A 115,343-nucleotide genomic window follows, 5' to 3' on the forward strand; every position below is an offset into this window, starting at 1 on the left:
GCCGACAGCGAAATGCCGGGCATCAGATACGGCAGAAATGACACCTGATCTACCGTACGCCCAATCCATGTCTGCTTGCCGCGTGCTACCACATAACCGAGAATCAATCCGAAAACAGCAGCAATGATCGCAGAAGCTCCAGCGATCAACAGTGAATTGCGCAGCGCCAGTAGGAAGATCGGATTATGCAGCACACCCTTTTCTCCAGAATTGATCTCGCTGACCGAGCCACCGATCCAGTAGTGCAGTGTCAGATTATCCAGACTGTATACCCCTTCACGCAGCATAAACGTTTGTAGCAGCAGAATCAGCAGCGGTACAACCGAGATGAGCAGCATGCCAACCGTCATGATACTTGCTATTGGCGAACGCCATTTGCCCAGCGTTAACAGGGTACGGGGACTATCCTTGCCCGTAATCGTAACAAAGCTGCGCTGCCGCCCCATAATCCGGCTGTTCCAGTAGATCATCAGCATGGAGATCAGCATGAGCATCAGACCGAGCACATGCGCTTCGGTTGTTAAGCGCGCACGCATACTGGAATAGAGCATCGTCGAAATCATATAAAAATCCACGGGTGTACCCAAAATCGCAGGTACACCGTACGAGCTAATCGCCCGCGTAAAGGTAAGAATGAAGCCTGACAGAATCGCTGGCAGCATAAGTGGAAAGACGATTTTGCGCAAAATATGCAGTCGTCCCGCTCCGCTAATACTCGCCGCTTCCTCCAACTGCGTATTCATCGAACTAAGCGCCGCTCCAACCAAGAGAAAGAAGTACACACTGTCATGGATCGTCAGCGACATCACAATCGGAAGGAATCCGTACGCCAGCCCGTCCGGTGTACTCAGATGGGTGAGCGATTGCCAGATGCCCGGTGTACCGCCGATTTTATCGTTTTTGAAAAAGGTTAGCCACGCCTGCGCAATGACCCATGACGGCAATAGATACGGAATGACCGCGAGAAAGGTAATGCCCTTTTTGAAAGGGACATCGGTGCGCGTCACCAGCCATGCTAACCCGCAGCCGAGCAGCATCGACAGCACGGCAACCGTCAGCGCGACCGCACCAGCGTGCAGTACGGGCTTGTAAAAGAGCGAGGTGCTAATATCACTTGCCAGCACTCGCTGCCAGTGGTACAGCGTAAAATGCCCCGGATTCGCTTCCGCCGTCACGCGCATATCCTGCTGTTTCCACACAAAGGTGGAGATCAGAATGCTAATTACGGGCCATACAATCGTATATGCGAGAAACAGCAAGCCAAGCCCGCCGATTAGATGAACCGGACTACGCAGCCAGCGAATGAGTGTATTCTGGAGGCGAAGCCGCTGTTGTTGGCGAGACAGGGTACGGATAGGCGTGCTCGACATGTCGTTGGTCTCCTTTAAGATAGAATGTTCCAGAACAAGACAGGAATGCCTGATTCCACTACATTGCTTACAGTCATCGTCTTATTCTTACTCGTCTTGTTCTTACATCTCTACATTCTCATAACAATTACAAGGTAGCTTATTTTGATGACTATACATTCACTCATTGTAAGAAATGGGGGTCTATTTTTGTTTAATCCAGAAATCGCGTACCTTCGGCGAGGTCATATACAACGTATCCGCATCAAAATCCCACAGATTCAACTGCTCAAAGCCAATCGGATTCTTCGTCTCCACATCCGAGCGAGGTACCCATGAACCAACTTCGTTGAATGGTGCCAATCCTTCTCCCTTGCCGTCAGCTTCGCCCATCATCCAACGGATAAACAGCTTGCCTGCCGCTTCATGCGGAGCTTGCTTGGCGAGATACAGATACCCTGCATCCGGTACGGCGGTTTTCGGCTTAATGTCATAGATTGGCTGTACATGCCAGCCTTTTTCCTCTACTTTGGACACATCACCCGAAACGGCGATGCCGACTGCATCGCTGGACGTTTTGCCGATGGCGTCCAGTACATCGTCGCTGCCCTTGAGCACGGTTAATCCGTTGGCGAACAATTGGCGGATGAATTCATATCCAGCATTTTCTGTTCCTTGCAGCTGAATGTCCTTGCCGAATTTTTCCTTGTATGCCGCTGCCATATCATCGCTATGAATGACCATCGTTGTGAACAGATCCATGAATGCTGGCGAGCTGAGCGGATCAGCAACGTATACTTTATTTTTAAATGCTGGCGTGGTCAGATCCCACCAGTTGGTGACTGGAATCTGCTTGTAATGATCGGTGTTGTAAAAGAGGGTACGGAACTCCACATAGTTGGCATAGCCCGGCGCCTGTGTGCGATACGGCTCATCCACTTTAGCGGCAATGTCATCTGGCAGATATTTCAGATAGCGACCTTGCTCTACCATTTCCTTGCCAACTGCTCCGCTAACTTCCTTGGTGATGATCACGTCTGGATTGAATTGCCCGGCATCCTGCTCGTTCGTCACCTTGTCCATCATCTCGTCAGATTTCACTTTGCTGACCTCAACCTTGATGTCAGGGTATTGTTTCATAAAGGTTTCTGCCGCATCGTTGGCACGACCCGATGTGGAGTATACGACCACTTTGCCGCCTTCTTCTTTTGCCTGTTGGTATAGCGTGTCTGCCGTCTCGCTCGTGGTAACTGTAGATGCCGCCTGTCCATTAGCAACAGATGAATCGGTGCTGTTCCCACATGCAGATAACAGCAATGCTGGAATCAACAGCATGGAGAGTAAGCTCGTCGCGCCTGCTTTACGAAGGGCAGATTTCCTTTTGAATGTTGTGTTCATAAATTCCTCCTGGAATATTGATAATGGGCTTGGGAATGGACAACTCGAGATTGCGTGTGCAGTCAACGGACAGTAGCAAAATTGGCAAAGTGGATGTGGATGGAGATTATGTATGACTTGTAGATACGGTATCGTTGCCTGCATGTCCCATACTACGGGCGAAGTGTCAAAATGATATTAAGCTATATGTCGATTTTGGTAAAAAATTATTATCTTCTGTAAAATTGGTATTTTATTATCAAAAAAAGCTCGTAGTATCACAAAAAAAGCTTACTCCCCTCATTGTGAGGAAAGTAAGCTTGGGGCGATTGATGATGACACTCCTGTGTATGAGGCATCTCGCCGATGGCAGCGAATGTCTCAAGAGTTATAGTATTGCTTGGTAAACGGCTCTGCCAAGCGGGAAGGATGAATCGTAGACCCTGTCGTGAAAAACTCGCAAAAATTCATAATCAGCGGATGCCAGCGTTCGGCGACAATACGCTTCTGATCGTTCAGCAATGCTTCCTCGATATGAATGCGATTGATGTTCAATTCAGCAGCACATAGATGTCCGCCACTTTTTTGGTCAAATACATACGATTGTTCCAGTACAGCTTCCATTTGCACTGGGCATTCCTGTATACATGGCGCCTGAACCGTCTGTGATGCTACCGGCGTCAAACCAGCATGCTTGAACTTATCCGGCACGTACACATACCCTATGTTTTGCTTATACTCAGGCACGGGAAACGAGCCTGTCGTCAATGCCAAGCGGTCAACGACATGAACCAAATCGGCAGAAGCGAGATTGATCGTGCACTGCTGTTCTCGTTTGAGATTGGCAATCGTTTGCGAACGACTCGACATGCCAATCATACACGATTGATTCATCCACCAGATAGACGAAATCGGTGCGATATTCGGCGTGCCGTCTGGGTTGAGTGTACTGATGATGACAACAGGTGTACCAAAATATAAAATTTGCGGCTGAATCGTCTGATGCATGAAGATGCCCCTCTCTGTGATCCGTAATATGAACATAGTATAGATCACAGAGAGATACGCTTCTTTTGTTATCTTGCGGCTTCATTCTGCATCGAATAGATGCTGCTGACGATACGCGGTTGGCGTGAAGCCAGTCTTTTGTTTGAATAACGTGGCAAAATAGGAAGGATTGTCGAGTCCCACCTGCATGCCGATTTGCGATACGCTCTGCGTTGTCGTCAATAGTAGCTTTTCTGCTTCGCGTATCCGTACGGTCTGCACATATTGTGCCGGTGTGTATCCTTTCATATGGCGAAAGGAGCGCTGCAAATGAAACGGGCTTCCACTCGCCAGCCGCGACAGCTCTTCCAGTTTCAGATCGTCCCAAAAGTATTGGTGTATCAGCTGCACAATTTCCTCTACCCACTGCTCCTGCGGAGTTTGCAGTTGATCAGGACAGCATCGCTTACATGCCTGAAAGCCCGCTTGCATAGCATGTTGAACCGTAGTAAACAGACGTACATTTTTTCGATTCGGTATTCGTGATTTACACGACGGACGGCAGAATATATTCGTCGTTTTGACACTGTAAAAAAACTCTCCATCATACCGTTCATCATTTTGAACGATCGCTTGCCAGTACGAATCGGTTAGTACAGGAGAATCGTTCGTCGTTGCGGGTCGCATCACGTTCATTTGGATCACACTCCTGTACGTATTGTATTATGACTCTGTATACTCTGTTCTGTACATGAACTATATCTCCAACGCCAACTTCTCGTAAAATAAATGAGATAGATCATAAGAAGGCAACCCAGATACTTGACCATCCCCTACCTCAATGATGATCCATTCCTTTTCCACCGTCCGCGCAATATCCATTGTAAAAAATGGACTAGGAATACGTTTTGCAACTTCATTGAAAAAAGAGATGGGGATCTGATCTTGCTCATACTGTATTTCTTCCCAATAATTCTCGGTCAATACAGGTTGTTGGTTAAAGTAAAAGATTCTAAATTCTTTAGATAATGGCATTCCACTTTTCTCATGTGTTCCAATCGATTCAAGTTTTACAAATTGCCGGAACATAATTCCACCATTAAGTGCTCTTCCTTGCAAACGGATGACATTTTGTACCGTATCTAAAACCTTCTCTTTATCATTGGCACTAGGAACATAACATGCAGTATCCCATTCATGTTTTCTGGATTTTACATAGTCTTTAACAATAATAGCTGAATCTCCAAATACAGCTGCCTGATTCAATATATGATTTTCGTCGTGCATATGTTCTCTACTTGTCCATGTCGTTAATGGAGTGTACTTCTCGATCTGCGAATATACATTTGGAAAATAATGAACATTTGCATATTCGCTTGGACTGGTCAGTAAGTTTATATTTTTTTCTTTTAACTTCTTATACAGCAATGTATATTCTTCAACAGTTAGCATCCAACCTCGATACATAGCTGCTTGGGATTCTGTATGTATTGAAGGATATACTTTTATTTTTTGAGTTTCAATCAATTCTTCCAAAGAAAATAGCAAGGTCGTAAATCCATATTGTTTACATGCTTCAAACTCACTTTTGTATTCATCATCGACTTGTTTCGGATAAAAAGGATTAGAACAAAACACAATATACATCGTCTTACCGCCTTTCTTTAGTTAATAGTACTCCTAACACATATAAGAGAAAAAGCTTCTTTTATCAAATGATTTTGATAAAAGAAGCTTTTTTATACAAGAATATAATGACATATAAATGCGTTATTCGCTATGAAAGTGTAATAAAACTAAGTTTACACCATCACTTTACAAATATCATTCGTAAACTCAACCGGATCTTGCAGCGGCAGCCCTTCGATCAGCAGGGCTTGGTTGTACAGCAGATTCGTGTACAGTCCCAGCTTCTCGCCATCGCTCTCATGCGCTTTTTTCAGCGATTGGAATACATCGTGGTTGATGTTGATTTCCAGTACTTTCTCGGCTTTGACATCCTGACTGTTTGGCATCATTTGCAGGATTTTCTCCATCTCGATCGACAGTTCGCCGTCGGTGGACAGGCAGACTGGGTGAGATTTCAGGCGTTTGGATGCTTTGACATCTTTCACTTTGCCGCCCAGTACATCCTTCATCGCTGCGAACAGCTCTTTGCTTTCGTTCTGTTCCGCTTCAGCCGCTTCATCTTTGTCATCTGGCTCAATACCAAGATCGCCGCTGGATACGGATTTGAATTCTTTTTCTTTGTATGCGCTGATAATCTTGATTGCAAACTCGTCGATGTCGTCGGTCAGGTACAGAATTTCGTAGCCTTTGTCCGATACCATCTCGGTTTGTGGCAGCTTCTCGATCCGCTCAATGGAATCGCCAGCCGCATAGTAGATATACTTCTGATCTTCCGGCATACGGGATACGTACTCATCCAGTGTAACCAGCTTCTTCTCTTTGGACGAATGGAACATGAGCAGATCTTGCAGATCGTCCTTGTGCATGCCGTAATCGTTGTACACGCCGAATTTCAGCTGACGACCGAACGACTGGTAGAACTTCTCGTAGTTGTCGCGCTCGTCTTTGATCAGGCTTTGCAGTTGGGATTTGATTTTGTTTTTGATGTTTTTGGCGATTAGCTTCAGCTGGCGGTCATGCTGCAACAGCTCGCGCGAGATATTCAGCGACAGGTCTTCGGAATCGACCATCCCTTTGACAAAGCTGAAATAATCCGGCAGCAGATCGGCACATTTGTCCATGATCAGGACGCCGTTAGAGTACAGCTCCAGCCCTTTTTCGTACTCTTTGGTGTAATAGTCAAACGGTGTATTTTCAGGAATAAACAGGATCGCGTTGTAAACAACTGCGCCGTCAGCACTGATATGCACATGCTTGAGCGGCTTGTCGAAGCCGTAACGTTTCTCCTGATAGAAGTTGTTGTAATCTTCGTCGGTCAGCTCGCTTTTGTTTTTGCGCCAGATCGGGATCATGCTGTTGATCGTTTGTTCTTCGGTATATTCCACGTATTCCGGCTGTGCATCCTCGGCTGCGTCTTCTGCCTTCTCCACCGGACGGCTGTTGGTCACATCCATTTTGATCGGATAGCGGATAAAGTCGGAATATTTCTTCACAATATTGCGCAGACGGTACTCGTCCAGATACTCATCGTATTGATCGTCCTCGGTGTTTTCTTTGATGCTGAGGATGATGTCGGTACCGACAGTTTCTTTGTCCGTCGGCTCAATGGTATAACCATCTGCACCTTCGGAATGCCATTTGTACGCTTGGTCGCTGCCCAGTGCACGAGTAATGACAGTCACTTCGTCTGCAACCATAAAGGCAGCGTAGAAGCCGACACCGAATTGACCGATGATATTATGACCATCCTGCGCTTGATTTTCCTTTTTAAAGGCAAGCGAGCCACTCTTCGCGATAATACCGAGGTTGTTTTCCAGCTCTTCGGCAGTCATACCAATCCCTGTATCGGAGATGGTCAGGGTACGAGTCTCTTTGTTTGGCTTGATTTTGACGTAGTAATCTTCCTTGTGGAAGGTGAGACTGTCGTCGGTCAGTGTTTTGTAGTAAATTTTGTCGATAGCGTCACTTGCGTTGGAGATCAGCTCGCGCAGGAAAATTTCGCGGTGCGTATAGATCGAGTTGATCATCATTTCTAGCAGGCGTTTGGATTCGGCTTGAAATTGCTTTTTGCTCATGATTAAGTGAAAGCCCCTTTCCATTCTTATATAAAATAGCAGGCATATTCCGCTGAGCGACTATTCTGCCGCATAGCAGATACCTTATGTATTGTGGCGTTGGTATTTAGCACTCTAATACTCTGAGTGCTAAACCTATCTTTTATATATCATATTCCCAATTTCCATGTCAATGTTTGCGGCCATTCCATCCACTTTACGGAAAGATAATCTTCATACGGAATCACTGTATATTATTTACATTGTAGGTATCCTCTTTTCTCACTAACTGAACTATTATATACTACTCTTAATGTCCCTCTGCTGAGAAAAAGTTATTGCCTATGCAAACATCCAATTTTAAAATACATAATTCGCCTGATCGTAGGCACCAAGGAGTGAATACCGATGCCCCACTCGTACCGCATCCAGCTGAAACCGCTACCGGGATTTGAATGGTCCAGCTTGACTGGGAATGTCGCCAGTGCTGCCGCTTATGTGGGCAGCGATTATATGTATGCCTTTGCCGATGCTTGGTCGTTCTCCTGTCTAAAGGAGCAGGCATCGTCCGGCTTTGCCGCGCTTGGGCAGGAATCGGTATTGTACAACACCTCATATGAACAGATTCTCGACTGGAGTCGAATCGATTACCGCGTCTCTAACTATTTACCTGCCGAGGAAGCGTTGGCACTGATCCGGCTTGAGCTGGCGCAGAAGCGTCCGGTGCTGGTGAAGGGCGATTCCTTTTACTGCGGCTGGTTTCCAGAAAATTATGGGCAGCAGCACAGTTCTAACTTTTATCTGATTACTGGCTACGATGATCTAACGCATCAGCTGTTTTGTACGGATGTAGCGTATATGACGCATCATTATCCACAATCGGTAAGCGACTTTAGCTTGGGCTTTGCTGGCGAGCTAATGACAATGTGGCCGACGCATGATCAGTATCGTCCGATTGTACAGCAGCCTTCGCTGGACGAGATTCTGGTACGCAGCGCAGAGCGCAATCTGGCGCAAAAGCAGGAAGCTTGTCCGATGTTTGAATCGATGCTGCAATTGGCAAACAAGTTGCCAGAGCTGGATCGGCTAGCAGTGGAGCAGCAACAGCATGACGGCCCGGGCAGTATGAATCGGCTGAGTTTGGAGCTGCTATATATTGTACAATCTCGGATGCAGTTTGTCCGATTGCTAGATAAGCTGTGCGTGGAGCAGAATCAGGCGATGTGCCAGCTGGTAGAGGGGTTTGCCCAAAGTGTGCGTAGCTGGTCGCTGATTCGTTCTGCTTATTTACATACATTTGAGCCGCGCAGCTCTCGTGAGCGTATTCTGGACAGTATGGCAACCGAGATTCATGTGACTGCCGCCCTAGAACGAGAAATTTCACAAAGTATTATGCATATTCGCCGCTTGCAACATGTATCGGACCGTTTCCAACAGCGAATGCTGGGCGAGTCGTAGATCACAAGATTAAGCATAGGGCCCTATGATACGCCATTATACAGCGCTCCCTGCTACGACTGAGTATAGGTAGTAGGATCGTGTACTGACTTCAAATAAGCAAGCACCTGCTCTGCTTCATCCCGATTGCTATTCAGCTTCAACGTTTGTGCCAGTTGCTGCGCCGTTTCGTCAAACAAGGCGGTCATGATCCAGACGGCGTTCCAGATGTCTTCGGCTTCTGCGCGCGGATACGTGTTCAATAGACGACGATAGACTTCTTCCGATACATAATGGTGCAAGTACTTTCTGCTTTTACCTACATTGATGCCTTCTGAGTGTTCGCTTGCCACCTTCCATGACAGCAGCAACTCCAGCATCGGACGCATATATCGGTTCAGATGATCCATCGCATACAGCAGCTCGCCGCGCCGCAGCCCTTTTGCAATATACGTCGATATCCACCAAAATTCAGTACAGCAATCGGCAACATTCTGCGCGGTTGGCAGCTTCACCACATGACTTGCATCGGTCGGCGAGGATACCGTCGGCATGATGCCATCCTTATCCAAAAGCACGACGGTTAGCGTATCCTCCTGCACATAGTCATATCGCTGCTCCATTGGCAGTAGACGCAGGTCGATCCGGTTTCCATCGGCAAACAGCATGAGGTACATGAAGCTGCCATTGTTAGCAGACGGAATCAGTGTCCCCTGCTCTGGCATCTGCATGATAATCCGTTCGCCAAACACATCCACCCACTCCTGATTCTCCATAAAAGATTTCATGTTATCCACGATATAGACCACATCATAATCCTGAAAACAATCCCGTTTTGCCGCTGGATTCACACGCGAGCCGTTCATCGCGACTGCCCGCACATGCTCATTTTGCTGTGCCACACCCACAATCAGCTCCATCATCTGTTGCTCACTTCGCATCCGTGTATGCCCTCCTCTTCCTTCACGTGAATACAGCATTTGTACATTCCCATCCTGCCGACTCTCCATCTGTATCTCTGCCAATTGTCTATTAAATTGACCATATATTACGGACATGTTTTAGTATTTTAGCACGTTCCCTACCGTGCTATGATGAACTCATCACCACAAGGCACCTCATCTGGCAGCCCATACGTACAGACGATTCGGGCTGCATACAGGCAAGTTTCTCTAAAGTCATCATGAGGGTGAGCCGCACGTATAGACGTCTGTCATTCGTATCATACACAGTCAGTCCATCTAGCCGTAGCGAGAGAGACATCAAGCTTCTTTCGCTCGTCGCTTTCAGGAGGTGATATTTATGATAACGCTATCATTCAGGCAAAAGCAAATGATGGATCTGCTGCTCAAGCAGGAGCAATATATGACGGCAAGACAGCTTGCTGACCATATGCAGCTATCGGAAAAGACCATTTATCGGGAGCTACAAACAATCGAAGAATTGCTCAAAAGCTGCAACATCGAATTGCAAAAGCAAACCGGACGCGGCTATCGACTGGAATTGACCACGATACAGCGAACACAGCTCAATCTGCACGAGCAGTCAGAGGAAGTTGAAAGCATTCATCTGTCGATCCAGACGCGGCGTATCCGCATTCTGGCACAGCTGCTCAGTCAGGCTCCGCATGAAACGTCGATCAGTCGACTAGCAACCCAGTATTACATCAGCAATGCGTCTATCGTTAACGATTTGCGCTGGATTGAGGACATGCTGGAACCGTTTGAACTCAAGCTTGTACGTCATCAACGTGGCACCTGCATCACCGGCTCCGAAGCCGACATTCGCAAAGCATTTATGCACCTGATCAATGATCTGATTCTGACGGAGCCATATGGCGCCGAATACACGGTGCATGAACGGCTGGATCGACTGACCTTTCGCGAATTGAAGCAGCAGTTTGCTGCGGATGATATCGCCTTTGTCCAATCACTGCTAGAGGAAGCCGAGCAGGAGCTGCATTATCCGATTGGCGATCCATACTATATCAATATTCTCACCCATCTGCTCATTCTGATGAAGCGTATGGAGCACGGCAAGCTGCTGACCGGTAAGCTTGATACTGCACAGATTCAATCGCCGGATGAACGCATTTTCCGTTTAGCACGGCGCATGCTGCTACAGATTGAAGCGTACCGTGGCAATCGGCTGCCAGAAGAAGAAGTGTATTTTATCTATCAATATCTGATTAGCTCTGGCGTTGGCGTATCACTGCATCCAAATTCCGCTACTGAGCTGATATTGCAGGATCATCCGCATATCCCTGAGCTGGTACAGCAGTTGATCCGTTATTTTGCTACCTTGTCGCATACCTCGTCATTGGACACGGAGCAGCTGGCGCACGGCATGCTGGTTCATTTTAAGCCCATGCTGAACCGGCTCAAATATCAAATCTCGATCAAAAACCCGCTCATTCAGCAGATTAAGTATGAATTCCCAGCCGTCTATGATCGTACTGCACTATCGATTGGCTTGATGCTGGAACAGCTGCATATTCGGCATATGAGTGAGGATGAGATTGGCTATCTAGCATTGTATTTTCAAAATGCACTGGAACAGCAAGTACGCCATCAGCGTGTGCTGCTCGTCTGCTCTAGCGGTGTCGGCACTTCCCATCTGCTGAAAAGCCGGATCGTACGCGCGTTTCCCGACTGGGAGATTGTCCAGATTGTATCGTCGAGTCAGCTATCACAGGCGATGCAGGAAATGGAATCTACCATTGATCTGATCATCTCCACCGTTAAGCTGCGCGAAAGTGAGTGGCCCGTCATTTATGTAAGCGCTCTATTCAATGATGATGATGTCAAACAAGTCACGACGCATATTCTGCAACATGAAAGGACGCACGAGCAAGTCACTTCGCCGGAAGCCCATTTTAGTCGCTATCTGGATGACCGCCATCTGGAGGTGATTACGCAGGATAAGGCGCGTGCGATCCGACGTCTCGCTGGCAAAATGAGCGGCAAACGTCAGCGCAGCGGTCAATTAACCGGCTTGGAGCACATCGTTCTGTCCTGCGGTGACCGCATATCGCTATTGCCCAGCGCCGCCGCATCTCAACCACAGCTTGGCTTGATCATCACCTGCGATGCGGAGGAACGCATTCAGTCGCTCGACTGGCTGCTCTGTTTGCCAGATCACCCTACCGCATTGAAGCTGCTATCACAGCTTGCCGATTGGTATCATCTCTCCGGCGGTCGCGAGCATTTGCTTCAAATGTCAGGCTCGCACGTCAACAGCACTTCATTTCAGCAACGATTGAAGGAGGATCATTATGGATATCACGAAAATCATCAATAAACATCGAATCAAGCTGGATATGCAAGCCACAACCAAGGATGAAGTCTTTCATGAGTTGAGCGAATTGCTGTATGAACAGGGCGTGCTATCCTCGGTCGACGAATTTGTCGCCGACATATACCAACGCGAAGCCGAAGGACAGACCGGTCTGGAAAATCATATCGCTATCCCGCATGGCAAATCCGAAGCTGTACTGCAAACCTCACTCGCCATCGGACGCACCGCTCACCCTATCCCATGGGAAACGATTGACGGCAAGCCTGTACACTGCATTATTCTGTTCGCCGTCCGCATGGTGGATAAGACAACCACACATATCAAATTAATGTCGCAGGTCGCCTCTGCACTTGCTGATGAGGAGGTGGTGGACAGGCTGCTAACCGAACCGGACCCGGATAAGCTGATTGCCCTGTTCTCGATTCACGCCGAGACACACTAACGGAATACAGCCGTTCCCCATCTCAAGCGTACCGTTGCATACGAAGATATGACTCTCATTCCATATTCAAATCCAGTGCATTAGGGAGGAATAACAGATGAAGATTGTTGCTGTTGCCGCCTGCACCGCAGGTATTGCCCATACGTATATCGCCCGTGAGAAGCTGATCAGAGGCGCTCAAGCGCGCGGTCACGAGATCAAAGTGGAAACACAAGGCACCATCGGTACTGAAAATGAACTATCATCCGCCGATGTTGCTGCTGCTGATGTGGTCATTCTGGCAGTCGACATCAAGATCGGCGGCGAGGAACGCTTCAAAGGCAAACCGATTATTCGCGTCAAAACAGAGACGGTGATCAAATCGCCGGTACAGTTTGTGGAGAAGGTAGAGAAATCGCTGGCAACCATCTGATTGCTGGGAGGGACTAATGATGACGACCCGTAGTAAACTGATTGGTCAAAACATCAAAAAGCATCTGTTAACCGGTATTTCATACATGATTCCATTGATTGTGGCGGCGGGAATCTGTATTGCGCTTGGACAAGTGCTGGGTGGTATCCATGTATCCAAAGCCGTTGGCACTATTCCGTATTATCTTAATGAAATTGGCGGCTGGGGTATGGGGCTGGTCGTACCGCTGATCTGTGCGGCGATTGCCTATTCCATCTCCGACCGCCCCGGCATCGCGCCCGGTCTGATCGTTGGCTATCTGTGCGGACAGATTCAGGCAGGCTTTATTGGCGGTATGGTTGGCGGCTTTTTGGTCGGTTATGTAGTACTCGCAATCAAAAAATATATCCGGCTACCCGCCTCCATGCAGGGCTTGATGCCGGTCATGATTATTCCGGTGCTGGCAACCGCCTTCTCTGGATTGGTGATGTTCCTGTTTATCGGTCAGCCGATCGTCTGGCTGCAAAACGGGCTGGTGCATATGCTGGAATCGATGCAGGGTGGCTCCAAATTCGTACTCGGCGCTGTACTCGGTGCGATGGCAACATTCGATTTTGGTGGTCCCGTTAACAAAACGATGTCGCTGTTCGCTGACGGTCTGCTCGTACAGGGCATTTATGGACCGGAAGCTGTCAAATTTGTCGGCTCGATCATCCCGCCGCTCGGCATCACCCTATCCTATCTGTTCACTCGCAACAAGTACACCAAAGCGGAAAAGGAAGCGCTCAAGGCTGCTTTCCCCATGGGCATCTGTATGATCACCGAGGGCGTGATTCCCATCGCTGCCCGTGATCTGGTGCGCGTCGTGCTCTCCTGCGTTATTGCTTCGGCAGTCGCTGGCGGTCTGATCATGACATGGGGCGTGGAAGCGCCTGTACCACACGGCGGGCTATTCGTTGTCCCACTGTTCACCCATCCATGGCTGTTCATGCTGGCACTGTTGATCGGTACTACCATCTGCGCGGTCGTGCTGTCCGCGATCAAGAAGCCTGTGACTGAGCTGGACGAGCAGTTTGACGATAGCATTGACCAGCAGGTGGATGAAGATGATATCGTATTTACCTTTGAAAAGGCGGAAAAGATCTAACGTTGCTATCACTACGATCACGCACAGCTGTCACCAAACAACCACTACAAATGAAGAGGAGTGTTGACCATGTTGTTGACGATGAGCGAGCTGCTAAAAGTCGCACAGGAGAACAAATTTGCGGTAGGGGCGTTCAATATTGCGGATAGTACCTTTGTACGGGCGGTAATTGAGGAAGCCGAGCGTTCGCAATCCCCTGCGATTCTGTCCTTTCACCCGACGGAATTGGAATTTGTAACGGATGAGTTTTTCGGATATGTACGTGAACGGGCAGTGAAAAGCAGTGTTCCCTTTGTCATTCATCTGGATCATGGCGGCTCAATTGCGGACGTGGTTCGAGCAATCAAATGCGGATTCACCTCCGTCATGATTGATGGTTCGCTGCTGCCGTATGAGGAAAATGTCGCGCTCACTCAGCAGGTGGTGGAGCTGGCGCATGCAGTCGGCGTATCCGTCGAAGCAGAGCTAGGTACGATTGGAAGTACCGGCAATTCAGTCGAAGGCGGTGTAACCGAGGTGACGTATACTGATCCGAATCAGGCGGAGGATTTTGTTCGTCGTACGGGTACAGATACATTAGCGGTAGCGATTGGGACCGCGCATGGCATTTATCCGAAGCATGTAAAGCCGAAGTTACAGCTAGATATTTTGCAGGACATCTCTACACGTGTTGATATTCCGCTTGTGCTACATGGCGGCTCTTCCAACCCAGATGCCGAGATTGCCCAATCTGTCACGATGGGTATCGCCAAAGTGAATATTTCCAGTGATATGAAATACGCCTACTTCGCCAAAGCGCGCGAAATTCTCGCCCGCGAGGAATGGTGGGACCCGAACGTTATTTATCCAGAATGTATTATCGCCGCACAAGAAGTCATTCGCTACAAAATGGAGCTGTTCCAGTCTGTAGGTAAAAGCGAGCTGTATCAGAAGCAGCCGGTGCTGCAATAAAGAACATATCCTATCATCATCAATCCAATCGCATGATCATACAAATGCCCGCTGTATGCTAGTATACAGTGGGCATTTTCTTATTGCTCCGATCCGGTGACAAGGAATCTAAATACCCCGATGGCAAACCAGATTACAATGACAGTTGCAATTATAATCAATCATCTTAGATACTGTTCTGTACGCAGAACAATTCATCGAGGGTAAATGATTAGTAGGATGATATACTGGTAACAACAATTCCTCAATCGCAATCAAGGAGGTTGGTTGGATGAAGGTTCTGCGCAAGTTCATTCTCGCTTTTCTGCTGTCCAATGTGATTGGCAATTGGAGCTTCAAGCAAATCTCCTTTTTGCAATACGATCTTACGGCAGGCTTGCTGAGCACAGGCAATATCATCCGTTATCTGGTCAATCTCGCCTGTTACATCGCGGTAGCCGTATGGATCTATCAGATTTTGGAGTGGATGGAGAAGCGGCGACAACAACGTAAAGAAGAATCCGGTTAACCAGCAATGAACGTCTTCAAGCAGACGATCACAGGATGCTGCGTAATACCGGATTCTTTTTTATAGTCAGTTGTTATCCGCATACGCTTGGAGCATCAACCAAACCCCAAGCCCACCATACGAAGATTCCGCACATTTATTTTCATTTTTATATTAGATTGTGATTTATATCACATATTAAATTTTAGTTTTAATTTAATATAAAGGCATGGAAGAGATGATCATCCCTCACAACAAAAGATCAGCAGCACAGGGCAGCAGCAACCGGTCGCACCGGCAGCAGTTCACGCCCCGACCGCTCCCTTGTTAGCAACTGACTGATCCATAAGATAACAACAATGTGCTGACATCAGCACCGCAAACCCAAATATATCATGTTAAGGAGTGTATGAATCATGAACGCATGGCTCAGACAAAATAAAATCGCAATGTGGCTGTTAACTGTCCTTCGCTTATATGTTGGTTTTCAATGGATTGAAGGTGGCTGGGGTAAGTTAACTGGTGGCTTCGATGCCAGCGGCTTCCTCACTAATGCAATCACACTCAGCACCGGTGAAAAACCGGTCGTCAAAGCAGCATGGGCGGGCTTCCTGCAACACTTTGCCCTTCCGAATGTGGAACTGTTCAACATCCTCGTACCTGTCGGTGAATTCTTGGTTGGTCTTGGCTTGATCCTTGGTACATTCACAACGGTAGCAGCTCTGATGGGTATGGTCATGAACTTTGCCTTCCTGTTCTCGGGTACAATTAGCACCAACCCGTACTTGATCCTGCTGGAAGTATTCATCGTCGTCGCTGGTGCCAACGCTGGTAAAATCGGTCTGGATCGCTGGGTACTGCCTTACCTGAAAGCTCACGTCTTCAAACGTCAACCCAAACACAACGGCGACGGAGCCCCAACCGCACCAACTCACAAAGCAGCGTAACCATTTAGAGTTATAACTACCGTGAACAAATCAGCAGTACTCTAAAAAATCATATAAAAACAACGCGCATCCTCCTAACAGAGATTGCGCGTTATTTTTTGAGATTCGTTTCTATTGCATACTGAATTGTACTGCTTCTATTTCAAAAACTAGTATTGTTCCCCATCATCGCCTACAACCATCTACTCGACTGAAACGCTCCGACTCGCCACAAACACATACGTCGCCATTGAGCCAATCTGATCCGTTTGCTGCACCGAATGCTCTAGCATTCGCACTTCCGATTCAATGAGCGAGCGCAACTTGTCCGGTATGTCAGACAATGCCTCCAGTTCATCCTTATACGCATCCAGCACCATATCCGTCTCCCATTGCCCATCCTGCAAATGTACCGATTGGATCGACTGCTCGCGTTCGATAATCCAGCCTGCTTCTGCGGCGACACGATGAATATCGTCCACCGTAAACAGGGTGCGAATATTAGCGTTACTATTTTCCTTGAAGCATTCGTATTTTGCCTGAATCAACACCGCCAGCAGGTGCGGAAACTGCTGAATATGCTGAATCCGCGTATCCCACTCGGCAAAGCACAACCGCTTGCCCCAATGCCGCACACGCTTTAGAATTTGCCGCAATTCTTCAAACGAAGCCATATACCACGACGCATGAGAAATCACCACATAATCAAACGCATCTTCTGGAAACTGTGTGTCTGGGTTCAGCACATCTACCTCATATTCCATGCGTATCGATGCACCTAACTTGGACGCCAGCAAAACATTCGCCGAATCGCCTACGGTGATCGGGCTTCCGTAGTCGCGCGTTGCCACATCAATACCATGCACGTATCCGTCTGACCCGGTCGCCCATGCCAGTACGGCTGTCGTATCCCCTTGTCCGCAGCCAATTTCCAGCACAGAACTCCCCGGCTGAATATCCCAAAATTCGACCAGCTTCAATCGGTGCTCTGTCTGAATACGCTGAACATCCATGTGCTCCTGCGCAGTTGCCATACAGTTCACAATCTCATCTAAAATCTGCTGACGTTCATGAACTCCGTATTCGTGGCTCATATTGTTACCCCTCTCATGTATACCTATCGTCCATCACGATGATGCGGTATTTATGCTGCCTATTGCTATGGTGTGAGATTACTGTATGACATGACGCTTAATCTGCGTATCTATTGTTGGCTGCTCATGCTTTTTTATATCGTGTCAGTCGGATTGCTGTGTAAGCCAACAATCTCAATGACTTCCATTTCAGCAACTGCCCGTGCGCCTTCCATCATATAAGCGCGTGTACCGATCTGTAGCTGATGGACATGAATCTGACTGCGCCGTTCGGGAATAAGAATCCACATACTCGCTGTGCCTATTGCAGGAACCTGCTCTATACTCATAATGATCTCTCCACGTTCATTCTCAAATTCTGGATGGATCATATACAGTTCCGAAATAGGAACATCTGGCAGCAAACTCTTATAGCCTCCCTTACGTTCTAGTACTGCCGGCGTCTCTCCTTGTTCTGCTGATACATGCTTTACCGGCATTTCATAAGCAAAATCTGGGCGATACCCTTGCCAAGGCAATCCACGGCGCCCCCCTTCTTCTGGGGTATAAAATCGGTATCGTACACGAAAATCTGGCGGATGCCCTCTCACTTCTTCATAACATGTTCTCGCTTCCACTTCCGTCCTCCTTCTCTCTGGTATGACCTATACATATATTCCCAGACTCTTCGATCCAATAGCCAGCGACTTATCATTTATATGTAAATTTTATTATATAAATTTATTCATTTTTTAACGTAATTTATACATTCCCCTATTTTGTTCTTCCCACTCGCTCATGTGCCTGTACACAGATACTTTCGCGGGATCGGCTCTTTCTATTGTAATACATCTTTATCCATAATAACGATCATTTTCCACATTTATCTAGTCATTCTATCTAACCTTCCCGTTTGACGCCGCTCGCTCATCGTGATACTTTAACAAAAAGCCAATACAACGGTGCAGCATAGTAAAGCGGGCAGAATGGTCGGCAATCTAGCGATCGTCTTCCGTTGTTCTGTTATGTTGCAGCGAATTTATATACTGGCGGCAGGAGGATGTATATGAGAGAACAATGGTTTGGCGAATTGGAACAATTGGAAAAGGATATTGTGGACTGGCGCAGACATATGCACCAATTCCCGGAATTGTCGTTTCAAGAAGTGAAAACATCGCAGTTTATCGCAGATACATTACAAAGCTTTGGGTATGAGGTGCGCACGAATGTGGGTGAAGGCGGCGTGCTTGCCGATCTGAAGGGCGCTTTGCCGGGACCGACCATCGCTTTCCGCGCAGACTTTGACGCACTGCCGATTCATGAAGAAAATCAAGTGCCGTACCGTTCGCAAAATGACGGCGTGATGCACGCTTGCGGTCATGACGGTCATACCGCATCTCTGCTCGGCGTAGCCAAAGTACTCAGCCAGCATAAAGAGCAGCTGCAAGGTAGCGTTCGTTTTATTTTCCAACATGCCGAGGAGAAAATTCCGGGCGGCGCCAAAGCGATGATCGAAGATGGTGCACTGGAAGGCGTCGATGAGGTGTATGGCGCCCATCTGGCAAGTTACCTTCCTTATGGCAAAATCGCTGTCGTCTCTGGTCCAGCTATGGCAGCAGCAGACGGCTTCTCCATTATCATTCAAGGGAAAGGCGGTCATGGTGCACGCCCCGATCAGACGATTGACTCTATTGTAGTCGGCAGTCAGGTCGTTGGAGCGCTACAGCACATCGTCTCCCGCCATATCGATCCACTCAAATCGGCGGTTGTAACCGTCGGTGTCTTCCAAGCAGGCTCAGCTTTCAACATCATCGCTGACACTGCCAAAATCGAAGGCACAGTGCGCACATTCGATCCTGAAGTACGTGTGAAGATCGAAGACGATATTAAAACGATTGTGCAGGGCATTACCTCTGCGTCCCGTGCAACCTTTACACTGGATTATACGCATGGCTATCCGGCTGTAGTCAATCCGCCGGAACAAGCGGAATACGTATGCTCTCTGGTGAGAGATTCGTTAGGCGAAGAAGCATTGCTGGAAATTCCGCCTGCTATGGGCGCGGAAGACTTTGCCTATTATCTCGAAGAGCGTCCGGGCAACTTCTTCTATGTCGGTTCTCAGAAAAATGAAGACACTGCCTTCCCGCATCACCATCCACGCTTCGACATTGATGAGCGTGCGCTGCTGAATACAGGCAGAGTATTCCTCAGCATTGTCGCTGACAAGCTGCTGACCTCCTCGCCAGAAACGGCATCGGTTAGCTAATCTACCGCAATAACTGATTGCTGCATCACAGTGATTTCATCATCTCACACCAGTATTCTCGCATGAGTGATCACACAGAAACCCGTATCTCCGAATATTGGAGATACGGGCTTTTTGCATGGTATTGTTGTATGGATGACTGTTGTTGTATAGATGAATGATTACTCGAACAACTTCTTCTCGTCCACGCGCAGCTGTCTCGCCATTTCCAATACATCATGTAAGGGATGATTGGAGATGGTTCCCGATTTGATCGGATGTGCCGCTTGCGGGTTATTTTTCATATACGTATATACCGTTTCGATGCGTGACATTGGCATCGTTCCGTCGCGCGGCTGCACTTCGACCTCCACCTGAATCGTTTGCCGCTCATATAGCGAACGATGAACGTCCTCCCATATATCGACGATCTCCAGTTCCTTTTCGGTTAGCCGCAGCAATTGTCCATAAACGACCGATTTGGGCGTTTCCCGCAAATAAAAATATCCATCCTCATCCGCTACAATTGCATGACCGGACAATACTGCTGGCTCCATCGGCTTCACCCCACCAAACAACACCACCTGCAATTCCATACTGGTCAGCGTCCCATAACAAAACATCCGATACGAAGCCATTTTCTGCATTCCTCACGCCTCCTACCATTTTTTAATCAACAAATTCTCCAACGGCTCTCCTTCCAGCAAGCATGCTCCGGCATCCATATAACCAAGATTCCGATACAAGAGCTACATTTGTTTAGTCTCTGTACAGTTGCTTACCTGCTAGCTAGCTGTGATATGCTAATAAAGCGAGATTCCCAGATTGCGACGATACGGGTATAGCGGTATTGTATCGGTATATGACCTACTTTTATGCAAATGGTTTTCGTTTTACGTAGGCGTTGTCGTCAATCGTGGGTAATACAACTTAGACAGCGATTCAAACATAAGCTACAGCCTATTCTTTGAATGAACGGAGAGATGATAACGATGGAACAGAAAAATCTTGTATTCGGTATTGTTGCGGGTGCACTGGTAGGTGTGGGTGCAGCTCTGCTGTTCACTCCCAAATCCGGTGAAGATATGCGTGAAAGTCTGAAATCGGGCGCAAGCTCGTCCGCTTCTAATCTGACCACGACGCTGAAAGTCAAAGGTCAGGAAGTGAAATCCAACACAGAAGAGCTGATCCAGCTTGCCAAAGAAATTACGCCAGTTGTGAAAGAAGCGATCAGCGTAGTGCAAGAATGGAAAGACATGATCGTCGGTGCCAAAACAGAATTGACTGGTGAGGTCAACAAGCTGAAAGGACCTTCGTCCACGACTTCCCTGCCTGAAGGCGGCGCAAACAACTCCGCAGCATTGTAAAACATAGCCATATCGAGCGTGTAGAATGCAGCCCATTTTCTGGTATAATGCCGGTGAATGGGCTGCATTTTTGTATGGAGAGCAAAGTGGTGCAAACGGCAACGGTATGGACGTTTCGCGGATTCTATGATCTGTTAGGCAATAAAATATTGCTTGAATAACGTATGCTTACAGATTCGCTCTTTTGCGCGAATTCCCTACTTTTTTGCTACCTGACTTTAGCATCAATTTTATGTCGCGTCATCGCCTTTTGAACCATGCCTGAAACCATACTTGACTGTATTGGTATGTACCTAAGCACTCGCCTCTTTATTGTTTTGCTAATAATTTATCATATAGGATGGGGCATCGTGCTATCGCTCCCCGTTTCCCTTTCCTTACATGTCATATCAATTTCATGCTGAACCTTCGGTATTGTGCTATTCAGTTCGTTAATATGTCATTTTTTACGCTTGGTTTTGGTACTTCCAACCTATACCTACGTAGGAGATCGCATGATAATTTGTAAATGTAGTCTATTTTTACTTTTATTTCTTTATTAATTGTAAGCACTTACAAATTGTATCCAAAGGAGAGATTCACGCATGAAGAACAAAGGCTTCAAAAAAGGAACAGCTTGGCTACTTAGTGGCGCCCTGCTATTGGGTGGACTATCTATTGTCGGGCAAACGGCTGCTGCATCTTCGTCCTCCCTTACGTACTCTCATTTTGCAAACGTTAACATTTTGCAGCCATTGCTACAAGCTGCCCCTTCCGATGCCGTGGTCGAGCCGGGAAGCGAGAGTGTTGCGCCCAGTGCTGGTACACTGGCTGCTGCGCAGGCAACTACATACAGCGCTTATCATTTGACTGGATTCTCGACCGGAAATACAGGTGGTGGCAACATTGCCGAAACCGATTCTCGCTACAAAAAAGTCTACAATGCGACCGATCTGTCGCAAGCATTGAAAAAAGGCTCCGGCGTGAAGATAATCGAGATTATGAATGATCTCAATCTAGGCTGGAGCGAGCTGCCTGCCGCAGCGCAAACCTCTCCATTCGCTGCTCATAATACGCCGCTTACTCATCCCGTGCTGAAGAAAACAGGTGTCAGCAAGCTGACAATTGATGGGTTCGATGGACTGACTATTTTCTCCGCGAATGGATCTAAGATCAAGCATGTGGGCATTACTGTGAAACGCAGCTCCAATCTGATCATTCGCAATCTCGAATTTGACGAACTGTGGGAATGGGATGAAGCGAGCAAAGGCGATTATGATAAAAACGACTGGGATTATCTGACGCTGGAGCAAACGAACAAAGCTTGGATCGACCACTGTACGTTTAACAAAGCGTATGATGGCATCGTCGATGTGAAAAAAGGCAGCAGCGGTGTCACCATCTCATGGTCGTACTTCCGTGGCGACGATGGTAGTTCCAACAGTTGGGTCACTCAACAGGTAAAAGCAATGGAAGCGGACAAAGCCTCCTACCCGATGTACAACTATCTGCGTAGCAGCGCCGTCGGCTTGAGTCAGGCAGACATTATCGCTATCGCCAGTGGGCAGAAGAAGACGCATCTAGTCGGTGCAACGGAATTCGCTTCCGACAATGCGGATCTGGAAGTAACGCTGCATCATAACTATTACCAAGATTCACAGGATCGTATGCCGCGCCTGCGCGCTGGTAATGCGCATGTGTACAATATCGTGATGGATGCAAGCGGTCTGGTCAACGCCAAGAGTAAAATCACCGCCGCAATGGAAAAAGCGATTGCATCCAAAGGCTACCACTTTACTGTAACGAGCAATGGTGCGATCTCTACAGAGGGCGGTGCGGTACTGGTGGAGAAATCCAATATTATCGGTGTTGCTTCTCCTATTCGCAACAACCAAACCGATCCAGATGATGCCAAATATACTGGCAAAATCCGTGCAGTAGACACCATCTACACTGCCAATGGCACTACCTTCCGTGGAGACAGCGATACAGCAGGCAGCCCACTTGCTCCTTATCCGGCTGCGGCATTATCCTTCTCTTGGAACGGCTTTACGACGCTGCCTTACACGTATCAGGCGGATGATCCTTCCACATTGGTGAGCCGTTTGAAGGCATCCGACGGCGCAGGCTCTGGCAAGCTGTCTTGGACGAAAACAAACTGGCTGCTCACTTCGTATTAATGAAGAGGATGAATAGACGCAAACGGGCGCTATGCCCTTGTCGCTCTGTTGTTGAATAGGGGCGAAGTATTCACCTTCGCTAGTGCGTCCTTTCCTCTATCCTTTCTTGTCATGCACAACGTAATGTAGAATATCCTCTATAAAGCAGGCTGCACGCTTTCCTACGCAGTCTGCTTTTTCTCATTTGACTCGGTATGGTTATAATCACCATTCGCTTCCATTTCTCGCTAAAAACCTGCACGTATCGGACAAACGTTGTAAAAAATCGACGAGTTTCTCCTGCTAAATCATTTAACAACGATTATATTCCAGCTACTTCTGGTTAATATTAAGCAACTATATTTTCACATTGCAAAGGAGAAGCTGCCGTGCCGCATACCGCCAACTTGGAAGCCGTTACGCAACAACTTGAATTACTGGGTCAGAGCCAATTCGGCAAGTCTCCCAGTTCTATTGATATTCATGCGAATGAACACTGTATCGTCATATTCCTGAACGATCTAACCGATTCCAGTGATAGTCGAATGCCGGAAGATTTGGATGAGCGTTATACGCATGTGTATATTTTGCTGGATCAGTTTGTTTTCCCTGCGATTAAAAAGAAGATTGAGCAAGCCACTGGAAGCACCATTGTCAATCATTTTATCGATTGGAAAGAAGAAACAAACTGTGCTTCGATTGTATGTGCATTCAATCTAGAACCAGATCATATCAATGAGGATTTATATTCGGGTAAAGCAGATCTGCATATCAAAGTCAGTCAAATTACCAAAGATGTGCAAAAAACACCGACAGATATTGAATCGTTCTGGATGAATCCATCCATTTTGTGCATTATCCGTAAAGGGTTGCTGATTAGTCTAGAAAAACGCATTATCAAAAAAGGCTTCAATAACGCGCTGCGCGTTTCCAAGCGTGAGCTGGAACTGGATCGCTTTATTGAAGAATTACCAGTGGAAGATATTTTAGGCAAAAAGCTGGATAGCGCGTTTCTAGATTGGGACTTTGAGAATGACCACAGCCTGCTCGTGCTGACGTTTGAAGAGAATGGCAAGCCGAAGAAAGCCAAAGCTTGATTATTACTATATTCTATTGGATTTGCAGCACAAACAACCTGTATTATCCCGTCTTCGTAATGGCGAGATGATACAGGTTGTTTGTGTTTGGTTGTGCATACGGAACGGATGGCTGCTTTGGTGTTCCATGTGACCAGCAACGATAACGCTGAATGTGCCGTCCAAATCGTATGTCACTAGTAGCCCGTCCATTTTCATAGTGAACACCTTCGATGCACCATCATAGCAAGTATCGTACACCTGCCATCAGTACTACACCAGCGATCACAGTAATCGATAGGCTTTTCGTTTTCAACGCAATCAGCAGTGTCGGCACCAATACAATGACCGCATGCCAATCCACTTGTAGTGTATGATCCTGCTTGTCCAGCGCACTTTCCACAATCAATGCTGTTAAAATACACACCGGAATATACGATAGCCATTTCATCACGGCATTCGGCAATACCATGTTGCGCACCACCAGAAATGGAATCACTCGCGGCAGCATCGTCACCAGCGCGCAGCCAATAATAACGAGCAATACACTCCATTGTACACTCATCGCTCCGTCACCACCCCAATCGTCGCCACAATCACCGTCGATACAATTACCGCCAGCTGCGTCGACAGGAATAACGATAAGACAATCATCGCAATCACCATATATAGAATCAGGCGCAGAATATGATTTAGCTTTTGCGGTAGAATGCTACCCAGTTGTAGCACCAGCAGCGCGATAAACATCGCAGTGAGTGCATAATCCAGCCCAAACATCTCAGGGTCTGCGATCCAGTTGCCAAACAATGCGCCAATCGTACATGAAATAATCCAGACGATATAGGCGGTAATATTCAACCCGTGCATCCAGCGATCATTCAGCGGACGCCCCTCTGCAATCCGTCCCGCCGCTACACCAAACGACTCATCTGTTACTAGTAGCCCGATGCTTAGATTGTTCCATAGCGAATATCGGGTAAACTGCGGTGCCAGCGTCGTACTCAGCAGAAAGTGCCGCAAATTCACAATAAACGCCGTCAAAATAATCGCCGACGCAGGTGTATGCACCGCCAGCAAAGCACAAATAATAAACTGTGATGCTCCCGCATACACCAGAATCGACATCAACGCCACTTCCAGCACACTCAGATGCGAAGCCGCCCCCACAATGCCCGCTGCCAGTCCGATGCTGATATAGCCGAGCAGTGTCGGAATACAGTCTCGCACTCCTTCTAGAAAGGTAGGCTCCCCCGCTGCTCTGTCTTGTATGATTTCCGCTTGACCATGTAACACCTAATCCTCTCCCTACCTTTCATTTCAAAACGATATAAACATCAAATGCTGTATCCCTTCGCAAGCCGCGAATATGCTACAATGGACTAAAGTTTAATATAGTATACATATATTCCATATAGCATACAATAGTCTGTTATATTAAACTTCGGAAATTATTCTATCTATTTTAGCTTCTCATTGTTTACATACCGTTTCTCTATTCACAGTTTGACAATTGATGACTACTAGAAAGCTCCATGACTCAGTTCTCATTTCAAGAAAGAATGGTGATCTTATGGGACAACGTGCCAATCTCGTTATCGTACACAACGGTCAGTATCAACTGTATTATAATCATTGGTGTGCCAATACAATGCCTCAAGACATATTCTGGGGACCTGTTCACACACGGAAGTTTATTGAGCTTCAGGAGCATGTGACACCGAATGACTGGATGAATGATATTTGGGCAGAGGGTGGCGTAGTGATGGATATAGATCGCCAACATGTTCTTTTTTTTGGTGGTGAAGATATATTGTATGATATACAGTTACGGAATTATTTTATAAGATTGATGGCTATTCCTTGGCAAGGGTGGAGCATCGCTTGGGCAGAGGAAGGCATTGCCGATCTAGCGCAATACGTCGGTGTACCAGTGGAAACCGTACTTGCTGAATCTTCTGCTCCAACAAACAAACTATTTGGTCCTGTAAATGTATCTTTTCTTTCAGGAGTGGCTGGTATACAACTCCCTAATGGGGAAACGTTGCTCTTTTTATTAGATACGGATCTGGGCTGTTATTTGCTGCAAGGTGAAGCCTTAATACAGAATCTAAATCCAGCATTCGGTCAAACTACACTGAGTTGGCAAGAGATCGAGGTTAACGATGAATTCCCTTCTATGGGTATGTATATTGATATTTCTGCACGCAAGCTATCTTTTTGGCATGCGGAAACGATGCCCGGTTTTCTTGCCAAAGTGCAAACCAGCTGGGCGGGTTGGGATGTGTCGCGTTTTACCCATAATTATCATTCTCAGCTCGCAGTCACAGGAGATTGCTTGCAAATAAAGGAACGCGAACCAAATGAGATATGGGATGAATTGGCAGCACTCCTGCTCAGGAATTATTCTAATCCGTTACAGTCATTTTCCTCTGTCATCGATCAACTTCAGAAACAAGGGCATGATCTCGACATCAACCCTAGTGCACTGAGTCATACTGAATATACATTAACACCAGAGTTAAAACAGCGTATTTTCCAACAAGCTCTACTCGCTGTTCAATCCCAATGATATTCGCTACCATCATCACTATGATTAGGCGTGCATCTTCAATCGCAATAGTGATTCAACACCGAATACACACATTCAAGATCCTAAATAGGGTTTACTCATACATTATGAACGTTAAAGGAGCTTACCTATGGAAGCCATTCAACATACCGTCGCCCGCAACCTTGTCAAACTGCGCAAAAGTCGTAATCTCACCCTAGAGCAGACCTCCGAGCTGACTGGTGTTAGTAAGGCAATGCTGGCACAGATTGAAAACCAAAAATCCAATCCGACGGTTACGACACTGTGGAAGATCGCCAACGGTCTGCAAGTGTCGTTTACTACCTTTCTCAAAGAAGAAGAACAGCCGATTCGCAAGCTGAATATCAAGGATCTGAATCTGATCACCGATAGCGATGACAAGTATCTAGTTTATCCGTTCTTCGCTTATCATCCAGAAAAGAAATTCGAGATCTACGTCGTTGATCTGCTACCCGGCTGTTCCCATCCACTCGAAACCGAGCCGCTCAAAATGCATCCGGGTGAGGAATATTTAATCATGAAGGAAGGTACGATCACTGTGAATCTGAATGGCGCACAGTATGAAGTCTCAGAGGGAGATGCACTGCAATTTTCCGGTACAATCCCGCATGGCTACTTCAACTATTCAGATCAAAAAGCTAGCTATTTCATGGTTATGTATTATCCTGAAGATGGTTCGCATCAATTGTAAATTGGGCGCTTGTCTTGTACGTGCTCATCTCTACGTTATCACGGATATAGCAAAAGAGGCAGAACAGACACTTGTTATCGTGTATCTGTTCTGCCCTTTTGTTATTCCATATTGCCGCATTTCAAGGTCATGCCGTCCCCATACCCCATATTCCCCATCAAAAAATAGAGATCAATTCCCGCGTGTAGTCATGCCGATCATCGGCAAATAACTGCTGTTGCTCAAAGGTATCCACCATACGCCCATCCTTCATCACCATCAGCCGCTGACTCATTCGACTCACAGCTGCCAGATCATGCGAAATGAATAGATACGATAGATTCAACTGTGTTCGCAGCTGCGTCAATAGCTTCAACACCGCCCCTTGTGAGATCACATCCAGACTTGCCGTCGGCTCATCCAATATGATCAACTCCGGTTCAATACTGATTGCCCGTGCAATCGTCACTCGCTGCCGCTGTCCACCGCTCAGTTCATGTGGATACCGATTGGCAAGCTCCATCGGCAACTCCACTGCTTCCAGCAATTCGTTCACCAGTTGCTTGCTTGATCCGGCAGTAAAATGCTGCAATACTATCTCATCTTGATACTGCTTGTATGGATCAAGCAACGAATCGCGGATTTTCAGCTTTGGATTCAGCGCAGCCATTGGATTTTGGAATACAATCTGCATGCGACGACGGAAGGGATATAGCTGTCGTTCACTCAGCATTTCCAGTGATTGTCCATTCCATATAATCTGTCCGCTGTCGATGCGTTCAATGCGCATGAGACAGCGCGCCAGCGTGCTTTTGCCACATCCGCTTTCGCCTACCAACCCTAGACACTCGCCCTGATTCAGATCAAATGAAACCTGATTTACAGCTGCATGCGATGACTGCGATTGTTCTTTCTCCCTATCTAACAACAACGGACGTGGGTGTTGGTACGATTTGCACAATCCCCTTACTTTCAGCAGTGTCATGATGGCTCTGCTCCTTCCAAACCAGATGTTAGCACATGTCCCGGTCGTTCCAGCATAGGCGCAGCAGCGATAAGCTGCCGAGTATATTCATGCTGTGGATGATCCAGCACGCGATGCTTATGACCAGCTTCGACGATTTTTCCATCCTTCATCACTGCGAGGCGGTCGGCATATCGACGTACATGTCGCCAATCGTGGGTGATAAACAGAATGCCGCAGCCCGTTTCCCGCTGCTTGTCCCGCAGCAGCTCCAGAATCCGATGACCAGACACACTGTCCAGCGCAGTCGTCACTTCGTCGGCAATAAGCAGCGACGGTGACAACAGCAGCGCAAGCGCGATAGCCGCGCGCTGCAACTGCCCGCCGCTTAGCTGAAACGGATACCGTTCATACAGATTGCCGTCCAATCCGACCGATTCCAATGCTTCGATCCCTTTACGTCGCCGTACCGAACGCGACTTCTCGCCATGTACCCGCTGATATTCATCCAAATGCTGCCCAATCCGTAGAAACGGCGTAAACGAACCCTGATAATCCTGAAACGCATACGCCATCTGTCTTCCTCGTAGATGGCGAAGCTTCGATGGCGACAGCCGAGTCAGCTCTTGACCCTGAAACAGCACACTCCCGCTCATACGTAGAGGGCTAGGCAGCATCTGCCCAATGCCCTGTGACAGCAAGCTTTTGCCGCTACCGCTCTGACCAACTAAGGCGAGCCATTCGCCTGCACGCAGCGAGAGCGAGACGTGATCCACCAGCATGTGCTGACGATTAAAGATACTCACTTCATGCAATGCCAACATGGTCACGTCACCTCCCGATTGAGATTTTCCTTTTTCACATCAAAACGGTCGCGTAGCCAGTCGCCCAGCATATTCGCTAGCAATACAGTGAGTACAATCGCCACTCCGGGGTACACCATCAGCTCCGGCATCGATTGAAAATACGGACGCGAATCGTTCAACATCGCTCCCCATTCTGGCGTCGGCGGCTGTGTACCAAGCCCGATGTAGGAAAACGACGAGATAAGCAAAATAATTTTCCCCAAGTCCAGACTTGCCATCACCAGCACATGACCGATGATGTGCGGCAGCAAATGTCTACGCATGATCGTTCTATCCGACAAACCGTTGGTGCGCGCGATGAGCACATATTCTTTTTGCGCTTCACTCAGTACCACGCTGCGCACCAGCCGTGCATAATTCACCCATTTAACCAATACAATTGCCAGTACCAGATTACCGATCCCCGCACCCAGCAGTCCACTCAGCACAATCGCCACAATCGTATCAGGAAACGCTAGAAAGCCGTCGGCAATACGCATAAAGATCCGATCTACCCAGCCACGCCGATACCCGGCAATCAGCCCAAACGGAATGCCCAGCAATAGCGCCGCACCCAATGCCAGCGCACTAAAGCCAAGCGTCTGCTGACCGCCAAGCAGCAGACGTGTCAGCACATCGCGCCCTAGATGATCCGTGCCTAGCGGATGCTGCCAGCTCATGCCCTGCAATCGCTGACCTAGATTCGTCAGCAGCGGATCATGCTGTAAATACAGAAAGGTATACGCACACGCTGTAACGATGAGTATCATCATCCCTACTAGCACGCCGCCCTGCATATGATGACGCCGGAATACCCGTTTAAAGCGAGGCAGGGAAAGGAAGGGTTCAGTTGTCATTTTGCTCATGTGCCTGCATTCCTTTCCTTCCATCTCATTTCTGGATTCAAATACCGATAGGACAGATCGACTGCCGTATTCACCACAAAGACAATCAGCGCCATAATCAAAATATAGCCTTGAATGAGCGGATAATCGCGTTGCCGGATTGAATCTACGATCAGCTTGCCAATGCCCGGATATGCAAATAGCACTTCAATGACGATAACACCGCCAATCAGACTCCCCAGACTCACGCCAAATACAGTAATAACTGGCGGCAGACTGTGACGCAGCACATGAACACGGAAAATGCGCCATTCTGAATACCCACGCGCCCGCGCCGCTCGCACAAACTCTTGACTGAGCGAATCCAGCAGACTGGAACGCAGCAAACGCACATACACGCTAGAAATCGCCAGTCCCAGTGTCAAGGAAGGCAGGATAAGTGAAATCCAGCCATCGCGCCCCATCGTCGGTAGCCAGCCGAGTCGCACACCAATCAGATCAATTAAGATCAAGCCCAGCCAAAAGCTAGGCACCGCTGCTCCAACAATGGACAGCAGGCGACTCAGATGGTCGATCCAGCTACCGCGATATAATGCTGACAGCGAACCGAGCGGCAGCGCCACCAGCAGCATGACCAGCAGAGCGCCCATCGTCAATTCCAACGTTGCTGGTAGTCCAGACATGATCATCTGCATGACTGGTTGTCCGGTTACATATGACTGTCCAAAGTCCAAACGGACAAAATCCGCCAGCCACATGCCATACTGCACCAATACCGGTTGATTGAAGCCCATCTCTTCCTTGAGCGCTTCTACCTGCTCACGGCTGACAGATAACTCCTCCACATTCAAAATGGTCAGCACCGGATCGCCCGGCGCCAACCGTATAAACAGAAAGCTAATCAACGTAATCAACAGGACAAAGCCTATCGTCTCGATCAGCTTCCGCACAATAATCGAAAGCATTACATCACATCCAGTTGGTTGGTGATCATATAATATTCACTGCGCGTCGTAACCCAGTGTTTTACCTTGTTTTCGTTATATGCCACAATCGTTGCCGGATGCAGGACAAAGGAATTGATCACATTGTCATGCACATAATCCGCCGCTTGCTCTGCCAGTACTGCCCGATCCTCCGGCTTCACGGTCCGATTGAGCTTGTCAATAATCGCCGTCAGCTGCTTGTCGTGCGCACCACTAAAATTCAGCGCTCCGGTTGGATGATACGTCGCGTTCAGATAATAGCCTGCATCCCCGCGCGGTGCGGTCAAATTGCTGTAGGTTGCCAGATCCCAGTCGCGATTGGATGCCATATACTCTTCGGGTGTATCAATCTGGCGAATCTCCACCTGAATGCCGATTCGTCCGGCATCCGATTGGAACACCTGCGCAATAAGCGGCAGATCGGCGCGGGCAGAGTAGGTCAGTAGCGTCATTGTTAGCGGCTGACCATCCTTTTGCATTACACCATTTTGCAGCGTATAGCCCGCCTGTTTCAATTCTTCCACGGCTGCCTGTTCCCCAGAAGGCGATGGTTCATAGGTCGGCGCAAAGGGCAGCGATGGCAGAAATGGTCCAACCGCCGGTTCACCGTATCCTAGCAAGATGCTATCCACAATCTCCTTGCGATCAATTAGCGCATCTACCGCACGGCGTACATGCACATTCTGCAATGCCGGACGCTCCATATTCATCGTCATCTGATGCACACGAAATGTCGATGTGGATTCTACCTTGATGCCATCCTGTGCATCCAGTGTTTCCAGACTTTCCACTTCTGGACGGTATACAATATCCACCTGCCCAGATTTCAGCGCCAACGAACGTGCATTGGCATCTTCGTTAAAGGAAAAGGTTACTCCGTCCAGCGGCGACGCACCATCCCAATAGTCTGCATATGTTTCCAATTCCAGCTTACTGCCCGGTGTGAATGAAGTCAGCGTAAATGGTCCTGTACCAATCGGCTTGTTGACGATATCACTCTCGCTCACATCAATGATCGACGTGTTTGGATTAACCAATTCGGATACAAATTCGGGAAACGGCTCCGTCGTCATAATATTCAACGTATTGCCGTCCGCTTCTATACTTTGGATTTTCAGCGCATGTTGAACGCCGATATTCTCGGTCGTAGCGCGTTCCAGCGAGGCTTTGACTGCCTCACCAGTCATCGGCTTTCCATTCTGGAACGTGACATCATCGCGCAGATGAATTTTCCAATATTGTCCATCCTCGCCTTCCCAGCTCTCCGCCAGCCACGGTGCCACCGTCAGCTGATCCTCATCCAGCCGTACCAGCGTCTCGGCAATGCCCGCACGAATCGGTACATAACTGGAATCGACATGCGGATCAAGCGACTGCGTAGAGAAATTGTATAAAAAATGCACATGCTTACCCTGCTCCTGCCCATCTGCACGTGGCGAAGATGGCGAGCAAGCACTTAGTACAAAAAGGAGTACAAGAGCGATAGACAGCAGAGGAATACACTTTCTTTTCCCCTTGTACTCGCTTAATCTGCTTAATCTACTCGCTCTGTTTAACGTGCTTGGTCTACTTGGTCTGTTTGACCCGCTTGCACCAAATGTTAAGCCGCCCTGTATGAAAGACCAAACAGATGGAACTGCTTCGGTCTGTGTCTCCATTCTATATGTTATGTCCTCTTGTTGCCTGCCTCTAGCTGTATGTGTATCAATTGGCTTGTTCATGTGATCGAATCTCTCCCCCATATGTATAGCTGCTGAGCAGCCGTATATCGTTATTCATTCATTTATTAGTAAAGTTTACGATTTACATCTTATCGTAACGATTACGATTTGACAAGCAAAAAACCGGTATTCTATCATTAAAGACAGAATACCGGTTGTTCATATGTTGATGGGTATATATCAAATATGTTTTCTTTTTCAACCTGCTGCAAACTAGCTGCGCAGAGACTAAACTAGCGTTTTTACAATCCTATCATCTGTCATCTGCATAATTCTTCATACGCTCGGAATATGCAGCTTCCAGCATATTCTTAGTAATGATACTCTTTCGGTACAAAGCAAGCAGCGATTAGATAGATCAGCAGGCTGGCTCCACTTGTTACGAAAATACTGATAATAAACAGAATCCGCAGCAGACTTGCATCCATATTCCACATTTGTGCCAAGCCGCCGATCAGACCTGTCGTAATCTTATTGTGGTTCGAACGGTATAATTTTCTCATCATTTTCAATCTCCTTTTCATAATGTACGTATACAAAATACGATTATCGTTTGGCTCCGGCGTTATCGCCGTTGATTGTATGTTCACGCTCTAGTTGTTGAGGATTGCACCATCAGGACACGATGGCAATCAGGTGATGTCAGTGCATTCGTTGTAGCTGATTGATTTTCTTTTTTCCTGTTCCATTCCTTTTTGTTTCGTCTTGCTTTTATGTTACTTGACTATACACGCCCTTCAAACCGTCCAACGACTGTTTTTGAGTTTGGACTTTGGTCGGGGACGAAGCTGGACCAGCACACCTTATGTCGCCATGATTCTTCCATTTTCCTATGCTACTGCTATTTTGTTTTCGAGAGACGACTCTTGCTTTTTCAAGACATGACGCTTAGAATACACTTATTAAAAGTATTATCAAAAGTAAATCTATCGTTAGCAAGGAGTTTTTTTCCATGAATCTACCGACTCATAGCACCCAGCATGTCAAAAAAATAAATACCGAGCTAGTCAAGCAAACTCTGCGCACTCACGATACTGGCACCAAAGCGTCCATCGCCCGCTTAACCGGTTTGAGCGTCGCCACCTGTGGCACAATTTTGAATGAACTGGTGCAAACCGGTGAGATTATTGACCTCGGCACTGATGAATCGAGCGGCGGTCGTCCTGCGAACCGTTATCGTTTTAACGCCAATTATGCGTGTATGATCTGTATGATCGTACGCACCGAAGGTGGAGTACATACGATCACGTGCGCCGTTGCTAATCTGAACGGCGAGCTGATGGAGCATACGATCCATCCTGTGCAGCAGATTGATGTTCCTATGATGGAGCAGCTGTTGGATGGGTTGATGGACACATATACGCATGTTCGTGCGATTGGCATTGGTATTCCGGGCGTTGCACGGGGCGATCAGATCGGCATCTGTGATGTGCCACAGCTAGCAGATCAGCCACTCGCGCGTCTGTGGAAGGAGCGATATGAGGGTGTAGAGATTTTGCTAGAAAACGATATGAATCTGACTGTATACGGGCTGTATCAGCAGTTGCAGCTGGAACAGGATCGTAATTTTGCGATTGTTACTTTCCCGCGCCATCATTATCCGGGTGCTGGCTTTATCGTGAACGGTCAGCCGATGAACGGCAACAGCTATTTTAGCGGCGAGATTTCCTATTTGCCTTATGGTGTTAGCCGTGAGCAACAGTTGGAGATGCTGCAATCTCCTGACCAAGCTCGCGGACTGATTATACAGTCGCTCATATCCATTATCGCTATTATTAACCCAGTGCAGATCGTCATTACCGGCGACTCTATCACCACTGAGATGCTGTCCGAACTGGATGCAGGCTGCCGTGCCATCATTCCAGACGAGCATATGCCAACGCTACTCATTCAAAACGACACTCGCGCTGAGTATCTGAGCGGTCTAATCACCGCCACATTAGAGCGTCTCACGTATCATATTCAGTTAATCGAGCGCCGCTAACCAACAGGATAACAGCTACATATTCCTGCTGCCAATCCTGTTACCAGTACCAGTCACACCAGTCACACCAGTCACACCAGTCACACCAGTCACACCAGTCACACCAGTCACTATAAAAGTGTAGATGTCCCAAGCCTACTGCACTACATACATCAACACTTTATTCACAAAATTGATCATCCACCATCAGGAGGACCTTGCTTATCATGGCAAATTTACAAACAGACACACCAAAGCGCAAGCTCAATACTATTTACATTATGCAACTGGTCACTATCTTCCTCGGCTTTATCGTGTTCGGCATTTCGGAAAATATCAAAGGACCTGCCATTCCGCGCATTCAGTTCGATTTCAACCTCAATGAACAGCAGCTGGGAACTCTGTTATCACTCAATGCGCTTGGCTATCTGATCGCTTGCTCCTTCACTGCCATTCTTGTCCGCAAATGGGGCATCAAAATCGTCAGCATTCTTGCGTTTGGCTCTATGGTGCTGTCGGGCGTGTTTATTTTCCTGTCGCATACATATCCCTTATTCTCAGCATCGTATTTCTTTATGTATATTGGTAATGGTATGCTAGAGATCGCACTAGCAATTCTAGGTGCGCGCATCTTCGTCAAAAACACAGGCATGATGATGAATCTGTCGCACTTCTTTTATGGGCTTAGCTCAACCGTCGCGCCACTACTCGCTACAGGAGTGATGTCGCTAACGCTATTCGGACATGAGCTAGACTGGCGTGGCATGTATCTGGTGATGCTGGCGCTTTGCCTGCTGCCCATTCTGACTGCGCTGCGCAGTACATTTCCCGGCGACGATCTACCGCATGAAGATCGAATCTCGCTAAATATGCTGCTGCGCGATCCAGCACTATGGATGATGGTAATGATTCTGTCCTCTGGCGTAGTCTCGGAATTGGCAGTCGGTGGCTGGTTGGTTAACTTTTTGGAGAAAGCATACGCTTGGGATACGGTCAAAGCATCAGGGCTGCTATCCTCCTTCTTCCTCGTCTTCTCACTCGGTCGACTGCTGCTTGGTCCGCTGACCGACCGTATTGGCTTTGTGCTGTCACTGATCATTTTCTCAGCATTCTCGGCGATTTGTACCTTTGGTGCACTGAGCGGCGGTGAGTCACTAGCATTTCTATTCGCCTTATCTGGCGCTGGGATTGCGATCATTTACCCGACCGTGATGGCATTTATCGCTCGTCGCTATCCGACTGGCAGCGATACCGCAATTACATTTGTCGTGACTATGATGGGAATCGGCAGTGTCATTGGGAACTATGTCATTGGCTGGATTATCGAAGGTGTAAAAAAGATGTATGGTGCAGATAGCACGATTGGACTGCTCCGCGGATTGCAGGCGGGCTATGGATTTATCGGCTTATGCGCAGCTGTCTGTGCAGTATCGGGGATTGTACTATATGTGTATTTAAAACGTAAACAGGAACTGATTTGATAAGCAGCCTATTCATTCGCTGGATACATAAAAGATATACCTGTTCTTCTCTGTTCTAGATGATGTATCATGGATACTATTCCAATTGCTGGAGGTGCACTGCATGTTATTTCGTAGGGTTCGAGGTATGTAGCTGTCGGGCTGGATCAAAACGCGTACCAGCTGCCATGGGATACGTCTGTCCTCTGGCTTCATCTGCTGCATCATCACGACCAACGGAATGACAAGAACTTCATCTCTTCCGCTGCTTATTCCTCTCAATTTGGAAAGGCGGAACCCTTTATGAACGAACAAGACTATCAGGCATTTTATGAACAGGTCGGCAAAACCAACGGCTGGAACTTTGATTCCATTCGCTGTATCAGCGAAGGCACATCGGTAGATCTCTATCATCACGTACAAGACTTGCTGCAACCGCATCATGTATTGCTGGATATTGGTACTGGCGGCGCAGAAGCCTTGCTGCATCTGACATCGAGCGCAGCCTTGCTCGTCGGCATTGATCAATCGGCTGCCATGATCCAGACAGCGCGGCGTAATCAACAGGCTGCGGATGCTAATCATGTACGCTTGCTAGAAATGGATGCCAACGAGCTGCAATTTCCGAATGACTTTTTCGATATAATCTCCTGTCGTCATGCTCCCTTTCAGGTGCATGAAACTGCGAGAGTGCTGCGTCCCGGTGGCTATCTGCTCACCCAGCAGGTAGCTGAAAAGGATAAATGGAATCTCAAGCAGGCTTTTGAACGCGGACAGGCTTACGATGTGCCGCATGGTACATTGCAGCGTCAATATATGCAGCAATTGGAGCAAGCGGGATTTCGGAATGTAGAGATCGTCGAATCAGAAGTACGCGAATATTACCAGTCAGCCGAAGACCTGATTTTCCTGCTCAAGCATACGCCGATCATTCCCGGCTTTGGACAGCATGAGAGCGATTGGCGTACATTGCATCATTTTATCGAAACCCATACGACCGAGAAAGGCATTTTCACTACAGCCGCGCGGTTTATGATCATCGCCAAGTTGGTATAAATATAGAGTAAACTACTTCTTATACGAATGGAGTGACCGATATGCTGTACATTCTGGCAATCTTTCTGCCGCCGGTTGCCGTACTGTTCTGTGGCAAACCGGGTAAAGCAATTCTGAACCTTATCCTCACCCTCATCGTTTGGCTGCCGGGCGTTGTGCACGCGTTTATTGTGATCAGTCAGACAGAGAACGAGAAGCGCAATCGCAAAATGCTGGAAGAAGCTGGACGTTATCGGTAACGGATAGGATATAGCAGTCAGCGCTTCGTAGCTGTAAGCAACATAGATCGTATTCAACGGTAGACCGTATTCTATAGAGCATATGTAAAAGGCTTACGCTACAGGTCATTTTCATCGACCGTAACGTGAGCCTTTTATATTTTATATTCTAGTGCGACAGATCATACTCTCCTTGCAAAATGAATGGTGTATTACGTACGCCCAATCAGGAACGAATCGTCAGACTTTTGCCCGCGTTATCCCAAACTAGATTGCCATGAAATGCGTTGACGAGCGAAGCCGCCTGCACATAGGTTGTATCGCCGATCAGACGCCCATCCTGTAAGGAATGCCCATCCACCGTTGCCGTTTTGGTGGCAGAATCAAAACCAATTGCAAATCCAAATACCGATTGCAATTCGCGTAATGGAACATAGTCCATGTTGTCGATTAACAGCCCAGCGGCATGTACCGTTCGCCCATTATGAATATAGCTTACCATCGTCGGTGCCGGTTGAGTGGTAGGAGCGGGTTGGGAGTTTGTACCATCAGATGACTTAACTTCTGTATGTCCAGCAGCATACTGCTGAAGCAGCTCTAACCCACCATGGAATTGATTCAGATCAACCGTTCCGCTAATTCCATCTACCTGCCCCGCATCACTATACTGCCAAAACGTCCATTGCTTCCATGCTGTCGTATCCTCTGGTGACATCCCATTACTGTATCGGGCGATCCATAGATCGTATGTGCCTAGCGCAGCATCAAAATTCTGCCCAAACGCATTCCCCGTATAGACAAGCGGCTTGCGTCCACTAAGCCGTTCTACATGTTGTAAAAAAGCCAGCGCAACTTCATTGATTGTCGCCCGATCTACATTGGACGGATTGTTCTCGTAATCCATCACGAATGGTAATGCCAATGAGCCTACCGATTGCACAACGCTAATAAAATGCGCTGCCTCCGCCTGAGCTGCTGCCACGGAGGTTGCTGTTAGAAAATGATACGCTCCCACCAGCAAACCTGCAGCGCGTGCACCTTGTACATTGCTGCTGAACGTCTCATCTTGAGAATTGGCGCCTTGACTCGCTTTGACAAACACAAACACCTTGCCTGCCGCCTTCACCTTATGCCAATCAATCGCCCCTTGATAATGGCTCACATCAATTCCCTGCGCATTGCTACTCTGCCCTGCTTGCATGGAACATTACTCCCTTCAATGGTTGAAGTGGTGAGGATGACTATTTACTTGTATATTTTGCAGATGGTTGCGGCTGGCTGATGATCAGATTATTCATTGTATTCGCTTATGGTATGCGCTGATGACATGATTCACTCTCGCCTATGTATATTCCATATAAAGGAAGTGAAACGTTTTTGATATTCGGATAAGCATGTATAAGATAAGCGAAATTGAATGAAATATTATATGTATTGCAGATGTTGCTAATCAAATATAAAAAAGCATTAGCAAACAATAAAAGGCTTACGTCACTTGCCGAAATGATCGACAGTAACGTAAGCCTTTTTGAATCAGATTACCATACTGTTACGTTAGAGCTACCACTGCTTTGGTAGCCTTCTGTTGCCAGCACTTGATAGGACATTTTGCTGCCTAGGTTCATACCGTGGCTTGCCCATGCTTTCACGTGGTTGCTGAATGTGATGGTAGCATTGCTGCCCGTTGGACGCTTCGTTTGACGAACACTCCAATATTGAACGAATGTGGAGCTGTTGCCTTCGATCGAAGGTGCGTTGTAACGCATCGTTGTGTAAATGTCGTACGTTCCGCCATCACTCGTTACCGTCCCTTTATATGTACCTGTTGGACGGTACGTACCCCAGCTATCGACAACATAATACTCGATCAGCGAATTTTGCGTCCATCCGTACAAAGTCAGATAGCCATTGCCCTGCGGTGCAAAGGAACCTGCATTGTAGTTGATTACACGGTTTGTTGAACCGACAGTCCAGCCTTTCCCAACGACAAAGTTACCTGTGTTTTGCCAGTTTACACTGTAGTTGCCGCCGCTACCGTTCACTGCGTTAACCGTACCGCCGCCATCTGTCCAGTTTTGCCAGTAGTCTGTCGCAGCGCTAGATGTAGCGGCAAACATACTGGAAGTCATCGTAACAGCAAGCAGTGTTGTGAACAATTTCTTTTTGAATTTGAACATGGTATACCTCCCTGAAGGAATTAGAATGAATAACAGATCCAATCGGCAATCAACTTACAATATCCCTACGACATCGTCTATACCCCGTATGATTTCGTTTGGTACCATCAGAGCTGAACCTAGCTATGTCGGTTCAGCTTAGCATAGTGATTCCTTTTATTGCAATATGAAATTTAAGATGTTCAAAATTGGTAAATTATTCCTCACCTCCTGATTCAAATTATAGTATGGACCAGAAATCATCACAATTTATAAATTAAAGGTGTTTACCGTTAATTTCTTAGCAAATGTATACGCTTCCATTTCAGATTGAAGAGGATCACCTACTTAGTACCAATACAAAAAACACACCTGCACCGCAGATGTGTTTGCTTGATTGCACCTATTCATTTAGCGATTTTCCTGATGTTCCGTCCGTTGCAACCATTCCCTTTTCAATACCGCATACAAAAACGTATTCTCATATTTCGGTGTACCATCTGCATACTTCGTAAACGATATAAACTCCATCATACAGCCTTCCTGCCGCATACCAAGCTTCTCGCATAGCTTTTGCGAACGGAAGTTATCATCCTCGACATAGGCATACAATCGGCGCGCATCCTTTTCAGTAAACAGATAATGCAGCAGCGCTTCTGCACTTTCACGCGCCAGCCCCTTGCCTTCATAACGAGCATTGAAATTCCACCCGATGCTGAACGTATCCGACTCCTTCTCCTCCTGCATCATAAAAAGTTCCCCGATCAGCGCATCATTTTCCTTCAAACTCACTGCCAAATGAGCATCATCGTTGGTGCGCTTCTGCACTTCCGCCACCGCGTCCTCCAGCGTATCCATTTTCCCTTCCAAAAAGCAGTTCACCCGCGGGTCAGACGTATACTCAAACAATCCCGGCGCATCTGCGGTTATAAAGTTCCTCAAAATCAAACGATCCGTTTCGATAGGTTGCATGTTATGGATCCCTTTCTCGCGTATAGAGTATGTAGGTGGGTCTGATTTGCATAGCGAATGGTGTAGATTCTTTTGTTTTATTATCCCGCTTGGTTGATGTAAAAGTCAAAGTGGTGTCTGAGTTTACATATAGGTAGGTGGTTGTTAGTTGAGGAATTCCAACTGGATTTAATTACGCGTTAGAATGGTAAAAATCGTTGTACATATGGGAATTCCCCATTTCGACATAGAGTGAATTAAAAGCAAAAAGAGACACAGCATGATCTGTGTCTCTTTTTTATCAACCAACAAAATGTGTGGTGTGAGTATCTAGAAAGTTCATATTCATTTAGAAACGATATCTTTTTCTGAAGCTTTTAACGTTCTTCCACAACTTCCATCGTCTTCGCCTTAAAATCATCCAACATTGCCCGCACTTCATCCGTCGAACGAGCGCTCATCAACTCATTCCGCAGTTCACTTGCCCCGCGGAACCCACGCACATAAATCTTGAAAAACCGTGGCAATGGCTTAAACGAACGCGGTTCAATCGCCGAATACTTATCATGCAGATCCATATGCAGTCGCAGCAAATCCAGCAATTCCTCGCTACCATGCTCCTGCGGCTCCATTTCAAAAGCAAACGGATTACTGAAAATCCCCCGCCCGATCATCACGCCATCTACACCGTACTGCTCCACCAGCTTCAACCCTGCCGCCCGATCCGCAATATCGCCGTTAATGGTCAGCAACGTCTGCGGTGCAATTTCATCCCGCAGCTTCTTAATCTCGGGAATCAGCTCCCAGTGCGCAGGCACCTTGCTCATCTCATCTCGCGTCCGCAAATGAATCGACAGATTCGCAATATCCTGCTGCAAAATATGCGTCAGCCAGTCCCGCCATTCGTCCACTTCACTAAAACCAAGCCGCGTCTTCACACTGACCGGCAGCCCGCCAGCTTTGGCAGCCTGCACGATTTCACCAGCTAATGCAGGACGGCAGATCAGCCCGCTCCCCTTGCCATTCTCAGCAACATTCGGAACGGGACAACCCATATTGATGTCGATGCCTTTGAAGCCCTGCTCCGCCATGCCAATGCTCATCTGGCGGAAATACTCCGGCTTGTCGCCCCAAATATGAGCCACCATCGGCTGCTCATCCTCAGTGAACATCAGCCGCCCGCGTACACTATGGTGTCCCTCCGGGTGACAATAACTCTCCGTATTCGCAAACTCCGTAAAAAACACATCCGGTCTAGCCGCCGCACTCACCACATGACGAAACACTACATCCGTCACATCCTCCATCGGTGCCAGTATAAAAAAAGGCTTCGGTAAATCACGCCAAAAATTGTCTGTCATGTTAAAAACCCTTTCGTTTTGCATATAGCTGTGAGTCTTTATCCTGTGTGTATGGATAGTTATTAGACGTATATGATAATTGTAATTCAAAAGTTTTCACTTAGATTCAGTGAACATTGTATCGCCTTATATAGCGAAAATCGCACTGTAGTAGACATGAGTAGATCAACAGTAACTTTACTGAACTCAACTATTATACTAGATTGTACAACAAAAAAAGAGAGTTAATTTAACTCTCTTCACTAATTTATTTATATTCTCGGATCAATTCTGCTCAATCTGTAAGGTATACCATACTCAATCTTGCTTTCCTTCTTAGCATGGTATGTATACAACAGGGGTAAATCTTTCATTCATCGAGATTTTCACTAGTAATAGCTCATGCTTCTACAGACTCCTTGATTGCTTTCATACATTTACTATCATTTTATTCGGAACTAGGATGTAATTTTTCTAACCCAACATGTAGCAGTAACTCATACGTCTTATCCAAAGTTTTGTCGTTGGGAATATAAACGATGAATCCATCTCGACCTCTTGTCAAAAGAACTCTATAACTATTCAAACGTATTTGATGTGGATCTTTGCATCTAGATTTCCCTTTAAATTGTTTCCAATCATCATGATCCCATAAAAGATCCTCTCCCCAACATACGATTGGCATATCAAGCTCCAATCCCTGACAGGAAAACTCGGTAACGACCTTATTAAGCTGACAACAAGAATACTTGCTCCCGGAAGGCTCATTATACCATTGACCTAGTTTTAATGATTTTGTAGTCTGATACGAATTATCAATCCCAAACCTTGGTAAAATAAAAGATTTTGAGGAGCAAACAAGACCATATCTTTTGATATTAGTATTCTCATATCTTTTTTGACAATAGTTTTTAGCGCGGATAAGTTCTCTCGTAACATACATCTTGAATCCTTGCTTGCGTACTATTTCACTAAAGTGTTTTGCTTCTGAGATTTTCCGATCAAGCAGGCTAGCCACAAATTTTGAAACATCATCTGCCAAATGCGAACGAAGTGATACATTTAAATCTAGCTTTTCAGAAGTTATCACTTCGCAGATATCCTTAAAAACAGGTTCAAGCTTTGGTGGACAAATGACTAACCACTCTTTATTTCCTGCCTCAATAGCATCTTTCCACTGAGTGATGCCTGCTTCTTCACCGTTATGTATCTCTTGACCCTCGCCAACAAGACCAAGCATTACAGACCAATCCGGTATGCTCTCAGCAATCTCTACAATCAGGTCAGCTTCAGACTTATTTATATTGTGTTTCTCAAGCACCTGATTTTTATCCCATAATCGTTGTGCCTCGTCAAACACGATAATATGCTCTATAGGTACACTCCGTTTATGAATTGCATATTCTTTAATATAACTTCTAAGCGAACTAACAAAGGTTTTATTTTGAAGAGCATGCTGTAATACTTCAACTAAAGGTCCATTTCCTGATAAAAATACAGAACGGCAATCTTTGCCATTGTAAGTTTTATGAACAAAATCTAGGCCTAATAACGTTTTTCCTGCTCCAGGTACACCCGTTACTAAAGCTAGTAACCTTTTTCCTGTTCGCATTGCATATGTAGTAATGTCCATCAAAGTAGTTACCGCTTCAGGAATCCCTACGCTATTTGCTTTGCGTATGTATGGTAAGTCCTGATTATGATATATAGTTTGAGCAGCACTTACCAAGGTTGGTAAAGGTAGATATTCACCTGCAAGCCAATCCTCTAATTTAATTTCTTTATGGACAGAAAGATGTGGTTCAATAAGCTCTGCGAGTTTATCAGGCGTGCAAACAATAACATTGTCATACTTCCGATGTTTCCCACTCACTTTTGTAGGCACAAGATAAGGAATTACCTCTAATTCATGAGAAGCACTATGATAATGCTTCAAATCTCGTGCATATGAGGATACCTGATCTACATCTGCTCGCGTAATACCACTTTTCATCTTATACTCTAATACAAACAATCGGTTGCCTGACAGCAAGAGAACGTCGGGTCTTCTTCCGCCTTCTCTAGGAAGCTGATACTCAAAAATAATAATACAATCATATTTCAAACATAATTGAAAGAAAGGCAGGCTTTTGATATAACAATCGTCCCACGCATCAACTTGCTCCTTACTTGGGACTTCGCCCATCATAGAGGTGTAGTTATCTTGCATTGTAGTGAGCCACTTGGTCTTGGTTATATTTAATAATTGCGAGATCGATCCAGCATAACTACAATTCAATTACTCCACCTGCTCTCTTGCTTGAATACGTAACTTTTCTATATCTGTCGGTAGATTCAATATATGCATTCTTCTGTGACAGTTAGGGCATAAAGCTACAGTATTTTCGATCGTATCACTCCCGCCATTAGATATCCAATCAATATGATGACATTCTAAATATGGCAAACCTTCTTTATTCTCAAAAGGGGCTTTCTGCATACATAATTGACAAATCCCATCCGCTCTTTTCTTAGCATATTCCGCTACAAAAGCATCTCGCATAAATACGCTAGTCACAGTTTTCCGACTGCTCACTTCGTCACTTCCATTTTGTTCAGCACGTTTTCTAAGCTCAGGTAATGGTAATCTTTTAGCTATCTTTTCTTTATTCCGCATGTATTTTATGAGTGATACTTCTGGGATCGTCTGCGATCCAACACGTAATTGAAGAGGAAACATCCATACATTCCGTGGAACCCCATCATCGCCTTTTTGAACTTCTTGGTAAGGTTGGTCAGCTAGCGAGACGATGCCTCGATAAATGTATTCAGTCGGTACTAATACTTCAAACAAGTGAACAGTCACGCCATTTTGATCAGACTCAGATAAAGTCTTATTTTGCATAAAAAATAGATTTTGGTCCCCATTCTTTCCCATACCCGTATAATGAAGAATGTCTCCATGCCACTTATCATCATACAACCCTTTGGTATGATCTGAAATGATAATCAAAGAATTCGTAGCATTGGAACGGCGCATTCCACCCATATTCCCACATTGAAATTCTGTTACAATATCTGAATTCATAACTGTTTGTCCAACTTTAAATTTGCAAGTATAACTCATCTATAATCCTCCACTATCTTCTCAGCTATTGGCACATCGGCTAGCAATAGCTCATGTCCTAATAAATCTTTGATCTTAATCCACTTATATTTATCGTGTACAGATAACGAGATTTCACCTTTAACGATTGTGCAATAATATGCAATCAAGGTAACACTAAAATCTTCATAATGATGAGTTGTTTCAGTACAAAAAGCTCCAACAGCCACATCGATATTTAATTCTTCTTTTAACTCCCTCACAACACATTCTTGTGGCGTTTCATAGACTTCTATTTTCCCACCTGGAAACTCCCAACCACCCGCAAAATTTTCTGTTGAAGCACGTCTTGTAATCAGTACTTTGTCATTGTCAATAATAACACCTGCGGAGACCTTTATGGTTTTCATGTGATTGTCCTCTTATTCTTTTAGAAATATTTTTTATATAAAATTATATTGAATGATTTTTATTCTGCCATATCAATATGTATAAAAATCGTAGACAAACATAAAGAAATTATTAGCTAGGCTATATTTAGTATAAATATTTATCTGCATTACTATTAGGACATGATTAAGTTCTTTTAGAAAGGATTAATCTGTCAAAATAATGGAAAAAATGCCCAATTCACGAATCAGGCATTTTTTACTAATCTATCATTTGCATCAATAATCAGTCAACTACACTATTTCAAAGCTTCTGTTTTGTAATTTCGTCCTATTAGTAGCACTTATTGCTGCAAAATTATTTAAGATAATCTTTCTTTACTAACACCGCCACCGACTCCACATGCACCGTATGAGGGTTCATTCCTCTATATTTTGCTTTCTGTTATAGTCGCTGAAACTCTTTATAAACAAAGGGTTTTGGCGGCTCTTTCTTTTATTTTACATCACATTATTTTTCTATAGCTCAGTTTTTTACATCAATTTAACATCAAACGTTTAGTATATAGATTAGAATGCGAATATCAAGTGAGGTGATATATTGGGATTAATAAATATACAAATCAATGAGAAAGAACTATTCAAGCTTTTCTCCAGCGAAATCAGAAAACAAGTACAAGAAATAGAAAATGAGTTGGTTTACTGGGATCGCAAAGAATTGATGCGTCGTACGTGCATGAGTTGGACTTTCATCCAGCAAACATTCTTCCATGATCCTCGATTTCCTAAATACAAAGTGAATTCTAAATGGCTATTCCCAGCAACAGAATCGAGACAGTTTCTGACCATATGGCTGAAAGAACAGGAGTAAAAATTTGAAAAAAACAATTGAAAAATCACCTTATATTAAATCTAATGTAGTTCTGGACAAGTACGGCAATCAGATTGCAGATGATCCAAGTAAAGTGCCGTTGTTAGTTTCTCGATGCAAAGCATTGTCACTATTTTTAGAAACAGGTAATGACTACATCGTTGATCGCACTATGTTCGATGAATATGGATTTTTGAAGAGAGAACAAACGTGAATCAATTAACACTTGTTCAGACAAACAGCGGTCTCTTTGCGGCTAGCAGACAAGTTGCTGAAATGATTGACGTACGACATGCAGATCTGATTCGAAGCATTGCGGGCTACATCCATATTTTAGAAAACGCAAAATTGCGTTATCAGGATTTCTTTGAAGCTGATAGTTACAAAGTTTCTGGCAACAACAAAAATTACACTCGCTACCTACTCACTCGCAAAGGATGCGACATGGTAGCGAACAAAATGACAGGCGAGCGCGGCGTACTGTTCACGGCTGGATGTGTAAGGTGCTAAAAATTAAGGGTGTAGATTGAACCTACACCCTTCGTAAAATTTAAAGGAGATGAGATAATTGAGTAAATCTAAAAATTTAAAGCAATCTGAAAATGACAAGTTAATATTTGCTGGGTACCGAATAGTAGATGCTGATGGGAATGTAATTGGTACTGATCCTTCACAATTTCCTGAACTTATTCATGCTTGTGCAGAAGTCAGTGCATTAATTATGACAGGTAAGCATTATCGAGTCGTGAAGAAAGATTAAGAAACTATAGCTCTTAACTACCTTAACAATTTAAGTTTCGAGTTGACAATCTTACAAAAAATCAATAAATAAGAGCAACTTCACTAGCCTAGCATAGCGCAAATAAAGTTGCTCTTATTTACAAGTTATAAATTTATACATTTCACGTGAATAGTATGTATCCTGAATTTTGATAAACTCTGGAGTGTATATCTTAATTGATCCGCCATAATCAACGATCGTATTTTTCTCATCTTCTACCTGAACACGCACCTCAGCTAAAGCAGCAGCTAACAACTCCATATCTGTTTTCACTTCTCTATTTGTTGGTCTTTCCAAGATTATCATCCTCCTATTATATAAAGAAGGACTTTACCAGCGTATACTGGCAAAGTCCTTTGTTCTTCAAAGTATATAAAATCAAAACAGTACTTTATCTAGCTTTTATGATGACCATCATAATACAATGGTCATCTAGGTCGTTCCCTCTGTTTTGGATTAATAATTATTGTTACGTGTTTTTGAATTGAGAATTAGTGTCTTTTTAACATAATCTAAAACATAATTAAATAGCTAACTTAGGAAAAAGCAAAATCGCGAATACAATTACTATAACTATGAAAAGAAATCTAAGAAATATATATCTAAACATAGCCGCCTCCTTCTTACAAAGGCGATCCTAGAATATACAAAAGTATACAATTAAAATAATTAAAAAGCAAATTGACGATGTGACCAACTTACTTATCGACTTGGCAGCAGTTCTTTCTTTCGCAGCAGCGGGTTTAAACTTTACTGCTGCATTGCTGAAATGCATAAGTAAAAGACCCTAAAGTGATTGCAGCACTTTAGGGTCTAAGGCATTATCCAGAACTGGTAATCAAATTACCAGTTCCTCCTATTTCAATTATATACGAATGTAACGCGTTACAAAAGAATAAATTACTATAGCCTATACGCTATACAAAACATAAAAGAACCTGCCATTATAGCAGGTTCTTTTATGCATTTAACAAATCAACTGTTATCATACTTTTTATACGATACCTCGTGAAATCTGAGCCTCTGCGTCCTCTGGTCTCATAAAATGAACTGTTAACTTTACAAGGAATAAATAATAACCATATCTATTCAAGGAACTATTTTTTGTCATATATGCTTTTTTTAATCCCTCAACAATCATGACTCTGGGTAGCGAATTAACCATACTGAAATCTATTACTTTATTGGAAATTTTTCCATCAGGAAGATAAAGCAATCTATAAATTTCGTTCTTTTTAATTTGTTCTTGCTGCTCATTTGTAAAATTGCTTAGTTCTATTAAAGGGGCGAATACAAGTGCAGGATCTCTTACTGCATCACAAGTATTCGATAAAAGTATTCCTTCTGTAACAAGTAGACCCCTAACACCAGTTTTACTATTGTATCTTACAAAAGGCAAATTACTGATTATATCCCCTTGAGTTAAATAATCAAAAGGCTGATTTGTTAAATAATCAATATTTCGAGAAGGGGTTTTTCCACCACTACTTATTTCGAACTGTCTAATGGCTGATTTGACTTTATCCTTAGTATACGGGTTAATTGAAGGAAAAAGTTCTGTAACAAAATCAATTAATTCGCTTAACATAATCGAAAAAGTTTTCCCCGGTCGATACAAAAATTTTGTCTAAAACATCTTCGTATGCATCTGACTCTTCCTCAGTAAAGTCCCGTAACCCTGGGAATAAATCATAGGCGTCTGAAATTAATGTGTGCTTTTCTGCAGTATTTATTAACGCTATATTGTTTGAGTTCAAATATTTATTACTGTAAGAAGCAAAAGTTGGAGTATTAGTCTCTTCATAATAAACTCCATTCACAAGTAACTTGGTTTGAGTTGTATAAGATGCGGATGGTAAAGAAGATACAGGTATAGTCAAAGCTACACAGGCTGCTGTTATACCAATCATATTCATAAATCAATCACACCTTCCTCAATCATTTTCTCCAACTTATTTGCAAATAAATCATGTACAAGACCAAACATGTAATCTTCAGAAAACTTTGTAGAACGATAAGAGAGATCATGGTTAAATGCATGTCTATCATTAATATCGACACTAATGCCTAAAACATTTGCTCGCTCATTAAGTTCTGCAAAATTTAAAAACTGTGTTCCTTCTGGAATTATCCCTTCATAAAATCTTATATTTTTAAACACTAAATTTAAATAATATTTATCTTCCAAAATATAAGTGATTTTACATTCTAAATCATATGGATCCGCATTTGATTTGTAATTCATGAAACGGTTTTTAATAATATCCAGCGCAGGCACCCCTTCAATCATAGCTTCAACGGAAATACCGGAAAATAAAGTTCCGACCTCTATATGTGGGTTGATAGCACTTTTCAAAAGATACGAGCGTTCTTGTAAATAATTTAAACACTCAATAGAATTGTTTTGAAATTGTTCATCATAATTTACCATCACTTGTGCATTTGTAAGAGATATTTCAATAGAGGAATGTCCATTTTTGGAATGTGCTTGTATCCTTGGAATTAAATCTGGGGCTTCGTCAGGTAGTGAATTCAATGAAATTTGATTGTAATAATCCTGTAAACGTTCCTCAATGTCAAATGCTCTTTTTCGTATATTATTTACTTTTGGAAAAAAAGTATTAAAACTGGCTTTTTGAATCAACATATAAACTCCTCCGCTAGTTGCATTGTCAAGTTATTATATTCAATAAGTATGATTTTAGCAACCAAGCTAAATACATTAATTCCATTTATTGTTTCTTGTTTCATTATCATACAATATCATAAATAATTATTTTAATACTCTATTCATTATTTTTAACCAAATTCTTTGTTATTATTTCAAATACTAATAAATATATGTATTTAAAAAGCCCCTGTTCATTCTAACAACAGGGGCTCCACATAATTTTCACTACTCTAAATAAGAATTTAGATTTTACAATGCTTTTTTATAATCTAGGTATACTTTTTCAATAGCTGCTTGTATTCCTGTACAGAAATTGAGATACCTTTTTGGCCCAACTGTTTGAGCACGTAATCCAAAGCTTTTTTCATCTTAGCTTCGCCTCCCAACTCCTTAAATGCAGTTTGTGCCAGAGCAAACGCTTCTCCAGCCACCTTGTGGATCGTTTCTCTCTGCGCCGCGGTTGTACGAGCTTCCAACGAGTCATTCACCTTCGCCAGTACCGTTTTAAGCCCGTTAATAATCATGGTAGCTAATATATACCTATAATCGCTGTTACGACGACGCTAATGTATGGTTGTGCCGCTTGTGCAATACTCTCCATTTCAATCATCCCTTCTTGATCTTGAGTTTTTTGTTTTCGTTATCCCATACCAGTACGCCACCAAACGCTTTAACAAGCGGACGCACCTGCACATACGCTTTACCATCAATCAGCTCCGTATCTTGCAACTGGCGTCCATTGATAATCGCTGCCTTGCTAGAGTTATCAAAGCCGACTGTAAACCAGAACACATCCGCCAGCGCGGTTACAGCTACATAGGTAATGTCTCCGATGAGATAACCGGTGCCAGCCGTAGTTTCGTATACAACGCGAATCTGCTTTTGTTCAGGAGTAGTTTCCGGTTTAGCAACCGCCTGCTTGCCGTATTTGGATCGTAGCTCGGTTTCTGTGCCGTTGTATTCGTTTAAATCAACAGGGCCACCGATACCGGAGACGCGCTGCTTACCATTCGGTAGTGTACCGCCTTCGCCGTCCACTCCGCCGTGATACTGCCAGAACTCCCAACTATGCCAGCCCTGCGCGTCCTCTGGCACTCTATTGGCCTGTAGCGGGCAATCCATAGGGGATAGCTGCTCAAACCACTGAAATTGCTGACGAATGCCGGGTACGTGTACAAAATGGGCGTTTACCAGTCAGCCGCTGCTTACTGGATAATCTCCATCTGCCAAACGGCAGCCTTTTTTTGTCGTAATTTAATTACTAAAAATATAGACAAACCCACGTTCTCTTACTGTATCGCTGTTCATAAGGTATTATATGGATAATAATGCAGATATGGGGGGGTGAAGCTATGGCTTCATTTTGGGTTTATCTTTTTTTGTTCGTTGCGGTTGTTATGGGAGCAAAAAAAATCGTAAGCAAAACTACTGTTTTCAATAATGTAGTGGCTTATATAAATCAAAAAAAGGAAGAATATCGTCATAATTACCTTGCTAAATTCTTAGGTATCGCACTAGCTTTATCATGGGGATTGGCTTGTTTATGGATAACTGTGGTTCTAGCAACATATTTCCCTTTAACATATTTAGATCAGTTTGTTAATTAAAAAAGACTCCTAGCCGCGATGGCCGGGAGTCTTTTTTTCTAAACTAATCATTGACAAATACTCTTCGCAACTATCTCACTAAAAAATTAGTTATTTTGCAACCAATATTACAAATTATGGTTTATTGGGCTTGGTTGTAATGCACAACATGATAAGCGCATAGACGATGTATATTAACGATACGATGTACAACGAGCGTCTGACTTTGCTGACCAAGAATACTGGATCGGCATATCCCATGACTTCAAGTATACGTCCGAAACTCAACGTAGCTAGCATAATAAGTAATGCTAGTATCAGTTGAATAACACCGCGCAAAAATACGTTGTCTGTTTTATTAACACCAATCAGATATTTTAAGTTGTATTTTGCATACGTTGCAGCAAAAATGATCCCCATAAAGACCAAGAACAGTGTCAGCATATCTTCAACGCTCATATGGATTCGCCCCCTTTTTACCGAGTCCGTGCGACTTTGGGTCAAGCATGATTCGTTCCTCATTTCTTCTGATTTGTTTTGCTACATCTACATATTTTCGTGTTTCTGCTTCCAACCTTTCGATGCCACTCTGTCCTTTACGCTTATTCATGATTTTTTTGAGGAAGTTCATTTGGCTTCCTCCTTGTCAGGAACTGCACTTATCTTAGGGAGCATAACCTGTTCCCATAGTTTATTTTTTTCCTCTTGCACCATATCAGCAGCCTTGTCAGCTCTAGCTTGTAACCTTTCATTTCGTCTGTACTGAGCAAAATTCAGCAAAGCGGATAGCACAGCGAAAATAACCCATGCTCCACCTTCTTTAAATATAGAAACGAGTTGGGCGAACATTTCTACCATGACATCATCCCTTTTCGAGTACTTCGTGAATCACTTCCCGCGCGGCTGCTCGCATCTCTTCCGGTACAGCTTCCAACTTGGTATTGATCACGGCAGTGCTTCCAGCTGCTTTGTGTGAGCCTTCCCACTTCTGCCAAGCAAGCTGCACCGCATACTTGATCTGTTCAGCGCTGATGTTCACCTTCCATGATTTGAGTAGGTTGGATGCTACCTCAAACGCTTTCTGTGCCTTCTCCGAGCCGTCTTTGTCTTCGCTAGACAGATACGTCTTACCAAACATTTCACCTGCTGCATAGCCGATCTCAGCAGCCTTCGCAAGCAGTGCATACTTCTTGTTCTTACGCGCCCAGTCGAGTAGTTCGAATGCACCCCAAATAATCAGTGCAGCGACAACCAGTGCCAGTAGGAATACGATCCATTCGCCAAATGTGTTAAATTGCATCACTTCATCCCCGTTCTTCTATTTACTTTGTCATATTCGATCTGTTTTCCATAAGATGTAGCAATGGGACGTAGTTGGATGTATACACGACCATCAATATTGCGGAAATCAGATAATTCTTTGTTATTTAGATAAGCAATCTTTTTGTCATTATCCCAAGCAAATGGCGCGTTGATAAACTGAGCAACTGTTTTAAGTGGAGCATAAATAATAGATCCGTTTTGGAAAGCAATATCTTTCTTCTCTCCTGAAATGTAGAAGTCATATTTGATTGATTCAACTTCTTCGGGCGGACTAACAATCGCTTTTGTTTGATACACAGCGTTCATTTTATCAATGGCTTGCGTGACCTGTAATTTTGAAGGTCTCTTACCAGCTCGATAATCAGCAGTGGACAATCCGAATACCATTTGCAAATGCGGAAGGTCTACAAAAGAGCGCCAATCCCCACCCCATTCAAGCCCCAGTTTCTTAGCTTCGATAACTACTTCTGACCAGTCTGGAAGACTGTCTTTGTCATCGTCACGTAGCGTATCCCATTTCACAGTTCGCCCATCTTGCATCAAAAGAGCAAAGTCAAATGCATACCCAAAATTATGATTGCTGTACCCGCCGCGCGCATTGGTTACAACTAGAGACCGGTTGATCACTTTACCAGTAGAATCACGACCCTTGGCATATAGACTGTTCTGATACTCAATGGTTCTCAGTGCTTCGGTAATGATGATATATACCCCACGTTTGTAAGCCATTTCGACAAGATAATTCGCTGCTGTTTTAAGCGGTTCAGACAACGTGTTTATTTTAGCTGCCGACTTGATTTTTACCTCTTCCAGAGAAAGCATATCCTCACTCCTTTTTTCTAATGTTGCTATATAGAAAAGATGCCATCATCAAGGCTGCGATACTTATGCAACCACTGACAACAGCACCTTTGAATTGGTTATACTTTCGTGTAGCGCGCCCGTCCAAATACGATTGGCTGGCTTTTAATTCTTCGTCAAACCCACCTGCTACCATGACGGCGTTATTCTCTGCTTTGACCTGGACGTATGTGTCCTGGACGTCCGCCCAGTCCAGCCATTTGACGAAACACGTCAGCACCCACAATATCAACATTATATTGATCAGAATCCTGAGCTTGCCTTTGATTTTCAATGATATTCCTCCGCTCAATAGCCAGTTTTATGTCATACAAGCCCCCCGTTATGATATCATTTTGTTTTTCGATTATGGCTTGTAGACGATCTTCTCGAGCTTGTGATTCACGGTCGCGCTTCATCATTTCCTCGTTCTGCTCGTCGTCCCTTCGTTTCATTTCGTTGACAAGATATTCCTCGCGCGCTTTGAACTCTTCCTTGAAGTCAGCTAGCTGCTGCTGCGTCTGAACCTTACTGTCTTCTTCTTTCTTCTGCATGTGCCGCCACAGCACACCAGCGACTGCAAACAACATTGCGGCGTAGGGGCCTTGCGTAACGATTCCGTTCACTATTACTTGTTCCATAGCCCGCCCCCAAAAGAAAAAGCCCCAAAAGGGGCTTTACCAAAATTGATACCATTTTTTATTTTTATTTCTACGATCCCTTTCTACATGTGCAGCCCATGCACCTAAATGAGCAAGTTCTTCATCCTCTACCTGTTCTTTATTACTCTTCCATATCAAAAACTGATTATATGCAAAGAAAGAGATTAAACTAATGACCATATAAGCATTAGACCATGTCCCTGAATTATTTACTCCGTTTTTATCAAGTAGATCCTGTACGTAGAATCCACTAAATCCTGAGTAAAAGAGCATACATATAAAAACTGTCATACTAAATCCTCTTCTAATCAACATAATACACATGATATAGCCGAGCAAAAAAGAAACTAATGCCCACATCCCCATTCAAATTCCGCCTTTTTCATTGAATCATAACATGGCAATTATTTATATGGAATATTTTTCTCTTTTGCGTATTCATTACCTTTTTCGGCAACCTCATTAATTTGCTGTTGGAAATCACGAAGCTTCTGTCGCTTATCTTCAGGCTTAATAGTGGTGTTTCCTTCAACTTCTCGCATCTTCTTACGAATTTTTGACATATCGTCACTTAAACGGTCTAACTTTTTACGCGCGCTATTACTATACCAATCAGGAAGAGGTTTAAATTCCTTATCAATATTGGCTTGATCTAACTGATCTTTATAGCGGTAAAAGTCTGTGCTTAAATCAGATGAAAATACAGAATCTGTTGTTACGGTTTGGTTGAATGAATTCCCAATTGATTCAAATATATTTTTACCTGAATTAGCTGGCGAAAGAGCAGGTAAGCCAATTTGTCCAACAAAACCCGTATATTGACGAATTAAATAATCAATTTTTTTAGGTGATGAATTTGTTTGCTCTCCAATCCATTTTCCCAATGAAGAAGTTCTAGCATCCGACTGAAATTCAGGCGATAGCCTTTCTAAATACGCTGGCACAATAGGGCGATCAGCAAAGTCTTTATTTGCATTTATATTAGCAAGCGGACCAGCAATAGTATCTCCTATTACACCAGTAAACAATTTGTCGGTAATATCACCCTTTCTAAAAAAGCCACTTACTCCAGGAGGTAGAAAATTTGTTCTCAGTTGCTCTGCAAAATCTCTAAATCCTTCTGGATCATCTTCGCGGAACTTTCTTAGAAGTCGTTCTGGGATATCCGAAAAGATAGTACCAAGCTCTTGTGGCTTAGCCACCTTCCAAAATGTCCCATCAGGCTTAGGGATTAAGAAGAAGTTATCCTTGATACGATCACTTAATTTTTGATAGTTTGGATCATTATGATTGACTGCATACAATACAAACGTTGGTAAAGTGATTGCTAAAAAAGTTTTTGTTAAAGCTGCTGTTGGGTTATCTCTGAAAGTACGTGCAGATTTATCTAGTCCTTGTATAGCTGCATTCCAATAAGGGAATACTTTATCGAGTTCTTTAGATAATACACCACGTCTTTTAAAATTTACGGTTATCTCATTCGCATCAAAGATAGCTTGCTGCCAAGAGTTTCCTAATTTTTGCGAACGTTTAAACTCTGATAAACGTGGTACTGCTTCTACAATGTTTAATGCATCTTCATACGATCTAAAGGCTATTCCAGGTAAGTCTTTAATTGTTTTTGGTAAAACAGCACTTTTGCTTCTTGCTAGCATATTTCTATTATCAGCGAGTGACGAAGAGTGACCACCACCTAAACGTTCATAATGCTTGAAACCCTCTGTTTGTCTTGCAATATCATATGCAGCAGTAAATAAATCTACGGCAAATGATATTGGATTATTAGTGGTTTTCGATTGTACATAGGCTTGCGGTATATCTCTTACTAAGCTTCTGCCTATTGCAAAGAATGGATTGCGTCCAGTTGTAAAAGACTTTAAAAAATTAGTAACTCTACCTGCAACTCTAAGCAAAAATGTAGAAGATTCTGGACCAATAGCCAACATTGCATTCAGTAAATCAGGATCATTGAATTTCACATAAGTCGGTTCACCATTAATCATTGCACGCACAATATTATCCTTATCCAATTTTGTTCGCTTGAACGTTGAACTCTGTTCATACTTTTGAAAGTCAGTTGTAGCTTCTTGGATCAAATCAGCTACTGCATCCTCCGATTCTGGATTCGTCAATTCTTTTTGAACGTCTAGCTTGCGCGCTGCTTTGGTGTCATCCACAATTTCAGCGAAATCTTTGAAATCATCTGCATCTTGCTCAATCACATCAACAAAATTCTGCATAACCTTATTACGGTTAGCGGCCTTAACAAAAGCATCCGTATTCTCGATCATAGATTCAATTGGAGATATTATTTGGCGCTGCGATCCACCCTTAGCCAGTTTCTTCACAGGGTTACTTTGATTACCGAATCCATCCTTCGATTTGCTAAAACCACGTCCGCCTTTTTCAAGAGAAGTAAAATAGCGTTTGTTCGGAACATAATACGGATTAGCTGCGAAATAAGCATCCGCTTGCTTTTGACTAATCATACCCGTATCCACTAGCCAGTGCTGAACTAGATTCTGATTGTACTGGTATACATTCTCTGATGCTTCTTTAAACATAGGGAACATGCGCTCATAATCAGCAATGATCTGTGCACCTTTTTCAGGTGTCCATTGGATTTCATCTGCAAACACTTTTTCTCCGCGATCATGTCGTATAATAGCGTGCTTGTTGATTAGATAGTCTTCAAAAGAAACATAGTCTTTATATGGAACTTCTTTGATGGCATCTTTCAATGACTGACCAACAACATTACCGTTTTGATCAACAAAGGCATCCGTAGTAATTTGCTTGGCAATCATGTCGCTTCCTCGACTAGTCAATGCTTGACGGTATGGGTCTTTGTCTGCCGTAATGGTATCGTCAAGAATTTCATTTGCATATTTTGTGAAGTTGTTGACCGGGTTGAGATCATCCACCAGATTCGTGTACAGCCGTTGTCCAAGCTTGCCCAATTGCCGCGGCTCACGTTTTTGACGGCTCACCAATTGCGATTTCGTAGTCGTACTGAGATTGTCATATTTGCCAACGCGTTGGAACGGCTGAATACCGAGACCGTTAATTTCTGCATCGGGCTTGATGATCGGCTCACCCGTTGGCGTGACATCTTCGATTCGGCGCGGCGGGTTGATTGCCTGTTCCGCTTCACTTGTTACACCACGAGCATTGGCTGCGAGAGTCGGATTGTTCACCGCTTGCTCTGCCGCCTGTGCGCTCGTTGTAGGCATCAAACCATTTCTAGTGTTACCGCCAATTCGTTCGGGCAATGAACCGCCTGTTACGCCTGTGCGGCTGCTTAACATCGCTTGCCCAGTGACAGAAGGTGCGTTGATCCGCTCGGAAGCAGATCGAACCGGTAACGGCACGCCGTAGACTTCACGCTGTGCCTGATTCGTTTTCGCCTTTTGCAGCAGGTCCGATGTGACTCGGTTCGGTTTGGTCGGTGGATATGCAAGATCAATCAAGGTATCAAGATTCGGATCTTCTTTGCCTGCAATACTCGCCCAGTATTGTTCCAAGTCGTTCACGTTTTTGACGGCTGGATTCTGCTGTGCTTCTTTAATCAGATTTTCAAAGCGTGTACGGTATGGATTTTCCAACGTGGCGGATCTGGCTACGGTAGCGCCGCGCGCATTGCCCGGCGGAAGCGAAAGCACGCCATTATTGGTCGTGTCAAAGTTGTATCCATATGGCGTATTCTTGAGACGCGTCACGTCTTCTGGACTCAAGTTACGACGCATGAACACAGGTAGGTTATCGTATGCAGAGACAATGCCAGATTTCGGCGCTGGTGCTGTAGCAGGTGTATCTAGTGCGGTCGGCGTTGTTTCGACACTTGATGCACTTGGCGCTGCTTCACTGGCAGTGAATGGCGAGCGATTACCCACACGGCTGCGGATAAAGGAACCCAGCCCCGATATGAGCACATCGCCTGCCGCGCCCAGCCCAGCACCCAATGCCGCATTTTGCAGCACGTTCCCTGCCGACGCGTCGCCCTGAATAGCAGACTGTGCCACGCCCTGCAATGCCCCAGCTGATCCACCGCGCAACGCTTGGTTGGCAATTGTGTTCGCGGTCGGCGTGCTTACGATGCGCGAGAACGGCGCTGCTACCTTGTTTTGTAAAGCCGTACCTGCACGTGTGGCAAGAAAATTATCAGCAGCACGGTACGGACCACTAAGCAATGATTGTCCTGCCACACCTACACCGGCTGGATTCGATGTGTATCCGCCGATTGCGCCAGTAATATCAAGCGCGGTATCTGCTACCTTACTGCCTGTTGACGGTCTGTTGATAGCAAGTGCACGCTGATCATCAGGATACAGGTTCAAAGCGTTAGCAGCAGACAAAGAGGTGCGAGACGCTGCTTTGCCGAGTATGGAGTTGTCAACGAAGTTGGTGAAAGGGATCAGGAAATTGTCTGTAATGGTAGGACCAAAGAAGTCACGCGCTCGTTGATCATCTTCATCACTTTGGCGTTGCGCGCGAACCTTCTCGCTGTTCGGCTGGATTTGGATACCCGTTGCATCCTTGTATGTTTTTAAAGCAGCAGGGTTGCCCGCTGCTGCTTGTCCAAGTGTAGTGTTTTGTAATCCGCCGAAACCGGATTGAAGTGGAGACGGCAAATTTTTGAGAAGCTGTGTGGATGGTCTGGAATCGGGCAGGAATCCCAGTTCCATCAGCCGTCTTTGACGATAAGGTATATTTTTGTCTGCCGAGTTCACACCAGCATCATTATTTCCTGCTTGCAACTCTTTCAATCGTTGTTGTCTATAGCTGTCTGCCACACTACCACCTACCCTCTAAAGCTTTTTTCGTTGGCTAATACTTTGCCCACATACGCTTGCGTTTCCTGCGGCATATACGCCTTGATTTTATCCCAGCTATTACCATATTTTTTAATTCTGCTGTCAACTCTGCCTGGACCAGCATTGTAAGCAGCTAGTGCAAGCTGCACATCGCCGTTGTACTTGGAGATTAATCCAGCAATAAACTTAGTACCGCCATTGATGTTCTGCTGCGGATCTTTGATGTTGGTTACGCCGAGACCTTTTGCCGTTGCTGGCATAAGTTGCATCAATCCTTGTGCACCGGCGGAAGAACCGGCGTTAGGATTGAAGGACGACTCTGCTTGGATAATTCCTTTGACCAGCGATGTGCTCACACCGTTTGTTTTAGCAGCTGATTCGATGTACGGATCGTACGTCGTCTGCTTAGTAGCACCGCCGGTGTAACCTGTGCTACTTACTTGCGGGGGGCTTGGCACAGCGCCTTTCCATGTCAACCCATCACCTTTGTATTGTTGAATTAAACGATATGCTTCGTAATCAGATAATCCAGAACTGAGAATAGTTGATTCAAGTTCTTGAGGATTCAAAAGCTTTCCATCATCATCGCGCCGTTCAATGGACTTAGCGAATTTGTCTCTATACTCTTCTGCAGTGATAGAAGGTGCAGCGTTACCAGTTTGCATTTTGTAATTAAACTCGGCTTGGTCACGCGCATCTTGTGCTTGCTGGAGCGACAATTGACCGTTTTGAATAGCATAATTGAGCGCGTAATTAAGATCATATTCTTTAACATTCTGATCAAACTGTGCTTGCCACTGCTGGTCACCAATAGCAGCACGATATGCGTTGTACTCATACTGCTGTTGGAACTGAGAATCTGCCACAGCATCGCGTTCCTTTTGGTATCCAAACGTTTGATTCCATTGATCATCCGACACTTTCGCCCGGTTCGTTTGGTACGCTTGGTTGAACGCCTGTCCTTGCGCTGCCAATGTAAGAGGTGCTTTACCACTCGCCGCCTGTCTCAAGTAGCCGCTAGGGTCTTCCTGCGGTGTCAGGACGCGACCAGTGAGTTCAGAGTATGCCAGCGAGTTGTTAATATTGCTTTGTTTCTTCTGCTGATCCAACTGCTGACCTTGTAGCGTACGTACGCCTGGCGCTGCTGCCGCTGCATTTGCTGTGACTGCTGAACCGTATGCCGATGGATCAACGCCCATAGACAGTAGTTGCGCGCGGTAAGCATCTGCTTGAGCACTCAGTTTCGCTCTATCCTGAGCGCTGATTCCTTTTGCTTCTGCTTGCTGCTTCAGTCCTAGGATATTATTGATCAGTGGTTGTGCACCATCTGGCATGTAATACCCGGTGATACCAGATTCGGTCACCTTGTTATTGAAGGAATTCTGCTCATCCTGTTGATACAGACCTGCCAGCGCTTGGAGATTCGCGAGTTGCTGCTGATCACCCTGCTGGTTCGTCTGGTACGTACTCAGCTGCTGGTTATAGGCGTTGTTGAGCAATGCAGGTACAACGTCTGTTTCCAGACGCGCCAACGTATCATTCGCATCTTGTGTTTGCCGATCGGTTGTAATCGTACTGTTCAGAATGCCACGGCGGTTGTTGTCTGCCGAGATTGCATTGTTGTTCGTTGCGATATTACGCTGTGCCTGAGCGAGAGCAGCCTGATAGTTCGGATCGGCATCGCGATTGTAGTTGAACGTAAACGGCTGACGATCCTTCTGCGTAATCTGCTGCATCTGCTGCAATAGTTGCTGGCTTAGCGTCGGCGTTTTGCTTTGCGTCAGCGGGATATTCGTCAGGTTGGTTTGCGCTGCGGCAGATGGCTTGGAGATTTCGCCACTGTAGCCCAAATTCTGGCGCAAGTACTTTTCCTGTAGCGAGGTGTCTTGTCCGGCTGCTTGGCGCTGTGCCAGTACACGTAACGCACGAGTGGTTTCATCCTGCTGATTGTTGGTGACCGTGCTCATATTGTTGGCGATTTTGCGCAAATTGGTGGTGGTATTTGTTGCTGTTCCTGCAATGGGTAAAGCGCGTGTGACTGCCAATGCAACCACCCCTTACTGATTAATTTTTGATGCGTCGAGAGATTTAATATTTTTGGAATCGAGATTGATCAGCAGATGTTGAAGCTGCTGTGTATTGAGATTGGTGATCCGAATTACATCAGCCAATTTGGCATCCGGTGGAAGTTCCTGCAATTTCACGTCAGCCATCAGTTACCCCTCCTTGCGGTTTCTCGTATCAATCGATGTATCTTCACCTTGCCTGTACCACTCATTCGTATCCTGAACCAACGGTCAGGAACTCTAACAATAACTGGTATCGTTTGGGTGTCGATCACACCTGATCCATTTGTATTAGAATATACACTTGTCCACGTTCCGCCCTCAGTGCCGGGAGCATATTCTATTTTCAACGAACTTCCCGGGTCTAAGTCACTGACAACCCATAATTTGTTGATTACCTTACGAATCGTTTCATCTTCATCTGAAAATGGCTTGAGTTCTATACTCCATGTAATGGGAGCGTTCAGAATATTCAATGACTCATTCATGACTACGATACGTCCATCATTTGTACCACCATATAGACGTATGCCGTCCAAATAAAAAGCTGTTGCGACATAGCTTAGTGCCCACCATCGACCGCCTTGCGTGTCATATTTAAGTGTGATGTTAGGGCTCAATGAACCAGAAGTACAAAGTGAAAGGTAAATGAATCTTCCGTCATATCCAGCACAATTCTGCTGCGTCGGATTCATGATAGAGATGTAGTTTTTAATAGGATCGCTGATCTTAATTGGAGAAAGACCACCCTGATACACATAAAATCCGTCTATGCCTAGGAAATACAAGGCATCGCGTGTGACCACAACGCTTTTATCTGAGATGCAGCCGACTCCGTACGGCTGGGCCATGGTAAAATTGGTGGGATCTTCACCATACAATTTGTGCATTGTATATTTTTTGAAAAGGATAACCTGATCGCCAAATGTGGTAAGCGCCGTCGGCTTTTCTCCATCTGGCGTTTCCACTACAATCGTGCCTGAACCAGTATATTTTTCTGTACTCGACCAGTTTTCAGGTTCCCTTAATGCCGAAAACCGTAATTCGTTGCTAATCCGTTTCGCTATAAAGAATCGGTTAGCGTGCGTCGTTACAAAAGCACCATAGTCCGGTGAATCAGCCACAGTAGTAAGTTGATTACCGGAGTATTTCTTCAATTGTGAAACACCATCCGTGAAATACATTTTGCTCCCATCAAAAAACAATGAGGCATCCCAAATGGTCTGATCATTATTGGGTTGCGCATACACGTTGCTGAAAAATTCGCCAGCTTGACGGTATAACCCCGATCCGTTAGTAACATAGAGTTCATCTTGATACTTGAATATTTTGCTGATGACCCCATTCAACTGAGAAAACATGCGGACGCCGCTAATCGTTGTGACTGTCGGATATAGAGAAGAATCGAGATTAGATGCGCTCACGCATTCACTCTCTTTAATCTCAATCGATTCGAACGAGCGATTAACACCATCCGCAATTGTTAAGATGGATTGTTTCGCCTTTGTTGGCGTTGAGTTCCAAGGTTGCATAATTCACCGCCCTACGACACTATATTGCGATCAGTCACACGACGCCAGTTGGTTCCATCGCTAAACGCAATAACAGAACCGCCAGCATCATCGGATACATAAATCATGGCGCCAGCGCCCTCGCTATTAGCAGGTGGCAAGGTTGATTTCGTATAGTTCGCCACCTTAACACTGCCTGACACAATCATCTTGGCGGTTTCTAACGCGCCGTTAAATCCGTTCATTTTCATGATCTGCTGCTCAGAACCATTGACAAGAATAGTGAAAACGATTGACCCGCGTTCCGCTCCATTGCTGTTATTGGTGGCTTCCATTCTGATCTTAGCAAATTCTTTTTCTCCGCCTTGATCATTCAAACCAATAGCACCAATCGCCGTTAAAGGCACATCCGTTTTATTGGTTGCATAGTCTGAGCGCAATCTCTTCAAAACCAATTTAGGCGAGTTACTTGCATTGGTTGTTCTTGATGTAAATTCCATTTGATCTTGATTCGCATTTTGAGTCGGCTCCCAAATCAACATATTGCGAGTCAAGTCAACATATTTCACATTCTGTGCCCATGAGCTGTTCTTCTTTCCGATCCAAGCGTTATTGGAGGAAATGATAGATCGCGGTGTATCTGTGGTGTTGGTAGACTGTACGTTGTTGTTGTATATGGAAACACCGCCGTGGTTGAACTGATTACCATTGATGAAAATGCCAGAAGAATATCCATCAATACGTATCGCAACCGATGCGTTCGTGTCGCTGTTGTAGAAACCAGTAGAATCAAACTGGTTACCATGGATGTTAACGGTTGTGGCTTGTTCCAAGTAGAATACAGCTGGCAACGTTTCTGTTCCCGGCTGAGAAGGCGCTACAAAACAGTAATTATCCGAAATCACAATCAATCCATGGTATTTGATACGTGTACCAAATCGGCGTACGTTAATATGGTTTCCTAGCAAATGGAATCCCGGTTCATATAAATTAGGCTCAGACGTAAAGGCATGAGTAATCACCAAACCATCCAGGGCGTTGGCGACGAGATTGTTGACAAAGAATCCGCCCTCCCAGCTACCAGACGCTTGCGAGGTACTGGTTACCGTACCGATGTTTCGACATGCAGCAGCGTAATATCCATCAATTGTATTGTGGCGAATATCCGGCGCATAACAGTGTTGCATGTGGATCGCGGCATCGTGGTTGCTACCCGTGTACGTCGGCGATGCTGAGTCAAGTGGCGAACGGAATTGACACCGCTGCACGATAGGTACATAGGCGAAATCAATTTGCAGACAACGGTACCATACACCGGAACGGCTCTGCGCATCACCTTCATCAACCTTATCACTGTGCCAATGACAATCCTCAACAATGACCGTGTAATCACTGTTCAACCCCGGCGTCACCTTACCCGGATCATTAGGCGATGTAATCCATAATCCAATACCATTGTTTTTGCTTACGCCCGTATTTTGATCGAGATTAGATACAAAGTTGATGTCGCGCACCCAGACAAAGTGCTTGTAGGTTGGCATGGTGATTTTAAACAATCCATCTGCGTTGTTTGCGCCAGCAATCAGTTTAGAGCCGTTATTACCGATGCCATAGATACTGATACCGTTATATAATTTAGTCGAAAGCGTACCAGGTAGAGTCAACGACACGCGAGAGTTCATCAAGTATCTACCAGCGGGGAAGAATAAAGAGTACAAGGTATCTCCATTACTCACAGCTTGGATCAAGTCATTGACTGCTGCTTGAATAGCAGGCGAGTCATCGGTAACACCATCACCTTTTGCGCCGTATGCCTTGACGTTAAATACAGGGCTGTTTATCACCGCTTGATCTGTAGCATCCAACCGCGCTTGTAATGAAGAATATGTTTTGTTGTATGGTGTTGAATACCGAGCAGCCGCTACTTCCGGTCCACTGCTTCCTGTTTCCCCAGCAGCCACAACCTGATCCAACGTATTTCTCAATGAGTCGATGGCAGACTTGGCATTCGTAGCGCCCGTCACACTTCCTGTATAGGTGACATTCTGTGCAGGAATGCCGTTAATTGATTGAGCATCAAACGATAAGTCAATGTTTTTCGTCGCGTTGTTGTTTGTCACGCGGATTGGACTCTGCGTTGAAATCGTAAGGCTATCGTTCAAAGTGGACGCCTGAATACCGTTGATTTGAGAGAATCCTTTTAATGTCGCGTTCTTTTGATCAACGTACTCTTTCAATTCTTCCAATTCAGTATCCACATACGTTTTAGAAACGGCATTTTGCCCGGGCAACTGTCCCGGAACAACTCCACCATCCTTGAATTGCTGCTTAATCAGCTCAGAAGCATCATTGCTCAATATAGCCACCTCCCCATCGTATCCTCTATAACCGGATAATCCGGACGAGGGTCAGCCACTTTTTTGTATTCTTCCACCATTGCATTGTATTTTGCTGTGAAATTGTTAACCATCGCAATATCGGCATAATTTTCAGCAATCTGTGCCAGTGCGCCGTATACCAGAATCATATGAAAATCAGGATCAAAATCTGGCACAACGGTCAAATCAGCATCACTTAATGCAGTTGCGGATTTTTTGAATGATAACGCCAATCCTTCTACGCTATCTTCTTTTGGTGTTGGATAAATGCCCAGGCCGTTATTGTCGATGAAGTAGTAAAAGCTACTCCCTACAGCTTCCTCTTTCGTGTCTTGGAAAGGAAGTTCTACGCCGTTTACCACGACGTCTTTGAGAGCACTAAACGGAAACGGTAGACTGTAAACGAAAACGCCAGCAGACAGGTTATAAATGCGTGTGGTTGTAACATCGACAACCGTGCGAAAAAGTTCGTTTTGAATGAGATTAATCTTACGTATTACGCTAGCGTTGGACAGACTATGCGGGTACTTCTCCGCAATTTCTTCCAGAATTTCAGATAGTTTCATGAATGATCACCGTCCTGTGTTGGACTACACAACCTTGATTTCGGTTTTAGTACTTTCATCAATTTTTTGATTTGCAATACGAGTACGCATATAGCTGTCGTTCCAAATCTCAGCTACTGGTACGGGTACTTCTACCATTTGACCGCGCGGCACTGTGTAGAACAGACCGTTAATGCCGATAGGGACTACTTTGTCGTCCGGATTGGCTGGATCGTCAGGAATCATAATAAACGTTTGTGGACCTGCTTTCAGTTGTGCTAGCAGTGCTTTTTCCCGTCTATCTGCTTCTTTTTCAAGGTTTTTCTCATTGATATTCGTCATGTTTCTTCCTCCTCAAATGAAAAAGAGGAACCGCATGGTACGGCTCCTCTTTTACGTGTGTCTATTAGGCAGATGCGCTGGATTCGTAACGTAAGATAGCCAGTTCCTGCAAGCGAACAGCAGTGAAGGCGCATTTCCATGCAACAGTGTTGAATTGGTTCAGTGGATCAGAGATACCGCCGCTACCTGCTGGGTGAACGATGATTTCAGGCTTCATCGATCCGCCGATATCTGGCAGGGCATACGCACCTTTACCTAAGAAGATGGTACCATACACGTTCGCACCGGATGCACCAGCACCAGCGAATGTCACTGGTTGGTCAACCTCGACGAACCAGATACCGTACAACATTCCGATCACGCCGTTTTTGAAGTCTTCAGTGTTGTTTCGCACTTGAGACTCTTTCCACTCGGACGTTTGCATCAGGTCAGTGGCTACGTCGACTGGAATCAGCGCTACATATCCTTTCTTGCCGTTCGGCAGATCCAGAGGCTTAACCTTCGCACGGCGCAATGCACGACGAGCCAGCAGGATGTCCGCTGCTGTGATCTTATCTGTAGCTGTAACAGTAGCGCGGGACGTCTTCGCGCCTGCATACAGCACGTTCGTACCGGCTGCTACGATATCACGGGTGATAACATCGATGGACTCACCAGCATTCTCACCCATCAGACCAGCAACCTCGGTCATCAGCGGATCATAGCCAGTTAAATCGAGGAATTCCGAGATTTTTGTCCAGTTACCGTATTCCTTCACGGTAGCGTTGATGGCAGAGATGTTCAGGTCTACACCATCAGGCGTTACGCCCTCAGTCAGCGCCGTTGTAGATACGTTCAGGCTGTTCAGGCGGCGGAAGTTGGCTGTCGCACCTTTACGTTTTGGAATCGGCTTTTTCTGTCCGTATTCCGTCCATTGCAGCGCGGGTGTCAGACGTTCCAGCATCTCATCGACAAAGAATGTATGTTGCTCTGCTGTGAGTGCGTTCGTGCCTGTGGTAGGGTTATAACTTTGTATGTTTGTTGCCATTTAGTTCAGCTCCTCATTTGTATTGCCCGGCTTTCACACGTTCACGAAAGGCTTTACGCTGTTCTGCATTCATGCCCAGATAGCCATCTGGTGATTGTGCATCATCCGCACCTAGCGCGCCCGGTGACCCGTTGGCATTTTGTTGTAGTTTGCGTATCGTTTCCTGCTCCGCCTGCTGCTTTGCAGCCTGCACGCGGCTGTCATACGTATGAATTTTGTAAGCATGGTCGAGCATCAGACCGTTTTCAGCAGCAATTGCGATGATTTCATTCTTATATTTGGCGAAATCAGGGAAGTTAACAGTGTCCTGCTCCATAGCGGCGATTTTCGCCTCAACTTGTCGCAATTGATCTGCTGCCTTCAGCTGGTTCAGTTCCTGCTCATAGTTGGTTACCTTCTCATTCAGCGGCTGCACGTACTGACGGACCACATCCTCGTCCACACCCAAACGCTGTGCTTCTGCTGCGATGTGTCGGTTCTGTTCTTCTTGCTGCAACGCCTGTTCGAACGCTTCGACACTGTCGAATCCATACAGACTGGCGGTACGCTTCGCCAATTCACTTTGGCGTTTGAAGGTGTCATAGCCGTCGTATTTGGTTTTGTACTCGTCTTCCAGCTTCTGACGGATCTGCTCGGTGCGGGCATTCAGCGCCTTTGAGAAATCCTTTCCGTCATCTTGTACCTCGGCGGCAGGTACGTCTTCTACGCCCGTTTCAGCTGGTGTTTCCTGTGTATGGTCTGTCGTGTTTTGTGCGTGATCCTCTGTATCATTTTGCGGCTCGGCGACAACCGTCTCTTCAACGCCCTGTGTGAAATCTTCCATCGTGCTTCCTCCTACCGCGCGGCGACCGCGGTTCGTTACGCCCGTATTTTGGCAAAACAAAGGGGCTATGGATTCTCACCATAGCCCCGCATGATTATTTGCTTGTTTTCTTGTCTTTCGCTGACTCTTCCTCAACGTCCGTAGACTGATTCTGAGCTGGTTTCGCTGTTTCGATACCTTCTACTTTGTCTTTGCCCGGATACCCGTACTGCGTAGCGTAGACGCTGTATGCAGCCGTCTTGTCGTCTTTATCCGTGATGGCTTTGACGTTGACACTGGTGAAATCCAGTTGCTTACCGAAATTCTCTGTCGGTCGTAGTGTCATGCGATAGTCGCCGACCTTGAATTCCAGATCAATCTCACCTTCATTCTGGATGTAAAAGTGGTTCTGTTCTTCCTTGTACGTCCACGTTACACCCTTCTTGTCCGCGGTTTCGATGAACTGTGTCATCAAATCGCCGGATGTTTGACTTTCTGGCAGTGCTGATACTGTTGGCATGTTGAACCCTCCTCTATGTTATTCACCTGTGACGGTGAGGTAGACGACTGTACCGTCCTGTACCCACTTTTCAAGCCCAGCGACCTGTATACCTACAACCGTGATTGCTGGACTACCCTGCGCCACCTGCACTGTTAGCACCTTCCGATCAGCGGATAGTGCTCTGGCAGAACAGCGAGGTACTTCGGCAGGGATAGAAGCGTTGATCATCGGTGTAGGCTGTATGGTCATAATGCTTTTAAACACCGCATTGCCTGCATTGGTGCCGGTATCGGTCAATTGGAATGTGGCAATACCGTTTGTCGTCGTACCGCGTGTGCTGTACTCTTTGACTTCCTTCCACCCTTGAGGTGTGTTCACCATTCTGGATGTGTATGCACTCATACCTTCCTCAAATTGGATTGGCATCGGATCACCCCACAAAGATATATTTCAGTGTAGTTGCGCCAGCACCTTTGAAGAACAACTTGCCCGTTGCAGTAATCGGACCCGCCTTACCACGTACTGGTATCTCCCAATGATCCTCAGAGACTCCGGTCTTGTTGTGCATATAAACCTTGTTATCTCCCACATTTTGCAGGTAGATAATCTTGCCATTGACTACCAAGCTTTGCTCCGTGGTATTGTCGACAGCGAGTTTACCGTTTACCGTTCCACCATCCGGTAGCGAATCCGCAATCCTCAAGATCTTGTCACGAACAATGACTGTTCCTTCTACCGGAAGACCTGTGTCCGGGTCCCATGTAGTCGGCAATGTTCACACCTCCCTCAGTATCCTACGTCTTGCGGCATAGGCGGTACATCAGATGGCATCGTTTCAGGGGCGGCTTGCTGTTGCGCCATCATCGCCTGTTGCAAAGACGGCAGGTTTTGCATGACCAGCTGCAATTGTTGTTCTGGTGCCATCTGAGCGAATGCGTCGCGCTCTTCTGAACTCATGGTGTTGTACAGCTGGTCCATCTCGCCGATGATCCCCTTCTGTTCGTCCAATTCCTTGAGCAAGCGATCACGATAAGGAACCACATTCTTCGGCATCAGTTGCAGATACTGCACGTAGGTAATGCGCTGGGTTGCCAATGCTTCTTGCAAACCAGATACAACGAGTGATTCGCTGTACATGGAGCCCGGACCTACGTCGATTTTGAGTTGCATCGGTGTATCTGCATACTCTGAACCGTTGAACATGACAGGCATGTCGTTACCGTCATCATCTTTCACAGTCATTTGACGATCTGTGTTGTAGCGAATCTTAAAGAAGGCTTCCCATATGCGTCCAATATCCTCGACGACACTGTTGAACCGACGCTTAATGGACTCAATAGGGATAGCAGCCGCCTTTTGCAGCAGCATAATCGCTGTTGCATTCAGCTCACTACTGGGCGCCGCCCCTGTGCTGGCTTCATCAGCCCCTGCCACTTGGCGAGTGTAGGCGAGAATGGCTTCCACCAGCTGAGAGGCATTGCTGCTGATTGGTCCCGGGTTCAGGTAGTTGATGCCCCATCCTGCATTCGGGTCACCCGTCACCTCAATCATCTCACCGGGCGCGTTGGTCACCTTACTCGGATCAATGGAACCGGGTCGGTACATCAGCTTAGGCCATCCTGTAAGCTGCACCGATAGGATCTGCATGGCAATCAGCGTATTGATGGCTTTCTGGTTGGGAATCAGCCCCTCGGTGTCACCCAGCCCATAAATGGACTTCTTACGGCGATCCCACTGCATAACAGCCAGCGGATAAATCTCCAATCCGGTATCTGTACGCTCTTTGATGGTGATGCCGCTACAGGTTTTAGCGTAGTACACACGCCATTTGCCCGTTTGCTTATCACGCTCGCGCCAGTACCGGGTTAGGACAGTGACTTTGTTGCTATCGTTCAGTTCCACCGCTGCACCATCATAGTCTGTGTCTGCCGCTTGTGTATCCGACTTGATCATCTTGACCGTTAGCTCGGATATCTTGTTGTCACGAGCCTGCTGGCGTACCCAGTCTACCGGTTCACGGCAACTTAGGATGATCCACGGCTGTTTTTGCACCTTACGCTGCTGTGGATTACCAAAGAAGCAGTTAATCGGGTCAATGATCTCACCTTCCATCTGCCCAATCCACGGGTATCTGCCGCCACCTTGTGCGTCATTGTCCCAGTAGAAGTGCCAAATGGCTGTACCCGTATTAGCAGCGACGTTCAGTGCTTCCTCATTGAGGTCATCCATCTTCATGCGCTCCCACACAGCATCGGCTACCTTGCTGAACATCTGCGCCGGGTCCATCATTTCTTGAACATCCATCATATCAAGCGGCTGGTCTTCGTCGATTTCCTCAAGCGAGTAGATCATCTTAATCTGCTCACTCATGACATTGGCAACCTTGTGGTTCTCGATGAACCGAATGATGTTGAACACCGGACGTGGTAGATCACGCGTGCGTCTGGTTGCTGCTGGCCATTGTTCGCCTGCCTTAAATCGTTCAAATGTACGCCACTTGCTGATGTAACCCATACGGCGGAAGTAGGACAGCCCTTGTTCATGCTGTCTGCTGATCTCACCAGCTAAGGTCAATCCTTGTAGCTGCTTCTCTTGCTCTGCTTCCGTCATGCTCACGTGTCATCACCTTCCTTCAAGCCGTTAATCCACTCGTCCATGATATTGCCCTTCTGTTTATCCAACATTTCTCGCTGCTCAGGCGTAAGCACCACGACCTGCTTGATCATCTCGCGCATCTTGGTATTGATCAGTGCAATCGTCTCTGGTTCCAGCGCTGGCAGTTCGAGCAGGTCCCCTAGTTTACTCAATTCATCCACGTATATTCACCTCAATAACTCCAATCTACATAGCCAGATGGTTCTTCTAAATTACTTCGGAATTGGTACGGCGTTTGATCCCGCTGTTCCTCTGGTATCGTCGACTTCGCATACAAGAACCGGTGCAGCGCCTGTGACATGGCATCCACTTGGTCGTCGTTCTTACCATTCGGGAAGCTTGCAGCTTCTTCCACAAAGTCATGAACCCATTCAGCACCGCGGGGCAAGAACACTTGTTTCGCTTCAATTGTAGGCAATACAGCATTCACACGCGCCACCTTACCGCCTTCTGGATTAACTGGGATAATGCCGTTGATGACTGTATGCAGCGTGTCGATAATGGCTGAACCGTTGGCTTTATCCTCAACCAGCTTGGCGTACGCATCTGGATGCTTGTTGCTCATGTTCTGGATTGTCTGCACCGTAGCGGTGAAGTTCATCTTTGCCCGCACCTGATCGATTAAGTAGATATAGGCATCACGCTTACCCCACACTTGCACGACCACAAAATCGCTGTCATCCGTTCCTTTGAATGCAGCATCTACACTAATCAGCTTCGTTGCCATGACTGGTAGATGACGTGGGTCATCATAGTACTGCCACCAGTCACGCTTGATCACGTTACCCTCTTGGCTGGTCGGTCGTCCCTGATACAGCGCATTGAAGCTGCTAGGGTACGCCTTGCGCATGCGGATAAAGTCATGACCATATCGCTCTGGCCATAGCGGATCACCGGGCAACCTGCCCAGTTCATCATCTTCCTCAGCTTCCAGTGGCAGGTTCACGCTACGCCACGGTAACGGCTCGGCATACTCACGATTCAGTAGCCGTCCACACAGGTCATCCTCGTGCCACCGCGTCATGATCACAATCACGATAGCGCCCGGATGTATCCGCGTAGACAGCGAGTCAATCCACTCTTGCCACTGCTTATCACGCATGGTGTCGCTGTTGGCTTCCTCGCGGTTCTTGATCGGGTCATCGATGATGATGCAATCACCCCATGAAGAACCTGTCACGCCGGACATGATACCTCTGGAGATCATCCCGCCGCGCGTCTTCTTGCCATCCTTACTCACACCCCACTCTGACTTGGAACGCGTATCACCAGCCAGTTCAACGCCAAATAAGCTTGAGCCATGTGCCGCAAGCTTATCCTTGTTCTTCCCGCCAAACTTTTCAGCGAACCCCTCGTTGTAACTAACCTCGATAACACCCTCGTCTGGGAAGTTACCCAAGAAGAATGAAGGAAATGTCTCAGTAATGTGCATCGACTTACCATGCTGCGGCGGCATGCTGATCATGAAGTACTGTGTCTCCATCGGCAATTCGCCAGCTAACATCATCTTACGCTTGACTACAGCATCGTTGAGTATATTGCATACGTATTCGCCATGCCGCGTGTACGTGTACATGTTGCCGTGTACATAGCGCACATAAGCATAATAGTCTGTAGCTGCTTCGTAGCGTTCTTCATCCTCCAACAGTTGGATCAGTTCCAATTCTTCGGCGGCGCTCAAGCTCATCGATCCTCGCCCTCCGTTCTTCCGGTGTCAAATCGTTGATGGTCACGCTGTTGATCATGCCACCAGACACCTTTAGATTGTCTTGGAACATGCCAAGATGGCGGGCTACATTCTCAAGCGCTTTGTCTTGGTCACGTAGCTTTACTTCTATACCAGTACGACTTTCCTTAACACCGTTGTATAGCAGCTTCTCTTTATGACCAAGATCACGCGTATCCTCAATCACCACTTGGCTAAACCCTTCACCTTTACAATTCGGGCATTTCGGATGCGGTCTTATTGTGCGATCAAACCCGAATCCACCTTCATCGGAAACTATATTAGGTGGTCTATCATCTTTAGCCGCAATTCGGTTTTCCGCTTCCTGTGCTTGGTCATGTTCTTCCTTGTCCTTCCACTGGTAATGGTGGTCAATGCCAAAGCAGTAGCGGCAGCACGTCTTGCGGTGGTATATGATCTCATTCGGATCAGCCGTAGCTATATCCCACCACTGTTGCAATACCATGTCGGCAGTAATGTTGAGCCGTTTAGACCGCTCCTTCATCTCAACCTCGATAGCCGCTGCTATTTCAGGTTTTCTCAGGTGCTCATGACCAATCGATCCTGCTGTAGTCAAACTGTATCCTGCCCGTATTGCCGCTTGCGTGGCGTTGAGATCAACCATGTATTCTTCGACGAAACGTTGCTGTTTGTCGTTCAACGCCATGTAATCACCTCCCGCTTATGAAATTTACTATCGCAATTTAGTCCAGTACGATTACCCAATCCTCAGAAAGCATATCCGACTGTGTAGCTGTCCATCCCGGTTGCCATTTCTGTTGTGCATTCCACATCGCAATATATGGTTGAGAATCCAGTGGAGTATCTACACCAATGTGCTTGGCTGTACGATCATTTACCTTTGCACCTGGTTCCTGTGTGGAATATGGTGGTAGTTGCAATGCTGGCATAAGCACAATCCACATCCCTTTACCGTTCCATCCTTCACGCGCTACTTTCATACCAATCTTCAAACGTTCAATAGCATCTCCAAATGTCATGTTGAACCTCCCTGTTATTTATTGATCAATAATCAAAATGTATTCCGCATGATAGTAGGGTAGTGATCACGCGGCTTTGTGTAATTACAACCACCCTGCCCAGCGGTACCAATACCACCAATCTGAACACCAATAGAACGATGTTTCTCCCATGGCGTTGGTTTATGCCCCCATAAATTCGGCATCTTATTCGCTTCAACCTTACTCTGATACGCCGCCAACTCTTCCGCCGTGCCTTCCAACGTGCCGTCTGGATGAATCTTCATTCGCTCACCTCGCTATCGATAATCTTTAATACTGTCCGCATCGGTGTATTGCCACCACCTTGTATTTCACATGTCAGTTGATGTGCATTTCCAAGTAACTGCTTAGATATTTGATATATCATTTCATTGTGCCGTCGTATAAATCCATTTTGCTTTTCAAAAACGCCAGAGTTAATCCATACTTCCTCGAACGACTCTGGCATGTTGACCACACAGCTTGTATCCGCACCAAATTCACCTAAATAGCGCAACGCTTCTACGCTCAATCCAAAATCGCCACCAGCATCAAGGTACGGTTAATGCAGCGCACTCAAGAATTCTTTCAGTTGCGAATCCGACCACCTTACTTCAACCATACTCATCACCTCATATACAAAATAAAAAGAGACCAGTCACCTGATCTCTGTGTAATCGTATGGAGCGCACCCTACAATGCCGATGCGCGTCGCCTCGTGACCGCTCAGAATTTCACTGGCTGATGACACATCCAATTAACCTGCACAGTTGCAGAGTCTGAGTGTCCTGCTTATCCTTTCGGATTTCATCACTAACAGGCACGGCAGGATTCGAACCTGCAACCTATCGGTTAACAACCGAGCGCTCTACCGTTGAGCTACACGCCTATATTCAGTTGAGCCATAGGACTTTCACCTATGGAATAGGCTGTGAATTATGTTTAAGCCTATCATTTAACCGACAGCCATATTATGTCGGCACCCACTATATAAGATAGTCGCGTCTATCTTCCGCCACTCAACGAGAATACAGAGACGGGGGAAACCGCATCTGCATGAACGGATGTTGCAGCACATAGCTGCGGGAAAGAGACTACTCAATCCCCTTCCCGCAACCAGCCAGTTCCCCCATCCCAGAAACTGACCAGCCACAGGTGTGTAAAAATCGCTATTGCAACTGTGCACCGTGCGCCTAATTCAACCACCGCATGGTCATCGCTTGCGCCGATGCACATCTTGCCATATACCTATTCTATCATGCTGATTTGCTTGTTTTCGCTCATTAAACAATCACGTTGCGCTCACAAAACGCTCATGTTACATCACAGCTAGCTTAGCGAACTCTTCAATCGCTTTTTCGCGCCACCGTCGGTATGTGGCAGGCGCTATATTGAACGCTGCGATCACATCGTCAACCTGCCTGTTCTCCACATAGCGTAGTTGCAGCAGATCCACCAAATTGCTGTTGTGCTTGCGCATCACCTCAAACACCGCATCCGTGTTGTCTCGCTCGGCAATCTTGTCCTGCAACTCACTCAGCTTATCCAGCACCTCGTCATACCCTTCTGCCTGCCCCGTACGCGCTTCAAGCACACGCTTGATGCTACGTTCTAACTCACGCAACCGGAACTCTTCCAGTGGCTCCGTGCTGTGCGTACGTGCCACCTCATGCAGCTGTGCCTTCGTCCCTGCTGGGTAGCGCTCCATATTGGCGGTAGCTGCATTCATCACAGCCTGTTCACGCAAGCTGAGGTACATGTAGCTAGGCTTACCACGCAACTGTGAATGCAGCTGCTGCAACTCGTCGTCCTCGCTCAATCGGTTGATGGTGATGCCTGCACCAACGCTGTATTTGCTCAGCACTGTAATACGTCCGCACACGTCGCGGTAGCGGTGTAAGTGATTGATTACTTTTTGTTCGGTCTCTTTATTCATGGATGCTACTCCTTTTTAGTAATCCCTAATAAATAATAGGAATGTTAACGATAAATAATAAAGCAATATTAAATTTTAAGGAGTGTTACAATGTGAGCAGAATTAGGATTTTATTAAACAGCGTAAAGTTATGGCTTGGACACATAACTTTTGAAAAAACATTATCTATTATTGCAATATTAATTTCTGCTTGCGCCATAATAATTTCTCTGTATCAGTATGAGAAAAGTAATCAGGAATTAATATCGATATTTCCTTATCAACCTGACGGCGATTATACTTTGCAGTTAATTAAAGGTCCAAAAAATGATGAATATACTTTTTCTCTCCCAGCAAAATTTTTGATCTCAAATAATGGTGAGAAAACCGTATCTTTAGTCTATTTTTCTTCTGGACCGTATAAAAAGATCAATAAGTACCCAAGTTACAGTGCTCAAACTGATGTGGGATTAGTAGATGAAAAACAGCAAGAGCTACGATTACCTTTTATTATCCCTTCTGGCGAAGGTAAGATTTTCCTAATTACCAACGATTTTGTTTTAAGCTCTGCAGATGTAGATTCATTAAATAAAATCCATAAACAATCTCGACCAAACGATATTTGGAACGAAAGTATAAATTATTATATGTTGCTCAATTACGCATTAAATAGCGGAGTAGATCTTTTTGGGTCTCAACTTCAATCTGAATCAGCAGTTATAACAGATGAAAAAGGACCTTTAAGTTTTGAACTTGATATTAAAAAAGCAGATCCATTCGCATCTATATTCTTCAGATCTTCTAAAGGTAATGAGTTTAGAAAAGATTTGAGTTTCATTGTTTCACCTACAAGTTAATTTTATTAAATGTGCATATCCGATTTTAATAAATCAGATATGCACATAATCTTTTAATACTTTAAAATATCTTTTCCTCCAATCCAAGATTCAATAGTGTCTCTATGAAAAATAATGCGCGCTCTTACACGCATGTGAGGTATCTGGTTATCCCTAACCATGTTGTAAATTGTTGTTGTAGACACACCCAGAAGTTCAGCGGCTTCGTTGACTGAAAGTGTAATTTTAGCCATGTACATATCCCCTATCTATATTCATCTCATATTGCCGACTTATAGACTCTCAACTTTGGTATTTGATCCAGAATTATCATCTTGATTAGTAAATTCGAATAATATACCTTTTGCTATTTGCTGCATTTTCTCTGTTATGCTTTTAATTTCCGATTGTTTTCGTCTAACCTCAGCTTCTGCTGCTTGAAGACTTTTGTATAATTCATTGCTATTATTAGCAAGGCGCTTATCTTTTACCCAGCCTAAAAATATCTGATGGGCTATTACACTCCGTTCTTCTGATTGTTCCATATAATATTTAGCTATTTCACATAGTTCTTTTTCAAAATTTGTCGGTAACTGACTGGCAAGTACACTCTCAATATACGCTGTATCTTTTTTATTATTTCTTAATGACATAGGTGCATAATCCTCCTTTAATTTTGCTTGTATCGCTTCATTCAGCAGAATAGTATTCGAGTGGTATAAGAACCAAATTTTCAGGAATGCTCAGAGATTACATTGATCGGCTTAATTTTAAGCAGATTAATATGGGGGCATGGATCGGTACAATCAAATAGTTTCCGGTCCGTATATATCAAACTTAAATTTGAGTTTTGACCAAGTAGCTTCAATCGGCGGAAAATTACGCCGATTAATTTTTCTAGGGATGTAAGTTGAACTTACGCCCTATAGATGACGTATGTTCAACATACCCCATATCACAATTGATTGAGTATGTTGAGCATACACAATCCTTATGACGTAAGTTCAACTTACATCATTTATGACTGAACCCGAATACTGTTCGTGTTTAACTAAAATTGACTTATGCCCAAAGGAACAAATAATTAACCAACTCAAAGTTGAATCCGTTGGTAATTACAACCAACGCAATTTTGCGTTCGTTAATCGTTCATGATCTTGTATCAGAGATGAGGTAATTACTAATCACCTCGTAATGTTTACTACTAATACTGACCGCCTTTGATCAAACGCTTGGCAAAGGGATGATTTCAAATCACATCCTTTTTACTAAACGCAATTTATGTTCGACTCAGCAGATGCGATCTTTAAGGATCATTCATTTGCGTATACCCCTTCAACTTAATTCTCATGGCTCAATTTTGAGCGATGACGATCTATGTTGAACATAGGCCGTTCATAACTTCAAATCCATTTTGGTTGGGGGTTGTATTGAACGCAACCCCCTTTTCGTCATCATCCAAAAGTTGCCTTTAAAATTAATTTCAAAGGCAACACACGTATCCTTTGTAACCCATCATGGTTGATCATCAATGAGTGATACTCTTACTTCATTGCTAATTAGTTTTTTAATAAAGCCTAATTCATACTATCCAGCGAACACATCTGCCTGAACACGTTCATAATTCACGAATTTATTGAAGTCTTTGAGGAATATAAGTTCTACTGTGCCGATCGGTCCGTTACGCTGCTTCCCGATAATGATTTCAATAACATTCTTCTTCTCGGTTTCAGCATTATAGTAATCGTCCCGGTAAAGGAACATAATGATATCAGCGTCCTGCTCAATAGCTCCAGACTCTCGCAAATCAGACATCATAGGGCGTTTATCTTGTCGCTGCTCCACACCACGACTGAGCTGAGATAGCGCAATAATTGGTATATTCAATTCACGTGCCAATTGCTTGAGCATACGGGATATTTCAGATACTTCCTGTTGGCGATTCTCACCTGCTTTACCTCGCCCAGCGATCAACTGTAGGTAATCAATCAACAGCATATCCAGTCCGTGTTCCCGCTTTAGCTTTCGCGCTTTAGCACATATTTCATAAACGTTCATTCCTGGCGTATCATCTATAAATATGCGCGCATCGCCCAGCGTAGTAGCAGCCATCATGGCTTTTCCCCAGTCTTCCTCACTCAATTCACCGGTACGGACACGACTAGCATTAATATTGCCTTCCGCATTCATCATGCGCTGTACGAGTTGCTGTTTCGACATTTCAAGACTGAAAATACCGACATTCTTATTTTTTTCTCTGGCTGTATTCTGAGCAATATTCAATGCAAAAGCAGTTTTGCCAACAGAAGGACGTGCAGCAACAATAATCAGGTCACTTTTCTGAAATCCCGCCGTCATGCGATCCAAATCCACAAAGCCACTTGGTACACCTAGCATTTCACCTTTATGATTAGCGCGTGTCTCCATGTTGTCCCATACATCCATGACAATTTGACGAATGGGTTCAAAGCCACTATCTTTTGCAGTTTGATCGGAAAGCTGCGCTGCTTGCTCTTGTGCCAGTACAGCAAGTGTATGCAACTCTTCTCCTTCCATAGCCGCTTTCATTTGCTGCTGAGCATTTGCTATGGTTTGTCTGCGTGCAAGTTGCTCTTTCAAAATCCTAATATGCCATTCTAAATTTGCTATTGATCCAACAGAGCCAGCAATTTTGGATAATCTCGATGGCGGAATGTTCTCAATCAAACCGACATTTTTGAGTTCACCCGCCACTGTGGGAATATCCACCGGTTTACCTTGTTCGATTAGCCGAAACATGATTCCAAATAGCTGCTGTGATTCATGAAGATAGAATGCATCTATTTTTAATCCAGACTCTAATATCGTTGATGCGACTTCTGGTTGATCCGGTAGTAACATAGCCCCAATTACAGCATATTCTGCTGTAGCATTGTGTGGCAGTTCAGCGACCAGATTTGAATAATCGTGCATATAGCTGTTCACGCCCTCCCTTTGGCGGCGGTACGGAAGTGGACGCCCACTGTTCTTGCTGCCGGAATAATTTGGCGGTATCCGACTTTAATTGATCATGCTGCCTGTCCGCCGTGTAACCTGCGCGGATATCCGCTACTTTCGGTGCAAAACGCTCTTTCAAGATATGCTCCTCGATATTGGTTAGAGCCACCGTATAAGGCATATCTGCCAAATATTTTAGATGTGTATCCACATTGGCTTCACTATGATCGAAACCAGGATACGCCTTCTTAATAACAATGAAAAGCCGGATAATATCCGCTTTATTCATAGTCTTGCGCCTCCTGTAACATTCGCTGCAATGCGTCGATGCTTGCCTGTTGCTTAGATAACGGTTGTGTATTCCCAGATTCAATTTTGGGCTGCTGGTTGTTCCATGCCTTTTGTAAGGCATGTACATAATACACAAAGCTCGAAGGCTGCTGAAATTCTTCTCCTTCTCGTCTGCGCTTATCCTCGTATAAGGCTTTCATAGTTGGGATGGTAAAGGATAACGGGATATCCCCGGAGACCATCTTTCCCATGAGTTCGCGTTCTTTAGCTGTAACATGAAAGTCTAGCTTGTTGTGCAATTGGCAATAAGCGTTGATCAATTCGATAAGCGGCGTTTGCTGTATCGATTTTGGATGTTTTGAAAAAAGATCATCATCAGTAGTAGTAATAATAGTATTTAATATATCTTTATTAGATTGGACATTTTTGTCTGTTCTCTCTGGATCAGATAGGACATTAATGTCTGATCTCGCGGACAAAAATGTCTGATCTCTATTGTCAGATTGGACATTTTTGTCCTCTATAATTTTTTTGTCTTTCCTGCTCGTCCAAACATATTTTTTGGAGTTATGAACTTTATAAATAAGTCCATATGGTGCACGAGTAGTTTGAATGTAGCCGCCTTTTTCTAGAATATCGATCCAGCGACTAACTGTTTTAGCTGTCGTCTCAAATTCTGTTGCCAAACGTGATGTACTGATTGGCTTACCACCTAATACGACACCCCAAACTACTCCGTCCACCACTTCTTCTTTAGTCGTACAACTGATGCACCATAAAAAGAGCCAGATTGCATTACCGATCTTCTTCTGATGCTTCGGCTGCAATATGCCTGAAAAAACAGGGAATGCAAAACTTTCTGACATGTCACCATCCCCTGGTTAACCAATTTGGTGTGCGTGGAGCATACAAAGTATGCTTAGTTAAAAGCTGCAATGAGCAATTCTTCCAAAGATCCATTACTATCGTCCAGAACACAATGGATCATGCGGCACATAAATTGTTTCCGCTGTATTAATGGGATATTATGTTTTTTAAGATCATAATCGAGCTTTTCAGGCAAGAATTTTCTGGGTTGAAGATAATCCTCCCAACTCAATCCAAGATGCTTAAAAACACCATTGAACTCCTGTACATTTCTTTTACCTTGTTCAGCAGCACAATCTAAAATTTCACGGATACCTTTGTTTAATTTATTCGAGTTATCATTTCCATCCATACTAAGTTCAACATGCTTCATGCTGACATCTCCTTTATGGATACCCTTGCGTAATCATAAAAATAAATATATAATTCAACGCAAAGGAATATCCTTTTGTGTTCTCCCCTTAATTTCCTCGCCAAAGTTTAATTAAGGATATTTACTAAATTGATATCATTTTCATTGTGCCACAATGAAATCGATATCTTTTTTTGCTTGATCTTCTATTAGTTCCAAAGCAATTCGCTTTATTTCTGCATTTGCCTCTTGTGTCATATAATCATTTACTTCTTCCGACATTTGTTTAACTTCAGATCGAATATCCTTTGCATCCACTCCATATTCTTTTAGTTTATTCTCTAACAAAAGAAGGATATCAACTTCTAATCCTCTGCGTAAATTATGAACATGCTCTGCTTTTCCTAAATAAATATGATCAAATGCAATATCATATTCTTTTATAAGCTTTATAAGATTTTCATGTTTTGCTTTGGAACAATCGATTTCATAACGCAAAATAGTTTTTTGAGGAATCCCTGTTTTTAAGGAAACCTGCGCAATTGTTTTTTTGAGGTTTTCTCGAGCCTCTTTTAAAGTGATTTTCCCTTGAATTTTTGATTGGTTAATTTTAGTCATATTCATTTCTCCTTTCTATAATTTGCGACTTTTCGATATTAGTTTTCTACATAAAAAATATCATCAAATTTTAGTTTTAATGCTTCGACAATTTTTTTTGCCGTTTTTGGACTTGGATTACGATCACCGTTACATACTTGTATAAATGTGGACTGTCCAATTCCTGCACTTTTAGAAAAGCTTCTTTTAGAATGTCCTTGTTTAATAAGAACTTCTTCTAATTTCTTTTCTTTTACTTGTATTTTCAAACTCTCACCTCCTTATGATCTCTTTAGATATCAATATCTAAAGAGATCATAACATGTAGCAAATAGTTTGTAAACAATTTTGATATCTTTTGAGATCAAAATTGTTTATACTGATATCTATGGAGGATGATAAAGTGAAAAAAAATTTTGGGGATTTTTTAAGAAATCTAAGGAAAGAAAAAAAATTAACTGTCAGAAAATTAGCTGCTCTCTCAGAAGTTTCGCAATCGTACATTACTAATGTCGAAAATAACAAACGAGGAACTCCTTCACCCGATATTCTAAAGAAATTAGCTACTGCTTTAGAAACTGATACACTTACGTTAATGAAAGAGGCCGGATATATAGAGGGCGGTAAAATGGATTCGTTTTCTACTAAAGGTGAAATTAAAGATGTTTTAATTTCTAATGTAGATTTCCGCGAAGATATACGCTTCAGACTTTTAAACCTAATAATCACTTGTGTTATTCCTGATGATTTAGCTAATAATGACAATATTTTTTTGGAAAATGCCAAAGAATTTTTAAAAGCATCTGGATTAAGTGATTATCTATATTCAGATAAAAAAGACAACTTAGTGTATGCTGCTGAGATAACTGAAAATATATTAAATGATTTAAGTGAAAGTGAAAAAATTTATCTATATGATCAAATATCAAAATGGATACATGGCGAAAATTTCGATATTCCTAACAAACCTTTATTTTCTAAAAAGACACTTGACGATGATCAATACATTGCTGTTTTAAGATCTCGATATGTCCCTTTTGAACAATACTTAGAATTAAAAAAAGAAGTTGAAGATATTAAATGTATCCCTTTCTTTAAATCTATTAGTTATTACGATCATAATGTGAAGTTACCAAAAGAATTAAAGAAACAAGATACATCCGCTTTATACGAATTTATACCATTTGAAGGCGAGAGAAGTGGATGGACTAAAATCTTTTTATCTGATTATGATCATCTAGATAACACTGAATTCCTGTTTCAATTATTTTCTATCAAAGTTCCTGATGAAGGAATGATTAATGAACATATTTGTAAACATGATACTGCTATCATACAAATTACTGAGAACTTAAATAATAATGATATAGCTTTGATTTCTATAAAAGGCGATAATGCTACTTTGAGAAAAATTAATTTTTTTGATGGCCATTGTTTTATTAGTGCTGCAAATCCAAATTATGATCCACAGATTCTTTTAGATTTTGATGTCCATGTAATTGGTAAGCTGATAGGAATTCAAAGAGATGTAGCAGTATATAATGCTTCAAAAAACTAAAATAAAAATGAGAGGATATTTAGTATGGCTAATATACAAAAACGCGGCGAAAACTCGTGGTTTCTTACTGTTAACCTTGGAAAAAATGCAAATGGCAAATATATTCGTCGGACCAAAACTGTTCGCTGCCGGACAAAACGTGAAGCGGAAAGCGAATATGCTAAATTCCGCCAAGAAGTAGAAGCTGGTGCATATATAGCTCCCGAAAAAATGACTTTTTATGCTTTCCTTGATGAGTGGAAGAATAAGTATGCACTTAAACATTTAGAATCTAAAACTATGTACGTATACGATCAGATACTATCGAATCATATTATTGCGGTGTTTGGACATTTACGATTAGATCAAATCAAGCCGTTGCATATCGTTGATTACTTAGAAAAACTTAGTCAGGAAGGAATTCGACAAGATGGTAGATCCGGCGGATTATCATCCGGCACAATTCAATATCATCATCGAATTTTGAAGAATATATGTGATCGCGCTGTTGAATGGAAGATTATTAAGAGTAATCCAGCTGCTGATGTAAAGCGTCCTAAAGTTAAACATAAGGACATTGTTCCTTATGATGAACATGAAGTACAACTGCTGCTACAGGCGCTTCAGAAGGAAGCTTATCATTGGAGAGTAATGATTACATTAGCGCTCACAACTGGATTGCGGCGCGGCGAATTGTTAGGTTTGGAATGGCATCATATTGATATGGATAAAGGCACGATAGACGTATCTCAAAGCGTCTCAACTACGATAGCCGGTATTGCAGAAGTTAAGGCTCCCAAAACCAAAAATTCCAAACGAAAAGTAGCTGTTCCTGCATCTGTATTAGCAGAGTTGAAGGAATATTATTTGTACCGTCGTAAAGAAAAATTAAAAATTGGCGATGCCTGGCAAGGTGGAGAACGCTTCTTTGTATTTGCACATATTGATGGCAAGGCATTTCACCATGAGCGACCCTATCTATGGTTCCGTAAATTTATCCAGAAGAATAATCTACGCTATATTCGCTTTCACGATCTTAGACATACATCAGCAACTCTACTAATCAATCAGGGAGTGCATGCCAAGATCATATCTGAACGTCTCGGTCATGGTAGTATATCGACCACTATGAACATCTATGGTCATGCGCTACGTTCTGCCGATCAGGCTGCTGCTGATAAATTTGAATCGCTGTTTACCCCAGCACATAATATTCCAAATTAAAGGCGCCCAGAACATTAGTCCTTAGCGCCTTATCTTTCACTTCTATTTGTTTATTTTATCTCTACATGCTTTATATTCGCACGTTTTTTTACATCAATTTTACATCAGCTCATAAAAACATCGTCTGTACTACATGGATTTGAGTCTCTGTATTATTCCATAAAGGCTTATACAGCAATCATTCTTAAACCTGTACTAATCACGGACTAATACAGCTACGGATTCTACATGAACTGTATGAGGGAACATATCCACCGGCTGCACTTCCACCGTACGATACCCGCCTTCCTCCAACACTTGCAAATCCCGTGCCAGTGTCGACGGATTACAAGATACATACACAACCTTCTCCGGCTGCATCTGCAAAATCGTCTCCAGCAACCTCGGATCGCAGCCTTTACGCGGGGGATCGACCACGATCACGTCTGGCGTAATCCCCTGCTCTTTCCAGCGTGGAATCACATCCTCGGAAGCGCCAACTTCAAATTCCACATTGCTCATGCCATTCAGCTCGGCATTTTTCCGAGCATCCTCAATCGCTTCCTTCACGATCTCCACACCATACACTCGCTCGGCATGTTGTGCCAAGAACAATGAAATCGTTCCAATCCCACAATACGCATCGATTACAGTCTCTTTGCCTGTCAAACCAGCATACTGCACTGCCTTCTCATACAGCACTTCCGTTTGCAGCGGATTCACTTGGTAAAATGACCGTGCTGAGATGGCAAATTTTACGTCACCGATGTAATCGTGGATGACTTCGTTGCCCCATAGGACACGCGTTTCGTCACCGAAGATTACATTCGTTTGCTTGGTGTTGATGTTCTGGCAAATGCTAACCACCTGCGGCATTTCGGCGCGGATGCGTTCAATCCATTCTGGTTTACTGGGTAGGCGTTCGCCGTTGGTTACGAGGACTACCATCATCTCGTTGGTGCTGAAGCCGACTTTGACGACGACGTGGCGCAGGATGCCTTCGCCGGTTTCTTCGTTATACGTTGGGATGCGCAGGTCGCTACCAATCTCTTTTACTTTGTTCACTAGCTGATCGTTGCGGCTGTCTTGGATCAGGCAGGTTTGCATGTCGATGATGCGGTGGCTACCACGCGCGTAGAAACCACCGATGAGACGACCGTCTTGTTCGCCCATTGGTACTTGGGCTTTATTGCGATAGCGCCACGGTTCTGCCATACCTAGCGTTGGCAAGACTCGGATGCCAGATGAGGAATGCGATTCATCCCCATTTCCCTCTCCATCCATATCCGTTTGCTCAATAGACGCTGAATCTGCCAGCACCTTGAGCTTGCCGATCCGCTCCAAATTGTCAATGACGTGCTGACGTTTCCATTCCAGCTGGGCATGATAGTTCATATGCTGAATCTGGCAGCCGCCGCATTGGGAGAAGATGGGGCATGGAGCGCTGACGCGATCTGGGCTTTCTTGCAGCAGGGTTAACATTTTCGCATAGCCGTACTGCTTTTTCGTTTTGACCACGCGGGCTTGTACCTTTTCGCCGGGCAGTGCGCCGGAGACGAATAATGTGTAGCCGTCTGCGCGTCCGACGCCTTCACCTTCGTGGGTCAGTCCGATAATATCCAGCTCCAATTCGTCGTTTTTGGATACCGGCAGGTTGGCGATTGCCGCCGTTGTAGCTGCCGATTGACGTCGAGAAGCATTATGTTTTTTACCGCCTCTGCGGTTGTTATTGTTCATGATTGCTTATTTTCCACCTTCATTAAATTGATCTGTCTAGAACATTTGCTGGTACAGATCGAGGCATATGTTTCATCCATATGCGTAACTATTAAATTGTATAGAAAACTGCACGACGTTACAATACATATCGCTACTTTACTGACGGATTGTTGGATTTTTATCGACACTTGCACGTAGAAATGCGTCATTCTGCTCGTTCCCGACGACTAAGCACAATAGTACATGGAAAAGTATTTTGTTCTTCTGTATTTCGTTGTTCTACATTCCTCTTTTGTGCATGAGGCTATTATCTATTTCTCTTTTCTATATTGCTCTGTTTTGCATGATGCTACTTCTCTACTTTTCTATCCTACATTCTGCTGTTCGCCATCCTCCTCTTATGCTCTATTAACTGGAATAGATCGAACAGAAGGTACGGTCAAATCTGCCTGCGAGTAAGTCTTCTTTGCGGATAAAGAAGTGCATGTAACCTGCATCCCACCAGACGAAGCCGATTTGCTGGTCGCTGTCCACTTCTAGCAGCATGTATACATCGTCCAGTTCCTGCTGCAAGCGTGCTTCATCTCCGTCAAAATGCGGCAGTAGTCGTTTGCGATCTTGTTCATGCTTATACGTGTATTTGCCATTGTACCAATACGAGGTTGCGATGAATTCGTCATCGCCGTGCTGACCTTCGGCATAGCCGAATAGTTGACCGATTTTATTCTCCGGCTTCCAGTCCATCTCCTCGCTGATGAGCAGATATGCTTCTTCGGTTTCTTCGGTTAGTGTATCCTCTGACAAATGCAGAGTGCTGTAGCCATAGTTGGGGAATTCCACATCTGCATGGGCATGGACTTCATATGCCTCAAACTTGATCTCGTCTTCTTCCTCCAAAATCGTGAATTCTTCTTCCTCCTGATACCGCAGCTGAGATATGTCATCTCCATTCCAATACAGCACCTGATGCTCGATGTTCTGTGCGGTTTCCCCTTCCCCTGCAAAAAAGTACAATATTCCCTGCTTGGGCAATAACGAGCTATGTACACCTTGATATGCTTCATCCTGTATTTCTGCCTGCAACTGGGCAAGGTTGAGTTGAGCGATTAAGGTCATTTTTTGTCCATCTTTGGTCTGTGGCCATGTGAGCTGCTCCGGCAAATCAGGGGAACCGCCAAACCGCGAATGTCCGATGCGTTCATGCCCTTTTTCACCGCGGATCAATTTGACAACGGGGCGCTGGTGATTGCGCAAATAATGCTCTAGCTCAGGGGCTTCGTACTTGTCGAGCAGTTTCTTCAATTCCGCTTCAGGCAGTAGATTCGGGTAATTGGAATACGTGGTCATGGTGGATAGCTCCTTTCAAATATAAGCCTATTGTAGAAAATGGGGATGGTCGTTGTATCGTCCTTATGCCATCCGTTTCGATTCTTGATTCTGTCTAAGTCGATGTTGGCGAATACGCCTTATGTACAGTGTACTCGGATCACTTTACCCACTCAAGTCAAAGCAGATTCATACCACAGCGATAGGCGGGAACACATATTACATCCTATCTTGACGATGGTTTTCTTTTAAAGCAATGAATAGGAACAAACTCAAAAAAGCCTCCGTCGTCCGTATGCTGTTCTTTCTTTGCAGAAATTCAGTATAGGGATGATGGAAGCTTGAGATGATTTGACGATTCATTATAATCTAAATACTCATTATAATCTGAATCCGTTACTGCAGTCTTCTACATCTTCTACAGATCAACGCCACTCACCTTTACAGCGGACGCTGATCTGCGGCAAAAATGCGCAGCTTGTGCTTCAGCACTTCAAACTGTCCCGGCAGCTTGCCACCGAGTTCGCCGTCGAGATTCAGCATCACGCGGTCGTTGTTTGGCGCTTCGATCTCTAGCCGACTGGTGCGGAAGTACAGCACTTTGGGATCGCTTAGATGCTCACCGCGCAGTGCCATCGTGACGAGGCGGATAAATTCGGCGAGATTGCAGTTTTTGACGGCAATCACATCGAATAATCCATCGTCGATACGCGCGTCAGGAGCCAGCTTTTCAAAGCCACCGACCGAGTTCGTGTTGGCGACGAGGAAGATCATAAACTGGTCATGGATCGGGTCCATGCCTTCCGGGCGGATAATCAGCTCGGTCGGTGCCAGATTAACCATCTTCTCGATGCCTTTCATATAATATGCCATCTGACCAATCATCGTCTTGAGCTTGCTCGGCACTTCATACGTCAGCTCCGTAAAGGAACCGCCACCAGCGATATTGATAAAATACCGGTCGTTCACTTTGCCAATGTCAATCGGGCGTGTCTGCTGACGAATCACCAGATCGCAGTATTCTTCCCAATTGCGAGAAATGCCCAAGGCGCGGGATAGATCATTGGTTGTACCTAGCGGAAAGATGCCTAGCGGTGGCGGGTTGTCGTACGCCGCCATCCCGTTGATGACCTCGTAGATCGTACCGTCGCCACCAGCAGCGATGATCATATCGTATCCACCGCGGTCAATCGCATCCATCGCGGCATGGGTGGCATCGTTCTCGCCTGTTGTCGCATGACAGCTTGTCTCAATACCGCCCTGATCCAGACGCTGCAAAATATCCGCCAATCGACGCCGCATTTCTTCGCGTCCAGAGGTCGGATTATAAATTAATCTCGCTCTTTTCATTCCATTCTGCCACCTATTGTTGATGTGATAAGCCTGTTGAAGCACAAACACAGCTGCCCATTCCCGTGCGGGACAGGCAAAATAACAGGCTTGGCTATGTTCTATTGCTCACGTTCATCTGCTCTAGCAGCCGATCCGCTTGACGCTCCATCCAGTGGGACAGGCGCGGATGCGGCAGCAGCGCTTCACCGGCATATTGATAGCTTAACCCTTCCAGCCGACGAGGAATCACGGTATTCAGGAAATAGCCTCTGCTTAGAAACAAAGGCGCAACCAGCACTCGATACCCACGATTGCTCCATTTTCGCGTTTTCAGCGTTAGGCTGTCAGGGTTCAGCAGCGCATAATCTGCATATGCCGTACCGCTCACATGCCCAATTCGTCTGGACAGCGAAGCAATACCTTTTACCCAGCGATGCAGAAATCCGGGGTGAATGCTACCATGACCGACGACCAGCACAACTTCGCGTGCCGGGTCTTCCGACAGATGTTTGATTTTATCCCAGATCATATGGGCGATGTCCTCGTCGTCATCGACCGGATCACCAAAATGAACCTTCGCTGTAATATGAAAAGGCTCCAGATCGGTTTCTTTTTCCGGGGCTTCCTTGATGCCGAGGGCATACCCTATTTCGTCGATATGTGTACTGCCGGAGGATACAAATAGTGGGATAACCAACAGATCGGTTACCCCTTGACTCTCCAACTCGTTAATTCCATCCTGTATGAGTCTACCCGGCACATTGTCCAGATAGCTACTATATACAGGCAAGTCTGCCGGAAAGGATGTAGCGGCGACAGCTTCGTCAATCCAGTGCATCCATTCCGACTCCGGCGATCCATGACTAATAATCAATATCCCCGGTTTGCTCATCGGTTATCGTCCCAGACGCTCCAGCGTCATTTTGTACCCATCGTTGCCATAGTTCAGACAGCGTTTTACACGCGAAATGGTTGCCGTGCTTGCGCCAGTTTCGGCTTCGATCTGGTTGTAGGTTGCACCTTTACCAAGCATGCGAGCTACTTCAAGACGCTGGGACAGCGATTGAATTTCGTTTACCGTACAAAGGTCATCGAAAAATATATAACATTCTTCCAAATTTTTGAGCGTCAAAATCGCTTCGAATAATTGATCTACGCTTTTATCATCAAGTTTTTTAAGTTGCACGATTAGATCATCCCCTACTACGGTTAATGTACCTTCATTGTATAGATTCCCATTTGTTTTTTCAAGCGTTAACGATGTACAGTGTTGCAGAATAACAACGCCGGAACAGTTCGGCTGTGCCGCAGTGAAGTTGTAAATGAGTATGAAAACGTGATTATAGTTTTCAATATTACGTGTCCTTTTCAGCTGGACAGCAAAATACATATATGTTTCTATCCAGCGACTTATAACAAAGGCTTATCGGTAAATGCGTCAATCAACGCTTTACCGACCTTTGTCCACGTATGATAGACAATGCTGTTATTTTGAAAATGATTAGACATACAGACGTATTATGAAAATGGAACGTCACTCTAGCTCAACACGCAGCAGTATCATGATAACCATGCGATCATTGATCTTGTCTTTGTTCACAATATGTACAATAGAAATATTCTATGACATATCCATACGCTGTATCTCCATGTTGCCATCTTCCTATGGCATTTGTATTTCTTTGTTTATCGATGCTCTACTCACGTTATTGGCGTTATTTATTACTGTTATTTAAACCATCCGCGCCGAGTGAATAGCAGCATCATGCCGCCGCCCAATATCAGCATTAGGAACAACACGGCAAAATAGCCATATTTCCAATGCAGCTCCGGCATATTGTCGAAGTTCATGCCATAGATACCTGCAATGAGTGTTAGTGGCATGAAGACGGTTGTGATCACGGTCAGCGTCTTCATAATCCCGTTCATCCGGTTGGAATTCAGCGAAATATAACTATCCCGCAAATCCGATGTCATCTCGCGATCCGACTCGATCATATCGGATAACTTCAGCAAATGATCATAAATATCGCCAAAATACGAATGATGCTCATCCACCTTCTGAATATGCTGCGAGTTGATAATCCGGTACATCAGATCGCGCATGGGTACAATGGTCCGGCGCAGCTTGAGCAGCCGCGAACGCAGCGCAAACACCTGATTCAGCAGCTCATCCACCGCTTCATTTGGACCTAGTTTTTCCAAGGAATCGAGTTCATCCTCAATATCAAACACACATGGAAAATATTCATCGACGATTTTATCAATGATCATGTAGGCAACGGCAATCGGTCCGCGCAGCCACTTGGGACGCTTTCCATCATGGTAACTGAGCACGCGCTCCCATGCAGTATCGACCTCCTGATGCTTTTCATGGTGAAAGGATACGATCAATCGCTCGCCTACAAACAGATCGACTTCTTCGGCATTCAATGTATCACGCTGTACTTTATGCAAAACGAGAAATTGCACATCCCCGTAATAATCCATTTTTGGACGCTGCAACAGATGCATGCAGTCCTCCACCGCCAGTGGGTGAAAATGAAAAAAGGTGCTTAACAGCTCGGACTCTTCTTCTGTCGGGCGATCAAAATCAACCCAGCACCAAGCGTATTGCTCACTATGGATATCTTCCAGTGGTACATGCTCCACGATGTTATGTTCTGGTGTGATGCCAAGTATGCGTATCAACCGGTTCATCCTCATTTCTTAGAAAATCGCTGATCTTTCGCGAGTATATCATACCGTGATGCCCAACACCTAACTCGCCGCTAAAGCGCATAAAAAACCGCCGTTACAGTGCAACGGCGGAATGTTCATAGCTATGACAGACCATGATACCTTATACAATCATGCAGTTAGAACAGTTTGAACAGCAGCATATAAATCAATCCTGCCAGTGCGGCAGCGACCGGAATCGTTACAATCCACGCAATGACAATTCGACCTGCGAGTCCCCATTTCACTTCGCGGAAACGCTTCGCGGCACCGACACCAAGAATAGCAGACGTTACAGCATGCGTTGTACTAACAGGCAAATGAGTCAGCGTCGCCGTAAAGATAACTGTTGCCGACGTCGCATCTGCGGCAAAACCGTTAATCGGTTCGATTTTGAAAATTTTCGTACCCATCGTTTTGATGATTTTCCAACCACCAACCGATGTACCGAGTGCCATCGCAGTTGCAGCGGAAATTTTTACCCACAATGGTACTTCCAGATGATCCTGCACACCAGCAGCAACCAGTGCGAACGTAATGATCCCCATTGCTTTTTGCGCATCATTCGTACCGTGCGAGAACGACTGCAACGCTGCGGTCAGAATCTGCATCGTACGGAAGCCTTTGTTGACCGTATGCGGGCTACGCTTAGCGAAGATCCATTTCAGGATGTGCATCACAATAAAACCAATAACAAATGCAATCAGTGGAGACAACAGCAAACCTTCGACGATTTTACCAAAGCCACTCCAATTGACTGCATCGGAACCTGCGCCTACCAATACCGCACCCGCCAGCGCACCAATCAAAGCATGCGAAGATGAAGAGGGAATACCGAATAGCCAAGTTGCCAAGTTCCAGATAATCGCCGCAATCAAGGTGGCGATAACGATCTGAATGCCGTTGTCTAGCGTAGCCGGATCGGCTACACTACCACCAATCGTTTTGGCAACGCCTGTAAAGGTAATCGCACCGACAAAGTTCATCACTGCCGCCATCAAAATAGCGGTACGTGGTGGCAATGCGCGAGTCGATACCGATGTGGCAATCGCATTCGCCGTATCATGGAAGCCGTTAATAAAGTCAAAGGCGAGCGCCAGAAATACGACAATGCCTAATACCCATAATGAGGTTTCTACCATATTTATTCATCATCCGGCTGTGCTCCCACTCCTATCCACGGGAACCGGATGATCCTACCTCCTTAATTATCGTGAGATTCTGCTCATTCCGCAAAATCCTCATGCTCTGTAATGATGATTAAACTGCAATAGTATAGATCACGATTAGTGCATCGCAATCGGCATCAACCGGTTCCGATGGCAAAAGAAAAACGAACCAGTCTTGCATCAGTCGGTTCGGTTTTCGATCCATGATCAGGAGTTACTCATAATGATGGATTCCAGCATATTGGCTACATCTTCACAGGCGTCGGTTGTCGTTTCCAAGCGCTCGTAGATTTCTTTACGTTTGATCAGTTCAATCGGGTCTTTGACGTTAGCGAACAGTTCTTTGATACATTCGCGCATAACATCATCGCCTTGATTTTCCAGATCGTTCAGGCGGATCGTGTGCTCACGGATCGCCAGCAGTTTTTTCTGGGACAGCAGGTGAATCGCTTTTTGCATTTCGTACGCACTTTCGCGCAGAATCTCAGCGAAACGGTTAATATATTTGTCAGGCTCACTCAGGTGATACATGTCAAAACGGGAAGCACATGCCTCCATGCCGTCCATTACATCATCCATCGTGGTCGTAAGATCCATAATATCGTCACGTTCCAGCGGTGTGATAAATGTTTTGTTAAGCTCAGTGATGATTGTATGCGTGTAAGTGTCGCACTGGTTCTCGTAATCCTTCATCGTTTTGGTGAATTGCTGGATATTGTTCAGACTCGCAACTTGTTCCGCGAAGTAATCTGCGGCCTGTACAGTGGTATCCGCCATATTCTCCAGCGTCTCAAAAAAGATATCCTTCTTTTTAATACGCATTTCTCTAACCCCTTTTCACAATTGTGCCGAAACTTGTCGGCAAAATGCATTTTAAACGCATGAAACGCAATTTTGGCTTTGATAGCAACCTTTGTTATCTTATCAATCCGTACACCGTTTTGTAAAGAATAGCTTATAAAATCATGCACAAATATCATACAAAAATCATACAAAATTCGACGTACACATTATACATTACACTTTAAATGGATATTTTATCCATTATCCTCCATTTTTTCACCATCAATAATCAAATGGCTGTCAAATGAACCGCTGTTCGGCACAATGTTATAGTAGGTCACTCCGGGTACAAAAGGTACTTCCTTGCCGCCCTGATAAAAACGAATCACATCACCGGATTTGCGACTCCATTGTCCAGCTATCTGTTTGCCCTGTTGGAATAAAATCGCCTCCCCGCCGGAATCGATATCCAGACTGAGCCGACCTACATCGTCCAGTACTTTATAGTCACCGCCAAGTACAAGTACATTTGCAGCGGTCAGCACCTTGCCTGTATTCAGATCGATATGATCCTCATCGTTCATCTGGCGTTTATACAAGCCAGTAGCTTCATTGTACATATACCCCACCTTGTAGCTGTCGAGCAGAAAACGAAGCTCGATGCGATGTGCCTGTTCGGAATCTGCTGATGCAGTCGCTGACTGTTGTTCCCCTTGTACAAAGGAAAATGTCGGCAGTGTTACCGTTTCGGCATAGCCCTTTTTCTGTGCTGCTTCGCGTAGCTTGACCTCATTTGTATACAGGTTATGCGGTGCCTTGCGGCTAGAATCACGCCAGAATGGAGCGCTTGCGTTGGTGATCTCATCCAGATGCTCCTTGCCACCGTTTTGCAAAATCGAATACGCTTCGGTACTGCCACCAGCATGAACCAACAGCGCATGTAGCGTGTCGCCGATGTTAATCAAGTACGGACGAATGCTGCGTACTGGACCAATCGTCACGTCACCGTGATAACTCTGGTAAACGGCGATTAACCGCGTAATGCCGCCTTCTGCCAGCACCTCGTATACCATATCCGCCTGCGCCAAGCCAGATTGCGGACGAGCGGCAGGCGCATTGTTGATCATAACGGCAATGGGTCGCACAGTGTCTTGCTGCTCCACTTCCAAACCAGTGAGCGGCGTAGTATACGCTGGCTGCTGAGCCGCTTCTGTTGGCGTCGGCTCGGTTGGTGTCGTTTGTTCCGGTACCGATACAGTGGGTGGAGCTGGCTGGGCGGTTTCTTCAGATTGACATGCTGTCAATACAACAGTAAGTAGAAGAGTACAGCACCAGCGACTTCTTTTCAGGGATGGCGATACGTTCATCAGTTCCTCCTTGAATAGCAGAACCATCATACCGATATGGAATCCTTTTGCCACGTTATCCTATTACGACATGAACCGTAGCAATATGCCCAACGTGAAGCTGTGTATCCAGCGTATCAGAGCCGAATGAACTTCGCATGAACAGGAATCATGGACAGCAGGAAACGAATGTGTATGGGTTCTGCCTCTAATATGGCATACAAAGCTTAAACAAACCTGTAAAGCAGCAAACGGATCGCCGCTCTATCGTCTTTTCAATAGGGGTATTCCTTATGTAGGTATCGATATGCGGGTATATGAGGTGAAAAGAGGAGGCTTATGGGTTACCGGAAACGACATCATTGTACTGCATGATCCGGTCGTCCATGCAGCACATAATAAGCCCATTATATACATAGCCGCTCTGCCAGCGGAACTATATGGAACATATTTTTGGAAGTTATATGTAAAATATTACGCCTTCAAATGACTTAATATAAAAATATCAAAAAATAAGCTTGATTGTGATTTTTGTTACATATTAAATTTTAATCATGTTTTAAACTAAAGCCATGAAAGAGATGATCATCACAAATGACGTAAGGGGTGTATGAATCATGAACACATGGCTCAGACAAAACAAAATTGCAATGTGGTTGTTAACTGTTCTTCGCTTGTATGTTGGTTTTCAATGGATTGAAGGTGGCTGGGGTAAGCTGACTGGTGGCTTCGATGCTAGCGGCTTCCTGAATAACGCCATCACACTCAGCACGGGTGAAAAGCCGGTCGTCAAAGCAGCATGGGCGGGCTTTTTGGAACACTTTGCTCTTCCCAATGTTGGATTGTTCAACGTCCTCGTACCGGTTGGTGAGTTCCTTGTCGGTCTTGGCTTGATCCTTGGTACATTCACAACGGTAGCGGCTCTGATGGGTATGGTGATGAACTTTGCCTTCCTGTTCTCGGGTACGATCAGCACGAACCCGTACCTGATTCTGCTTGAAATCTTCATCGTCGTCGCTGGTGCCAATGCTGGTAAAATCGGTCTGGATCGTTGGGTACTGCCTTATCTGAGAGCACATGTGTTCAAACGTCAACCGAAGCCGGATAATGGAACACCGAATACACCGAAGCACAGCGCAGCCTAAGTCAATCAGTTCCCTAAGCTGAATTACCGTAATGCTGGTGGTATGACTCGCAGATCATGCACAGCATTGCAATCGGAATATGCACAACAGCCAGTCTCGTTTATGCGGATATGTCGCATAGAGAGAGCTGGCTGTTTTTTCGTATGAGATTTTCATAATGGAAGATAGATGTATCAATGCTTAGGTAGATGTACAGGCTGCTGAATGGATGGACTTGTGAAAATATGTGTTGAGGATAGAAGTATGAGATAAATCTGCGGAATAGATTACTGTTATTGAGCTATTGATCTATTGAGCTACGTTTGTATGGATCGCTCACATGATTGCGTTTGGGATGACAGCGAATACGAAACTTCTAACGATGGATGATAGATCATTTGTCGTCGTAACCTGTACATATACGTCCCTTATCCTCTATTCGTCGTTCCATTCGTTCCGCCAAACGCACGCTGTATATCCTGCTCGCCCGTTTGCAGCATCAGGGCAACGTCATCTGGATATTTCGTGGAGTACATGACGCGGATAATATGCCCTTGCTGCACCTGTGGCAGACTGCTTTCAAAAATGTCCTTTTGCGTGCGGATGGTACGCGTCTCGCCAGTTGTCGTGGTCAGACTCAGGGTTAATGCTAAGGACAGCTTGCCCGGTTGACTGCTGCCTAGCGGCACAACGTCCAATACTTTGGCATACAGCTGTTCACCATGACGCGCAATCTCCATCATTTCTGGGGCTACGCCCTGCCGCATCATCTGCTCATTGAGCAAAGACTGCATATCCTGCTGCGATACCTGACCGTTGCGATCTAGACCGACCTGCGATGGATGCTTGGCAGACACCAGTAGTGGAATAACGCTGCCCGGCTGGAATTGCGGAATTGATGTTTGTGGGATGACGGCTTTGAACGATGCTGGGTATGGCTGTTGTCCACGTCGTGTGACCATTACTTCAATCTGTAGCTGTGGCTGTTCATTGATATACGTACCCGTTTGCTGTACCTGACGAATTAGACCAACTGCCGATTCGCCAGATTTGACTGTCCGCAGACTGAACACCGTGCTTAGAATAGACGGGATAAATACCAATGCAAACCCGATATAGATTAATGGTCGGTACCACGCTGTATCTATAATAGAAGAGATGTCTCCGCCAGTGAAGTTGGCATACATCGGCAGGAACAGGACTGCCAATAAGCATAGTATACCCGTTGTTGTCAGAATTTTAATCATTATTGATTCCTCATTTCACAGTTGAATTTGATTGTTCGTCGTTGCAATGGAGGGTATCCTTCCTTTACTCAGTCAAGCAGTCCCATATACATAAATGAAGTGGGATACGCAGGATGCGTGCCGAGACCGATCACATCGCCGGGACGTGGGATTTGCATTTTGGAAACGAGTGTCTCCATCGTATGGGAATAGCGAGCACCGTTATTTTCGATGACTTGCAGTGTTAACACAACGATAGGATCAAAATTGACCAGTTTGCCGGTATCTTGGACGGATACGACAGTTGCCATCGCTGTAATGGCTGCTTGACCGGACGATGCGACTTGCATCTGTTTGGCGGCTTCCAATCCGGCATTCATGTGCTGACGGTGTTCTTTGGGAACTAGCCCTTTGATCAACATGCCACTCAAGCCTTTGTTCAACGCTTGATCTGCCTGCTGCAATCGGTCGGTGGATTCTGATTTCTTTTTGAAAAATTTCATCATGGATGACACGCTCCTTGAAGTGGAATTATGATTTGCTCAAGCATAAGAAGAGAGATGAAAAGCTGCTGTATACATGGATTCATATGGCTTACTTTTATTATAAAAAGAGCCTTCGACGGCTACAATACGTTTGGGAACATACAAAAAAGCAGGCAAAATGCCTGCTTGAGTACGTCGAAATGTATACTATTGGCGTTGAATGGACGCTTTTCTACAAATAAATGGTGCGATTTGGTCATTTAGATGAGAGAACATAGCATATATATTGCTACTTTCAGTCAACATGCGGGTTGTTCAAGGAACATATTTTGCTCATTTTGTCTTCCTCCGTCAAGCGTGACGCAGCAAATACACAAGCTTGCGATAATACAGCGCTGCATCCTTGTACCGCCGCTGTTCCTCCGCGCCTGTAGCTAATCCTTCATATAGCACGCCCAGACGATCCTGCTGCCGCATCTGTTCAAAATATGGCAAGCATTGCAGCGCCTGTTCTACAAACGACTCATTTTCCCCCATAGATAACGACAGCTGACTTTCATAAAAGAGCAGCGCCATCTGCTGATCCGTCGTCAACATGTAGGCGCGCAGCCGATCTAGCAGATTCACCAGCTTGCTCCATTCCTTGCGACTCCAAGCGATTTCGCAATCATAGATGAGCAGCATCGGCTCCCACTGCTGTTGAATGTCTTCCGGCTGCATCTGCACCATACTCCGAAAGCGAACCAGCTCCTGCTCTGCCTGCGACAGCTCTCCACTACGGGTCAGTATCACGATGCGATTGTTCATGATCGTACTCAGCATATCACTCTGGTGCTGCGCATGCACGAGATGTGCCTCCGCCATTGCCAGTGCGGTCAATGCCTCCTGCGTCCATTCCATGGAATAGCAATAGCCGCTATACAGCACATATAAACCGGATAAACGATAGAACATGCGTTGTTCATAGATGTGTAATGTAATCTTTTCAAAAGAATGTTTGGCTTGCTCCAATTGCCGAGTATGTATATATGCTTCCACACGAATGTGCTGCGCGGTCAACCACAATTCGCTTCCCTGTTCCAATAACGGTAGCCATATGTCCAATTGATGCAACACATCATAATATTGACCTAGCGCGCGAAAATTCTGGATTTTATAAAAGAGAAGCGCTTGCTGAAGCGGTGCTGGCAAATGGAGCGTATCGGGACGCCCAAACTGCTCCAGATAAATGTTCAAATACGACTGATGTAGATAATGATACGCATCCTGATCATTGAACTGCTGATAGTAAGTCGCCTTCATTAGCGCGGTCGTTAGCTCAATCGTTAGCGCAGGATGTCGATCCGGTAGCTCGTTTACACTCTGCTCGGTAATGGACGATGCCTGCGCTGTCAGCATATTCAAAATCCGCTCGGCTTGTTCTAGAATCGGCTGCTCGGTATTGTCGGTCTGTGCAATATATTCCGTCTCCACGCCAAGCCGCTGAGCGATGGCTTCCGCCAGATCATCAGGCAATGGATAGCGACCAGCGAGGATATTAGAAAAGTGCGCCTGTGTCACCAATCCGTCGGTCAGCTCTTTGCGGGACATCTGCTTCTTGTCGCAGAGGTATTGTATTCGTTCCTTTAACATACAAGGTTGCTCCTTCCGACATCGCGTGAGTCTGTGCTCCTGTGTGGATGGTTTTATGCTTTTGTCTAATAGAACGAGCCGGCAGTACGCTACTGCAAGTGCATCAACTGCGGCTCTAGCAGACACAAGAGATTTTCAATCCCATTATAGGCAAATGCACACAGCAACTCAAATGATGCGGAACCACCTTCCACCGCTAATTGTCGGAGCGGCTTTCAGGAAGGCAAGTGCTCCTTTATCACTTTTTTCAAATGACGTGCTGCTGTCGACGGTTCATTCGCCGCAGCAATAGCAGAGATAACAGCTACTCCATCTGCACCGTCCGTCAGTACTGGCGCGGCATTCTGGTCATGAATTCCACCGATGCCGACCAGTGGGATATTCAACCCAGAGCGACGCAATTGCTGAATGACTTCTGTACCGCGCACTGGCTGCGCATCGTCTTTGGATGTGGTTGGATAGATCGGACCGATGCCAAGATAGTCGGCTCCCGCAGCGATAGCACGGCTAGCTTCGGTGAGCGAATGAGCGGATACGCCAACGATTTTGTCAGGACCGAGACGATGACGAATCCATGCTGCAGGATCGTCATCCTGCCCTACATGCAGCCCATCCGCATCCAGCTCCAACGCTAGCTCTAGATCGTCATTCACGATAAATGGCACCTGATGTTGTCGGCAAATCTTCTGCAAGCGTCGTGCCAACTCTACATATGCCGAACCTTGCAGCGCCTGTGTCCCCTTTTCCCGATATTGAAATATAGTAATCCCGCCAGCAATTGCCTGTTCCAACACATGCTCTGGCGATTGGCTGCAATTCATACTGCCCATCACAAGGTAGAGCGGCAAACGCTCACGTATCCAATCCATACGTGCTGCTGTGCCTGTGGAGGGGATAGCGATGCCAAAATAGGAGGGAGTGATCGTCGGCGATTGGCTTGGTACTGGATCCCTTTGTGTAGGCGTATCATTGGCAGTTATGTTCCGATGTGCATGTGGTTCGCCTGTTGGCGACGCGAGATGATCGTTCGCTTCATGAGAAGATGGTTGCTGACTCATCGCAAAGCACCCCTTTTTCGATAAGCAAAATGATTGGTTGGTCCGTGTACCGAGCCGATGCCAAGCCCGTCTTCAATCGCTGCGTGTACGAAGGCTTTGGCGGTTTGTACGGCTTCCAGTAATCCGCTGCCTTTGGCAAGTTCGGCAGTCATAGCTGCTGAATAGGTGCAGCCGGTTCCGTGGGTGTGCGGAGTGTTCACACGCGGACGCTCTACATAATGGAAGTGTGTGCCGTCGAATAGTACATCCACTGCCTGCGTAGTGGATGTATCATGCCCGCCCTTGATCACCGCGGCGCGAGCACCCATCTGTACAAGCTGCCGTGCCGCCTGTTCACGCTCGCTCAGTGTACGTATCGTATTGCCGGTCAATAGCTCCGCCTCGGGTACATTGGGCGTAATAACTGCTGCCAATGGCAACAGCTCCTGAATCAGCGCTTGGATCGCCTGTTGTTGCAGCAGCACCGAGCCGCCTTTTGCCACCATGACTGGGTCAATGATCAGCTTGCTCCATTGATACTGTCGTACCGCTGTTGCCACTTCGCGAATAATCTCGGCGCTGAACAGCATGCCGGTCTTTACCGCATCCGGTTGTAGATCATCCCCGATGGAATGCAGCTGAGTAATCACGCCCTCACGCTCGACGGGATATACGCCCTGCACACCGGCAGTATTTTGCGCGGTCACCGCAGTCAGCACGGACATGCCATACACGCCTAGCTCTTGAAAGGTTTTCAAATCTGCCTGAATCCCTGCCCCGCCGCCGCTATCCGAGCCAGCAATCGTTAATGCCTGATATATACGCATCCTATGCTCCCCTTTCTGTTCCATCTATGGAATGTAGCTGAGACATACGCGCCCGCTGCTGTACTTGCTCTGGCGTAACCGTATTTAATGCGTTCAACAGTTCCATCTGAAAACTGCCTGTTCCGCGCTGTCCAGCATTCTCCGCCGCCAGCTCCGCAGCTACGCCGTAAACAGTCAACGCTTCAACCGATGCTTGCAGCCATTGCATCCGACTGCCATCCGTCACCGCAGCAAAAGCAGCCACCACCGAGCTAAGCAGGCAGCCTGCGCCCGTCACTTGTGTCAGTAGCGGATGACCGTTGGCAATGCTGTATACCTGTTCCCCGTCCGTCACTAGATCCTCTGCACCTGTAATCACTACGATGCAGTTCAACTGACGCGCCGCACGGGTCGCAAGCTGTACTCGATCCCCATCTCCACCGCCTGCATCCACACCTTTGATCTGCCATGCTTCTCCGACAACGTTTGCCACCTCCGCCACATTGCCGCGGAGTATATCAACGCGTACCTCTTCGGTGATCTGCTGTGCAGAAGCAGTACGATATGGCGTTGCTCCCGCACCTACTGGGTCGAATACGACGGGTACACCCGCATGATTCGCCGCTTTGCCCGCCAGTAGAATCGACTGTACCACATAGGGATCAAGCGTCCCGATATTCAGCATGACTGCCCCCGCCATCGCTGCCACATCCTCCACTTCCTCATGTGCAAATGCCATAAATGGCGAAGCGCCTAGTGCCAGCAATCCATTCGCAGTAAAGTTCGTAACGACAACATTGGTAATATTGTGAACAAGCGGCTGACGCTCCCGTACCGTTCGCAAAAAAGACATGATCGTTCCTCCTTCAAATGTTTTACAATGAAAATAAACGCAAAAAAACCCACCGTGTTCTCCGAGGAGACAGGTGGGTCGTATCCTTTCACCAGAAACCGCCATCTCTTGATGCCAATGGCTGCCTATTGCATGAACGAATCGATGTTCCACTTCCCTCCGCTGGTATCATCCAGATCAGGTTCCAAGGGTCCAGAATCATCTTCCGTCTCAGCCGTTAGGCTCCCCTAGTGAAATGTATAGGATATGCAGTTTTACTTAGTTCGTGTGACAGTTGTTGCACGTTTACCATATCATGCTCATGCGCATTTGGCAAAGTGAGCGTGCCTATCACTAGCAGCTGAGATGCTCAGATCATCCAGTGCTGCCACTGCGTCTGTGCGGCTTCGCGCTCGGCAAGCCATTGACGCGTATGATCCAGCAGCTCGCGCCGATGTGGACCAGAAGAATACGTATGATCCGCTTGGAAAATAATCTGCTTATCGCAGCGACCCTCCGTGCGCGTCCAAAACTCCTTTTGGTATAGGAACGAATAATCAACCGGAATCACATCATCGCCCGTACCATGTACGACTAGCACATCGCCTGTAAAGCGGCGCGCTTCCTGAAATGGTTGAAAATTGCCTAGCGATTCAAAATAAACCGGTGTAAATGTATAGCTCTGATGATCTGCTTCCCCTTCGATCACCGCCTGCTCATACGTTTCGCGACCGACAATTTTGACAATATCGTTAAATGGATGACCAACCGCCGACCAGAGCACCAGATGATTGACGCGGCGATCACGAACCGCAGTCAGCAGCGCTACCGCGCCACCCAGACTATGACCCAGCAGCGTTACACGCGTAGGATCAATATCATTGCAGTTGACGACATAATCCAATACGGTACGCGTCTGCTCCACCATGGACTCAATACCCTGCTGCCCATATTGACCGCCGCTCTCGCCGCAACCGGCATAGTCGAAACGAACAACCATGTATCCGTCTGATGCCAGCTCACGCGCACTGTTTACAAACAGCCGATCTGTACCGATGCGACTGCCGATAAACCCATGACAGATCACAACTAGCGGTGTTCGCCCTTTCCCCTTGCCTTCCGCTTTGTGCTCCTGCGCAGGGTAATGGATGCTAGCTGCCAGATCTACATCATGATGACGAATCGTAATATTCCGTTCCATGGTAATTCCTCCTTGTCTGTATGGTTGCTATAGGGGCTGGGCTTGCTCAGCGTCCCGTATCTTTTCGTCTGTATTACCTCTATCACCCTATACCCTATACTCTGCTGTCTTCCTGAAAGCGCAAGAATACGAGTTTTTATTTAAAATTAAATAATTCCGATAAGTTTAGTGAGTTTTATTCTTAGTTCCTATAATATCATTCTGCCGAGTGAATTGTCAATCTAGCGAAAGTGTGGCAAAATAGTGATTTCCGGGTTCTAAATCTATGTGGGTACGAAGGGCTGCAAGCGCTCTACCTGCGATGTGTCCATCGGCATTCGTATGTGCCAATCTGATATGACCGATAGGCGTAATTCCGGGTAATAGTGAATATACATATCCTGCATAACAGGTATGATCCGCATATGATTCCATGAGGTTCGCCTTTGGATGACAGGCGGTTTCAATATCATGAAACGATTGAGAAATGGAGGAACAGCTATGAGTACAGTGCGTCATTTGGTTAAAGACATCAATGTGATCCGGGATCAACTCAATCAGGAGAATCTAAACTATTACGATGATGTGATCGTGTATGTTCGTGATGCTCGGATCGAGCGCCAGTCCGGCGAGGAGCTGCTGCTGGAAATGGGACAGCATCTGCTGGATGCGCAGAAACGGAAGCAGAGCGCGGTACAGCTGTTCGGCAAGGACTCCGACACATATGCCACTCAGCTGATCGAGAATTTGCCGGAACGCCGGCAGCTCAGCAAACCGATGTATTATGTGATGATCGTATGGATTGCGCTGACATGGGTATTTCTACTACAAGCACTTGCTGGCTTTTTCAAAATCAATGTCAGCGGCACCGGTGTCGTTGGCGAGATCAGTCTATCGACACTCGTACTGGTTGCCGCCGGTGCCATCGTGCTGGTCGAACTGGTTACGCGTGTAGCCAATCAGCCTGTAGAAAAGAGCGATCTGGATCGTCCGCGTATGCAAATCAACGCTCGCTCGGTACTCACGTACGTGGTGGTTCTGGTAGTGATCATCGTGGTCGGCAACTACCTGCGTCATGTGATGCCCGTCGTGATCATTTCGCCGTGGCTAAGCCTTGTATTGTGCATAATCGGTATTCTGGGGCAAAAGTTTATCTTTATGCGCCGCTGACAAAGCATCCATCCTAAGAAATGAACAAAGGGCATCTTGTCGCAACATCGCGGCAGGATGCCCTTTTGATTGTGCGCGTGCGTTAGAATATCATCCGTACATCCTACAAAACTGCAACCTGTCGCTAGGATCACTCGTCGGTAAAGGTGAAGGATTACGCCAATCCTAGGCTGGATATATGCCAGCTTGGTCATCCTTTTTCGCTTTGACGTACGATTCAGGCAGTGCCAGTTCCGTCATTCGGTGTCAATTTTGTTCCATTCACTGAGCGGGAATGTGGTTATATAACGAGAGATCATTCTCTTATCGGAGCACGCTGTGCGCTGCCGCAAATCACAATCATCAAAGGAGCTGTCATTATGAGAAAAACAAGTCTTTTGCTTGCCAGCCTAATGCTGATCGCCATTCTGTCCGCTTGTTCGGGCAAATCGGAAGCCCCCGGTACAACGACAACACCGGAAGCAACTGAAAATTCAGGCAACACCGCACCAGAGACAGGCAACAACACTACGCCAGAAAGCACACCATCTGCTGAAGAAGCCAAAATCATTGCCAACAAGCAGTTGGTACTAAATATGTATAACGATATACTAAACGGACATCAATTGGACAAAGCCGACCAGTATCTGGCGGAGGATTACATTCAGCATAATCCATACGCTGCCACCGGACGTGAAGGCTTCGTATCGTTCTTTACGCCATTTATTAAAGAAAATCCAGATTATAAAGTCAATCTGCGCGGTATGATCGGTCAGGGCGATCTAGTGGCAGTCTTCACTACGCCAGACACAGCCGCTGCCGCAACAACCACAACTGATTCTAATGAATCATCCAGCAGCACCGAATCGGCAGCAAACACTACAGCTGCCACACCGGGCGCTGTGGTAGACATTTACCGAATCGCTGACGGCAAAATCGCTGAGCACTGGGATGTATCGCAATCGGCTGGCAGCAACACCGATGCCGCAGCTCTGCAAAACTTGTTGCCATCGACATCGACCGAAGTGAAGCTTGCCAATACGGATCGTGCAACCGTAGCCGCAAATGCTAGCTTTGTCAGCAACTTTTTCAAAAGCTTCTTCAATGAACACAATACAGATATTGCTAACGAAGCCGTCAACGAAAACGTAACCCAACACGGCTCCGATATTCAAAACGGTCGCAGCGCGCTGATCAGCCACTACCTGACTCAGTTCCGCTCCAACCCCAACACCAAAGCAACCGTAACCAACACCATCGCCGAAGGCGATCTCGTTCTGGTACACAGCCACATGCAAACCAGCGACACCGACCGTGGCAACGCCGTCATCACTATCTTCCGTGTCAACGACGGTCAAATCGCTGAAATGTGGACCTTATCTCAACCCGTCCCAGAACAATCCGCCAACGACAACACTATGTTCTAAAGCGCCATCCACTATTCCAAAAAACCTTATCCTTCACACCCCCGGCAGCCTGCCCACCGCAGGCTGCTTTTTTCATTCCATTACCCTTCCCTACCAGAGTAGACAATGAGATAGTGTGGACGATGCACGGAGCGGAGGAAAGGGAATAGGGGGAATGACCGACTTTGGCGTGTGAACATCTACCTTCTCTCCATCAACGATGTTCACACGCCACCGGAGGACATCCCCCTATCCCTTTCCGAAGCGCCCCACTGCATCCCACAACCTACCCCATTGCCTTCCCTCCCCACCATTATGATTCTTAAGTAACATAAAAATCCGACCTCGTTTGTCCGATGTTATACATAGGCAACCTTCACCGAAGGTTCAACCAACACAGAAAAGGAGCTTTCGAGGACATGCAACTGAGACGTATTCGTAATCTAATCATTGTGCTGCTCTACATATCGATTGCCTTCGTCGTCACCTTCTATGTGCTGAGCCTGAAATATCCTCACGCCTCGGCATTCTCGTACGAAACGTGCCGAGCGACCTACGATATGCAGGACGATCTATTCCAGACATTGAATGGCGATGCACCGGAAGCCGATCAACATATCGCTTCTGCAGCCGAGCTTCCTGTCGTGCCAGCAACTCCTAATGGCAAAGCCAGCCATGTAGCGGTACTCATGTACCATTACGTCGTACCTGAAAAATACAATGTCGAGCCTAACAATGCTCGTATCAATCTAGAAGCATTTGAGCAGGGCATGAAATATTTGCATGATGAAGGCTACCATACAGCGACACTGAAGGAACTGGAGCAATACGTACGCGGCGAAATCCAACTGCCAGAGAAAACGGTCGTGCTTACCTTTGACGACGGCTACCAAAATAACATCATCTACGCTTACCCAGTTCTAAAAAAATACGGCTTCCGCGCCAACATCTTTATCGTCGGCACCAAGCTATCTGACAAAACACAAACATTCGTACCTACTGCCAAAACTACGATTTCACGGGCAGAAATGAAAAAAACCAAAGACGTATTCGATTATCACAGCCATACGTACAATCTGCATTACAAAAGTCTCGTAGAATGCGCTGAATATTACGTAGCTGGCAAAGACGGCAACCGATTCAACCATGACATTCAGCTAATGAAAAGCAAAACCGGTATCGACACACCGTATTTCGCTTATCCATACGGCGAATACAATCCACAAATGGTCTATGATCTCAAAACGCATGGCTACCGCATGGCATTTACCGTTCGCCCCGGCTACGTCCATCCCGGAGACGATCTGATGTATTTGCCAAGACTTAACGTCACCTCGACTACTACGGTCAAGCATTTGCTAAACTTACCGGATGTGGATGATAAGAGTCTGGTTAAGAAAAAACAATAACGATATATTCACCGTGCTCCGACAGATACGCTGCTGATTCCAAGCCGCAATGTCGGGGCTTTTTTCTATGATGGTGTTTTGCAATTTACGAGTAGTTCACTCAAAATAGAAGGAAGCGGGTAATACGTTAATACATGCCACCTACACAGTAGAGGAAAGAATATATGAACATGTGCTTCGATATAGGCTTCATAAGCGCTTTTTATCCTTGTTCATTATGCTGCTAGTTATCGGTATGTGACTATTGCTCAGGAGGACTTCCCATGACCATCGGCGAATGCTTAAATATGCTGCACGATAGTGTGATTCTGATCGACCTGACCCGTCCCGGTTATCCAACCCTGACGGTCAAACAATTGAAAAAGACGCTGCCGCTGGATGAGGATGGATATGAAGTCCGTTTACGCAGCTTTAATTTTGGCCGGACCCAGAAGCGTTCTATCGCCAGAATCGGCGGACCTAATTTGTGGAACGAAAGTTAGCGCTCATTTTACACAGCGTTAACAATACAGGGCTATACTGGCTACATACGATGAAATGTTGCAGCATTCGACATTGCTGGTTCTCTGCTGCACCAACCCATAGCACTACAACCCGGCAAATTCAGGAATAAAATCATGAACCGGAGGCATTATGGAAAACAAACATGGACACCACCAAGCTCAAGCAACGTATATTAACCGGGATCTCAGCTGGATTGAGTTCAACACCCGCGTTATGGAAGAGGCGCAGGATACCGATACGCCACTACTGGAACGAATCAAGTTCCTCGGTATCGTTTCCCGCAATCTGGACGAGTTTATGAGTGTAAGGGTTGCCGGTATCCGCAACCAGATCAAGGCTGGCTATTCTAAAAAAGACTTTACCGGTTATGCACCTGCCGGCTTATACAAACGATTAACGAAACGCGTGGAAAAAATGGTCGCCCAGCAGTACCGTACATACCGGGATCTGTCGCGTCAGCTTGTCAAACAAGGCATTACCCTGACCCACTACAATGATCTGAGCGCCACGCAGCAAAAGGCAGCCGATACGTATTATCATGAGGTCATTTATCCGGTGCTGACACCGATGGCAGTCGACCAGAGTCGTCCGTTCCCGCTTGTACATGGATTGAACGTCTATCTGTCCGTCGTGCTGGAGCATCCGAATCTAAAAGCACTGGAATCGGACGAAGGCGAAGCGTATTATTTTGCGATTATTCAGATTCCGTCTAATCTGCCGCGTGCTGTTGCTCTGCCGCATCGTCAGAATAGCAAAAAGCAGCAATATATTCTGATTGAGGATCTGATCTGTCAGCATGTGCAGACGCTGTTCGGTGGCTATACACCGATTGCGGTTGATGCTTTCCGTTTAACACGCAACGCTGATCTGGACATTAACGAGGAAGATGCGGAAGATCTGATGGAAGAGATTGAGAATCAACTGCGCAAACGTAGACGCAGCGCACCTGTGCGTTTGGAGATTCAGAAGGATTTTCATCCTTATGCACTTGCACAGTTGTTGGAGGAATTTGATGTTAGTGAAGCGGTATATGAGATTGATGGTCCGCTTGACCTTGGCTTTTTGTTAAGCTTCTCGGATTCGATTGTAGGGCGTGATTCGCTACGCTATACGCCGGAGATTCCGCGCTATGCACCCGAATTTCCAGAAGGCAGCGAGACCGACTTTTTCAGCGTGATTCGCGAACGCGATGTGCTGCTGTACCATCCGTATGAGTCGTTTGATGCGATTAGCGATTTTATTGAGCAGGCGGCAGATGATCCCGATGTGATGGCGATCAAGATGACGCTGTATCGGGTTAGCGGCAAGTCTTCTCTGATTCATTCACTCGCACGCGCTGCCGAATCCGGCAAGCAGGTGACCGTGGTAGTCGAGTTGAAGGCACGGTTTGACGAGGAACGCAACATCGTCTGGGCGCGGATGCTGGAAAAAGCAGGCTGCCACGTCGTCTACGGTCTGGTTGGACTAAAAACGCATGCCAAGGTCATTCTTGTCGTACGCCGTGAAGGTGCAACTCTGCGCCGTTATATTCATATCGGAACGGGCAACTATAACGCCTCAACCGCCAAGCTGTATACAGATGTCGGTCTGCTGACCGTTAATCCACAGATCGGCGAGGATGCGTCAGAAGTATTCAATCATATTACAGGCTATACCGAAACTCATGACTGGCAAGCTGTTGCGGTAGCGCCAAGCACGATGATGAACAAATTCGTCGAGTTGATCCGCCGTGAAGCTGATCACGCGCGCGCAGGCAAACCAGCACGCATTATTGCCAAAATGAACTCCCTATCCAACCAGCAGATTATCGACGAGCTGTATACCGCTTCCCAAGCGGGTGTGAAGATTGATCTGATCGTACGCGGCGTCTGCTGCCTGCGTCCAGGTGTACCGGGACTAAGCGAAAACGTACGCGTTCGTAGCATCGTAGACCGCTATCTGGAGCACTCCCGCATCTTTGCCTTTGGCAATGGCGGCGAGCAGGAGGTTTGGTTGGCAAGCGCAGACTGGATGACTCGCAACCTGACCCGCCGGGTCGAGCTGATGTGTCCATTGTTCGATAAAAATGCAAAAGCCGCCGTGCTGAATATTCTGAACCTCATCCTTGCGGATAACGTCAAAGCCAGAATATTGCTGCCCAGCGGCAATTATGAATTGTTTAAAAATGGAGAACCGCCGCTGCGCAGCCAGTTCAAGGCGTGGGAAATTAGCTCCTGGAAACCGTACGTACCACCAGCCGCACTCGGACATCCCACTCCTTCTCCAAATCTTTAACAGCTTCCGTAATTTCAACAACTTCCATAGAGGCTTCGGTGCGACATTGAATGGTCAGCTCGAAGTCTCTTCCTTTGCGTGCTGCCTGCATACGCTCCACCGGCTGTGTTTCGCTGGTATCCATCGATGCCGCGAGCTGCAATAAAGCGCCGAGACGGCGGATACGCTCCTCATCATTGGGATGCAGAATATCAGCATATTCGACCGAGATGCGTCTTTTTTTGATTTTGCCTTTACTGCCGAAAATAGCGATAAAAGCAACCAACACTGTTTCCCGATGATCCAGCCCTGCTAGTGCACGTGTGGTCAATAGATAGCGTGTATGCTCCTCATAATCGTGATAGCTCACCTTCATACCCACCTGATGTAAAAATGCTGCTGTACGCAGTAATTTCACATTCCACAGATCGTCCAAGCCTTCGCCCATCGCCTGATACAGCTGTACCGACAGATCGGCAACCTGACGCAAATGACGCTGACGCGGCACTGGCTCACTATCTAGCACCGACTCAATCTCATACTCCAGTACATCATCCAGTACCGCATTTCCTTTGCCGCGCTCCCATTCAAAATACAGACCGTCACGCAAGCCGCTACCACTGATGACATAATGTGCACACTGCATATGACGGAATAGCGTCCGCAAAATGATCGTACCCGGCACAATGATGTCGGTACGGTTTTTACTCAATCCGGCAATGCGTTTACGCTGCTCATTCGTCATGGACGGCAGCTGCTGGTAGTAATAATCCGTGTCTTCCGGCTGTAGCTGGTATTGATGAATTTGCTCCATCGAATATTTGCGCTTGCGCTGATGCATTTTACCAATGGCGCGAATCGTACCGCCCAGACCGACCATAGGCAGACCGGGATGCTGACTGATCCACGGATGCTCATTGGCAGCTTTCATCACTAGCGCTTCCAGCCCCGCAATCGCCTTCTCATCCCAGCGTCCTTCCTGCTTGCTGCCAAAACGTACATTCATATTGACTGCACCAAAGGGAAACGACACACTGGAGATGCGTTTGCGCTCTTGAAAAAGCGTAATCTCCGTACTACCGCCACCAATATCAATAATAAAGCCATCGCGGATATCGATCCGATTGACGACGCCGAGAAAGCCATAATGCCCTTCCATTTCACCGGGCAGCAACTCGATCTCCAGCCCTGTTTCCTGATTTAAATACTGGATCACCTGCTCGCCGTTGACCGCATTACGAATCGCAGCTGTGGCGACCGCACGAATCTCGCTCACCTCGTATGCACGGCTAACCTCGGCAAACTGACGCAGCACAGGCACGATCTGGCTTACCGCTTCCAGTGGCATCACGCCTTCGGGTGTCACAATCGCGCTAAGTCGCGCCGATTCCCGACATTCCTTCAGTACTTTAAAGCCCATACCGCTTCCGTTCTCATAAATAACCAGTCGGATCGAGTTGGACCCGATATCCATAATGCCGACACGGCTTTGCTTCGATGAATTGTGCATAGTGTCCTCCTGTCTCTGCGGGTTTGGCAGGATGGCGCTTATGCCTCCTGTCGATGTTCATGATGGACTTGTCCGTACCGTTCGATCTATCCCTCATGACGCCGATGCCCAAATACTGTCCATGTTTTGGTATCCATCACGGTTACAGTCTATCTTAATAGGCACAGGTATACAATACAATGGCTTACCCTCACTTTCGGATGTGCAAACACCTACTCCTACGGTGTATGATAGTAAAACAATCAAATGAGGGTAAATATTATTGTGCAAAAAGTGCCATAAGGTTTATTCCATTCCATACGGCATTCTATGCGTCTCTTTATCCGTTACCTTTAAACGACAGTATTCTATACATGATATGCCCTAGACTGTTAGAAGAATGAGCTAGGGTGAACTCTGTTTTTCTTTCGTCAAGTACGGGATAGACGCGTCAACTCTAACCATGAATACCTTATAGGATTGGTTATTTTATAGGAGGCTTTTATTGATGAATCTCATATTTGATGTAGACGATACGTTGTACGATCAGCTGGAACCGTTTGGAGAAGCGTACCGGCAAATTTTTGGTAAATATAATTACGACTACTCGCTAGACGATCTGTTTATTCGTAGCCGACTGTATAGCGATGAGGTATTTGATCAGGTGAGCCGCGGCGAAATGACTGATCAGCAGATGCACATCTATCGGATTACACACGCGTTTGCCGATCTAGGAGTTGAGGTTCCAGAGGAGGAGGCAATACGCTTCCAAAACTGTTATGCCGATAATCAGCAGCGGTTACGTGTAGACCCGCGCATGGAGGAAGTACTGAATTTTGCACGTGATCAAGGGATACGGATTGGCATTATTACCAATGGTCCAGCAGAGCATCAGGCGGACAAGGTACGACAGCTCCGTATGGAACGCTGGGTGCAGCCGCAGGATGTATTCATTTCTGGCAAGCTGGGCATCGCCAAGCCACATGTCGGCATCTTCCGCGCTGTCGAGCAAGGGATGCACATTGAAGCGTCGGACACGTATTATCTGGGCGACTCCTATGCAAATGATGTTGTCGGTGCTAAGCAAGCAGGCTGGTATTCCATCTGGATCAATCGCCATCAGCTGACGCTTCCAGACGATGTGGAGTTTCAGCCAGATTATGTGGTGAATAAGGGCGAGAGCGTATTGGATGTAGTGAAGGGGATTTTGGCGAAGACGACGGAAAAAGACACTCTGTAAAAAAAAATAACTCTTCATTCCAAAAAGGAATAAACAGCCAGAGAAAAATTCTGTTGTTTATTCCTTTTTTCGTATTATTTAAATGAAAATTTTAATATTAACTTTAATACATATAATAACAATTTTTTTTATATATAAATAAGAAAAAAATCTAAAAAAAGTAAAATAAACTAGAAAAATGTCAAAAATTCCGTTATTATGTGAAAAGACTGTTGGCCAATCAGTTTAATTCAAACTGAAGGAGATTCAAATGAGAACAACTAAACTATTTACACGTTTAACCTCTTTAGTCCTGAGTTTTATTATTTTATTTACCCTTTTCGCACCGCAATCAGCAAGAGCAGAGGCTAAAACAATTAATGGTGTGCAAATCGAAACAATTGAGGATAATGATCAATATATTATTTTGAAAGGTACCAAAAATGGGGCTTCACTTACATTAAAACAGGATAAACAAACTTTAAATATTTCCTTACAAGGGGATCGTAGTTTATTCAAAAACGATGCTCAAACTCTCGCTTCTCGTCAACAAACATCTTCAGATATTACTGACTATCAAGTAGTCATCAACGAAATTGGGAATAATAACGAAATCGATGCAACATTTACTGATCTAACTACGAAGCAAGAAATTAGTACTGTACATAATAGTACTGGAGAAGTAACACCACAAGTTGTATTTTTAGTACCGCTTGGAGTAGTAGTAGGCGAGGCTTTACTAGCAGCATTATTAGCTTCCGCGATAGCAGTTACTATAGGTGGAATTGTATGGACTACTGTAGGTAGTATCAAAGAAAAAATTCGCAATCAACAATACGATCATTATATGGCTAAGGTTATGCAAGGCGATGTATATATCGGTAATCCAATTTCTCTTACGCAAGCTAGTAATCGCTTGGCTGGAATTAGTCCATTGGATAATAATGTTTGGTCTAAAAATAGCGCGTCTGCCAAGCAAGTAGCCCGCTTAGCAGGTGGCGGCATTGAACCAATCGGACCTGAACTTCAAGTTGAACAACAGCCTAACATTTTTTACTACGTACATTACCATACTTGGAATAGAGCAGGAGGACACTCTTTCTTTTAAAAAATTCTATTGTATATCATTGATACAAGGAGTGGTACTTTGACAACACCTCTGCATCAAGCTTTTATGCAAAAAAATCTGCCGTATTTGTACACTTTAACTCAAGTCGAAGATACATTGCGTTCAAAGTTCAAAGCTATTGAAGAAGATCCTGTGTATGTTAAAGATCTAGCAAAAGATGAACATGCTGATTTTGAGCATTTTTATAAATGCTATATCATCAACGATCCAAGTATTCTACAATCTATATTCACATTGGATGAATTAGATATTCATGAATCGATGAAAGAGGATTCCAATTCTTCTACGAATCCATTTCAACAGGCTTGGGCAGATATTCAACAAGGGCGACTGCTACGCATTGCCATCATGTCGAGTAATGGCGAGAATATGACTTCCTTTACTCAGCAGGGGATTAGCGAACGATTATTGTTTGAACTTCTTGTACTCAAAGGCATGAATCCAGTTAATGCCATACCAGGTAATTCAGAGTACGAACGTTATCTGGAACATCTTCACCAAGCAGGCTATCTATAAACTTATTCTCAATACCATACAAGCATATATCGACATAAAAAAGAACCGGAACGCATTGTTCCGGTTCTTTTTGCACAGTATGGTCTCTATAAACAATAATTTACCATCTTTACCGTTAAAAGTCTAATTTTCACCAAACATTACTGACACGTATATTCATTCATGGGCTATATTTCATAAGCATTTCACTGCGATCAACGCTACGCAGCTTACGTCTCCATCAGAATCCACTTCTCCAAATCCTGCACAAAGCTGCGCATCTTACGCGCATACTGACGGTCGATTTCCCCGCTTTCGTACAGCTCCTGCACCGTATCGCGCTGATTTTGCACGGCGCTGGTGATTAGATTCAGCTTGTTCTCATCCAGTGTAATATCCGGCGCAATCTTCTCGTTAAAATACTGGATCGAGCTCATAATCTTGCGATAACGCGAAATCACCTTTTCCGCCGCTTCCTCATTCTGATCCGTCATCCGACTGCGGATCGCATCAATCGCTGCGGGACACGAATGCAGCTTGAGATGCTTGAGCATACGGATTTTGTCCAGTTTGCTGATCGGAACGGCTTCGCCATCGGTCTGCTCGTCATTCTCGGCGTTTTTGGCAGGACCGATGGGTGCTGGTATGTGCATCGGCAGCATCCCTTTCCATTTATCCACACATTCCGCGATTCCGGTATCCATTCGGTTGGTTAGCACATTCTGGATGCGATCCAACCGATATTCAAATTCCATTGCCAGCTCCGGCGTAATCTCGCCATTATCCCGCATCTGCCTTGCTACTTTGCGCTCCGCTTGAATCGCAGTCATATACATCTCAATTTCCTGTTGATTCAAGTTCGGATCGTGCAGCAATGCCGCTGACTGCAAGCTATTTTGCTTGACCATGTATTGCGTAATGTCTGAGATGAGCGTTTTGGCAGCATCCCGGTTGGAATCATTGGTGCTGGATTCGACCGATTGCACAGCTGCGGAAAGAATTTTCATCCGAATCTGATCTTCAGCAAATCGGCGGCGCATCTTGTTCTGCCCTGCCGTATCCACCCCTGCCACCTCCGTTGAATCCGGGGTTGGCGACAATATAGGCAGCAGTAAGCTTGCTAGAACAAGGGACAGTAAAATCACACCTGCCGCAATAAACAGAATCAATTCACGCTGCGGAAATGCTGAATTGTCGTCAAGCACATATGGAATGGAAAAGGCTGCCGCCAGCGTCAACGCACCTCGTACACCTGACAACGAAGTTAGCAAAATCCCGCGCAAATC

General features: G+C 45.6%; 118 protein-coding genes, 1 tRNA gene and 1 riboswitch (2 of these 120 cut by a window edge). Of the genes, 34 read left to right on the plus strand and 85 right to left on the minus strand.

Annotated elements, in window-relative coordinates:
- The 6 genes from ABXR35_RS17775 to htpG all read right to left on the minus strand — a co-directional run.
- Positions 1-1,370 carry the 5' portion of an ABC transporter permease gene (locus ABXR35_RS17775; RefSeq protein ID WP_367063367.1) on the minus strand. Its footprint begins 469 nt before the window's first position, so 1,370 of the gene's 1,839 nt are visible here — the first part of the coding sequence; the start codon lies at positions 1,368-1,370; the stop codon falls past the left edge of the window.
- Positions 1,371-1,553: 183 nt separating this feature from the next.
- Positions 1,554-2,747 carry an extracellular solute-binding protein gene (locus tag ABXR35_RS17780; RefSeq protein WP_367063368.1) on the minus strand — a complete coding sequence of 398 codons (1,194 nt, stop codon included), beginning with the start codon at positions 2,745-2,747 and terminating at the stop codon, positions 1,554-1,556.
- A 360-nt stretch (positions 2,748-3,107) separates the two neighbouring features.
- Positions 3,108-3,734 (minus strand): flavin reductase family protein, encoded by a 627-nt coding sequence (locus ABXR35_RS17785; protein ID WP_367063369.1) that lies wholly within the window; start codon positions 3,732-3,734, stop codon positions 3,108-3,110.
- Between the two features lie 81 nt (positions 3,735-3,815).
- Positions 3,816-4,409, minus strand: a complete 594-nt coding sequence (locus ABXR35_RS17790; RefSeq protein WP_367063370.1) for a bifunctional transcriptional activator/DNA repair enzyme AdaA — start codon at positions 4,407-4,409, stop codon at positions 3,816-3,818.
- 60 nt (positions 4,410-4,469) lie between these two features.
- Positions 4,470-5,360 (minus strand): ATP-grasp domain-containing protein, encoded by an 891-nt coding sequence (locus ABXR35_RS17795; RefSeq protein ID WP_367063371.1) that lies wholly within the window; start codon positions 5,358-5,360, stop codon positions 4,470-4,472.
- A gap of 155 nt (positions 5,361-5,515) precedes the next feature.
- Entirely contained in the window at positions 5,516-7,417 is a 1,902-nt protein-coding gene (gene htpG / locus ABXR35_RS17800) for a molecular chaperone HtpG (RefSeq protein ID WP_367063372.1), read from the minus strand.
- A gap of 387 nt (positions 7,418-7,804) precedes the next feature.
- On the opposite strand from htpG, the gene ABXR35_RS17805 reads away from it, so the two are divergent.
- Positions 7,805-8,854: a cysteine peptidase family C39 domain-containing protein gene (locus tag ABXR35_RS17805; protein ID WP_367063373.1), complete on the plus strand. Its 1,050-nt coding sequence runs from the start codon at positions 7,805-7,807 to the stop codon at positions 8,852-8,854.
- 53 nt (positions 8,855-8,907) lie between these two features.
- Here the strand turns inward: ABXR35_RS17805 and ABXR35_RS17810 are convergent, their stop codons facing one another.
- Positions 8,908-9,774, minus strand: a complete 867-nt coding sequence (locus tag ABXR35_RS17810; protein ID WP_367063374.1) for an aminoglycoside 6-adenylyltransferase — start codon at positions 9,772-9,774, stop codon at positions 8,908-8,910.
- Between the two features lie 361 nt (positions 9,775-10,135).
- Between ABXR35_RS17810 and ABXR35_RS17815 the strand changes: the two genes are divergently transcribed.
- The 7 genes from ABXR35_RS17815 to ABXR35_RS17845 all read left to right on the plus strand — a co-directional run bounded on the left by ABXR35_RS17815 (position 10,136) and on the right by ABXR35_RS17845 (position 16,495).
- Positions 10,136-12,133: a BglG family transcription antiterminator gene (locus tag ABXR35_RS17815; RefSeq protein ID WP_367063375.1), complete on the plus strand. Its 1,998-nt coding sequence runs from the start codon at positions 10,136-10,138 to the stop codon at positions 12,131-12,133.
- The gene (locus ABXR35_RS17820) at positions 12,108-12,572 is read left to right on the plus strand and encodes a PTS sugar transporter subunit IIA (protein ID WP_367063376.1); all 465 of its coding nucleotides are present in this window, start codon (positions 12,108-12,110) and stop codon (positions 12,570-12,572) included. The genes ABXR35_RS17815 and ABXR35_RS17820 overlap by 26 nt, the downstream gene beginning before the upstream one ends.
- Positions 12,573-12,669: 97 nt before the next feature.
- A complete protein-coding gene (locus ABXR35_RS17825; protein ID WP_367063377.1) occupies positions 12,670-12,984 on the plus strand; it encodes a PTS fructose transporter subunit IIB in 315 nt (104 codons plus the stop codon).
- Positions 12,985-13,000: 16 nt separating this feature from the next.
- Positions 13,001-14,110 (plus strand): PTS fructose transporter subunit IIC, encoded by a 1,110-nt coding sequence (locus ABXR35_RS17830; RefSeq protein ID WP_367063378.1) that lies wholly within the window; start codon positions 13,001-13,003, stop codon positions 14,108-14,110.
- Positions 14,111-14,179: 69 nt separating this feature from the next.
- Complete coding sequence (locus tag ABXR35_RS17835; RefSeq protein ID WP_367063379.1) at positions 14,180-15,061, plus strand: ketose-bisphosphate aldolase; 882 nt, start codon at positions 14,180-14,182, stop codon at positions 15,059-15,061.
- Positions 15,062-15,332: 271 nt separating this feature from the next.
- A complete protein-coding gene (locus ABXR35_RS17840) occupies positions 15,333-15,569 on the plus strand; it encodes a hypothetical protein (protein ID WP_367063380.1) in 237 nt (78 codons plus the stop codon).
- A 392-nt stretch (positions 15,570-15,961) separates the two neighbouring features.
- A complete protein-coding gene (locus ABXR35_RS17845; protein ID WP_367063509.1) occupies positions 15,962-16,495 on the plus strand; it encodes a DoxX family protein in 534 nt (177 codons plus the stop codon).
- 182 nt (positions 16,496-16,677) lie between these two features.
- Here the strand turns inward: ABXR35_RS17845 and ABXR35_RS17850 are convergent, their stop codons facing one another.
- Positions 16,678-17,568: a class I SAM-dependent methyltransferase gene (locus ABXR35_RS17850; RefSeq protein ID WP_367063381.1), complete on the minus strand. Its 891-nt coding sequence runs from the start codon at positions 17,566-17,568 to the stop codon at positions 16,678-16,680.
- 134 nt (positions 17,569-17,702) lie between these two features.
- Positions 17,703-18,185 (minus strand): hypothetical protein, encoded by a 483-nt coding sequence (locus tag ABXR35_RS17855; protein WP_367063382.1) that lies wholly within the window; start codon positions 18,183-18,185, stop codon positions 17,703-17,705.
- 428 nt (positions 18,186-18,613) lie between these two features.
- Here ABXR35_RS17855 and ABXR35_RS17860 point away from each other — a divergent pair, with 428 nt between their 5' ends.
- Positions 18,614-19,813 (plus strand): M20 metallopeptidase family protein, encoded by a 1,200-nt coding sequence (locus ABXR35_RS17860; protein WP_367063383.1) that lies wholly within the window; start codon positions 18,614-18,616, stop codon positions 19,811-19,813.
- A gap of 161 nt (positions 19,814-19,974) precedes the next feature.
- Here the strand turns inward: ABXR35_RS17860 and ABXR35_RS17865 are convergent, their stop codons facing one another.
- Complete coding sequence (locus ABXR35_RS17865; RefSeq protein ID WP_367063384.1) at positions 19,975-20,439, minus strand: gamma-glutamylcyclotransferase family protein; 465 nt, start codon at positions 20,437-20,439, stop codon at positions 19,975-19,977.
- Between the two features lie 345 nt (positions 20,440-20,784).
- Between ABXR35_RS17865 and ABXR35_RS17870 the strand changes: the two genes are divergently transcribed.
- From ABXR35_RS17870 to ABXR35_RS17880, 3 genes are all read left to right on the plus strand, one after another.
- Positions 20,785-21,159 (plus strand): YtxH domain-containing protein, encoded by a 375-nt coding sequence (locus ABXR35_RS17870; protein ID WP_367063385.1) that lies wholly within the window; start codon positions 20,785-20,787, stop codon positions 21,157-21,159.
- Between the two features lie 584 nt (positions 21,160-21,743).
- Positions 21,744-23,318, plus strand: coding sequence for a pectate lyase family protein (locus tag ABXR35_RS17875; protein ID WP_367063386.1), 1,575 nt, complete (start codon positions 21,744-21,746; stop codon positions 23,316-23,318).
- A gap of 368 nt (positions 23,319-23,686) precedes the next feature.
- The gene (locus ABXR35_RS17880; protein WP_367063387.1) at positions 23,687-24,394 is read left to right on the plus strand and encodes a Na-translocating system protein MpsC family protein; all 708 of its coding nucleotides are present in this window, start codon (positions 23,687-23,689) and stop codon (positions 24,392-24,394) included.
- A 220-nt stretch (positions 24,395-24,614) separates the two neighbouring features.
- Here ABXR35_RS17880 and ABXR35_RS17885 read toward each other — a convergent pair whose 3' ends face one another.
- Complete coding sequence (locus ABXR35_RS17885) at positions 24,615-24,938, minus strand: AzlD domain-containing protein (RefSeq protein WP_367063388.1); 324 nt, start codon at positions 24,936-24,938, stop codon at positions 24,615-24,617.
- Positions 24,935-25,666, minus strand: coding sequence for an AzlC family ABC transporter permease (locus ABXR35_RS17890; RefSeq protein ID WP_367063389.1), 732 nt, complete (start codon positions 25,664-25,666; stop codon positions 24,935-24,937). Before ABXR35_RS17890 ends, ABXR35_RS17885 begins: the two co-directional genes overlap by 4 nt.
- Positions 25,667-25,943: 277 nt before the next feature.
- On the opposite strand from ABXR35_RS17890, the gene ABXR35_RS17895 reads away from it, so the two are divergent.
- On the plus strand, positions 25,944-26,942 hold the full coding sequence (locus ABXR35_RS17895) for a hypothetical protein (protein WP_367063390.1): 999 nt from the start codon (positions 25,944-25,946) through the stop codon (positions 26,940-26,942).
- 130 nt (positions 26,943-27,072) lie between these two features.
- Positions 27,073-27,654, plus strand: coding sequence for a helix-turn-helix domain-containing protein (locus ABXR35_RS17900; protein ID WP_367063391.1), 582 nt, complete (start codon positions 27,073-27,075; stop codon positions 27,652-27,654).
- A 157-nt stretch (positions 27,655-27,811) separates the two neighbouring features.
- Here the strand turns inward: ABXR35_RS17900 and ABXR35_RS17905 are convergent, their stop codons facing one another.
- The 6 genes from ABXR35_RS17905 to ABXR35_RS17930 form a co-directional block, all read right to left on the minus strand.
- Positions 27,812-28,618, minus strand: coding sequence for an ABC transporter ATP-binding protein (locus ABXR35_RS17905; protein WP_367063392.1), 807 nt, complete (start codon positions 28,616-28,618; stop codon positions 27,812-27,814).
- Positions 28,615-29,421, minus strand: a complete 807-nt coding sequence (locus ABXR35_RS17910; RefSeq protein WP_367063393.1) for an ATP-binding cassette domain-containing protein — start codon at positions 29,419-29,421, stop codon at positions 28,615-28,617. The genes ABXR35_RS17905 and ABXR35_RS17910 overlap by 4 nt, the downstream gene beginning before the upstream one ends.
- A gap of 2 nt (positions 29,422-29,423) precedes the next feature.
- Entirely contained in the window at positions 29,424-30,215 is a 792-nt protein-coding gene (nikC, locus tag ABXR35_RS17915; RefSeq protein ID WP_367063510.1) for a nickel transporter permease, read from the minus strand.
- Positions 30,216-30,304: 89 nt separating this feature from the next.
- Positions 30,305-31,252 carry a nickel ABC transporter permease gene (gene nikB / locus ABXR35_RS17920; protein WP_367063394.1) on the minus strand — a complete coding sequence of 316 codons (948 nt, stop codon included), beginning with the start codon at positions 31,250-31,252 and terminating at the stop codon, positions 30,305-30,307.
- On the minus strand, positions 31,252-32,772 hold the full coding sequence (gene nikA / locus ABXR35_RS17925) for a nickel ABC transporter substrate-binding protein (RefSeq protein WP_436669387.1): 1,521 nt from the start codon (positions 32,770-32,772) through the stop codon (positions 31,252-31,254). The genes nikB and nikA overlap by 1 nt, the downstream gene beginning before the upstream one ends.
- A gap of 533 nt (positions 32,773-33,305) precedes the next feature.
- Positions 33,306-33,500: a PspC domain-containing protein gene (locus ABXR35_RS17930; protein WP_367063395.1), complete on the minus strand. Its 195-nt coding sequence runs from the start codon at positions 33,498-33,500 to the stop codon at positions 33,306-33,308.
- A gap of 446 nt (positions 33,501-33,946) precedes the next feature.
- Between ABXR35_RS17930 and ABXR35_RS17935 the strand changes: the two genes are divergently transcribed.
- The 4 genes from ABXR35_RS17935 to ABXR35_RS17950 all read left to right on the plus strand — a co-directional run bounded on the left by ABXR35_RS17935 (position 33,947) and on the right by ABXR35_RS17950 (position 37,712).
- The gene (locus ABXR35_RS17935; RefSeq protein ID WP_367063396.1) at positions 33,947-34,978 is read left to right on the plus strand and encodes an ROK family protein; all 1,032 of its coding nucleotides are present in this window, start codon (positions 33,947-33,949) and stop codon (positions 34,976-34,978) included.
- 206 nt (positions 34,979-35,184) lie between these two features.
- Positions 35,185-36,438, plus strand: coding sequence for an MFS transporter (locus tag ABXR35_RS17940; RefSeq protein ID WP_367063397.1), 1,254 nt, complete (start codon positions 35,185-35,187; stop codon positions 36,436-36,438).
- A gap of 282 nt (positions 36,439-36,720) precedes the next feature.
- Positions 36,721-37,473 (plus strand): class I SAM-dependent methyltransferase, encoded by a 753-nt coding sequence (locus tag ABXR35_RS17945; RefSeq protein ID WP_367063398.1) that lies wholly within the window; start codon positions 36,721-36,723, stop codon positions 37,471-37,473.
- Between the two features lie 41 nt (positions 37,474-37,514).
- Positions 37,515-37,712, plus strand: coding sequence for a YqaE/Pmp3 family membrane protein (locus tag ABXR35_RS17950; protein ID WP_367063399.1), 198 nt, complete (start codon positions 37,515-37,517; stop codon positions 37,710-37,712).
- Positions 37,713-37,917: 205 nt separating this feature from the next.
- Here the strand turns inward: ABXR35_RS17950 and ABXR35_RS17955 are convergent, their stop codons facing one another.
- The 7 genes from ABXR35_RS17955 to ABXR35_RS17985 form a co-directional block, all read right to left on the minus strand.
- Entirely contained in the window at positions 37,918-38,892 is a 975-nt protein-coding gene (locus tag ABXR35_RS17955) for a GH25 family lysozyme (protein WP_367063400.1), read from the minus strand.
- A gap of 337 nt (positions 38,893-39,229) precedes the next feature.
- Positions 39,230-39,868, minus strand: coding sequence for an endo-1,4-beta-xylanase XynA (locus tag ABXR35_RS17960; protein WP_367063401.1), 639 nt, complete (start codon positions 39,866-39,868; stop codon positions 39,230-39,232).
- Positions 39,869-40,258: 390 nt separating this feature from the next.
- Positions 40,259-40,819: a GNAT family N-acetyltransferase gene (locus ABXR35_RS17965; RefSeq protein ID WP_367063402.1), complete on the minus strand. Its 561-nt coding sequence runs from the start codon at positions 40,817-40,819 to the stop codon at positions 40,259-40,261.
- 356 nt (positions 40,820-41,175) lie between these two features.
- A complete protein-coding gene (locus ABXR35_RS17970) occupies positions 41,176-42,159 on the minus strand; it encodes a tRNA dihydrouridine synthase (RefSeq protein ID WP_367063403.1) in 984 nt (327 codons plus the stop codon).
- A gap of 427 nt (positions 42,160-42,586) precedes the next feature.
- Entirely contained in the window at positions 42,587-44,347 is a 1,761-nt protein-coding gene (locus tag ABXR35_RS17975) for a DNA/RNA helicase domain-containing protein (protein ID WP_367063404.1), read from the minus strand.
- A gap of 69 nt (positions 44,348-44,416) precedes the next feature.
- Positions 44,417-45,244 carry an HNH endonuclease gene (locus ABXR35_RS17980; RefSeq protein WP_367063405.1) on the minus strand — a complete coding sequence of 276 codons (828 nt, stop codon included), beginning with the start codon at positions 45,242-45,244 and terminating at the stop codon, positions 44,417-44,419.
- Entirely contained in the window at positions 45,241-45,633 is a 393-nt protein-coding gene (locus ABXR35_RS17985) for a (deoxy)nucleoside triphosphate pyrophosphohydrolase (RefSeq protein ID WP_367063406.1), read from the minus strand. Before ABXR35_RS17985 ends, ABXR35_RS17980 begins: the two co-directional genes overlap by 4 nt.
- An 854-nt stretch (positions 45,634-46,487) precedes the next feature.
- Here ABXR35_RS17985 and ABXR35_RS17990 point away from each other — a divergent pair.
- The 3 genes from ABXR35_RS17990 to ABXR35_RS18000 are packed head-to-tail and all read left to right on the plus strand — an operon-like array spanning position 46,488 to position 47,243.
- Positions 46,488-46,697, plus strand: coding sequence for a hypothetical protein (locus ABXR35_RS17990; RefSeq protein WP_367063407.1), 210 nt, complete (start codon positions 46,488-46,490; stop codon positions 46,695-46,697).
- Positions 46,694-46,993: a Rha family transcriptional regulator gene (locus tag ABXR35_RS17995; RefSeq protein ID WP_367063408.1), complete on the plus strand. Its 300-nt coding sequence runs from the start codon at positions 46,694-46,696 to the stop codon at positions 46,991-46,993. The genes ABXR35_RS17990 and ABXR35_RS17995 overlap by 4 nt, the downstream gene beginning before the upstream one ends.
- 58 nt (positions 46,994-47,051) lie before the next feature.
- Complete coding sequence (locus tag ABXR35_RS18000) at positions 47,052-47,243, plus strand: hypothetical protein (RefSeq protein WP_367063409.1); 192 nt, start codon at positions 47,052-47,054, stop codon at positions 47,241-47,243.
- A gap of 114 nt (positions 47,244-47,357) precedes the next feature.
- On the opposite strand, the gene ABXR35_RS18005 is transcribed toward ABXR35_RS18000, so the two are convergent.
- The 6 genes from ABXR35_RS18005 to ABXR35_RS18030 form a co-directional block, all read right to left on the minus strand.
- Positions 47,358-47,561 carry a hypothetical protein gene (locus ABXR35_RS18005; RefSeq protein ID WP_367063410.1) on the minus strand — a complete coding sequence of 68 codons (204 nt, stop codon included), beginning with the start codon at positions 47,559-47,561 and terminating at the stop codon, positions 47,358-47,360.
- 697 nt (positions 47,562-48,258) lie between these two features.
- Entirely contained in the window at positions 48,259-48,852 is a 594-nt protein-coding gene (locus ABXR35_RS18010) for a hypothetical protein (protein ID WP_367063411.1), read from the minus strand.
- Positions 48,833-49,180 (minus strand): hypothetical protein, encoded by a 348-nt coding sequence (locus tag ABXR35_RS18015; RefSeq protein ID WP_367063412.1) that lies wholly within the window; start codon positions 49,178-49,180, stop codon positions 48,833-48,835. The genes ABXR35_RS18010 and ABXR35_RS18015 overlap by 20 nt, the downstream gene beginning before the upstream one ends.
- The gene (locus tag ABXR35_RS18020; protein WP_367063413.1) at positions 49,177-49,911 is read right to left on the minus strand and encodes a hypothetical protein; all 735 of its coding nucleotides are present in this window, start codon (positions 49,909-49,911) and stop codon (positions 49,177-49,179) included. The genes ABXR35_RS18015 and ABXR35_RS18020 overlap by 4 nt, the downstream gene beginning before the upstream one ends.
- A gap of 293 nt (positions 49,912-50,204) precedes the next feature.
- Entirely contained in the window at positions 50,205-50,459 is a 255-nt protein-coding gene (locus tag ABXR35_RS18025) for a phage holin, LLH family (protein WP_367063414.1), read from the minus strand.
- A gap of 82 nt (positions 50,460-50,541) precedes the next feature.
- Entirely contained in the window at positions 50,542-51,057 is a 516-nt protein-coding gene (locus ABXR35_RS18030; protein WP_367063415.1) for a stalk domain-containing protein, read from the minus strand.
- 230 nt (positions 51,058-51,287) lie between these two features.
- Here ABXR35_RS18030 and ABXR35_RS18035 point away from each other — a divergent pair, with 230 nt between their 5' ends.
- Positions 51,288-51,542, plus strand: a complete 255-nt coding sequence (locus ABXR35_RS18035; RefSeq protein WP_367063416.1) for a hypothetical protein — start codon at positions 51,288-51,290, stop codon at positions 51,540-51,542.
- Between the two features lie 114 nt (positions 51,543-51,656).
- Here ABXR35_RS18035 and ABXR35_RS18040 read toward each other — a convergent pair whose 3' ends face one another.
- The 28 genes from ABXR35_RS18040 to ABXR35_RS18175 all read right to left on the minus strand — a co-directional run bounded on the left by ABXR35_RS18040 (position 51,657) and on the right by ABXR35_RS18175 (position 75,651).
- Entirely contained in the window at positions 51,657-51,980 is a 324-nt protein-coding gene (locus ABXR35_RS18040) for a hypothetical protein (RefSeq protein WP_367063417.1), read from the minus strand.
- Positions 51,970-52,152: a hypothetical protein gene (locus ABXR35_RS18045; protein ID WP_367063418.1), complete on the minus strand. Its 183-nt coding sequence runs from the start codon at positions 52,150-52,152 to the stop codon at positions 51,970-51,972. The genes ABXR35_RS18040 and ABXR35_RS18045 overlap by 11 nt, the downstream gene beginning before the upstream one ends.
- Positions 52,149-52,379 (minus strand): hypothetical protein, encoded by a 231-nt coding sequence (locus tag ABXR35_RS18050; protein WP_367063419.1) that lies wholly within the window; start codon positions 52,377-52,379, stop codon positions 52,149-52,151. The genes ABXR35_RS18045 and ABXR35_RS18050 overlap by 4 nt, the downstream gene beginning before the upstream one ends.
- Before the next feature lie 4 nt (positions 52,380-52,383).
- Positions 52,384-52,821, minus strand: coding sequence for a phage holin, LLH family (locus ABXR35_RS18055; protein ID WP_367063420.1), 438 nt, complete (start codon positions 52,819-52,821; stop codon positions 52,384-52,386).
- A complete protein-coding gene (locus ABXR35_RS18060; protein ID WP_367063421.1) occupies positions 52,821-53,666 on the minus strand; it encodes a M15 family metallopeptidase in 846 nt (281 codons plus the stop codon). Before ABXR35_RS18060 ends, ABXR35_RS18055 begins: the two co-directional genes overlap by 1 nt.
- Positions 53,667-53,848: 182 nt before the next feature.
- A complete protein-coding gene (locus tag ABXR35_RS18065; RefSeq protein ID WP_367063422.1) occupies positions 53,849-54,325 on the minus strand; it encodes a hypothetical protein in 477 nt (158 codons plus the stop codon).
- Between the two features lie 36 nt (positions 54,326-54,361).
- Positions 54,362-54,712 carry a hypothetical protein gene (locus tag ABXR35_RS18070; RefSeq protein WP_367063423.1) on the minus strand — a complete coding sequence of 117 codons (351 nt, stop codon included), beginning with the start codon at positions 54,710-54,712 and terminating at the stop codon, positions 54,362-54,364.
- Between the two features lie 38 nt (positions 54,713-54,750).
- Positions 54,751-59,139: an LPD38 domain-containing protein gene (locus tag ABXR35_RS18075; RefSeq protein WP_367063424.1), complete on the minus strand. Its 4,389-nt coding sequence runs from the start codon at positions 59,137-59,139 to the stop codon at positions 54,751-54,753.
- 8 nt (positions 59,140-59,147) lie between these two features.
- Entirely contained in the window at positions 59,148-61,205 is a 2,058-nt protein-coding gene (locus ABXR35_RS18080; RefSeq protein WP_367063425.1) for a lytic transglycosylase domain-containing protein, read from the minus strand.
- A 12-nt stretch (positions 61,206-61,217) separates the two neighbouring features.
- A complete protein-coding gene (locus ABXR35_RS18085) occupies positions 61,218-61,373 on the minus strand; it encodes a hypothetical protein (protein WP_367063426.1) in 156 nt (51 codons plus the stop codon).
- Positions 61,373-62,758: a hypothetical protein gene (locus ABXR35_RS18090; protein ID WP_367063427.1), complete on the minus strand. Its 1,386-nt coding sequence runs from the start codon at positions 62,756-62,758 to the stop codon at positions 61,373-61,375. Before ABXR35_RS18090 ends, ABXR35_RS18085 begins: the two co-directional genes overlap by 1 nt.
- Before the next feature lie 11 nt (positions 62,759-62,769).
- Entirely contained in the window at positions 62,770-65,094 is a 2,325-nt protein-coding gene (locus ABXR35_RS18095) for a glycosyl hydrolase family 28-related protein (RefSeq protein WP_367063428.1), read from the minus strand.
- Positions 65,091-65,681 carry a phage adaptor protein gene (locus ABXR35_RS18100; protein ID WP_367063429.1) on the minus strand — a complete coding sequence of 197 codons (591 nt, stop codon included), beginning with the start codon at positions 65,679-65,681 and terminating at the stop codon, positions 65,091-65,093. Before ABXR35_RS18100 ends, ABXR35_RS18095 begins: the two co-directional genes overlap by 4 nt.
- A 24-nt stretch (positions 65,682-65,705) precedes the next feature.
- Positions 65,706-66,002: a hypothetical protein gene (locus tag ABXR35_RS18105; protein WP_367063430.1), complete on the minus strand. Its 297-nt coding sequence runs from the start codon at positions 66,000-66,002 to the stop codon at positions 65,706-65,708.
- A gap of 64 nt (positions 66,003-66,066) precedes the next feature.
- On the minus strand, positions 66,067-67,029 hold the full coding sequence (locus ABXR35_RS18110) for a N4-gp56 family major capsid protein (protein ID WP_367063431.1): 963 nt from the start codon (positions 67,027-67,029) through the stop codon (positions 66,067-66,069).
- A gap of 13 nt (positions 67,030-67,042) precedes the next feature.
- A complete protein-coding gene (locus ABXR35_RS18115; protein WP_367063432.1) occupies positions 67,043-67,852 on the minus strand; it encodes a hypothetical protein in 810 nt (269 codons plus the stop codon).
- 94 nt (positions 67,853-67,946) lie between these two features.
- Entirely contained in the window at positions 67,947-68,351 is a 405-nt protein-coding gene (locus ABXR35_RS18120) for a hypothetical protein (RefSeq protein ID WP_367063433.1), read from the minus strand.
- 18 nt (positions 68,352-68,369) lie between these two features.
- Positions 68,370-68,759 carry a hypothetical protein gene (locus tag ABXR35_RS18125; protein WP_367063434.1) on the minus strand — a complete coding sequence of 130 codons (390 nt, stop codon included), beginning with the start codon at positions 68,757-68,759 and terminating at the stop codon, positions 68,370-68,372.
- A 4-nt stretch (positions 68,760-68,763) separates the two neighbouring features.
- A complete protein-coding gene (locus ABXR35_RS18130; protein ID WP_367063435.1) occupies positions 68,764-69,105 on the minus strand; it encodes a hypothetical protein in 342 nt (113 codons plus the stop codon).
- Between the two features lie 14 nt (positions 69,106-69,119).
- Entirely contained in the window at positions 69,120-70,943 is a 1,824-nt protein-coding gene (locus ABXR35_RS18135; RefSeq protein WP_436669388.1) for a portal protein, read from the minus strand.
- A gap of 2 nt (positions 70,944-70,945) precedes the next feature.
- The gene (locus ABXR35_RS18140; RefSeq protein WP_367063437.1) at positions 70,946-71,149 is read right to left on the minus strand and encodes a hypothetical protein; all 204 of its coding nucleotides are present in this window, start codon (positions 71,147-71,149) and stop codon (positions 70,946-70,948) included.
- Between the two features lie 11 nt (positions 71,150-71,160).
- Positions 71,161-72,675 (minus strand): phage terminase large subunit, encoded by a 1,515-nt coding sequence (gene terL, locus ABXR35_RS18145; RefSeq protein WP_367063438.1) that lies wholly within the window; start codon positions 72,673-72,675, stop codon positions 71,161-71,163.
- On the minus strand, positions 72,623-73,381 hold the full coding sequence (locus ABXR35_RS18150; protein WP_367063439.1) for a terminase small subunit: 759 nt from the start codon (positions 73,379-73,381) through the stop codon (positions 72,623-72,625). The genes terL and ABXR35_RS18150 overlap by 53 nt, the downstream gene beginning before the upstream one ends.
- Positions 73,382-73,418: 37 nt before the next feature.
- Entirely contained in the window at positions 73,419-73,715 is a 297-nt protein-coding gene (locus ABXR35_RS18155; protein ID WP_367063440.1) for a DUF2829 domain-containing protein, read from the minus strand.
- A 32-nt stretch (positions 73,716-73,747) separates the two neighbouring features.
- A complete protein-coding gene (locus ABXR35_RS18160) occupies positions 73,748-73,981 on the minus strand; it encodes a hypothetical protein (RefSeq protein WP_367063441.1) in 234 nt (77 codons plus the stop codon).
- Complete coding sequence (locus tag ABXR35_RS18165; protein WP_367063442.1) at positions 73,978-74,247, minus strand: hypothetical protein; 270 nt, start codon at positions 74,245-74,247, stop codon at positions 73,978-73,980. The genes ABXR35_RS18160 and ABXR35_RS18165 overlap by 4 nt, the downstream gene beginning before the upstream one ends.
- A gap of 285 nt (positions 74,248-74,532) precedes the next feature.
- Positions 74,533-74,604: transfer RNA gene (locus ABXR35_RS18170), tRNA-Asn, on the minus strand.
- 429 nt (positions 74,605-75,033) lie between these two features.
- Positions 75,034-75,651 carry an RNA polymerase subunit sigma-24 gene (locus tag ABXR35_RS18175; protein ID WP_367063443.1) on the minus strand — a complete coding sequence of 206 codons (618 nt, stop codon included), beginning with the start codon at positions 75,649-75,651 and terminating at the stop codon, positions 75,034-75,036.
- 92 nt (positions 75,652-75,743) lie between these two features.
- Between ABXR35_RS18175 and ABXR35_RS18180 the strand changes: the two genes are divergently transcribed.
- A complete protein-coding gene (locus ABXR35_RS18180; RefSeq protein ID WP_367063444.1) occupies positions 75,744-76,487 on the plus strand; it encodes a hypothetical protein in 744 nt (247 codons plus the stop codon).
- 53 nt (positions 76,488-76,540) lie between these two features.
- Here the strand turns inward: ABXR35_RS18180 and ABXR35_RS18185 are convergent, their stop codons facing one another.
- From ABXR35_RS18185 to ABXR35_RS18220, 8 genes are all read right to left on the minus strand, one after another.
- A complete protein-coding gene (locus ABXR35_RS18185; RefSeq protein WP_367063445.1) occupies positions 76,541-76,720 on the minus strand; it encodes a helix-turn-helix domain-containing protein in 180 nt (59 codons plus the stop codon).
- A 39-nt stretch (positions 76,721-76,759) separates the two neighbouring features.
- Complete coding sequence (locus tag ABXR35_RS18190) at positions 76,760-77,119, minus strand: hypothetical protein (protein ID WP_367063446.1); 360 nt, start codon at positions 77,117-77,119, stop codon at positions 76,760-76,762.
- A 934-nt stretch (positions 77,120-78,053) separates the two neighbouring features.
- The gene (gene dnaB, locus ABXR35_RS18195) at positions 78,054-79,430 is read right to left on the minus strand and encodes a replicative DNA helicase (RefSeq protein WP_436669385.1); all 1,377 of its coding nucleotides are present in this window, start codon (positions 79,428-79,430) and stop codon (positions 78,054-78,056) included.
- Positions 79,390-79,731 carry a replicative helicase loader/inhibitor gene (locus ABXR35_RS18200; RefSeq protein WP_367063447.1) on the minus strand — a complete coding sequence of 114 codons (342 nt, stop codon included), beginning with the start codon at positions 79,729-79,731 and terminating at the stop codon, positions 79,390-79,392. The genes dnaB and ABXR35_RS18200 overlap by 41 nt, the downstream gene beginning before the upstream one ends.
- Positions 79,724-80,599, minus strand: coding sequence for a hypothetical protein (locus ABXR35_RS18205; protein ID WP_367063448.1), 876 nt, complete (start codon positions 80,597-80,599; stop codon positions 79,724-79,726). Before ABXR35_RS18205 ends, ABXR35_RS18200 begins: the two co-directional genes overlap by 8 nt.
- Before the next feature lie 53 nt (positions 80,600-80,652).
- Entirely contained in the window at positions 80,653-80,973 is a 321-nt protein-coding gene (locus ABXR35_RS18210; RefSeq protein WP_367063449.1) for a hypothetical protein, read from the minus strand.
- Between the two features lie 141 nt (positions 80,974-81,114).
- The gene (locus ABXR35_RS18215) at positions 81,115-81,570 is read right to left on the minus strand and encodes a helix-turn-helix domain-containing protein (RefSeq protein WP_367063450.1); all 456 of its coding nucleotides are present in this window, start codon (positions 81,568-81,570) and stop codon (positions 81,115-81,117) included.
- A 38-nt stretch (positions 81,571-81,608) separates the two neighbouring features.
- A complete protein-coding gene (locus ABXR35_RS18220; protein WP_367063451.1) occupies positions 81,609-81,818 on the minus strand; it encodes a helix-turn-helix transcriptional regulator in 210 nt (69 codons plus the stop codon).
- Between the two features lie 134 nt (positions 81,819-81,952).
- On the opposite strand from ABXR35_RS18220, the gene ABXR35_RS18225 reads away from it, so the two are divergent.
- Both ABXR35_RS18225 and ABXR35_RS18230 read left to right on the plus strand, forming a co-directional pair.
- The gene (locus ABXR35_RS18225) at positions 81,953-83,107 is read left to right on the plus strand and encodes a helix-turn-helix domain-containing protein (RefSeq protein WP_367063452.1); all 1,155 of its coding nucleotides are present in this window, start codon (positions 81,953-81,955) and stop codon (positions 83,105-83,107) included.
- Positions 83,108-83,131: 24 nt separating this feature from the next.
- The gene (locus tag ABXR35_RS18230; protein WP_367063453.1) at positions 83,132-84,310 is read left to right on the plus strand and encodes a site-specific integrase; all 1,179 of its coding nucleotides are present in this window, start codon (positions 83,132-83,134) and stop codon (positions 84,308-84,310) included.
- Between the two features lie 195 nt (positions 84,311-84,505).
- Here the strand turns inward: ABXR35_RS18230 and rlmD are convergent, their stop codons facing one another.
- The 9 genes from rlmD to ABXR35_RS18275 all read right to left on the minus strand — a co-directional run bounded on the left by rlmD (position 84,506) and on the right by ABXR35_RS18275 (position 94,733).
- Positions 84,506-86,026: a 23S rRNA (uracil(1939)-C(5))-methyltransferase RlmD gene (gene rlmD, locus ABXR35_RS18235; RefSeq protein ID WP_367063454.1), complete on the minus strand. Its 1,521-nt coding sequence runs from the start codon at positions 86,024-86,026 to the stop codon at positions 84,506-84,508.
- Positions 86,027-86,416: 390 nt separating this feature from the next.
- A complete protein-coding gene (locus ABXR35_RS18240) occupies positions 86,417-87,355 on the minus strand; it encodes a DUF1963 domain-containing protein (RefSeq protein WP_367063455.1) in 939 nt (312 codons plus the stop codon).
- Positions 87,356-87,775: 420 nt separating this feature from the next.
- Positions 87,776-88,684 carry a diacylglycerol kinase gene (locus ABXR35_RS18245; RefSeq protein WP_367063456.1) on the minus strand — a complete coding sequence of 303 codons (909 nt, stop codon included), beginning with the start codon at positions 88,682-88,684 and terminating at the stop codon, positions 87,776-87,778.
- Positions 88,685-88,778: 94 nt separating this feature from the next.
- Positions 88,779-89,558: a sirohydrochlorin chelatase gene (locus ABXR35_RS18250; RefSeq protein ID WP_367063457.1), complete on the minus strand. Its 780-nt coding sequence runs from the start codon at positions 89,556-89,558 to the stop codon at positions 88,779-88,781.
- Positions 89,559-89,561: 3 nt separating this feature from the next.
- A complete protein-coding gene (locus ABXR35_RS18255; protein WP_188778663.1) occupies positions 89,562-89,852 on the minus strand; it encodes a YerC/YecD family TrpR-related protein in 291 nt (96 codons plus the stop codon).
- A 542-nt stretch (positions 89,853-90,394) separates the two neighbouring features.
- Entirely contained in the window at positions 90,395-91,357 is a 963-nt protein-coding gene (gene corA, locus ABXR35_RS18260; RefSeq protein WP_367063458.1) for a magnesium/cobalt transporter CorA, read from the minus strand.
- A gap of 167 nt (positions 91,358-91,524) precedes the next feature.
- Positions 91,525-92,526, minus strand: coding sequence for an inorganic phosphate transporter (locus ABXR35_RS18265; protein WP_367063459.1), 1,002 nt, complete (start codon positions 92,524-92,526; stop codon positions 91,525-91,527).
- Positions 92,527-92,760: 234 nt separating this feature from the next.
- Positions 92,761-93,375 (minus strand): DUF47 domain-containing protein, encoded by a 615-nt coding sequence (locus ABXR35_RS18270; protein WP_367063460.1) that lies wholly within the window; start codon positions 93,373-93,375, stop codon positions 92,761-92,763.
- Positions 93,376-93,590: 215 nt separating this feature from the next.
- On the minus strand, positions 93,591-94,733 hold the full coding sequence (locus ABXR35_RS18275) for a DUF3048 domain-containing protein (protein ID WP_367063461.1): 1,143 nt from the start codon (positions 94,731-94,733) through the stop codon (positions 93,591-93,593).
- 563 nt (positions 94,734-95,296) lie between these two features.
- On the opposite strand from ABXR35_RS18275, the gene ABXR35_RS18280 reads away from it, so the two are divergent.
- Positions 95,297-95,827 (plus strand): DoxX family protein, encoded by a 531-nt coding sequence (locus ABXR35_RS18280; protein WP_367063513.1) that lies wholly within the window; start codon positions 95,297-95,299, stop codon positions 95,825-95,827.
- A 407-nt stretch (positions 95,828-96,234) separates the two neighbouring features.
- Here the strand turns inward: ABXR35_RS18280 and ABXR35_RS18285 are convergent, their stop codons facing one another.
- From ABXR35_RS18285 to ABXR35_RS18315, 7 genes are all read right to left on the minus strand, one after another.
- A complete protein-coding gene (locus tag ABXR35_RS18285) occupies positions 96,235-97,053 on the minus strand; it encodes a hypothetical protein (RefSeq protein ID WP_367063462.1) in 819 nt (272 codons plus the stop codon).
- A gap of 68 nt (positions 97,054-97,121) precedes the next feature.
- A complete protein-coding gene (locus ABXR35_RS18290; protein WP_367063463.1) occupies positions 97,122-97,538 on the minus strand; it encodes a hypothetical protein in 417 nt (138 codons plus the stop codon).
- Positions 97,539-97,868: 330 nt separating this feature from the next.
- A complete protein-coding gene (locus ABXR35_RS18295; protein ID WP_367063464.1) occupies positions 97,869-99,149 on the minus strand; it encodes a helix-turn-helix domain-containing protein in 1,281 nt (426 codons plus the stop codon).
- A gap of 215 nt (positions 99,150-99,364) precedes the next feature.
- Entirely contained in the window at positions 99,365-100,018 is a 654-nt protein-coding gene (gene thiE / locus ABXR35_RS18300; protein ID WP_495525204.1) for a thiamine phosphate synthase, read from the minus strand.
- A gap of 185 nt (positions 100,019-100,203) precedes the next feature.
- Positions 100,204-101,013, minus strand: a complete 810-nt coding sequence (thiD, locus tag ABXR35_RS18305; RefSeq protein ID WP_367063466.1) for a bifunctional hydroxymethylpyrimidine kinase/phosphomethylpyrimidine kinase — start codon at positions 101,011-101,013, stop codon at positions 100,204-100,206.
- Position 101,014: 1 nt separating this feature from the next.
- Positions 101,015-101,845 (minus strand): hydroxyethylthiazole kinase, encoded by an 831-nt coding sequence (thiM, locus tag ABXR35_RS18310; RefSeq protein WP_367063467.1) that lies wholly within the window; start codon positions 101,843-101,845, stop codon positions 101,015-101,017.
- Positions 101,846-101,982: 137 nt separating this feature from the next.
- A riboswitch (TPP riboswitch) is annotated at positions 101,983-102,084 on the minus strand.
- 110 nt (positions 102,085-102,194) lie between these two features.
- Positions 102,195-103,025, minus strand: coding sequence for an alpha/beta hydrolase (locus ABXR35_RS18315; protein WP_367063468.1), 831 nt, complete (start codon positions 103,023-103,025; stop codon positions 102,195-102,197).
- A 480-nt stretch (positions 103,026-103,505) separates the two neighbouring features.
- Between ABXR35_RS18315 and ABXR35_RS18320 the strand changes: the two genes are divergently transcribed.
- From ABXR35_RS18320 to ppk1, 5 genes are all read left to right on the plus strand, one after another.
- A complete protein-coding gene (locus ABXR35_RS18320) occupies positions 103,506-104,174 on the plus strand; it encodes a DUF1129 family protein (RefSeq protein WP_367063469.1) in 669 nt (222 codons plus the stop codon).
- 359 nt (positions 104,175-104,533) lie between these two features.
- The gene (locus tag ABXR35_RS18325) at positions 104,534-105,580 is read left to right on the plus strand and encodes a nuclear transport factor 2 family protein (protein ID WP_367063470.1); all 1,047 of its coding nucleotides are present in this window, start codon (positions 104,534-104,536) and stop codon (positions 105,578-105,580) included.
- Positions 105,581-105,978: 398 nt separating this feature from the next.
- A complete protein-coding gene (locus tag ABXR35_RS18330; protein ID WP_367063471.1) occupies positions 105,979-106,968 on the plus strand; it encodes a polysaccharide deacetylase family protein in 990 nt (329 codons plus the stop codon).
- A 263-nt stretch (positions 106,969-107,231) separates the two neighbouring features.
- Positions 107,232-107,450 (plus strand): hypothetical protein, encoded by a 219-nt coding sequence (locus ABXR35_RS18335; protein ID WP_367063472.1) that lies wholly within the window; start codon positions 107,232-107,234, stop codon positions 107,448-107,450.
- A 151-nt stretch (positions 107,451-107,601) separates the two neighbouring features.
- Positions 107,602-109,746: a polyphosphate kinase 1 gene (ppk1, locus tag ABXR35_RS18340; protein WP_367063473.1), complete on the plus strand. Its 2,145-nt coding sequence runs from the start codon at positions 107,602-107,604 to the stop codon at positions 109,744-109,746.
- Here the strand turns inward: ppk1 and ABXR35_RS18345 are convergent.
- Positions 109,679-111,235 carry a Ppx/GppA phosphatase family protein gene (locus ABXR35_RS18345; protein ID WP_367063474.1) on the minus strand — a complete coding sequence of 519 codons (1,557 nt, stop codon included), beginning with the start codon at positions 111,233-111,235 and terminating at the stop codon, positions 109,679-109,681. The genes ppk1 and ABXR35_RS18345 overlap by 68 nt on opposite strands.
- A 487-nt stretch (positions 111,236-111,722) precedes the next feature.
- On the opposite strand from ABXR35_RS18345, the gene ABXR35_RS18350 reads away from it, so the two are divergent.
- From ABXR35_RS18350 to ABXR35_RS18360, 3 genes are all read left to right on the plus strand, one after another.
- Positions 111,723-112,454 carry an HAD family hydrolase gene (locus tag ABXR35_RS18350; RefSeq protein WP_367063475.1) on the plus strand — a complete coding sequence of 244 codons (732 nt, stop codon included), beginning with the start codon at positions 111,723-111,725 and terminating at the stop codon, positions 112,452-112,454.
- Between the two features lie 250 nt (positions 112,455-112,704).
- Positions 112,705-113,541: a hypothetical protein gene (locus tag ABXR35_RS18355; protein WP_367063476.1), complete on the plus strand. Its 837-nt coding sequence runs from the start codon at positions 112,705-112,707 to the stop codon at positions 113,539-113,541.
- Between the two features lie 39 nt (positions 113,542-113,580).
- Positions 113,581-114,078: a hypothetical protein gene (locus ABXR35_RS18360; protein ID WP_367063477.1), complete on the plus strand. Its 498-nt coding sequence runs from the start codon at positions 113,581-113,583 to the stop codon at positions 114,076-114,078.
- Between the two features lie 209 nt (positions 114,079-114,287).
- Here ABXR35_RS18360 and ABXR35_RS18365 read toward each other — a convergent pair whose 3' ends face one another.
- Positions 114,288-115,343: the 3' portion of a Na+/H+ antiporter gene (locus ABXR35_RS18365; RefSeq protein WP_367063478.1), read on the minus strand. The gene runs 1,041 nt beyond the window's last position; only the last 1,056 of its 2,097 coding nucleotides appear in the window; its start codon lies off the right edge, out of view — the gene reads right to left on this strand; it ends in the stop codon at positions 114,288-114,290.

This window comes from Paenibacillus sp. JQZ6Y-1 (genome assembly GCF_040719145.1).
In the GTDB taxonomy this organism is placed as follows: domain Bacteria; phylum Bacillota; class Bacilli; order Paenibacillales; family Paenibacillaceae; genus Saccharibacillus; species Saccharibacillus kandeliae.

Excerpts from the sequence above, each read along its gene's own strand:
- ABXR35_RS17780 (WP_367063368.1), bottom strand. The coding sequence starts at position 2,747 with ATGAACACAACATTCAAAAGGAAATCTGCCCTTCGTAAAGCAGGCGCG.
- ABXR35_RS17785 (WP_367063369.1), bottom strand. The coding sequence starts at position 3,734 with ATGCATCAGACGATTCAGCCGCAAATTTTATATTTTGGTACACCTGTT.
- ABXR35_RS17790 (WP_367063370.1), bottom strand. The coding sequence starts at position 4,409 with ATGAACGTGATGCGACCCGCAACGACGAACGATTCTCCTGTACTAACC.
- ABXR35_RS17795 (WP_367063371.1), bottom strand. The coding sequence starts at position 5,360 with ATGTATATTGTGTTTTGTTCTAATCCTTTTTATCCGAAACAAGTCGAT.
- htpG (WP_367063372.1), bottom strand. The coding sequence starts at position 7,417 with ATGAGCAAAAAGCAATTTCAAGCCGAATCCAAACGCCTGCTAGAAATG.
- ABXR35_RS17805 (WP_367063373.1), top strand. The coding sequence starts at position 7,805 with ATGCCCCACTCGTACCGCATCCAGCTGAAACCGCTACCGGGATTTGAA.
- ABXR35_RS17810 (WP_367063374.1), bottom strand. The coding sequence starts at position 9,774 with ATGCGAAGTGAGCAACAGATGATGGAGCTGATTGTGGGTGTGGCACAG.
- ABXR35_RS17815 (WP_367063375.1), top strand. The coding sequence starts at position 10,136 with ATGATAACGCTATCATTCAGGCAAAAGCAAATGATGGATCTGCTGCTC.
- ABXR35_RS17820 (WP_367063376.1), top strand. The coding sequence starts at position 12,108 with ATGGATATCACGAAAATCATCAATAAACATCGAATCAAGCTGGATATG.
- ABXR35_RS17825 (WP_367063377.1), top strand. The coding sequence starts at position 12,670 with ATGAAGATTGTTGCTGTTGCCGCCTGCACCGCAGGTATTGCCCATACG.
- ABXR35_RS17830 (WP_367063378.1), top strand. The coding sequence starts at position 13,001 with ATGATGACGACCCGTAGTAAACTGATTGGTCAAAACATCAAAAAGCAT.
- ABXR35_RS17835 (WP_367063379.1), top strand. The coding sequence starts at position 14,180 with ATGTTGTTGACGATGAGCGAGCTGCTAAAAGTCGCACAGGAGAACAAA.
- ABXR35_RS17840 (WP_367063380.1), top strand. The coding sequence starts at position 15,333 with ATGAAGGTTCTGCGCAAGTTCATTCTCGCTTTTCTGCTGTCCAATGTG.
- ABXR35_RS17850 (WP_367063381.1), bottom strand. The coding sequence starts at position 17,568 with ATGAGCCACGAATACGGAGTTCATGAACGTCAGCAGATTTTAGATGAG.
- ABXR35_RS17860 (WP_367063383.1), top strand. The coding sequence starts at position 18,614 with ATGAGAGAACAATGGTTTGGCGAATTGGAACAATTGGAAAAGGATATT.
- ABXR35_RS17865 (WP_367063384.1), bottom strand. The coding sequence starts at position 20,439 with ATGCAGAAAATGGCTTCGTATCGGATGTTTTGTTATGGGACGCTGACC.
- ABXR35_RS17870 (WP_367063385.1), top strand. The coding sequence starts at position 20,785 with ATGGAACAGAAAAATCTTGTATTCGGTATTGTTGCGGGTGCACTGGTA.
- ABXR35_RS17875 (WP_367063386.1), top strand. The coding sequence starts at position 21,744 with ATGAAGAACAAAGGCTTCAAAAAAGGAACAGCTTGGCTACTTAGTGGC.
- ABXR35_RS17885 (WP_367063388.1), bottom strand. The coding sequence starts at position 24,938 with ATGAGTGTACAATGGAGTGTATTGCTCGTTATTATTGGCTGCGCGCTG.
- ABXR35_RS17895 (WP_367063390.1), top strand. The coding sequence starts at position 25,944 with ATGGGACAACGTGCCAATCTCGTTATCGTACACAACGGTCAGTATCAA.
- ABXR35_RS17900 (WP_367063391.1), top strand. The coding sequence starts at position 27,073 with ATGGAAGCCATTCAACATACCGTCGCCCGCAACCTTGTCAAACTGCGC.
- ABXR35_RS17905 (WP_367063392.1), bottom strand. The coding sequence starts at position 28,618 with ATGACACTGCTGAAAGTAAGGGGATTGTGCAAATCGTACCAACACCCA.
- ABXR35_RS17910 (WP_367063393.1), bottom strand. The coding sequence starts at position 29,421 with ATGTTGGCATTGCATGAAGTGAGTATCTTTAATCGTCAGCACATGCTG.
- nikC (WP_367063510.1), bottom strand. The coding sequence starts at position 30,215 with ATGATGATACTCATCGTTACAGCGTGTGCGTATACCTTTCTGTATTTA.
- nikB (WP_367063394.1), bottom strand. The coding sequence starts at position 31,252 with ATGCTTTCGATTATTGTGCGGAAGCTGATCGAGACGATAGGCTTTGTC.
- ABXR35_RS17930 (WP_367063395.1), bottom strand. The coding sequence starts at position 33,500 with ATGATGAGAAAATTATACCGTTCGAACCACAATAAGATTACGACAGGT.
- ABXR35_RS17935 (WP_367063396.1), top strand. The coding sequence starts at position 33,947 with ATGAATCTACCGACTCATAGCACCCAGCATGTCAAAAAAATAAATACC.
- ABXR35_RS17940 (WP_367063397.1), top strand. The coding sequence starts at position 35,185 with ATGGCAAATTTACAAACAGACACACCAAAGCGCAAGCTCAATACTATT.
- ABXR35_RS17945 (WP_367063398.1), top strand. The coding sequence starts at position 36,721 with ATGAACGAACAAGACTATCAGGCATTTTATGAACAGGTCGGCAAAACC.
- ABXR35_RS17950 (WP_367063399.1), top strand. The coding sequence starts at position 37,515 with ATGCTGTACATTCTGGCAATCTTTCTGCCGCCGGTTGCCGTACTGTTC.
- ABXR35_RS17955 (WP_367063400.1), bottom strand. The coding sequence starts at position 38,892 with ATGCAAGCAGGGCAGAGTAGCAATGCGCAGGGAATTGATGTGAGCCAT.
- ABXR35_RS17960 (WP_367063401.1), bottom strand. The coding sequence starts at position 39,868 with ATGTTCAAATTCAAAAAGAAATTGTTCACAACACTGCTTGCTGTTACG.
- ABXR35_RS17965 (WP_367063402.1), bottom strand. The coding sequence starts at position 40,819 with ATGCAACCTATCGAAACGGATCGTTTGATTTTGAGGAACTTTATAACC.
- ABXR35_RS17970 (WP_367063403.1), bottom strand. The coding sequence starts at position 42,159 with ATGACAGACAATTTTTGGCGTGATTTACCGAAGCCTTTTTTTATACTG.
- ABXR35_RS17975 (WP_367063404.1), bottom strand. The coding sequence starts at position 44,347 with ATGCAAGATAACTACACCTCTATGATGGGCGAAGTCCCAAGTAAGGAG.
- ABXR35_RS17980 (WP_367063405.1), bottom strand. The coding sequence starts at position 45,244 with ATGAGTTATACTTGCAAATTTAAAGTTGGACAAACAGTTATGAATTCA.
- ABXR35_RS17985 (WP_367063406.1), bottom strand. The coding sequence starts at position 45,633 with ATGAAAACCATAAAGGTCTCCGCAGGTGTTATTATTGACAATGACAAA.
- ABXR35_RS18010 (WP_367063411.1), bottom strand. The coding sequence starts at position 48,852 with ATGTTAAGCGAATTAATTGATTTTGTTACAGAACTTTTTCCTTCAATT.
- ABXR35_RS18015 (WP_367063412.1), bottom strand. The coding sequence starts at position 49,180 with ATGAATATGATTGGTATAACAGCAGCCTGTGTAGCTTTGACTATACCT.
- ABXR35_RS18020 (WP_367063413.1), bottom strand. The coding sequence starts at position 49,911 with ATGTTGATTCAAAAAGCCAGTTTTAATACTTTTTTTCCAAAAGTAAAT.
- ABXR35_RS18025 (WP_367063414.1), bottom strand. The coding sequence starts at position 50,459 with ATGATTATTAACGGGCTTAAAACGGTACTGGCGAAGGTGAATGACTCG.
- ABXR35_RS18030 (WP_367063415.1), bottom strand. The coding sequence starts at position 51,057 with ATGGATTGCCCGCTACAGGCCAATAGAGTGCCAGAGGACGCGCAGGGC.
- ABXR35_RS18035 (WP_367063416.1), top strand. The coding sequence starts at position 51,288 with ATGGCTTCATTTTGGGTTTATCTTTTTTTGTTCGTTGCGGTTGTTATG.
- ABXR35_RS18040 (WP_367063417.1), bottom strand. The coding sequence starts at position 51,980 with ATGAGCGTTGAAGATATGCTGACACTGTTCTTGGTCTTTATGGGGATC.
- ABXR35_RS18045 (WP_367063418.1), bottom strand. The coding sequence starts at position 52,152 with ATGAACTTCCTCAAAAAAATCATGAATAAGCGTAAAGGACAGAGTGGC.
- ABXR35_RS18050 (WP_367063419.1), bottom strand. The coding sequence starts at position 52,379 with ATGGTAGAAATGTTCGCCCAACTCGTTTCTATATTTAAAGAAGGTGGA.
- ABXR35_RS18055 (WP_367063420.1), bottom strand. The coding sequence starts at position 52,821 with ATGCAATTTAACACATTTGGCGAATGGATCGTATTCCTACTGGCACTG.
- ABXR35_RS18060 (WP_367063421.1), bottom strand. The coding sequence starts at position 53,666 with ATGCTTTCTCTGGAAGAGGTAAAAATCAAGTCGGCAGCTAAAATAAAC.
- ABXR35_RS18065 (WP_367063422.1), bottom strand. The coding sequence starts at position 54,325 with ATGGAACAAGTAATAGTGAACGGAATCGTTACGCAAGGCCCCTACGCC.
- ABXR35_RS18070 (WP_367063423.1), bottom strand. The coding sequence starts at position 54,712 with ATGGGGATGTGGGCATTAGTTTCTTTTTTGCTCGGCTATATCATGTGT.
- ABXR35_RS18085 (WP_367063426.1), bottom strand. The coding sequence starts at position 61,373 with ATGGCTGACGTGAAATTGCAGGAACTTCCACCGGATGCCAAATTGGCT.
- ABXR35_RS18090 (WP_367063427.1), bottom strand. The coding sequence starts at position 62,758 with ATGCAACCTTGGAACTCAACGCCAACAAAGGCGAAACAATCCATCTTA.
- ABXR35_RS18100 (WP_367063429.1), bottom strand. The coding sequence starts at position 65,681 with ATGAAACTATCTGAAATTCTGGAAGAAATTGCGGAGAAGTACCCGCAT.
- ABXR35_RS18105 (WP_367063430.1), bottom strand. The coding sequence starts at position 66,002 with ATGACGAATATCAATGAGAAAAACCTTGAAAAAGAAGCAGATAGACGG.
- ABXR35_RS18110 (WP_367063431.1), bottom strand. The coding sequence starts at position 67,029 with ATGGCAACAAACATACAAAGTTATAACCCTACCACAGGCACGAACGCA.
- ABXR35_RS18115 (WP_367063432.1), bottom strand. The coding sequence starts at position 67,852 with ATGGAAGATTTCACACAGGGCGTTGAAGAGACGGTTGTCGCCGAGCCG.
- ABXR35_RS18120 (WP_367063433.1), bottom strand. The coding sequence starts at position 68,351 with ATGCCAACAGTATCAGCACTGCCAGAAAGTCAAACATCCGGCGATTTG.
- ABXR35_RS18125 (WP_367063434.1), bottom strand. The coding sequence starts at position 68,759 with ATGCCAATCCAATTTGAGGAAGGTATGAGTGCATACACATCCAGAATG.
- ABXR35_RS18135 (WP_436669388.1), bottom strand. The coding sequence starts at position 70,943 with ATGACGGAAGCAGAGCAAGAGAAGCAGCTACAAGGATTGACCTTAGCT.
- terL (WP_367063438.1), bottom strand. The coding sequence starts at position 72,675 with ATGAGCTTGAGCGCCGCCGAAGAATTGGAACTGATCCAACTGTTGGAG.
- ABXR35_RS18150 (WP_367063439.1), bottom strand. The coding sequence starts at position 73,381 with ATGGCGTTGAACGACAAACAGCAACGTTTCGTCGAAGAATACATGGTT.
- ABXR35_RS18155 (WP_367063440.1), bottom strand. The coding sequence starts at position 73,715 with ATGACATTTGGAGATGCTATTGAACGTTTGAAGATTGGTATGAAAGTA.
- ABXR35_RS18160 (WP_367063441.1), bottom strand. The coding sequence starts at position 73,981 with ATGAAGATTCATCCAGACGGCACGTTGGAAGGCACGGCGGAAGAGTTG.
- ABXR35_RS18175 (WP_367063443.1), bottom strand. The coding sequence starts at position 75,651 with ATGAATAAAGAGACCGAACAAAAAGTAATCAATCACTTACACCGCTAC.
- ABXR35_RS18185 (WP_367063445.1), bottom strand. The coding sequence starts at position 76,720 with ATGGCTAAAATTACACTTTCAGTCAACGAAGCCGCTGAACTTCTGGGT.
- ABXR35_RS18190 (WP_367063446.1), bottom strand. The coding sequence starts at position 77,119 with ATGTCATTAAGAAATAATAAAAAAGATACAGCGTATATTGAGAGTGTA.
- ABXR35_RS18200 (WP_367063447.1), bottom strand. The coding sequence starts at position 79,731 with ATGAATAAAGCGGATATTATCCGGCTTTTCATTGTTATTAAGAAGGCG.
- ABXR35_RS18205 (WP_367063448.1), bottom strand. The coding sequence starts at position 80,599 with ATGTCAGAAAGTTTTGCATTCCCTGTTTTTTCAGGCATATTGCAGCCG.
- ABXR35_RS18210 (WP_367063449.1), bottom strand. The coding sequence starts at position 80,973 with ATGAAGCATGTTGAACTTAGTATGGATGGAAATGATAACTCGAATAAA.
- ABXR35_RS18215 (WP_367063450.1), bottom strand. The coding sequence starts at position 81,570 with ATGACTAAAATTAACCAATCAAAAATTCAAGGGAAAATCACTTTAAAA.
- ABXR35_RS18230 (WP_367063453.1), top strand. The coding sequence starts at position 83,132 with ATGGCTAATATACAAAAACGCGGCGAAAACTCGTGGTTTCTTACTGTT.
- rlmD (WP_367063454.1), bottom strand. The coding sequence starts at position 86,026 with ATGAACAATAACAACCGCAGAGGCGGTAAAAAACATAATGCTTCTCGA.
- ABXR35_RS18240 (WP_367063455.1), bottom strand. The coding sequence starts at position 87,355 with ATGACCACGTATTCCAATTACCCGAATCTACTGCCTGAAGCGGAATTG.
- ABXR35_RS18245 (WP_367063456.1), bottom strand. The coding sequence starts at position 88,684 with ATGAAAAGAGCGAGATTAATTTATAATCCGACCTCTGGACGCGAAGAA.
- ABXR35_RS18250 (WP_367063457.1), bottom strand. The coding sequence starts at position 89,558 with ATGAGCAAACCGGGGATATTGATTATTAGTCATGGATCGCCGGAGTCG.
- ABXR35_RS18265 (WP_367063459.1), bottom strand. The coding sequence starts at position 92,526 with ATGGTAGAAACCTCATTATGGGTATTAGGCATTGTCGTATTTCTGGCG.
- ABXR35_RS18270 (WP_367063460.1), bottom strand. The coding sequence starts at position 93,375 with ATGCGTATTAAAAAGAAGGATATCTTTTTTGAGACGCTGGAGAATATG.
- ABXR35_RS18275 (WP_367063461.1), bottom strand. The coding sequence starts at position 94,733 with ATGATGGTTCTGCTATTCAAGGAGGAACTGATGAACGTATCGCCATCC.
- ABXR35_RS18285 (WP_367063462.1), bottom strand. The coding sequence starts at position 97,053 with ATGATTAAAATTCTGACAACAACGGGTATACTATGCTTATTGGCAGTC.
- ABXR35_RS18290 (WP_367063463.1), bottom strand. The coding sequence starts at position 97,538 with ATGATGAAATTTTTCAAAAAGAAATCAGAATCCACCGACCGATTGCAG.
- ABXR35_RS18295 (WP_367063464.1), bottom strand. The coding sequence starts at position 99,149 with ATGTTAAAGGAACGAATACAATACCTCTGCGACAAGAAGCAGATGTCC.
- thiE (WP_495525204.1), bottom strand. The coding sequence starts at position 100,018 with ATGGATTGGATACGTGAGCGTTTGCCGCTCTACCTTGTGATGGGCAGT.
- thiD (WP_367063466.1), bottom strand. The coding sequence starts at position 101,013 with ATGCGTATATATCAGGCATTAACGATTGCTGGCTCGGATAGCGGCGGC.
- thiM (WP_367063467.1), bottom strand. The coding sequence starts at position 101,845 with ATGTCTTTTTTGCGAACGGTACGGGAGCGTCAGCCGCTTGTTCACAAT.
- ABXR35_RS18315 (WP_367063468.1), bottom strand. The coding sequence starts at position 103,025 with ATGGAACGGAATATTACGATTCGTCATCATGATGTAGATCTGGCAGCT.
- ABXR35_RS18320 (WP_367063469.1), top strand. The coding sequence starts at position 103,506 with ATGAGTACAGTGCGTCATTTGGTTAAAGACATCAATGTGATCCGGGAT.
- ABXR35_RS18325 (WP_367063470.1), top strand. The coding sequence starts at position 104,534 with ATGAGAAAAACAAGTCTTTTGCTTGCCAGCCTAATGCTGATCGCCATT.
- ABXR35_RS18330 (WP_367063471.1), top strand. The coding sequence starts at position 105,979 with ATGCAACTGAGACGTATTCGTAATCTAATCATTGTGCTGCTCTACATA.
- ABXR35_RS18335 (WP_367063472.1), top strand. The coding sequence starts at position 107,232 with ATGACCATCGGCGAATGCTTAAATATGCTGCACGATAGTGTGATTCTG.
- ppk1 (WP_367063473.1), top strand. The coding sequence starts at position 107,602 with ATGGAAAACAAACATGGACACCACCAAGCTCAAGCAACGTATATTAAC.
- ABXR35_RS18345 (WP_367063474.1), bottom strand. The coding sequence starts at position 111,235 with ATGCACAATTCATCGAAGCAAAGCCGTGTCGGCATTATGGATATCGGG.
- ABXR35_RS18350 (WP_367063475.1), top strand. The coding sequence starts at position 111,723 with ATGAATCTCATATTTGATGTAGACGATACGTTGTACGATCAGCTGGAA.
- ABXR35_RS18355 (WP_367063476.1), top strand. The coding sequence starts at position 112,705 with ATGAGAACAACTAAACTATTTACACGTTTAACCTCTTTAGTCCTGAGT.